Annotated in this window: 95 protein-coding genes, 1 tRNA gene and 1 pseudogene; 50 read left to right on the top strand and 47 right to left on the bottom strand. The window is 39.8% G+C overall.

Annotated elements, in window-relative coordinates; all coding sequences use genetic code 11:
* The first annotated feature begins 252 nt into the window (after positions 1-252).
* The 4 genes from VB733_RS11800 (at position 253) to VB733_RS11785 (ending at position 7,310) form a co-directional block, all read left to right on the top strand.
* The gene (locus tag VB733_RS11800) at positions 253-789 is read left to right on the top strand and encodes a Dps family protein (protein WP_323340276.1); all 537 of its coding nucleotides are present in this window, start codon (positions 253-255) and stop codon (positions 787-789) included.
* An 86-nt stretch (positions 790-875) separates the two neighbouring features.
* The gene (locus VB733_RS11795) at positions 876-1,640 is read left to right on the top strand and encodes a ChaB family protein (protein WP_323340275.1); all 765 of its coding nucleotides are present in this window, start codon (positions 876-878) and stop codon (positions 1,638-1,640) included.
* 313 nt (positions 1,641-1,953) lie between these two features.
* Entirely contained in the window at positions 1,954-3,033 is a 1,080-nt protein-coding gene (locus tag VB733_RS11790) for a glycosyltransferase family 4 protein (RefSeq protein ID WP_323340274.1), read from the top strand.
* 680 nt (positions 3,034-3,713) lie between these two features.
* Positions 3,714-7,310, top strand: coding sequence for a response regulator (locus tag VB733_RS11785; RefSeq protein ID WP_323340273.1), 3,597 nt, complete (start codon positions 3,714-3,716; stop codon positions 7,308-7,310).
* Between the two features lie 397 nt (positions 7,311-7,707).
* Here the strand turns inward: VB733_RS11785 and VB733_RS11780 are convergent, their stop codons facing one another.
* The 5 genes from VB733_RS11780 to VB733_RS11760 all read right to left on the bottom strand — a co-directional run bounded on the left by VB733_RS11780 (position 7,708) and on the right by VB733_RS11760 (position 16,763).
* Positions 7,708-10,866: an efflux RND transporter permease subunit gene (locus tag VB733_RS11780; protein ID WP_323340272.1), complete on the bottom strand. Its 3,159-nt coding sequence runs from the start codon at positions 10,864-10,866 to the stop codon at positions 7,708-7,710.
* Positions 10,867-10,924: 58 nt separating this feature from the next.
* On the bottom strand, positions 10,925-12,514 hold the full coding sequence (locus VB733_RS11775) for an efflux RND transporter periplasmic adaptor subunit (protein ID WP_323340271.1): 1,590 nt from the start codon (positions 12,512-12,514) through the stop codon (positions 10,925-10,927).
* 191 nt (positions 12,515-12,705) lie between these two features.
* Entirely contained in the window at positions 12,706-13,341 is a 636-nt protein-coding gene (locus tag VB733_RS11770; RefSeq protein WP_323340270.1) for a TetR/AcrR family transcriptional regulator, read from the bottom strand.
* Positions 13,342-13,479: 138 nt separating this feature from the next.
* On the bottom strand, positions 13,480-15,003 hold the full coding sequence (locus tag VB733_RS11765; RefSeq protein WP_323340269.1) for an AAA family ATPase: 1,524 nt from the start codon (positions 15,001-15,003) through the stop codon (positions 13,480-13,482).
* Positions 15,004-15,137: 134 nt separating this feature from the next.
* Positions 15,138-16,763 (bottom strand): cyclic peptide export ABC transporter, encoded by a 1,626-nt coding sequence (locus VB733_RS11760; RefSeq protein WP_323340268.1) that lies wholly within the window; start codon positions 16,761-16,763, stop codon positions 15,138-15,140.
* Positions 16,764-17,069: 306 nt separating this feature from the next.
* Here VB733_RS11760 and VB733_RS11755 point away from each other — a divergent pair, with 306 nt between their 5' ends.
* From VB733_RS11755 to aepX, 4 genes are all read left to right on the top strand, one after another.
* Complete coding sequence (locus tag VB733_RS11755; RefSeq protein WP_323340267.1) at positions 17,070-18,749, top strand: B12-binding domain-containing radical SAM protein; 1,680 nt, start codon at positions 17,070-17,072, stop codon at positions 18,747-18,749.
* 188 nt (positions 18,750-18,937) lie between these two features.
* Positions 18,938-19,540 carry a CDP-alcohol phosphatidyltransferase family protein gene (locus tag VB733_RS11750; RefSeq protein WP_323340266.1) on the top strand — a complete coding sequence of 201 codons (603 nt, stop codon included), beginning with the start codon at positions 18,938-18,940 and terminating at the stop codon, positions 19,538-19,540.
* 5 nt (positions 19,541-19,545) lie between these two features.
* Positions 19,546-19,692 (top strand): hypothetical protein, encoded by a 147-nt coding sequence (locus VB733_RS11745; RefSeq protein ID WP_323340265.1) that lies wholly within the window; start codon positions 19,546-19,548, stop codon positions 19,690-19,692.
* Between the two features lie 83 nt (positions 19,693-19,775).
* The gene (gene aepX / locus VB733_RS11740) at positions 19,776-21,452 is read left to right on the top strand and encodes a phosphoenolpyruvate mutase (protein ID WP_323340264.1); all 1,677 of its coding nucleotides are present in this window, start codon (positions 19,776-19,778) and stop codon (positions 21,450-21,452) included.
* Between the two features lie 245 nt (positions 21,453-21,697).
* Here aepX and VB733_RS11735 read toward each other — a convergent pair whose 3' ends face one another.
* A complete protein-coding gene (locus VB733_RS11735; protein WP_323340319.1) occupies positions 21,698-22,027 on the bottom strand; it encodes a hypothetical protein in 330 nt (109 codons plus the stop codon).
* A 167-nt stretch (positions 22,028-22,194) separates the two neighbouring features.
* On the opposite strand from VB733_RS11735, the gene VB733_RS11730 reads away from it, so the two are divergent.
* From VB733_RS11730 to VB733_RS11720, 3 genes are all read left to right on the top strand, one after another.
* Positions 22,195-23,403 (top strand): murein hydrolase activator EnvC family protein, encoded by a 1,209-nt coding sequence (locus VB733_RS11730; RefSeq protein ID WP_323340263.1) that lies wholly within the window; start codon positions 22,195-22,197, stop codon positions 23,401-23,403.
* Positions 23,404-23,715: 312 nt separating this feature from the next.
* Positions 23,716-23,788, top strand: a tRNA-Arg gene (locus VB733_RS11725).
* Positions 23,789-24,161: 373 nt separating this feature from the next.
* Positions 24,162-24,983 (top strand): SPOR domain-containing protein, encoded by an 822-nt coding sequence (locus tag VB733_RS11720; protein ID WP_323340262.1) that lies wholly within the window; start codon positions 24,162-24,164, stop codon positions 24,981-24,983.
* 156 nt (positions 24,984-25,139) lie between these two features.
* On the opposite strand, the gene VB733_RS11715 is transcribed toward VB733_RS11720, so the two are convergent.
* Complete coding sequence (locus VB733_RS11715) at positions 25,140-26,687, bottom strand: MFS transporter (protein WP_323340261.1); 1,548 nt, start codon at positions 26,685-26,687, stop codon at positions 25,140-25,142.
* A 465-nt stretch (positions 26,688-27,152) separates the two neighbouring features.
* Here VB733_RS11715 and VB733_RS11710 point away from each other — a divergent pair, with 465 nt between their 5' ends.
* Positions 27,153-28,427 carry an ABC transporter substrate-binding protein gene (locus VB733_RS11710; RefSeq protein WP_323340318.1) on the top strand — a complete coding sequence of 425 codons (1,275 nt, stop codon included), beginning with the start codon at positions 27,153-27,155 and terminating at the stop codon, positions 28,425-28,427.
* On the opposite strand, the gene glp is transcribed toward VB733_RS11710, so the two are convergent.
* Both glp and VB733_RS11700 read right to left on the bottom strand, forming a co-directional pair.
* The gene (gene glp, locus VB733_RS11705) at positions 28,428-29,666 is read right to left on the bottom strand and encodes a gephyrin-like molybdotransferase Glp (protein ID WP_323340260.1); all 1,239 of its coding nucleotides are present in this window, start codon (positions 29,664-29,666) and stop codon (positions 28,428-28,430) included.
* Between the two features lie 37 nt (positions 29,667-29,703).
* Complete coding sequence (locus VB733_RS11700; protein ID WP_096615301.1) at positions 29,704-30,063, bottom strand: ArsR/SmtB family transcription factor; 360 nt, start codon at positions 30,061-30,063, stop codon at positions 29,704-29,706.
* A gap of 88 nt (positions 30,064-30,151) precedes the next feature.
* Between VB733_RS11700 and VB733_RS11695 the strand changes: the two genes are divergently transcribed.
* The 5 genes from VB733_RS11695 to VB733_RS11675 all read left to right on the top strand — a co-directional run bounded on the left by VB733_RS11695 (position 30,152) and on the right by VB733_RS11675 (position 33,909).
* Entirely contained in the window at positions 30,152-30,577 is a 426-nt protein-coding gene (locus VB733_RS11695) for an ArsI/CadI family heavy metal resistance metalloenzyme (protein ID WP_323340259.1), read from the top strand.
* 86 nt (positions 30,578-30,663) lie between these two features.
* On the top strand, positions 30,664-31,224 hold the full coding sequence (locus VB733_RS11690) for an RDD family protein (RefSeq protein WP_323340258.1): 561 nt from the start codon (positions 30,664-30,666) through the stop codon (positions 31,222-31,224).
* A gap of 43 nt (positions 31,225-31,267) precedes the next feature.
* Complete coding sequence (rpmG, locus tag VB733_RS11685) at positions 31,268-31,462, top strand: 50S ribosomal protein L33 (protein ID WP_096615298.1); 195 nt, start codon at positions 31,268-31,270, stop codon at positions 31,460-31,462.
* A gap of 2 nt (positions 31,463-31,464) precedes the next feature.
* Positions 31,465-31,680 (top strand): 30S ribosomal protein S18, encoded by a 216-nt coding sequence (gene rpsR / locus VB733_RS11680; protein ID WP_096615297.1) that lies wholly within the window; start codon positions 31,465-31,467, stop codon positions 31,678-31,680.
* A 168-nt stretch (positions 31,681-31,848) separates the two neighbouring features.
* On the top strand, positions 31,849-33,909 hold the full coding sequence (locus VB733_RS11675) for a ribonuclease R family protein (RefSeq protein ID WP_323340257.1): 2,061 nt from the start codon (positions 31,849-31,851) through the stop codon (positions 33,907-33,909).
* A gap of 140 nt (positions 33,910-34,049) precedes the next feature.
* Here the strand turns inward: VB733_RS11675 and glgP are convergent, their stop codons facing one another.
* Entirely contained in the window at positions 34,050-36,608 is a 2,559-nt protein-coding gene (gene glgP, locus VB733_RS11670) for an alpha-glucan family phosphorylase (protein ID WP_323340256.1), read from the bottom strand.
* A 441-nt stretch (positions 36,609-37,049) separates the two neighbouring features.
* On the opposite strand from glgP, the gene VB733_RS11665 reads away from it, so the two are divergent.
* Together VB733_RS11665 and VB733_RS11660 are read left to right on the top strand one after the other, a co-directional pair.
* Positions 37,050-37,367: a multidrug efflux SMR transporter gene (locus VB733_RS11665; protein WP_323340255.1), complete on the top strand. Its 318-nt coding sequence runs from the start codon at positions 37,050-37,052 to the stop codon at positions 37,365-37,367.
* 40 nt (positions 37,368-37,407) lie between these two features.
* On the top strand, positions 37,408-38,250 hold the full coding sequence (locus VB733_RS11660) for a class I SAM-dependent methyltransferase (protein ID WP_323340254.1): 843 nt from the start codon (positions 37,408-37,410) through the stop codon (positions 38,248-38,250).
* A gap of 286 nt (positions 38,251-38,536) precedes the next feature.
* On the opposite strand, the gene VB733_RS11655 is transcribed toward VB733_RS11660, so the two are convergent.
* The 4 genes and pseudogenes from VB733_RS11655 to VB733_RS11640 all read right to left on the bottom strand — a co-directional run bounded on the left by VB733_RS11655 (position 38,537) and on the right by VB733_RS11640 (position 42,368).
* Positions 38,537-40,093 carry an HlyD family secretion protein gene (locus VB733_RS11655; protein WP_323340253.1) on the bottom strand — a complete coding sequence of 519 codons (1,557 nt, stop codon included), beginning with the start codon at positions 40,091-40,093 and terminating at the stop codon, positions 38,537-38,539.
* 241 nt (positions 40,094-40,334) lie between these two features.
* Entirely contained in the window at positions 40,335-41,063 is a 729-nt protein-coding gene (locus VB733_RS11650) for a hypothetical protein (RefSeq protein WP_323340252.1), read from the bottom strand.
* Positions 41,064-41,252: 189 nt separating this feature from the next.
* A pseudogene (locus tag VB733_RS11645) lies at positions 41,253-41,810 on the bottom strand (glutathione S-transferase family protein).
* A gap of 93 nt (positions 41,811-41,903) precedes the next feature.
* Positions 41,904-42,368 carry a hypothetical protein gene (locus tag VB733_RS11640; protein ID WP_323340251.1) on the bottom strand — a complete coding sequence of 155 codons (465 nt, stop codon included), beginning with the start codon at positions 42,366-42,368 and terminating at the stop codon, positions 41,904-41,906.
* Between the two features lie 458 nt (positions 42,369-42,826).
* On the opposite strand from VB733_RS11640, the gene VB733_RS11635 reads away from it, so the two are divergent.
* Positions 42,827-43,543, top strand: coding sequence for a tetratricopeptide repeat protein (locus VB733_RS11635; protein WP_323340250.1), 717 nt, complete (start codon positions 42,827-42,829; stop codon positions 43,541-43,543).
* A gap of 159 nt (positions 43,544-43,702) precedes the next feature.
* On the opposite strand, the gene VB733_RS11630 is transcribed toward VB733_RS11635, so the two are convergent.
* The gene (locus tag VB733_RS11630; RefSeq protein WP_323340249.1) at positions 43,703-44,509 is read right to left on the bottom strand and encodes a DUF2993 domain-containing protein; all 807 of its coding nucleotides are present in this window, start codon (positions 44,507-44,509) and stop codon (positions 43,703-43,705) included.
* A 489-nt stretch (positions 44,510-44,998) separates the two neighbouring features.
* Here VB733_RS11630 and VB733_RS11625 point away from each other — a divergent pair, with 489 nt between their 5' ends.
* Positions 44,999-45,253 (top strand): hypothetical protein, encoded by a 255-nt coding sequence (locus VB733_RS11625; protein WP_323340248.1) that lies wholly within the window; start codon positions 44,999-45,001, stop codon positions 45,251-45,253.
* 99 nt (positions 45,254-45,352) lie between these two features.
* On the opposite strand, the gene VB733_RS11620 is transcribed toward VB733_RS11625, so the two are convergent.
* Both VB733_RS11620 and purM read right to left on the bottom strand, forming a co-directional pair.
* Positions 45,353-46,039 (bottom strand): PHP domain-containing protein, encoded by a 687-nt coding sequence (locus VB733_RS11620; protein ID WP_323340247.1) that lies wholly within the window; start codon positions 46,037-46,039, stop codon positions 45,353-45,355.
* Positions 46,040-46,523: 484 nt separating this feature from the next.
* A complete protein-coding gene (gene purM, locus VB733_RS11615) occupies positions 46,524-47,552 on the bottom strand; it encodes a phosphoribosylformylglycinamidine cyclo-ligase (protein ID WP_323340246.1) in 1,029 nt (342 codons plus the stop codon).
* Between the two features lie 231 nt (positions 47,553-47,783).
* Between purM and VB733_RS11610 the strand changes: the two genes are divergently transcribed.
* From VB733_RS11610 to VB733_RS11595, 4 genes are all read left to right on the top strand, one after another.
* A complete protein-coding gene (locus VB733_RS11610; protein WP_323340245.1) occupies positions 47,784-48,107 on the top strand; it encodes a DUF6825 family protein in 324 nt (107 codons plus the stop codon).
* Between the two features lie 128 nt (positions 48,108-48,235).
* The gene (locus VB733_RS11605; protein ID WP_323340244.1) at positions 48,236-49,921 is read left to right on the top strand and encodes an AarF/ABC1/UbiB kinase family protein; all 1,686 of its coding nucleotides are present in this window, start codon (positions 48,236-48,238) and stop codon (positions 49,919-49,921) included.
* Between the two features lie 27 nt (positions 49,922-49,948).
* On the top strand, positions 49,949-50,674 hold the full coding sequence (locus VB733_RS11600; RefSeq protein ID WP_323340243.1) for a Stp1/IreP family PP2C-type Ser/Thr phosphatase: 726 nt from the start codon (positions 49,949-49,951) through the stop codon (positions 50,672-50,674).
* A gap of 584 nt (positions 50,675-51,258) precedes the next feature.
* A complete protein-coding gene (locus VB733_RS11595) occupies positions 51,259-51,456 on the top strand; it encodes an NblA/ycf18 family protein (RefSeq protein WP_096615283.1) in 198 nt (65 codons plus the stop codon).
* 390 nt (positions 51,457-51,846) lie between these two features.
* On the opposite strand, the gene VB733_RS11590 is transcribed toward VB733_RS11595, so the two are convergent.
* The 11 genes from VB733_RS11590 to ribBA all read right to left on the bottom strand — a co-directional run bounded on the left by VB733_RS11590 (position 51,847) and on the right by ribBA (position 64,329).
* Positions 51,847-53,409, bottom strand: coding sequence for a serine/threonine-protein kinase (locus VB733_RS11590; protein WP_323340242.1), 1,563 nt, complete (start codon positions 53,407-53,409; stop codon positions 51,847-51,849).
* 274 nt (positions 53,410-53,683) lie between these two features.
* On the bottom strand, positions 53,684-54,175 hold the full coding sequence (locus VB733_RS11585; RefSeq protein WP_323340241.1) for a hypothetical protein: 492 nt from the start codon (positions 54,173-54,175) through the stop codon (positions 53,684-53,686).
* Between the two features lie 165 nt (positions 54,176-54,340).
* Positions 54,341-55,537, bottom strand: coding sequence for an anhydro-N-acetylmuramic acid kinase (locus VB733_RS11580; protein ID WP_323340240.1), 1,197 nt, complete (start codon positions 55,535-55,537; stop codon positions 54,341-54,343).
* Between the two features lie 78 nt (positions 55,538-55,615).
* Positions 55,616-56,215, bottom strand: a complete 600-nt coding sequence (kdpC, locus tag VB733_RS11575) for a K(+)-transporting ATPase subunit C (protein ID WP_323340239.1) — start codon at positions 56,213-56,215, stop codon at positions 55,616-55,618.
* A 112-nt stretch (positions 56,216-56,327) separates the two neighbouring features.
* Complete coding sequence (locus VB733_RS11570; protein ID WP_323340238.1) at positions 56,328-56,579, bottom strand: potassium-transporting ATPase subunit F; 252 nt, start codon at positions 56,577-56,579, stop codon at positions 56,328-56,330.
* A 52-nt stretch (positions 56,580-56,631) separates the two neighbouring features.
* Positions 56,632-58,737 carry a potassium-transporting ATPase subunit KdpB gene (gene kdpB / locus VB733_RS11565; RefSeq protein ID WP_323340237.1) on the bottom strand — a complete coding sequence of 702 codons (2,106 nt, stop codon included), beginning with the start codon at positions 58,735-58,737 and terminating at the stop codon, positions 56,632-56,634.
* Positions 58,738-58,828: 91 nt separating this feature from the next.
* The gene (kdpA, locus tag VB733_RS11560) at positions 58,829-60,517 is read right to left on the bottom strand and encodes a potassium-transporting ATPase subunit KdpA (protein WP_323340236.1); all 1,689 of its coding nucleotides are present in this window, start codon (positions 60,515-60,517) and stop codon (positions 58,829-58,831) included.
* 165 nt (positions 60,518-60,682) lie between these two features.
* On the bottom strand, positions 60,683-61,282 hold the full coding sequence (ureG, locus tag VB733_RS11555; RefSeq protein ID WP_416336313.1) for an urease accessory protein UreG: 600 nt from the start codon (positions 61,280-61,282) through the stop codon (positions 60,683-60,685).
* 78 nt (positions 61,283-61,360) lie between these two features.
* Positions 61,361-62,053, bottom strand: a complete 693-nt coding sequence (locus VB733_RS11550) for an urease accessory protein UreF (RefSeq protein WP_323340235.1) — start codon at positions 62,051-62,053, stop codon at positions 61,361-61,363.
* Positions 62,025-62,474, bottom strand: coding sequence for an urease accessory protein UreE (gene ureE / locus VB733_RS11545; RefSeq protein WP_323340316.1), 450 nt, complete (start codon positions 62,472-62,474; stop codon positions 62,025-62,027). The genes VB733_RS11550 and ureE overlap by 29 nt, the downstream gene beginning before the upstream one ends.
* 127 nt (positions 62,475-62,601) lie before the next feature.
* Positions 62,602-64,329 carry a bifunctional 3,4-dihydroxy-2-butanone-4-phosphate synthase/GTP cyclohydrolase II gene (ribBA, locus tag VB733_RS11540; RefSeq protein WP_323340234.1) on the bottom strand — a complete coding sequence of 576 codons (1,728 nt, stop codon included), beginning with the start codon at positions 64,327-64,329 and terminating at the stop codon, positions 62,602-62,604.
* 395 nt (positions 64,330-64,724) lie between these two features.
* On the opposite strand from ribBA, the gene argC reads away from it, so the two are divergent.
* The 5 genes from argC to VB733_RS11515 all read left to right on the top strand — a co-directional run bounded on the left by argC (position 64,725) and on the right by VB733_RS11515 (position 70,474).
* Positions 64,725-65,783 (top strand): N-acetyl-gamma-glutamyl-phosphate reductase, encoded by a 1,059-nt coding sequence (gene argC, locus VB733_RS11535; RefSeq protein ID WP_323340233.1) that lies wholly within the window; start codon positions 64,725-64,727, stop codon positions 65,781-65,783.
* 384 nt (positions 65,784-66,167) lie between these two features.
* Complete coding sequence (locus VB733_RS11530) at positions 66,168-66,401, top strand: hypothetical protein (RefSeq protein WP_323340232.1); 234 nt, start codon at positions 66,168-66,170, stop codon at positions 66,399-66,401.
* 298 nt (positions 66,402-66,699) lie between these two features.
* Positions 66,700-67,584, top strand: coding sequence for a hypothetical protein (locus VB733_RS11525; protein ID WP_323340231.1), 885 nt, complete (start codon positions 66,700-66,702; stop codon positions 67,582-67,584).
* A gap of 167 nt (positions 67,585-67,751) precedes the next feature.
* Positions 67,752-68,798, top strand: coding sequence for an agmatinase family protein (locus VB733_RS11520; RefSeq protein WP_323340230.1), 1,047 nt, complete (start codon positions 67,752-67,754; stop codon positions 68,796-68,798).
* A 584-nt stretch (positions 68,799-69,382) separates the two neighbouring features.
* Entirely contained in the window at positions 69,383-70,474 is a 1,092-nt protein-coding gene (locus tag VB733_RS11515; RefSeq protein ID WP_096615268.1) for a glycosyltransferase family 4 protein, read from the top strand.
* A gap of 353 nt (positions 70,475-70,827) precedes the next feature.
* Here VB733_RS11515 and VB733_RS11510 read toward each other — a convergent pair whose 3' ends face one another.
* Complete coding sequence (locus VB733_RS11510) at positions 70,828-71,226, bottom strand: hypothetical protein (RefSeq protein ID WP_323340229.1); 399 nt, start codon at positions 71,224-71,226, stop codon at positions 70,828-70,830.
* Positions 71,227-71,491: 265 nt separating this feature from the next.
* Positions 71,492-72,232, bottom strand: coding sequence for a phosphocholine cytidylyltransferase family protein (locus VB733_RS11505; RefSeq protein WP_323340228.1), 741 nt, complete (start codon positions 72,230-72,232; stop codon positions 71,492-71,494).
* A 598-nt stretch (positions 72,233-72,830) separates the two neighbouring features.
* On the opposite strand from VB733_RS11505, the gene VB733_RS11500 reads away from it, so the two are divergent.
* From VB733_RS11500 to VB733_RS11490, 3 genes are all read left to right on the top strand, one after another.
* Entirely contained in the window at positions 72,831-74,141 is a 1,311-nt protein-coding gene (locus VB733_RS11500) for a S41 family peptidase (protein WP_323340227.1), read from the top strand.
* A 401-nt stretch (positions 74,142-74,542) separates the two neighbouring features.
* Positions 74,543-75,247: a hypothetical protein gene (locus VB733_RS11495; protein ID WP_323340226.1), complete on the top strand. Its 705-nt coding sequence runs from the start codon at positions 74,543-74,545 to the stop codon at positions 75,245-75,247.
* A gap of 409 nt (positions 75,248-75,656) precedes the next feature.
* Entirely contained in the window at positions 75,657-76,349 is a 693-nt protein-coding gene (locus VB733_RS11490; protein WP_323340225.1) for a hypothetical protein, read from the top strand.
* 322 nt (positions 76,350-76,671) lie between these two features.
* On the opposite strand, the gene VB733_RS11485 is transcribed toward VB733_RS11490, so the two are convergent.
* The gene (locus VB733_RS11485; protein WP_323340224.1) at positions 76,672-76,806 is read right to left on the bottom strand and encodes a hypothetical protein; all 135 of its coding nucleotides are present in this window, start codon (positions 76,804-76,806) and stop codon (positions 76,672-76,674) included.
* A gap of 20 nt (positions 76,807-76,826) precedes the next feature.
* Here VB733_RS11485 and VB733_RS11480 point away from each other — a divergent pair, with 20 nt between their 5' ends.
* A complete protein-coding gene (locus VB733_RS11480) occupies positions 76,827-77,471 on the top strand; it encodes an HAD family hydrolase (RefSeq protein ID WP_323340223.1) in 645 nt (214 codons plus the stop codon).
* 207 nt (positions 77,472-77,678) lie between these two features.
* Here VB733_RS11480 and VB733_RS11475 read toward each other — a convergent pair whose 3' ends face one another.
* Positions 77,679-78,053, bottom strand: a complete 375-nt coding sequence (locus tag VB733_RS11475) for a DUF4278 domain-containing protein (protein ID WP_323340222.1) — start codon at positions 78,051-78,053, stop codon at positions 77,679-77,681.
* 449 nt (positions 78,054-78,502) lie between these two features.
* On the opposite strand from VB733_RS11475, the gene VB733_RS11470 reads away from it, so the two are divergent.
* Together VB733_RS11470 and VB733_RS11465 are read left to right on the top strand one after the other, a co-directional pair.
* A complete protein-coding gene (locus VB733_RS11470; RefSeq protein WP_323340221.1) occupies positions 78,503-80,239 on the top strand; it encodes an ABC transporter ATP-binding protein in 1,737 nt (578 codons plus the stop codon).
* Between the two features lie 86 nt (positions 80,240-80,325).
* Positions 80,326-80,868, top strand: coding sequence for a hypothetical protein (locus tag VB733_RS11465; RefSeq protein WP_323340220.1), 543 nt, complete (start codon positions 80,326-80,328; stop codon positions 80,866-80,868).
* Between the two features lie 174 nt (positions 80,869-81,042).
* Here the strand turns inward: VB733_RS11465 and VB733_RS11460 are convergent, their stop codons facing one another.
* The gene (locus tag VB733_RS11460; protein WP_323340219.1) at positions 81,043-81,354 is read right to left on the bottom strand and encodes a TIGR03792 family protein; all 312 of its coding nucleotides are present in this window, start codon (positions 81,352-81,354) and stop codon (positions 81,043-81,045) included.
* A 196-nt stretch (positions 81,355-81,550) separates the two neighbouring features.
* Here VB733_RS11460 and VB733_RS11455 point away from each other — a divergent pair, with 196 nt between their 5' ends.
* Complete coding sequence (locus VB733_RS11455) at positions 81,551-81,874, top strand: phasin family protein (protein ID WP_323340218.1); 324 nt, start codon at positions 81,551-81,553, stop codon at positions 81,872-81,874.
* Positions 81,875-81,909: 35 nt separating this feature from the next.
* Positions 81,910-82,431, top strand: coding sequence for an FKBP-type peptidyl-prolyl cis-trans isomerase (locus tag VB733_RS11450; protein WP_323340217.1), 522 nt, complete (start codon positions 81,910-81,912; stop codon positions 82,429-82,431).
* A gap of 90 nt (positions 82,432-82,521) precedes the next feature.
* Here the strand turns inward: VB733_RS11450 and dnaB are convergent, their stop codons facing one another.
* The 3 genes from dnaB to gloB all read right to left on the bottom strand — a co-directional run bounded on the left by dnaB (position 82,522) and on the right by gloB (position 85,693).
* Positions 82,522-83,877 (bottom strand): replicative DNA helicase, encoded by a 1,356-nt coding sequence (gene dnaB, locus VB733_RS11445; protein ID WP_323340216.1) that lies wholly within the window; start codon positions 83,875-83,877, stop codon positions 82,522-82,524.
* Positions 83,878-84,221: 344 nt separating this feature from the next.
* The gene (gene rplI, locus VB733_RS11440) at positions 84,222-84,680 is read right to left on the bottom strand and encodes a 50S ribosomal protein L9 (RefSeq protein ID WP_323340215.1); all 459 of its coding nucleotides are present in this window, start codon (positions 84,678-84,680) and stop codon (positions 84,222-84,224) included.
* A gap of 239 nt (positions 84,681-84,919) precedes the next feature.
* Positions 84,920-85,693 carry a hydroxyacylglutathione hydrolase gene (gene gloB / locus VB733_RS11435; protein WP_323340214.1) on the bottom strand — a complete coding sequence of 258 codons (774 nt, stop codon included), beginning with the start codon at positions 85,691-85,693 and terminating at the stop codon, positions 84,920-84,922.
* A gap of 315 nt (positions 85,694-86,008) precedes the next feature.
* Here gloB and VB733_RS11430 point away from each other — a divergent pair, with 315 nt between their 5' ends.
* The 8 genes from VB733_RS11430 to VB733_RS11395 all read left to right on the top strand — a co-directional run bounded on the left by VB733_RS11430 (position 86,009) and on the right by VB733_RS11395 (position 95,210).
* Positions 86,009-86,236 (top strand): hypothetical protein, encoded by a 228-nt coding sequence (locus tag VB733_RS11430; RefSeq protein ID WP_096615253.1) that lies wholly within the window; start codon positions 86,009-86,011, stop codon positions 86,234-86,236.
* Between the two features lie 213 nt (positions 86,237-86,449).
* On the top strand, positions 86,450-87,292 hold the full coding sequence (locus VB733_RS11425) for a glycosyltransferase (RefSeq protein WP_323340213.1): 843 nt from the start codon (positions 86,450-86,452) through the stop codon (positions 87,290-87,292).
* A gap of 32 nt (positions 87,293-87,324) precedes the next feature.
* On the top strand, positions 87,325-88,491 hold the full coding sequence (locus VB733_RS11420; protein WP_323340212.1) for a glycosyltransferase family 4 protein: 1,167 nt from the start codon (positions 87,325-87,327) through the stop codon (positions 88,489-88,491).
* A 195-nt stretch (positions 88,492-88,686) separates the two neighbouring features.
* Complete coding sequence (locus VB733_RS11415) at positions 88,687-90,945, top strand: ATP-binding cassette domain-containing protein (protein WP_323340211.1); 2,259 nt, start codon at positions 88,687-88,689, stop codon at positions 90,943-90,945.
* A 155-nt stretch (positions 90,946-91,100) separates the two neighbouring features.
* Positions 91,101-92,165, top strand: coding sequence for a sugar transferase (locus VB733_RS11410; protein ID WP_323340210.1), 1,065 nt, complete (start codon positions 91,101-91,103; stop codon positions 92,163-92,165).
* A gap of 125 nt (positions 92,166-92,290) precedes the next feature.
* Positions 92,291-93,274 (top strand): glycosyltransferase family 10 domain-containing protein, encoded by a 984-nt coding sequence (locus VB733_RS11405; protein WP_323340209.1) that lies wholly within the window; start codon positions 92,291-92,293, stop codon positions 93,272-93,274.
* A gap of 4 nt (positions 93,275-93,278) precedes the next feature.
* Complete coding sequence (locus VB733_RS11400; RefSeq protein ID WP_323340208.1) at positions 93,279-94,289, top strand: Npun_R2821/Npun_R2822 family protein; 1,011 nt, start codon at positions 93,279-93,281, stop codon at positions 94,287-94,289.
* A gap of 3 nt (positions 94,290-94,292) precedes the next feature.
* Complete coding sequence (locus tag VB733_RS11395) at positions 94,293-95,210, top strand: Npun_R2821/Npun_R2822 family protein (RefSeq protein WP_323340207.1); 918 nt, start codon at positions 94,293-94,295, stop codon at positions 95,208-95,210.
* A gap of 143 nt (positions 95,211-95,353) precedes the next feature.
* Here VB733_RS11395 and VB733_RS11390 read toward each other — a convergent pair whose 3' ends face one another.
* The 3 genes from VB733_RS11390 to VB733_RS11380 form a co-directional block, all read right to left on the bottom strand.
* Positions 95,354-96,247, bottom strand: coding sequence for a hypothetical protein (locus VB733_RS11390; RefSeq protein ID WP_323340206.1), 894 nt, complete (start codon positions 96,245-96,247; stop codon positions 95,354-95,356).
* 317 nt (positions 96,248-96,564) lie between these two features.
* A complete protein-coding gene (locus VB733_RS11385) occupies positions 96,565-96,936 on the bottom strand; it encodes a hypothetical protein (RefSeq protein ID WP_323340205.1) in 372 nt (123 codons plus the stop codon).
* Positions 96,937-97,103: 167 nt separating this feature from the next.
* Positions 97,104-98,828, bottom strand: a complete 1,725-nt coding sequence (locus VB733_RS11380) for an AarF/ABC1/UbiB kinase family protein (protein ID WP_323340204.1) — start codon at positions 98,826-98,828, stop codon at positions 97,104-97,106.
* 763 nt (positions 98,829-99,591) lie between these two features.
* On the opposite strand from VB733_RS11380, the gene VB733_RS11375 reads away from it, so the two are divergent.
* Positions 99,592-99,954: a hypothetical protein gene (locus tag VB733_RS11375; RefSeq protein WP_323340203.1), complete on the top strand. Its 363-nt coding sequence runs from the start codon at positions 99,592-99,594 to the stop codon at positions 99,952-99,954.
* A gap of 380 nt (positions 99,955-100,334) precedes the next feature.
* On the opposite strand, the gene VB733_RS11370 is transcribed toward VB733_RS11375, so the two are convergent.
* Entirely contained in the window at positions 100,335-102,920 is a 2,586-nt protein-coding gene (locus tag VB733_RS11370; protein WP_323340202.1) for a M1 family metallopeptidase, read from the bottom strand.
* A 554-nt stretch (positions 102,921-103,474) separates the two neighbouring features.
* Between VB733_RS11370 and VB733_RS11365 the strand changes: the two genes are divergently transcribed.
* Positions 103,475-105,157: a DUF3352 domain-containing protein gene (locus tag VB733_RS11365; RefSeq protein WP_323340201.1), complete on the top strand. Its 1,683-nt coding sequence runs from the start codon at positions 103,475-103,477 to the stop codon at positions 105,155-105,157.
* Positions 105,158-105,267: 110 nt separating this feature from the next.
* Here the strand turns inward: VB733_RS11365 and mscL are convergent, their stop codons facing one another.
* Entirely contained in the window at positions 105,268-105,723 is a 456-nt protein-coding gene (gene mscL / locus VB733_RS11360) for a large conductance mechanosensitive channel protein MscL (protein WP_323340200.1), read from the bottom strand.
* A gap of 277 nt (positions 105,724-106,000) precedes the next feature.
* Between mscL and VB733_RS11355 the strand changes: the two genes are divergently transcribed.
* Both VB733_RS11355 and VB733_RS11350 read left to right on the top strand, forming a co-directional pair.
* Positions 106,001-106,948 (top strand): class I SAM-dependent methyltransferase, encoded by a 948-nt coding sequence (locus tag VB733_RS11355; RefSeq protein WP_323340199.1) that lies wholly within the window; start codon positions 106,001-106,003, stop codon positions 106,946-106,948.
* Complete coding sequence (locus tag VB733_RS11350) at positions 106,941-107,942, top strand: PrsW family glutamic-type intramembrane protease (RefSeq protein ID WP_323340198.1); 1,002 nt, start codon at positions 106,941-106,943, stop codon at positions 107,940-107,942. The genes VB733_RS11355 and VB733_RS11350 overlap by 8 nt, the downstream gene beginning before the upstream one ends.
* Before the next feature lie 38 nt (positions 107,943-107,980).
* On the opposite strand, the gene VB733_RS11345 is transcribed toward VB733_RS11350, so the two are convergent.
* The 6 genes from VB733_RS11345 to VB733_RS11320 form a co-directional block, all read right to left on the bottom strand.
* A complete protein-coding gene (locus VB733_RS11345; RefSeq protein ID WP_323340197.1) occupies positions 107,981-108,850 on the bottom strand; it encodes a 6-carboxytetrahydropterin synthase in 870 nt (289 codons plus the stop codon).
* Between the two features lie 397 nt (positions 108,851-109,247).
* Positions 109,248-109,943 (bottom strand): J domain-containing protein, encoded by a 696-nt coding sequence (locus VB733_RS11340; RefSeq protein WP_323340196.1) that lies wholly within the window; start codon positions 109,941-109,943, stop codon positions 109,248-109,250.
* Between the two features lie 195 nt (positions 109,944-110,138).
* The gene (gene cysK / locus VB733_RS11335) at positions 110,139-111,101 is read right to left on the bottom strand and encodes a cysteine synthase A (RefSeq protein ID WP_323340195.1); all 963 of its coding nucleotides are present in this window, start codon (positions 111,099-111,101) and stop codon (positions 110,139-110,141) included.
* A gap of 116 nt (positions 111,102-111,217) precedes the next feature.
* Positions 111,218-111,655 carry an Rrf2 family transcriptional regulator gene (locus tag VB733_RS11330; RefSeq protein ID WP_323340194.1) on the bottom strand — a complete coding sequence of 146 codons (438 nt, stop codon included), beginning with the start codon at positions 111,653-111,655 and terminating at the stop codon, positions 111,218-111,220.
* A gap of 300 nt (positions 111,656-111,955) precedes the next feature.
* Positions 111,956-113,785, bottom strand: coding sequence for an iron uptake porin (locus VB733_RS11325; protein ID WP_323340193.1), 1,830 nt, complete (start codon positions 113,783-113,785; stop codon positions 111,956-111,958).
* 613 nt (positions 113,786-114,398) lie between these two features.
* Positions 114,399-114,680 carry a 4a-hydroxytetrahydrobiopterin dehydratase gene (locus VB733_RS11320; RefSeq protein ID WP_323340192.1) on the bottom strand — a complete coding sequence of 94 codons (282 nt, stop codon included), beginning with the start codon at positions 114,678-114,680 and terminating at the stop codon, positions 114,399-114,401.
* Positions 114,681-115,343: the final 663 nt, after the last annotated feature.

Below are 115,343 nucleotides of genomic sequence, written 5' to 3'. Positions count from 1 at the left end.
AATAGATGCCATCCTCAATGTTCGGTGGACAGATTTTTTGAGAATTAAGTGAAAATTAAGCTTGAGAATGTAGCGATTTTAGTAACACTTACTGTATTAAGAACTACAAAATTGCGATCGCAATTATCTTTAGATAGTTTATTTTGGTTCTCGGAGGCAGATTTGATTCCATCTAAACTCCATCAGATGAGAGGTTACTGATTTAATAAAAATTGTTTAAATAAAAATGTAATGAGTTGAGATAAATCAGCAATGCGTAAAATTAACATTGGTTTAACAGAAGCTGAACGTCAAGGTGTAATTAATCTTTTGAATAGTGATTTGGCAGATTCCTATCTACTACTAGTAAAAACTAAAAAGTTTCATTGGGATGTTGTTGGTCCCCAGTTCCGTCAATTACACGAACTTTGGGGAGAACATTACGAAGCCTTAACTGAAAATATTGATTCTCTGGCTGAAAGAATTCGTCAATTGGGTGGTTATCCTGTGGGCACATTGGCAGGATTTCTGAAAATTACCTCTCTCAAAGAACATTCTGGTGATATCCCAAATGCAACCCAAATGGTAGAGCGTTTAGTAGATGATCATGAGCAAATCATTCGTAATCTTCGCAAACATATTGACCAATGTAGTGAAGAATTTCACGATGAAGGAACTACCGATTTCTTAACTGGTTTGATGGAAGGGCATGAAAAAATGGCTTGGATGTTACGGTCATTTGTGGAAGGAGAATCACTTCAAGCAGATGGTAAACAACCACAATTAAGCAAATCTACCGTTGGTGTCTAGTAATTAGCTTTTGTAATTCATAACTAAAAAAAACTAAATTCCATCTCATTATTCGCAAAATTGCCAAACTTTAAAGGGGAATCCAAATGTCTAGTAACACACCAGAACGCACAGTTTCCGCAGTTTTTAAACAAGAAAATCAAATTGATGCTGTTGTCAGACGTTTATTAGATAGAGGCGTATCTCGCGATCGCATTTCGGTAATGGGTAACAATTTCCAATCTCAAACTCGAATTGCTGGCTTTATTACTAAGAAGGATGTAATTCTGGGAGGCTTGAGAAGCGGGGCTATTTTTGGTTCCTTGTTTGGTTCATTCTTAGGTTTACTCACAGGTGTGGGTGTCTTGATGATTCCTTTCGTTGGTTCTGTAGTGTCAGCAGGTCCCATCGGTGCGGTACTTCTAGGGGCAGCAAGCGGGGCACTGGCTGGTAGTGCTGGTGCAGGTTTGGCATCCCTACTGATTACCTTGGGAATGGAGAAAGAAAAGGCTACCATTTATGAAACTCGCTTAAAAGCAGGGGAATTTATCCTCATGGCAGAAGTTCCTGCCGATAGGAGTGGGGAGTTTCAACTGTTGATTGAAAGTGCTGGTGGTGAAGAAGTTCATGTCAGCGAAATGACACTACCTCATCCTTGTAACGGGCGTTGTCAAGGTGTTGAAGATTTATCCCCGGAAGTGCGATCGCATTTGTCTGAAGAAGCTCAAAAAATATTCATAGAACGCTACAATGCCGTACTAGACGAAAATAATGATGGCATCAAAGCAGAACAAGCGGCTTGGGAAGCAATTCATCAGCAATTTGACGAAGATGAGAAGGGAATTTGGTCAAAAGCTAAGGTGAGTATCTAAAATGGAAATCAACAAAATTAGCTCATAATTGCCTAATTTCAAGAAAATTAGTTGTAATTAGCGAATAATAAGTAAAAAGATTGGAATTTCCAGTCTTTTTTTTTTAATTACTGTCTACCTGGAGATAAATATTTTTACTTCTATAGGTCAATTGCCTTCTTAATCTCAAAAAATGTATACATATAATTATAGCTACTACAAAATTATTCACTCTCAGAAAAAACCACAATAAAAGTCAATCAGAATGAAACCAAATAATTGCATCTAAAATACTCATTTTTCATTTTCATATTTTAAAAATCGAGGCATTATAATGAAAATTGCTCAAGTAGCCCCATTATGGGAAAGAGTTCCACCTCCCGGTTACGGTGGAATTGAGTTAGTAGTTGGATTATTAACTGATGAATTAGTAAGACGTGGGCACGAAGTCACACTATTTGCTTCTGGTGATTCCATTAGTCTTGCAAAGCTGGAATCAGTTCACCCGCATGCTTTACGACTCGATCCAGATATTAAAGAACCTGCTATATATGAGACTTTACAAATGAGTAGAGTCTATAACCAAGCAGATGATTTTGATATTATTCATTCCCATATGGGATATATTGCCCTCGCTTATGCTGAACTAGTAAAGACACCAACAGTTCATACTTTACATGGTACCTTTACTCGCGAAAATCAAAAGATTTTTACCTATGCCAAACGTCAGCGCTACGTGAGTATTTCTCATGCACAACGGGAACCTCAATTGGACTTGAATTATGTAGCCACTGTTTATAACGGGATTGATATTGATGCCCATAAATATCACCCTCAACCAGAAAATCCTCCTTATTTAGCCTTTTTAGGTCGGATATCACCAGAAAAAGGACCACATTTAGCAATTCAAATTGCCAAAAAATCTGGTTGGCATTTAAAAATGGCAGGAAAAGTTGATGTTGTTGACAAAGATTATTTTGAAAGAGAAATTAAACCACTAATTGATGGTAAGCAAATTGAATATTTAGGTGAAGCAAATCATTCTCAGAAAAATGAATTGATGGGTGGTGCAGCCGCAACACTTTTTCCGATTACTTGGCGAGAACCTTTTGGTTTAGTCATGGTTGAATCAATGGCTGCTGGTACGCCAGTTATTGCTTTGAACCTAGGCTCGACAGCAGAAGTAATTCAGCATGGGCTTAGTGGTTTTGTTTGCAATACTCTGGAAGAATGTATTCATGCTATCCCTAATGCTGTGGAACTAGATCGTAACGCCGTGAGAAAATATGTTGCTCATCGTTTTGGTGTTAAACAAATGGTAGATGGCTACGAGCAAATCTACCGCCAAATTATGGCAGATAAATTTGTTAAAAATGGTCATTCACTTAGCCCAGTGAGTCCAGTTACTATTTAGTATATTTTCAATTTTGTTCAGATAAATGCCAAGCGAAATTAAGCGTTTGTGACAATAAAAATGACAGATTAATCTTGGTAATTTTGCATAAGTAATTACTTAGATAATACTTGCTGAATTTCCCCGTCACCGGGGATTTTTTATTGTCTGATATCTTCTTTCTATGCACGTGATTTCGATGAACCTAACCCCAATTCTTTGCCTAAAACTTACCTTCTATATCAGGTTAATTATTATCGCACAAAGTTGTTAAACTTCAGGATAAATGTTAAATTATTAGGCATATAAGCAAGATTGAAATCAATATTAATTTCCGTGAGAGACCATTTATAAAGCAAATATTAAGAATAGTCGCGCAGGGAGAAACCCGGTGTCTCATCAAAAAGTCAGATGATGCTCGATACTTAAATCCAAGAAACGGAGTTTCTTTGGTCTTAAGGTTTACTTTATACATAACCTCTGAAGTGATGCAATTGTAGTAGTTTTCAATCAATAGTTATGTTTAAAAATGTGAACAACTATGTGCAACGTCCAAATTTAGTAGAATATCTAGTTACTGGAAAACTCGTTTGCGGGTGCTACGCAGAAAATGCCTAAGTATCACACACAATTTGCATGAAACCTAGGATTATGCAAAATTGAACTATTCGCAAGCTCATCATTAGTAAGTAAGAATCTCAATGATCAATCGTTTGAAAATCGGTACTAAAATTGGAGCAGGTTTTGCCTTGGGTTTAACAATACTGAGTACAATAGGTATTGTTTCTTACATATCTATCAACGAACTCATTACTAATTCCGGTAAGGAAAGACACACTAACCAGGTACTTAGTCAGCTTCAAGAATTGGTATTACACATAAGAAGTGCTGAAAAGGAAGCCCGTAGTTACATAATTACTGAACAAAATGATTATCTAACACTATACGAAACTGCTACACAAAATTCAGAGCAAAGTTTGCAGGAATTGCGAAGATTGACGGTTGATAACCCAACTCAACAACGTCAGATTGATGGTTTAGAGGTTGTGGTACGCCAAAGAATAAATAGACTTCAAAGTAGTATTAACTTAAGACAAAATCGAGGTTTTGAAGCCACCAAACAATTTGTTCTCACGAATAAAGGAGAACAACTGACGCAAGAGAGCAATAAAATAATTCGGCAAATCGAAGCTGAGGAAAATAAACTGTTGGTACAGCGTTCTAGTAAGGCGCGAAACGCAGCAGCGTTAACACTTGCTACGATTAGTTATGGGATTCCGCTCTCGTTCCTAATTTTAGCTGTAATTGGTATCACTCTTTCCCGTAATATTTCCCATCCCCTGAGTAGATTTTCTCGGATAGCGGAATCATTGGGAGAAGGAGACTTATCTGTTAGTTTACCAGCAAGCGATCGCACAGATGAAATTGGTTTATTGACACGCACAATGAATCGGATGATTACTAATTTGCGTGACACCAATTACCAAAACGAGCAGCAAGCTTGGTTACAGTCAAATCTAGCAGAATTTAGTCAAATTTTACAAGGGCGCAGGGATTTAGAAACTGTGACGCGCTTAATCATATCCTATTTAGCGCCTTTGATTGGGGCATCACAGGGTGTTTTTTATGTGATGGATTCTCAAGATGATGAGCCAATACTCAAATTATTTAGTTCTTATGCTTACCAAACGCGGAAAAATCTCGCTAATGAGTTTAAATTGGGTGAGGGTTTGGTAGGACAATGCGCTCTTGAAAAGCAACGGATTTTACTAACGCAAGTTCCCCATGATTATATTCGCATTAGTTCTGGTTTGGGAGATGCTACGCCATTAAATATAGTTGTTTTACCAGTAATATTTGAAAATCAGGTAATGGCTGTTTTAGAAATGGCTTCATTTCAAAATTTTAGTGAGTTACATTTAAACTTTTTAGAACAAATCAGTGAAATAATTGGTATTGCCTTAAATAATATTTTTTCCGATATCCGCACTCAAACATTACTAGAGGAATCTCAAAATTTAGCCAAGGAGTTACAACATCAGCAAAGTGAACTCCGACAGAGTAATCTAGTTTTGGCGGAGCAAACGCAAGCATTAAAAGAATCAGAATTGCTTTTAAAACATCAACAAGAAGAATTAAAGCAATCTAATGAAGAGTTGCAACAACTGAATGAAGAATTAGAAGAGAAAGCTGAATTGTTGGAGAAACAAAAGCATGAAGTGGAAGCTAAAAATCAGGAAATTGAGTTAGCAAGACAAGCTTTAGAAGAAAAAGCTGAACAATTAGCTGTATCGTCTAAATATAAGTCAGAATTCTTGGCAAATATGTCCCATGAATTGCGGACACCTCTGAATAGTTTATTAATTTTAGCGAAGTTACTGTCAGATAATCCTGAGGGTAATTTAACAGAAAAAGAAATAGAATATAGTCGTATTATACATTCTGCTGGTTCCGATTTATTAGAGTTAATCAATGATATTTTAGATTTAGCGAAGATTGAGTCAGGTAATTTATCTGTAGAAATTGAACAATTGCGTTTGCTGGACTTAAAACTGAATTTAGAGAGAAATTTTCAATATCTTGCGGAAACTAAGGGCTTGAATTTTGTCATTCAATTAGATGAAAATTTACCTGAGACAATTACTACTGATATCAAGCGTCTACAACAAATTATCAAAAACTTACTTTCCAATGCTTTTAAGTTTACCGAACAAGGAAGTGTAACTCTGGCAATTGGCATCGCTCCTGAAAATATGATCACCTTTGCTATTCGTGATACTGGCATTGGAATTCCATTTGATAAACAAAAAGTAATTTTTGAAGCATTTCAACAAGCAGATGGTTCCACTAGTCGTAAATATGGTGGAACAGGCTTAGGTTTGTCAATTAGTCGTGAATTAGCGCAATTACTAGGTGGCAGGATTGAGTTAACAAGTCAAACAGGAGAAGGGAGTGTCTTTACTTTATTTTTACCACAGTTTTTAACCTTCCCCAATAAACAAGAGATGGGTGAACAGGGAAATAGGAAGATACAAAATAATCACGAAGTTTCTCTAATTCAGTCATCTCCCATTATTCACCAAACTGAAATTCCTGACGATAGAAATGTAATTACACCAGACGAAGAGCGTATTTTATTAATCATTGAAGATGATACTAAATTCGCGCGAATTCTTTTGGATATGGCAAGGGAACAAGGCTTTAAAGTTCTGATTGCCTTACGAGGCAAACAAGGTTTAGCATTAGCAAAACAATTTAAGCCTCATGCCATTACCCTGGACATATATATGCCGGAAATGGATGGTTGGACAGTTTTAGATCAACTAAAACGTGATCCGGAAACTCGTCATATTCCAGTACATATTATGTCCGTTGATGATCGAGAACAGCGCGGTTTACAATTAGGCGCGATCGCATATTTACAAAAACCTGTTTCTAAAGAAGTTTTGACCCAAATATTAACTGAAATTAAGGATTTTGTTCAACGTAAGGTCAAAAATCTGTTAATAGTTGAAGATGACCAGGTACAAGCTAATAGTATCATTGCTTTAATTGGCAATAGCGATGTGAAAAGTACATCTGTTGGCACGGGCGCAGAAGCATTGTCATTTTTGCAAACAAATCGAGTCGATTGTATTGTCTTAGATTTAGGTTTACCCGATATGAGCGGGTTTGAATTAATTGAGCAAATCAAAGAACAACCAAGTCTAATTAAAATTCCCATTATTGTCTATACTGGCAAAGAAATATCCCAACAAGAAGAAACTAAACTGCGACGACTAACAGAAACAATTATTATTAAAAATGTGCGATCGCCTGAAAGATTACTGGAAGAAACTGCTTTATTTTTACATCGTGTCCAAGCCAATTTACCAAAAACTCAGCAGGAAATGTTGGAAAATTTGCGAACTTTTGACCCCATACTTGCACAGAAAAAAATCCTTATTGTTGACGATGATGTCCGTAATATTTTTGCTCTTACCAGTGTCTTAGAGGGCTATCAAATGCAGGTTTTATTTGCTGAAAATGGTCGTGATGGCATTGAAGTGTTACAAGCAAATCCTGATATTAATATTGTACTAATGGATGTGATGATGCCAGAAATGGATGGTTATGAAACTACTCGTAACCTTCGCCAACAACCACAATTTAAAAATCTACCGATTATTGCTTTAACAGCAAAAGCCATGCAAGGCGATCGCGAAAAATGTATTGATGCTGGTGCTTCCGATTACATTACAAAACCAATAGATACGGAACAATTACTTTCCCTATTACGAGTTTGGTTATACAAATAACGCCGAGCTAAACTTAATTTTCAGATAAGTATTCGTGTAAAAATAAATTAAACAAGTAGTGTGGAGAGGAGTTTCCGGGGAGATGTTCTTCACGGAAAACTCCGGGGCATCTTATACCAATTCACAATTCGCAATACTCGCTCCGCGAGAAGCAAGCTACGCAATTCGCAATACTCGCTTCGCGAGAAGCTAAAGCTACGCAATTAAAAAACTTAGATGCAGCAAAGCTTTCAGGATTTACATCTGTATCAGATTTTTCGTGAAATGGTATTACCTACCTTTGGGAAATTGTCAGCGAGATACTTGTACTACTTGTTTTTACCTTTACATGATTCCTAATCTTTGTTAGCTTTAATCCCTGATCTCATTTATTTTCGGTGACAAGTTTTTCGTCTTCTTAAGCTTCCTCGTCTGAAATAGTTACGGGCAATTGTTTCTGGTGATTTCTCTGACTAAAGCGCTCAGTAGCAGTTTTAATCACAATATACAAAATGGGAACTACAAACAAACTCAAAAAAGTCGCAATGAGCATCCCCCCAAATACAGTGGTTCCTAAAGATTGGCGGCTACCAGCCCCGGCTCCTGTGGCTGTAGCTAAGGGAAAAATTCCCAAAAGCGTAGAAAAAGCAGTCATCAAAATTGGTCTTAATCGCTGTTGTGCAGCCTCAATTACTGCTTTGTTAATTGGCAGCCCTTGTTCTCGTAATTGGTTAGCAAATTCCACAATCAAAATCGCATTTTTACTCGCTAAACCAATCAACATTACTAAACCAATTTGACAGTAAACGTCATTAGAGAAACCCCGCATTGATTGAGCTAAAAGCGCTCCAAAAATTGCTAAGGGAACTGAAAGTAGAATAATAATTGGGTCAATGTAATTTTCATACTGGGCAGCTAGTACCAAAAACACAAAGACCAAACCTAAGCCAAAAATTAGCGGTGCTAAACCACCAGATTCTATTTCTTCTAATGCTGTTCCCGACCATTCATAACCATAGCCAGGTGGTAAAACTGCTTGAGCAACTTGTTCCATGGCTTGGATTGCATCGCCGGAACTAAAGCCAGGGGCAGCAGCACCGTTAATTTCTATGGAACGGAACAAATTGTAATGATTAATTGTTTGTGCCCCTACCGTAGGTGTAATCTTCACTAAGTTACTCAAAGGAATCATTTGATTTGTTTGAGAACGTACAGATAATTGCCCAATATCTTTGGGGTTAGAGCGAAATTGTTGATCTGCCTGAACGTAAACACGATAATTACGCTGTTGCAGGTTGAAATCATTGACATATTGTGACCCTAAAGCTGTTTGTAGGGTATTGAAGACATCATCTATGGAAACTTGCAAGGCTTTGGCTTTGTTGCGGTCTACTTCTACCAAAACTTGGGGTGTGTCAGCCGCAAAGGTGCTAAATACAGCTTGCAATCCTGGGGTTTGATTGGCACGCCCAAGCAATTGACCCATCGACTGCACTAAATTTTCTAAACCACTACTACCTCTGCGGTCTTGGAGTTGAAAGACAAAGCCGCCAAAGTTGCCTAAACCTTGAATAGGTGGAGGATTCACGGGAAAAACTCTGGCTTCGGAAATTGTCATTAATTTTCCGCGCAAATTACCCAAAATCGCCTGGACTGACTGGTTTGGTTTTTGCCGTTCGTTCCAAGGTTTTAAAGTTGTAAAGATAATGCCACTATTGGCGGTGCTACCACTAAAACCAAAACCACCGACAGCAAAAGTTCCTAAGACTTCGGGAACTTGGAGAATTTCTTGTTCTACTTTTGCCATAACGTCGCTAGTATATTGCAGCGAAACACCTTGTGGTCCTTGAATGATTGTCAGAAAAAAGCCTTCGTCTTCGTCAGGGAGAAAAGCTGTGGGCACAGTCATGTACAACCAAGCTGTCATTCCTAAGGAGACAACGAATAAGCCAATAATAATACCTTTGATGCGGGTGAGAAAATTCAGCGATCGCCTATAACCCCTGGTCATCCAATCCAAAAATCGATTAATTTGCTCAAATATCCGACTCAACCATCTGGGGGGGTGTTGTCCTTGCCGCAGCAGTTGACCACACAGAGCAGGAGTTAAGGTGAGAGCTAAAAAAGTAGAAATAGCGATCGCAAAGGCGATCGTCAGGGCAAATTGCCGATACAGTGCGCCTGTGGTTCCCGGAAAAAATGCCACTGGTACAAACACTGCCATCAGCACTAGGGATGTAGCAATTACAGCCCCAAACAATTCCGCCATGGATTCACTCGCCGCCTGACGCGGACTCATCCCCTTTTCTTGAATAAAGCGGCTGATTTGTTCGACAACAACGATCGCATCGTCTACTACCATCCCTGAGGCTAAAGTCAAACCAAACAATGTCAAACTATTGATGGAAAAATCAAAGGCTTTGACAAAAACAAATGTCCCAATCAAAGATAGAGGAATCGTAATTGCTGGGATTAATGTCGTCCGCCAATCTTGCAAGAAGACAAAAATCACAATTACAACTAACACCACCGCCGCTATCAGAGTCTTGAATACTTCTGCTAAGGACTCTTCTACAAATAATGTTGTGTCAAATGCTACTTGATATTTTAAACCTGGGGGAAAACTAGGAGCTAATTCCACCATTGCCGCTTTCACACCCTTGGCTACATCCAAGGCATTGCTACCGGGAACTTGATAAATCCCCAACCCCACGGCATCTTTAGCCCGATATCGCAGAAATGTATTGTAATTTTCTGCACCTAATTCGGCTCTACCCACATCTTTGAGTTTAACTAAGGTGCCATTTTCCTCAGATTTGAGGACAATTTCGGCAAATTCGGCGGCATCTGTCAATCGACTAGAAGCACGAACATCAAGTTGATACTGTTGTCCTGGCGGCGCAGGTTCTTGCCCAATTCTCCCGGCACCCACTTGTAAGTTTTGTTCGGAAAGCGCCCTAGTCACATCATCGGTTGTCAATCCCCGACTGGCTAGGCGAGTGGGATTTAACCATAAACGCATGGCATAGCGACGTTCACCAAAAATTCGCACATCACTCACACCTTTGACTCTTTTTAAGGCATCTGCCAAGTAAAGGTCAGCATAATTACTTAAAAAGACTGTGTCATACTCTTTGTTGTCTGAGTACAAACCAATCCCTAAGAGAATGCTATTCGATTGCTTAGAAACCCTCACCCCGGTACGTTGGACAACATCGGGTAATTGGGCTTGAGCTACAGAAACCCGATTTTGGACATCAACGGCGGCAATATCTTTATTTCGTGAGGAATCAAAGGTAGCTGTAATATTAGTAGAACCATCATTACTGCTGCTGGAAGTAATATATCTGAGTCCCTCAACGCCGTTGATTTGCCTTTCTAGGATGTTAGTCACTCCACTCTCGACAACCTCAGCACTGGCTCCGCTATAGTTGGCAGTAACACTGATTTGCGTGGGGGTAATATCTGGGAATCGGGCAATTGGCAAAGTGGGAATGCTGATTGCTCCCACTATCAGGATAATCAAACCGCAGACCGTCGCAAAGATTGGTCGTTTAATAAAAAAATCAACAAACATATTTTTAGTAATCGGTAAGTGAAACTACGTAATTAGTGGTTATGTATTTGCACAAAACTTAGTTTTTCCGATTACTCCCTTCTTCCGACTCAGCAATAATCGGCACACCATTATTGAGGTTCAGAATCCCAGAAACGACGATTTTTTCCCCAGCCTTCAGTCCTTCGCTAACTTGATAATTATTGCCTTCAATAGCTCCTAACTTGACTGGTTTTTGCACAGCTACTAAAGCAGGCATTCCCGGTTTAGGTTGCTCTGGGGCTTGGGCGACAAACACAAAAGTCTCTCCACCTAAGCGAGATACGGCTGTGACGGGAATTAATATACCTGGGCGTTCATTCCAAATCACTCTAGCTGACACTAATTGGCGATTCAGCAATTGCCCGCCAGTATTGGCAAAGGTGGCTTTAGCTAAAATTGTCTGCGAGTTTACACTAGCATCAGGAGAAGTAAAAGTTACTTTACCTCTGGCTGTGGGTTGCCCTTGGGCATCCAATAATTGCACAGGTAATCCCACGCGCAACTTGTCACCTTGGCTGATGGGAATAGCTAGATTTAATTCTAAGGAATCATTTTTGGTGATGGTGGTGAGTTCGTCACCTTTATTAACAAACTCTCCCAATTTTACGGGGATATTACCGACAACACCAGTAAAGGGGGCGAGGATATTAGTATATTGCAGTTGCACTTGGGCAGTCCGGACTTGAGCTGCAGCCTCACTTACTTGCGATCGCGCTTGGGCAATTTCTTCTTGCCGAGGACCATTCTCTAATTGCCGTAAATTTTGTTTTTCTTGTTCCACCACAGCAGCTAACTCATTAATATCAGAGCGTCTGCTTTTACGAACTTCCTCTAATCGACGCTGGGCTTCTTGTAACCGGGCTTGAGCGCTACGCTCTTCTCTAAGATATCCTTCTAGTTGATCTTGGGAAACTGCACCTTCTTTTCTTAATTGTGCGTATCGTTTGGCTCTGGATTGAGCTAGTTCTAAATCGGATTTTGCCGCCTCAATTTGAGATTCCGCTTGGGCAATTTCTTCGGGACGCGCTCCCGCTTGGGCGTTACTCAGGCGAATTTGTGCTTGATTTAGTTTGGCTCTGGCTTGGGCAATTTCTTCTTTGCGAGTACCTGCTTTCAGTTCCGCCAGTCTTGTTTGGGTACGTTCTAGGGCGGCTTTTGCTTGTTGTACCTGAGCTTGAGCATCGTCACTTTGCAGGCGAATTATTACTTGTCCCCCTTGGACGCGATCGCCTTCTTTAACTACAACCTCGGTGACTCGTCCATCAATATCTGGCTTGAGTACCACTGAGCGTGGAGCCTCTAAGGAGCCAACAAACTGGGATGTTTCCTGTAAATTTCCCGTCTCGACAGTAGCTAGCTTGACAGGAACTCCCATTGGTTGATTTGCCGCAGCCCTAGAGCCTGCATTGTTAGCTGGGTTCATTTGCCGCCAGCGCCAACCACCACCAAGACCGACAATTAATAAGATACTGCCGATAATTAGAGACCAACGTTGTTTTTTAACAGCCATAGATATTCGCCCTGGCTTGATTTGGGGCTGTTCTGGTTCAGCCTGATGAGAATCATTAACAGCAGGCTTTTCTGCCTCACCAGGAAGAGAATAATCGGGGAACTCAGAGTCAGACATCTTCACTTTTTCACCTTGATATTTCAAATTTGGCGATTTGCTTTGGTATCATTTCCAACTCAAGACTTATCGGGCTGATGTTCTGACGTGCAGAGATTTTCATAATAAGTGATGACTCAGATATGATATTCGCGGAAAAGTTATTGTTGGTAGATTGCAGACATCGGCTGATACCAGACTCTATGTCCCGATCAATCTCTGGAAGAGGAACGATTGATATTGATTGGCAGAACACTAATAGCACCGACAAATAGATTGACACAAGTCTCTATGTAAGATTCGGTGCTATAGCCTAGTGTTGTCGGGGTAGCAGTACGACGTAGCATCCCGGAAAGCAACGTACCTATGAACATATCCACTGCTGGTTTTAAATCTATATCTAGACGCACAGTACCTTTCTCTTGTCCCTTTTGTAGGTATGCAACCAGTTTTTCGTTTAATGATTGACAAGCATCATGTAGTATCTGCCGAGCCGCATCAGGATGTCGCTTTGCTTCGCCAATAAATGTGCGAATTAAGGCTTCATGCTCCTCTAACATCTGATTGTAAAGGCATGCGTAATGGCTCAGGTCTGTATCTAAATCCTGCGTCCATTCGTCCTGATTGTCTAAAGCTTCTGCCTGCAAAGCGATCGCTTGCTGGATGACAGCAGCTAATAGTTGCTCTTTGTTCTGGAAATGGCGAAACAAAGTGACTTCGTTTACCCCAGCCACACGGGCAATTTCACGGGTTGTCGCCCCAGCTAACCCTGCATTGGCAAACACCTCGGTTGCTGCTGCCAATAGACGCGCACGAGTTTGCGCGGTTCTTGAAACTAAATTTTCCATGCAAGTGCTTGCTTACATTGTGAGGACTACAGCACATTATAGTGCATATGTAAGGAAAAAACTTTTATGTTTTTTTTATTTGTTGCCGTTATTACTTGGATATTTAATTAATTAAAAATTAACTAGAATTATGAGAATTTAGGCATCTTCTCCAATTAGAAAATATAAATCTTCTCCAGTAATTAAAGAAAGTTCAGAATCAGCTAATTTTTCGAGTTGATGAGTGACAATTCGATTTGCTTGTTGTTCAATACTGCGCTCAAATAATGTGCGGACATATCGACCATTGCCAAAACTTTTATTCCGTTTTTCGTAGGCTGAAGCAAAAACTTTTTGCAGGACTATATAAGCAGATAAATCAATTGAATATCCGTTGTCGATACAGAACTTTTTAAAAATAGCCAGCAATTCATCTGGCTGATAATGGTCAATATATAAAAAACGGTTGATGCGCGACTTCAAACCCGGATTAGATTCGACCAATTTCTCCATTTCATCAGCATAACCAGCGATAACTACAGCAATGCGATCGCGCTGGTCTTCCATGCGTTTTAATAATACTTGTAGAGCTTCTTTACCGAAGTCGTTGGGTGTATCATCGGGAACCAACATGTAAGCTTCGTCAATAAATAGTACACCACCTATTGCCTGCTGGACAGCATTTTCCACCCGTAATGCTGTTTGACCGATGTATCCACCAATAATCCCGGCTCGGTCTGTTTCCACAACATGCCCCCGTTCTAAAAATCCTAATTGTTTGTACAATCTACCTACCAATCGAGCGATTGTTGTTTTACCAGTTCCCGGTGGTCCATATAACATCAAATGTAGTGATGTTTGTATAGTTTTTAGTCCTCTTTGTTTCCTTTCAGTTTGAACTTTGAGAAAATTTGCTAGGCAAAAAAGTTGCTTTTTAGTACCTTCATGTCCAATTAATGCATTTAAATCGGCAATTATCTTCTCCAAAGTATCATCATTGGGTGGTTCATGTTCAACAAAATTAGCTTTTGTCTCTGGTTTTAAGTCTTTGGCATCTTTCGTTGATTCTTCATGTGTTTTGGTAATCTCAGGACTACTAATAATTAAGTTGTGAATCTTAATTTGCATTTTGTCATGAATTACAAAACCAAAGCTTTTACCCAAAACATCCATCACATTTACAGCTAAAATAGTCTCCACCAAGGTGCTATTAATATAAAAATCGACAAAATCCCCAACTTTACGGATTCCCAAAACATTGATACAATTGCCAATTTGAATGCGATCGCATTTTTTCCAATTCGCAAAATGCGTTAAGATACCGTCTTTGTAATGAGTAATTCGATACAAGCCATTGCCAGAAATAATAAACTCGAAAAAGTTATTGGTATCTAATACCCCCCAAACAAAGCCATAGCCATAACCATCTATACCACTTGACTTTTCCAATGTAATATGAATTTGAAACTCATGGCGATCGTAGAAAAAATCTGCTGAGTTCCAAGTTAACCAGTAAGTATCGCCAGAGCGTTTATGGTCAAATAAGTAACAATTATCCTTGAGGGTAAGGCTACAATCCAGATCATCCCGCGTTACCCATTTTCGGCTATTTTCCGGGGAATTTTGCTCAGAAAAATGTCTTCCCGGTAAGTTTTCCTGAAAGTGTTCCTCGAATATCAACATTGCGGTTCCCTTCTCAAGCCATGTGAAGATTCCATAGCATAGCGACTCTTGCTGAGTATCGCCTAGGGATAGCTACAAGAATACATAACTATTTTTCGGAAAATATTTTGATGTATCAGGTTTTCTAGAAAACTCTAATGCCCCTTTGTTTCCAACTCGATTTTACCGTAATCTAATTTGATAATTCTATCAGCAATGTGAAAATAGCGGTCATCATGAGTAATTACTAGCACAGTTTTACCTTTATCTCGTAATTGTGGTAATAATTCATTATAAAATATTTCTTTAAAATTTGGATCTTGATCGGCAGCCCATTCATCAAATAGGTAAATTGGTCTATCTTCTAAGTATGCTGTTAGTAAAGCTAACCGTTTACGTTGTCCTTGGGAAAGGGAAGTTGTCGAAAGTATACCATTTTTAATAATAACTTTATGTTGAAGTTGAAGTAATTTTAAATAATCCTGTACTTGTTGTTCAGAATTATTATTTTCTAATCCTAATAACTCATCAAATAAATAAAAATCTGCAAAAATTACCGAAAAGTGCTGCCGATACCATTCACGATTTTCATCATTAATTAATTCACCATGAAAATAAATATTGCCGCTTTCGGGAACATATAAACCAGTAATTAATTTTGCTAGAGAAGACTTGCCACTACCATTTCCACCGACAATAAATACTAATTCCTGCGGGTACAAATTTAAATCGATCGCACCTAATGTAAAACTACTATCTTCTTCACCTGTATGATAGGTATGGGTGACTCCTTTGAGTTCTAAACTTTGCCAATATGTTTCTATCTGAGGCGGAACTGTGGTAACTTCAGCACGACTTGCCAAGGACAAACCTAGGGATTCTATTTTTGCCAAAGCAATACCAGCTTGGCTCAGTTGAGGAATTTTGCTGATGATGTTATCCATCGGCATCATTAGGTATGTGAAAGTCAAAATGTAGCTGTAGAGTGTGAGTTGATTAATATTCATAAAATTTGGCAGTGCAAACAAGACAAAACCAATCGCAAAGAAGAATATAAATCTGCCCCAAGTATTTGTAGTTGCAAAAAATGTTAAACCACGAGTGTAATGATGTTTATATTTGTTGGCGGTTGTTTGTAATTGTTTAGTGAGGAAACTTTGCCGTCTTTGATAATGTAACTTGAGTTCTTTGACACCTTCTGTAATTGTGCGAAAATGTTTAAATAAGATATCTTCATCTTCCCGTGCCATTGCCAGATTTTTTCTGCCTTGGTTGGTAATCCATTCGCAACTACTAATAGCAACAATTGCAATCCCAATTACAATTAGAATTACTAACCATGAAAGCCAGGTAATATATATTAAACAACCCAAAACCATCGTCGCATCAATACATAAAAATGGGATTGCATAAACTGCAACTGCAATAGTTTTGACATCTTCCGTCAAATTTGCCAGCAAACGAGGATTTCCCATTGCTTCCAAATGGCTTAATTCGGAACTGAGAATTTGCTGACAGAGACGCATTCGCAGTTGCAAAACAGCTTCCTGTGCGAGGCGAATCAACACCACCTGGGAAATAATACTAGTCACCAGTGAAATGATTGCCAAACCGACAAAAAGCCAAGCCAGCAGCGTTATCGAGACACTTGAATTGCGAGTTGTGGCACTGCTAACTAAAGCAATGAGACTAGCACTACTTGCGCCGCTCAAAAATCCGGTAATAATAGCTATACTTACCATTTTCCATTGCGATCGCAGTAAAAATAAAATTAAATTCATGAAGTCGTTAAATTGATAATGAATCGGAATCAACCATCAACTATTTTAGATTTAGAAATCTATTTTCAAAAAATCTTACTTTTTGTATAGTTTTTTAGCAGAATATTGCTTACTTTTAACTATTAATCTTAAATTTCGGCAATGCTTGCGTTACAGAATGTAACTTTTTGATTTCAATTTAGTCTTCTCTAAAGATAAATATTCTAAACTGATACGCAATGTATACAAATTTATTTTCACAAGAACAACTCAAAATTTTGTCAAATCTATCTACCTAAATAATTAGTGTTGGGGGGAGAATTGGGAATGACTACAAATCTAACGCCTTTAGATAACCCAATTAGATTAGAGACAGACTTGAAAATTAACAACATTTCATCAACTCCAAAAGCTTTAGAACAACAGCAGACTCGTTACAAACCTGTAAATCATCGCCGGATTCTTTGCATTTTCCCCAAGTATAGCCGTTCTTTTGGTACATTTCACCATGCGTATCCCCTCACAGGAAGGGTAAAAGCCTTTATGCCACCACAAGGTATTTTAGTTGTGGCTGCTTACTTACCCAAAGAGTGGGAAATTAAATTTGTAGATGAAAATATTAAACCAGCAACATCAAAAGATTACCGTTGGGCGGATGCAGTAATTGTTAGCGGAATGCATATACAGCGCCCCCATATGCATAAAATTAATCAACTAGCACACAATGAAGGTAAAATTACAATTATTGGTGGACCTTCAGTATCCGGTTGTCCAGAATATTATCCAGACTTTGATATTTTGAGTATTGGAGAATTGGGAGATGCTACCGATAAAATAATTGAATATTTAGATAAAAATAATCAACGCCCATCTCAACAAATTCGCTTTGAAACAATAGAAAGACTACCCTTAACTGAGTTTCCCACACCAGCATATCATTTACTCAATCTTAACCAATATTTTCTTGCCAATATCCAATTTTCTAGTGGTTGTCCTTACCATTGTGAGTTCTGCGATATTCCCGAACTTTATGGCAACAATCCCCGGATGAAAACCCCGGAACAGGTTATCAATGAATTAGATACCATGCTGAAATATGGCAACATTGGGGCAGTCTATTTTGTTGATGATAATTTTGTTGGCAATCGTCGTGCCGCCATGGAATTGCTACCTCACCTAATTAACTGGCAAAAACGTCACGGTTATCCGGTACAGTTTGCTTGCGAAGCGACTTTAAATTTAGCGCAGAGTCCGAAATTATTGGCAATGATGCGCGAAGCTTATTTTTGTACGGTATTTTGTGGGATTGAAACTCCGGAAACTAATGCCCTCCAAGCTATTTCCAAAACTCATAATTTAAGTATGCCCATACTTGATGCCGTAAAAACCCTCAATAGTTACGGAATGGAAGTAGTTTCTGGCATAATTATGGGACTAGATACTGATGATAGCGCAACTTGCGATCGCATTCTCCAATTTATCCAATTATCCCAGATTCCTCTGTTAACAATTAATCTTCTTCACGCTTTACCAAGAACCCCTTTGTGGCGAAGATTGGAAAATGAAAAACGACTGGTGTTTGATGAAAATCGAGATTCTAATGTTGAATTTTTGATGCCCTATGAACAAGTTGTAGAGATGTGGCGGCGTTGTATTACGACTGCTTACCAACCGGAGTTTTTATATCAGAGGTTCGCCTATCAAATGGAAAATACCTATCCTAATCGCATCAAAGTACCTAATAGTCCAGCTAGATTTTCTAGAGCTAATATTATCAAAGGCTTGACATATTTGAGCAATATTTTGCTGAGGGTGGGAATTTTGAGTAATTACCGCCAGACATTTTGGAAAATGGCAAAGCCAGCTTTTCAAAAGGGTGATATCGAAGGCTTAATTCATGTGGGTTTAGTTGGACATCATCTAATTAAATTTGCGATGGAATGCAGCACAGGGAAAGAATCAGCCTCTTTTTACTCACAAAAGATTCGCCATGCTGTTCGTAGTTAATTTCCGATGTTCAAGAAATTAGTTATGACAGCAAAGTTAAAAATACGAGATGTATAATTTATCAGGTTTTATATTTATGTACTTTATTTACTTTTCCAGTCTTTAGATAAGCAGATAAGTTTAATTAAATACAAAACTTTGGTAATACTTTCCTTCTATTAGTTTTGATTGTAATCATGTAATTCACAATGGCAGTAAAAACTTGGGATGCAAAAATAGCTAACTGGCTAGTTCAACCTTTAAAAAATACTTGGGTAACACCAAACCATTTAACTACAGTTAGATTAATTACTGGACTAGCAGCAGCATTTATATTAGGAATTGAGCCAAAATTAGCTAATATTGGTGCTTTTGTTTTTGCACTATCTAATTTTTTAGATCACACCGATGGTGAATTAGCTCGAATAAGTGGAAAAAGTAGTAAATTAGGTCATGTATATGACTTAGCTAGTGACGCTATTATTCATATTTTAATATTCTTAGGGATTGGTATTGGCTTGAGGAATACCCAATTAGGTTATGGGGCAATATTAATGGGTTTGGTGTCGGGTATTGCAGTTGCTTTTATTTTTCATTGGCGAAATCAAATGGAAAAAAAGTTAGGAAAAGATTTAACTAGTCAACCAAATTTTTGCGGATTTGATATTGAAGATATTTTGTATTTATTGCCAATTGTAACAATATTGAATGGCTTGATACCTTTATTAATTGCAGCAACAATTGGTGCACCAGTTTTTGCTATTTGGGTATTTTGGGAATATCAAAAAGTCAAATATTTAGATATTAAATAATTCAAATGAAAGCAGATTTAAAAAACATCTTACCCTCATCTGTCACTAATACCAACATGGGTAATTTTCAACGCTTTATCTCCAACATGAAAGATGCGATCGCATATTTTGGATTTCGTCAAGTATTTCTCCAACCTCGTATTCATCGATAGTAATCAATTGTGATTATATCTATATCCCTGGGTAATTTCTCAACTAAATATTCACCTCCCTACTAATCACAAACACGCCAAGAATGCAAAAAATTTCCCCAACCCCAAATCAATCGGCAAAAACATTAAAGCCAAAGAAATCCACACAACTAAAAACACTACTCCAATCTCCAGAACTCCAATTTATTATGGAAGCACACAACGGAGTTAGCGCCCGTATCGTTGAAGAAGCCGGATTTAAAGGGATTTGGGCAAGTGGACTTGCGGTTTCTGCCCAATACGGTGTACGTGATAATAATGAAGCCAGTTGGACGCAAATTGTAGAGATGTTGGAATTTATGTCCGATGTGACTCAAATCCCCATTTTGCTGGATGGTGATACCGGATATGGAAACTTTAACAATATGCGCCGCTTAGTTAGAAAACTCGAACAGCGAGAAATTGCTGGCGTTTGTATCGAAGATAAATTATTCCCCAAAACCAACAGCTTTATTAATGGGGAAAAACAACCCCTTGCAGACATCGAAGAGTTTTGCGGCAAAATCAAAGCTGGCAAAGATAGTCAACTCGATGAAGATTTTTGTATTGTTGCTCGTATTGAGGCGTTGATTGCTGGGTGGGATTTATCAGAAGCACTGCGACGTGGGGAAGCATATCATGCTGCGGGAGCCGATGCGATTCTCATTCACAGTAAGTCTTCTCGCCCTGATGAAATCATCACTTTCGCCAAAGAATGGGCAAATCGCATTCCCTTGGTAATCGTTCCCACAAAATATTACAGCACGCGCACCGAAGTATTTCGTCAAGCCGGGATAAGTTTAATAATTTGGGCTAATCATATGATACGTGCAGCTGTTGCTAGTATGGAAGCGATAGCACGTGAAGTTCAAGTCAGCGAAACATTAGTTAATATCGAAGAAAAAATTGCTCCCATCAAAGAAATTTTTCGCCTCCAAGGTGCAGAGGAACTTCTCGAAGCGGAAAAGCGCTACTTTGGTGACAGCAAAAATCACAGTAATGCAATTATTTTGGCAGCCACGCGAGGGGAAGAATTACACGGGCTAACCCTAGATAAACCGAAAGTGATGTTACCCATTGCCGGGAAACCATTACTCAGACACGTAGTCGATAAATTCAAAAAATTGAATATAAGCGATATTTCCCTTGTCGCCGGGTACAAAGCGGAAACTATTGATGTTCCGGGGATTAAAATTATCCACAATCCCGAATACGCCACCACCGGAGAACTCGCTTCCCTCGTTGCTGCCAAAAATCAATTTAGTGATGACATGCTGGTGACATACGGCGACTTGCTATTTAGAAGTTACATATTAAGAGACTTGCTCGAATCCAGTGGAGAAATTATTACTGTCGTCGATTCCGCCATGAAAAATAAGTCTAATAGTGGCTCTCCCGACTATGCATACTGTTCCCAAGCCGACGAACTTTCTTTATTTGGACAGGATGTAAATCTCTTAAAAATCAGTAAAAACCAGCAAATGGAAAGTAATAAAAACTACAGCAAATCCCATGGGCGTTGGATTGGCATGTTACGTTGTCAAGGACAAGGTAAGCAATGGATAGAAGCTGCATTATGTCAACTACAAACCCAGCCAGAGTTTAACAAGATGAATTTAGCAGATTTATGCAATCATCTCATTAGCCAAGGTAAAACCATCAAAGTATTATATATTCGCGGTAACTGGCTAGATATTAACTCTTTGGACGATTTAGATTTAGCCTTCCAATTAAATGGATAGGGTTATTTTTAGGAGTATTTTAATAATTTGCCAGACTAACTCCACATTTCCCTCAAACATCATCACCTCATACTCGCTTCATCACTGACAATTAAAATTTCTCCGCGTCCCCGCGTCTCTAAGTCTCTGTGTCAGTCTTAATGATATAGGCAAAATTGATATGATTCTCCATCATTCCATAACACTAACGGAGTATATTGAAGCCTTGAGGACTAACTCCAAAATACTCCGTTGTTTGCATATACCTAATTACCACTTCTCTTTTTGTCTTGTTTAAAGGCAAAATCGTCTTCCTTCATTGTGACAATACCATGAATCCCAATCGCCGCGATCGTTGCACCAATAAATCCCCAAGTCCCATCAGTAAAGGCATTGACGCGATGTGCGAGACTGCGATGATAGGCTAAATCTAACTGCCGAGTGCTACCTTCTCCGTCACGTGACAACCGAGCAATGTAATCTTCGGTTCTTTCCAAAGCGTTATAATCGATATCGAAAGAATAAAGTGATGAACCCATGACAATTAAACCGGGTATCACTAATGCAATTAATAGTATTCCTCTACCGCCACTCATTTCGACCTCACAAGGGTAATATATGCAATCAATGCTGACATAGGCAGTTTTTGGCGTTAGTATCTGACAAACAATTACCAAAATTGTGAAGTGGTGTAATTGAACGGTTTTTTTTGGGAATAATACGCTTGTCGTTTGCATTTCCTAGCTGTGGTGAGTTTAACAGCATGAGAACCGTTTATTTAAAAAAGCAACAATTATTTTTAGGATTAGCTTTTACGATTAGCTGCATTGTCTGTATTTTCTGCACATTCCTACCAGCAAATTCACTCTCAGGACAAATCAAATCTGCACCCATCGAAACCCTCAAACAACAACAGCAGCAACTCAACCAACAGCATCAAGAAGTTGTCAAAGAACGCACGCGACTGACTAACCTGCAAAACGTTGCTCAAGACAGACTCAACAACCTCCAGCAAAACCTGCAAACCACAAATTCGCAAATCCAAGATAGTAGCAACCGTCTCCAACTTGCGAGCGAGCGTCTCCAGCAACTCCAAACCGAATTAGCCAATGCCGAAAAAATATTTTTAGATAGACAAAATGCCACAAATGCCAGGTTGCGATTTTTACAGCGATCGCCTAACCATCATGGATGGGCTGTATTGCTGCAAAGTCAAAGCATTAGCGACTTTTTGACGAGAAGACAACACTTACGCATGGTGTATCAAGCAGACCAGAAAATCCTCGCGAAACTTACAGAGGAAGCAAATAAAATTACCCAACAAAAAACCAATGTTGAACAGGTTAAAAATGAAATTAGCTTGATTCAGCAACAACTATTCGCCCAAAAAGCCGACTATCAAACCCAGTCAGCATCCCAGCAAGAATTAATTCAACGATTAAATAGCGATCGCAATGCCCTTACCGCCGCCGAAAATCAACTTCAGCAAGACTCAGAAGCCATCGACAACCTAATTCAACAAAAAATAGCTGAAGCTAATGCTAGAGAAAGCGCCGCAAAAGCGATCGGTAAACGCTTTTTGGAAGGTACTGGTATATTTGGATTTCCCAGCGACGCACCCATCAGCAGCCCCTTTGGTTGGCGAATGCATCCCGTTCTCGGTTATCGCCGCCTGCATACAGGGATAGATTTTGCTGGTGCTTATGGTAGCCCAATTCGAGCCGCCGACTCCGGTACAGTCATCTTTGCAGGCTGGTATGGTGGTTATGGGAACGCGGTAATTATTAGCCACGGGAAAAATATTACCACCCTCTATGGACATAGTAGTCGGTTATATGTATCCGAAGGGCAGTCTGTACAACGTGGACAACAAATCGCCGCAGTCGGTTCCACAGGCTTATCAACTGGACCTCACCTACATTTTGAAGTCCGTCGAGATGGTACGCCAATCGATCCATCTGGATTTTTGTAAGGGACTTTTATCACTCTGAGGAATTCGGATTAAATCAAAATGAGGGTGCTGTTATACCAATTCACAATTCGCAATTCGCAATTAAAAAACTTAGATGCAGCAAAGCTTTCAGGATTTACATCTGTATCAGATTTTTCGTGAAATGGTATTAGCGCTGCTTAACGCACCATTCCCAAGCAAATTGTCAATTCTCATTCCTCAAGACTAAATAAACCCGGATTTGTCCATCTTTTCTCTTCTCTTTGTTTATCCCCACATCCAGATTTCCCCTTTTTTGCCAAAAGCTGTTATAATCATTGGGTTGATAAATAAGGGCGTGTAGCTCAGTGGATAGAGCGTCAGGTTCCGGTCCTGTAGGTCGGGGGTTCGAGTCCCTCCACGCTCGTTAACCGAAAAAATTGCCTGTCTTAACTATCTGTTAAGTTAAATTATTTTCTGTTTTGATTGTGAATAATCTTCACAACTTCTAGAATTTGCTAAAAGTCTAAAATTGTGTATTCCTGTAAATCTTCTACCTGACTCACTTCAGAACCTAATCTAGGTAAGAGTTACATTTTCACATCACTTTATATCTATCTCTTTTCCATTATCTACACACTTTTTATACTTAAAAATTGCCGAAGTGAGGCAAAATAGCACTGGTCATTTTCGGATTTTACTAATAACATCTGTAGCTAGTCATAGACAGAAGACTGGTTATATCTATTCCAGTTGCGTAAGTCCTAACCAATACACAATCAGCAAATTTTTAATGACTTATGTTAAATACATTACCAAGTCAATTTCCTGCGAATATCTTACGTTGCTGTTGGCAAAGTCACTGCAAATTCTTATTGCTTACTTTAATTCCCGTAGTTTTGACAACTCCTGCACTTGCTCAAATGAATGGCGAAGCATTGCCACCAGCCCCATTTAACCAAGATACCTACTATAGTGTTCCTCGCGTGAATAATGGAGATGGTAGGACTTTTGATTATCAAGCACCCAATGTCAACCAATCTACGCAATACAATCAAACATCTATTTATCAATACAATCAATCAGCCGAACGTTTTTCGGTGTTCGTTGATAGTGGTGGTTACAACGTGCAACTATTACCCGTGGTGAAGCGAGTGGAACCATCAGCCTATATCCGCAGTTTTGGAGGACGTGCTGTCATCCAAGCAGGCATTTTTAGTCGTCAACAAAACGCCGTATTGAGAATCCAGCAGTTGTTAGCTACTGGAATTAATTTGAATAACCTGCGTTTGTTTAACCTCACTAGCGGACAAGAATTAGCCCTGACTCCTGCGAATGGGGGAGGTAATAATCCAGGGGGAAATCCGAACCAAAATCAACAACGTTCCAACTATTATTACGTAGCGATTCCTGCCCCGACTGCGGAATTCCCCGCAATTGAAACTAGAATTCAAAGTAGTTTGGGGCAATCTTTAAATAATGTTTCCTTGCTGCGGAGAAATAGCCCCCGTGGTACACATATTGCAGTTGGACCATTCGCAGAACGTTCTCAAGCTGAAAAATGGAATGCTGCGATTAAGGATGCTGGGCTGAGTAATGCCAGGGTGTATTACGGGAAATAGAAAAGAGACGCAAAGACGGGGAGATGGGGAAGACAGGGAGATTGGGAGACGGGGAGATGGGGAGATAATTTTGATCCAAGTCATCAAATCAAATCAAGTCCGGCTAATCAGTTTTTATTAATATTTCTGTGCGTCGTTTTTATCGCAATTATTTTCCTATATCTTCTCTTCTTCCCGTCTTCTACAATTCCCGATGTCCCATACCCCATCAAAAAATTCTCTAATTGACTGTAATAAGGGTTTTCGGCGCGGCTCTTGGATAAAAATAAGTGGAATCAGAGCGACGAATCGACACAAGCAGGAAATAGTGAAAATTCCCGGCAAACCACCAGAAATGGGATTTTCTGCTAAAAAACCGCCGATAGTTGTCCCCAAAGCACCACTCGCACCAGCAACCGCAGCTGCGATCGCAAAATAATTTACCTGGTTTCGCACTGGTGCAATTCCTAACTGTAAATTATTGTTACACAAGTCAATTGCTGCCCAAGTCCCTCCAGCCAAAATATGTAGAAGCGGCAACCACAACCAAATGTCTAAATTACTACCATTTACCCCTAGCCATAAAATCGGTGTAATTGCAACTAAAATTCCTACCCAAATTAGGATGGAACGATTGCCAATTCTGTCTGCTAAACGACCCCAAATTACCATTAATAACAGATTTGCTCCGGCTTGAATGCTGCCATAAAATGTCACCCAGCTAACATCAAGTGCCAGTGTATCCAACATATAAAAATTGAAAAACGGCGCACTCAAGTTAACGGCAAACATCCAGAAGCCAAAATAGCCAAGAAAAGTTAAAAAGTTTTTATTTTGCCAAATTGGGGCATTGGGGATTGAACATTGAGGATTAGAGGAGATGTGAAGTATATTTCCATCTTGATTTCTATCTTCCCCTGTCTCACCATCATCCTTTTGCCTATTCCCTATTCCCTTTAATCCACAGCGATTCTGTTCCTGGGGGTTGATATCAACTTTAAAATACTGACATCCAAGGCTAATAAATCCCGCCAGAATTCCTACGCCTAAGACAACACCATAACCTTGTAGAGTTCCACCGTACCAAGTGGAAACTGCAACTCCCGCCAAGGGTACGCAAATCAAGTTAGTTAAACTCGCGACACTACTACGAATCCCAAAATATCTTCCTCGCAAGCGTCGCGGCACAATCATCGCCAGCCAACTCAACCAGGATGCACCCCCTAATCCACCCAGTAAGTGCGTAGTTAGAACTATTACTAATGTGAAAATTATGAGTTGGTGTGAATCGACTACACCCCAGCCAGCTAGCCAGATACCCACAGCTAATAACAGCCAGAGAACACGGGATGTACCATATATCCACATTGAATAGCGAAAGCGACTGGTGGTTTTTTCGGAGAAGTATGCGCCTAAAGGTTGAATCAAGTTTACCAGCATCGGAATTGAGGAGAGCATCCCAAATACAACTGGACTTGCTCCCAACTCAACTAGAAAATTGCTCAGTAAAATTCCGCCAGTGGTAATTGAGAAAACTGCTGCAAAGACTGCATCTATTGTTGAAGCTTGCAGAGAAGTGCGAATTGCTGCTTTGGGAATTTTAAGTGGATTCAGTGGAGATTCAGATACCAGAATGGGTTGACTTTCCGGCTTTCCTGGGGAAAGAGGAATGTTTGTTATATCTGGTAGCAGATGAGCAGAGGTTTCAAGCCGAATAGAATCCATGAGCTATCTGTGAGTTGATTCGGTAAATTGGTTGATTAATTCGCTGAGAGGGAGTCAGGATTTGGGAATCAGAATCGGGGAATCTGGTATGTCCAAATAGTCAAAATTGGATTTTTGGATTTATATTTTGGATTCATATTTTGGATTTATATGCATATGCAGTTGTCCAGAATTAATCATGAGAAATTCTTACCCTACAAGAAATCGCTTGCGTGTCTACCCTGAGGGGTATTACAGAAAGTGAGTATTTTGTTTTTTGAATTTTAAATTCTGACTTTTGGCTCTTGACTTTTGAATTTTTTTTGTTATCGGGGGAAGCAAGAGTGGGTACTTGTTTCCGCAAAAATACTAAGTTTTCGTTATTTTACCTTGCATTTCGCAATAAAAATTCAAGCTTTGTGAATATTTATTCAGTTATAAAAGCGCTATAAGTTGACTTAAATAGTCTTTCATCCAAATTTTGTGATGAGAAAAACCGTGTTTAACTTTCTTGGCTTAGTAGTTGCGATCGCACTTAGTGTCGTTGGCTGCAATCACCTACCACTACCAACTACAACCCCAGTAGCCGATGTTACCACTATAAAACTCAGTGGTTGGGGTGCTTCTCCTTCGGAACAGAGGCTGCTCAAAAGCGTGCTGCAAGATTTTGAGGTGCAACACCCACATATTAAAGTCAAATATGAAGTTATTGCTGACCAATATATGGATGTGATGAAAACCCGGTTGGTTGGCGAAGCTGCTCCCGATGTCTTCTATTTGGACGCATTGGAGGCTCCTTTTTTAATGAGTCAAAACGTCTTAGAACCACTCGATGGCTATATCAAACCCGAATTTGATTTACCGGATTTTGAAGAAACATTACTTAATATTTTTAAACAAAATAATCGTATTTACGGTTTACCCAAAGACTATTCAACTTTGGCACTGTTTTATAACAAACAAGCCTTTGCCAATGCCGGTATCGAAAATCCGCCCACAACTTGGGAAGAATTGCGTAGTTATGCAAAATTGTTAACAAAAGATACAAATAAAGACGGGAGAATTGACCAGTATGGGTTTGGCGAGACACCCGAATTAGCGAGACAAGCGTATAAAATCAAAGCCTTTGGGGGTAAAGTTGTTGACCCCAATAGTCGTGCTACCTTTGCCAACCAATCCGCCCTCAAAGGACTGCAATTAGTTTTAGACCAGTATCAAAAAGAACGCTCATCCGCCCAAAAAACCGATGTGGGGACAAACTCAGGTAGTGAAATGTTTGGGCAAGGTAAAGCCGCCATGGTGATTGAGGGGAATTGGGCAATACCTTTTCTCAAAGAAACCTTTCCTAAGTTAGATTTTGCGATCGCAGAAATCCCCAAAGTCAATAATCAATCGGGGACAATGGTGTTTACAGTTGCCTATGTGATGAACAAGCAAAGCAAACATAAGCCTGAAGCCTGGGAATTAATTTCTTACTTGACAGGTAAGGAAGGAATGCAAAAATGGACGGGAACAGGTTTTGCTTTACCAACTCGTAAATCTGTAGCTGCCAACTTAGGTTACGATCAAGACCCTTTGAGGTCTTCCCTCGTGGCTGGTGTAAATTATGGCACACCTTGGCAAATGGGGAAATTCCCAGCCGCAATTGTAAATAGCTTTGATAACCAATTTATTAGTGCCATGTTGGGGGAACAAAGTCTCCTCCAAGCAATGCAAAGGGCACAAAATCAAGCGAATCAATTAATTAAGACACTTGATTAATCACACCTGTAAAACCATCACCTCTTCGCCAGCTAGCACCATTTTTTGTCCCACAGGTAAAACGGCGAAGGCATTGGTGTGTGCCAAATTAATCAAATTTCCTGAGACTTGATTCCCAGCAGCTAAGACAAATTCATAAACCCCATCAACCAGATTTAATTTTCCCCAAATATAACTTTCACGCCTACCGTCAGAACGCAATTCCTGAGGTACCTTCGCCCGAATCCAAACAGGCTGCCATCCATCCGTTAACCCAGATAATTTTCTGATGGTGGGCTGGACAAACCGCCAAAATGTCACCAATGCCGCCGCCGGATTACCAGGTAAACCGAAATATATGGGGTGTCGGTAATTGCTCAGGGAAAATCTTGCCACAGTTAGGGGTTTACCCGGTTTCATCGCGATCGCCCGAATGTGAATTTCTCCCCCCAAAGCTGCTAAAATCTCCTCAACATAGTCATAATCTCCCACGGAAACTCCCCCAGAGGAAAGGATAATATCGGCATTTTCAATCCCTGTGGCGATCGTTTTTCTCAAAGCTTCCGGTTGATCGGGTACAATACCCAACATTAGCACTTCAGCCCCCAATTGCTCCACCAAAGCTGCTAAAGCGTAATTGTTAGAATCGACTATTTGTCCTGGCTGCAATGGTTGATTTGGAGTCACCAACTCATCCCCTGTGGAAAAAATTGCTACTTTCAACTTGCGGAAAACACTAACTTGATTACATTGGGCAGCCGCTAAAATTGCCATTTCTGGAGCATTAATCATCATTCCATCTGGTAATAATTTATCCCCAGCTTGGTAATAAGAACCTCTTTTTCTGACAAATTCCTGAGCTTTAGGTGCAGCCTGAATCAAAACGCGATTTTCTTGGCGTTGTGTCACCTCCTGCATTATCACCGTATCCGCCCCCTCAGGCATCACCGCACCCGTAAAAATTCGCGCTGCTTGTCCGGGTTGTAAACTCAATTTTGGCTGATATCCGGCGGGAATTTCGCCAATGACTTCTAAAACTACCGGATTTTCTCTGCTGCTGTTTTTGACATCTTCGTAACGCACCGCATAACCATCCATCGCCGAATTATCCCAATGGGGGAAATCGAGTTTACTAGTAACTGGAGCCGCTAAAATTCTGCCCCTGGCTGAGAGTAAATCTACAATTTCCGTATTACTTGGGCTATCGAGAGGTGGCACCAAGTTAAAAATAATTGTTTCGGCTTCATTTACTGGCAGCATCAGACAAGACTCACAAAATTTATTCCTTACCTATTCCTTAATTTTTTACCGGAAAAATCAAAGCTTTTTGAATTGCTGCCAATTGTTCCGGGATGAGTTGATAGTAAATCCACGTACCCCGCCGTTCTTTTGCCAACAAACCAGATTCGTGCAAAACCTTCAAATGATGGCTGACTGTCGGTTGTGATAAACCCAAGGGTTCCACAAGTTCACAGGCACATACTTCCTGATTTGGTTGCATGGCAATAATACTTAACAGTCGCAACCGCGCTGGCTCTCCCAATACTCGAAACACCGCCGCCATTTGCGCCGCTTCATCTGGCTGAATTATGCCTGATAACAATGGCGAGCAACACTTAAAACCACTTTTGGCTGAAATCGCTTTAGATAAATTCATATTTATATATTGACAGTTATCAATATGTTCGGCAAGATATTGATATGAGCAAATATTGATTTGCATCTATATAAGGAGATTTAATTGTATGTCACGTATCCAACTCGCCTTGAACGTCAGCAATATTGATGAATCTGTAGAGTTTTACACTAAACTATTTGGAGTTGAACCTGCAAAGCGTCGTCCTGGTTATGCCAACTTTGCGATCGCTCAACCCCCACTCAAGTTAGTTTTGATTGAAAATGCGCCAGCCGCAGGTAGTTTAAATCATTTGGGGGTAGAAGTTGAAACCTCTGCGGAGGTGAGCATTGCTAGTGAAAGACTCGAACAATTGGATTTACAAATTAAGCCTGAGAATCAGGTTACTTGCTGCTACGCACTTCAAGATAAGGTGTGGGTAAACGACTCGGATGGTGTCCCTTGGGAAATATATACAGTGTTGGCAGATGCTCAAATTCGAGATAAAGCAGAGGTAAAAACATCAGATTGTGACTGTAAATCTATAGTGGGTTAAGTTGTGAAATCTGTTTCCACCTCCAGGCTGGGAACAGAACTAAAATGAGACTAAATCTTGTCCCCCTTCCCACCCCCGTAATCCCTATGACTATCATCAAAGTCCCCGAACAACACTTCCCCAAAGCCGAACTTGGACGACGGGCAATGGGATTAGGCATTGATTTTTTGGTGACGTGGTTGATAAGTTCTGTATTTGGCAGTGGCGAATATGGGGTACAATTTCTGCAAATATTTGTGTTTATTACAGTTTGGCTAATATTACGGGTGATTTTACCCTACAACAACAAAGGTCAAAGTTTGGGGCGCTGGGCAGTTGATTTAAAAGTATTAGATTTGCAAGACTTGGAATTTGGACGGGGCAGAATTCCCAGTTTACTATCTTTAGCAAAACGCGAAGCAATTATCGGTTTATGTTTACTGCTGGTATCAATCGCGATCGCTAACATTAGGCGTAACCCGACTGCTATACTACTAGTAATTCCTCTAGTCATAGACTGCGGTGCAGCCTTTTCCGACACTCAAGCAAGACTTGCCTTGCATGACCGCTTTGCTGGTACTATGATAGTTTCGTCGCGTCGAGGATATTCGCTCGATCTGAAGATCAAGCGATTAGTTGAAACTATGCGGCAAAATATGCGAAGATAGGGATTTGTGTTAATTCTCCTCAGGCTTTACTGTTGATACGATTATGGCAAAGAGTAAAGGTGTCCGTATTGTAGTGACACTCGAATGTACAGAATGTCGGTCGAATCCCGACAAACGTTCTCCTGGTGTATCGCGCTATACAACGACTAAGAATCGTCGCAATACTACCAACCGTCTAGAACTGAGTAAGTTCTGCACCCACTGTAACAAGCACACCGTTCACAAGGAAATCAAGTAAGAATGAGTTACTATCGTCGCCGTCTGTCGCCGATTAAGCCAGGAGACCCAATCGATTATAAAGATGTGGATTTGCTCCGTAAGTTTGTCACCGAGCGGGGTAAAATCTTACCACGTCGGATTACAGGCTTGACATCCCAGCAGCAACATGATTTGACCGTGTCAATCAAGCGCGCCCGGATTTTGGCTTTGTTACCGTTTATCAATGCGGAAGGCTAATCAATAGTTATGAGTTATGAGTGATGAGTGCTGGGTTAAGAGTTTAGATGAAGCTAACAACTATAATTCCTAACTCCTCACTTAAATTCCTAACTCTTAACTAAGTAAAACTGACTACATATTTTTATCTAACTGAATCTCACTATAAATAATTAAAGTGCAAGGCTTGTGGAGAAGGGGACGCTAGTTGAATTTCGGGTTGGAAGCGATCGCCGTTTGGGGGTAGTAGACCGTCCAGATGGGAAAACCCGTACATTTGTAATTGATGAACGAGGACAATCCCACAGTTTGGTGCCTCGACAAATCAGCTATATCGTTAGCGGAGAAACCTACCAATCGTCGCAAATACCAAGTTTTTTGAAAGAAGTTCAAACATACTTAGACCCGTCGAGTCTAGAAGTGGCTTGGGAATTGTTAGTGGAAGATGGGGAAACAGTTACGCCGAAAGAGATGGCGAATTTATTGTTTTCCGAAACCCTACCGACCCAGTGTTATGCGGCTCACTGCTTGCTCTCGGATGATAAAATGTACTTCAAGCAGAAGGGTGAAGCCTACGAACCGCGCACATCCACCCAGGTAGCCGATCGCAAACACCAATTAGAAGTAGAAGCCCTCAAAGCCAGAGGACAGCAAGAATTTTTAGAACGAGTTGAACAAGCACTTCAAGGTAATAATGTCGAGTGGCAACGTCACGATCGCCACCGGATTGAAGCGCTGGAAAAATATGCCGCTTTACTTGCCGACATTGGCAAACCAGGCGTAAATTATGACTCCCTGTCGCGAGCCTATCCACCTCCGGCAACCGTATTGGAAACGATGAACATGTTATCGCGTCCAGCTACTCCCCAAGGCGCGTTTCAACTTTTAGTAGATTTAGGAATATGGAGTGCTAATGAAAACCTATTTTTACGTCGTTCCTCAATTCCCGTGCAATTTCCTAGTAAGGTGGTAGAAGTGGCGCAGCAGCGTTTGGAGTCCAATCCTCCCGATTTAGATACAAATCGTCTCGACCTCATACACCTCAAGGTGTACACAATCGATGATGAAAGTACAACCGAAATTGACGACGGTTTGAGTTGGGAAAAATTACCTGACGGACGCGATCGCCTGTGGGTGCATATTGCTGACCCAACACGCTGGCTGATGCCAGAAGATGAGTTAGATTTAGATGCTAGAAAACGTGGCAGTACAGTATATTTACCGACGGGTATGATACCCATGTTCCCTGAAGTCCTCGCAACTGGACCAATGAGCCTAGTTCAGGGAAAAGTTTGTTATTCTTTAAGTTTTGGTATTATTTTAGACGGGAATGGAGCCGTTACCGATTACAGCATCCACGCCAGTTTGATTAAGCCAACATACCGTCTGACATACGAAGATGTGGATGAAATGTTGGAATTAGGGGTGGAAGCAGAACCGGAAATAGCTGCGATCGCCAATTGGGCAGAAAAACGCAAGTCTTGGCGCTACGCCCAAGGGGCAATTAGTATCAACATGCCGGAAGCGATGATTAAAGTCAAAGGCGATGAAATCAGTATTGACTTATTACAGGATTCGCGATCGCGCCAACTAGTTGCGGAAATGATGATTGTGGCTGGTGAAGTTGCCGCCCGTTATGGTAAAGAAAATAACATTCCCCTACCATTTCGCGGACAACCGCAGCCGGAATTACCTCCGGAAGAGGAGTTAATTTTGTTACCTGCGGGGTTTGTGCGTGCCTGTGCCATGCGTCGCTGTATGCCCAAGAGCGAAATGAGCATTACACCTGTTCGCCATGCTGGTTTGGGTTTGGATACCTATACACAAGCAACATCACCAATTCGTCGTTACAGCGATTTACTCACACATTTTCAGTTGAAAGCACATTTACGCGGTGAGGTTTTACCTTTCTCCGCCGAACAACTGAAAGAGGTAATGATGACTGTCACAAGTGTGACTCAAGAAGTGACAATGGTGGAACGGCAAACTAACCGTTATTGGGCACTGGAGTATTTACGTCGCCATAATGATGAAATTTGGGAAGCAACTGTATTGATGTGGTTACGGGAAGATAGCGGTTTAGCACTGATTTTAATTGAAGATTTGGGTTTGCAGTTACCAATGTTCTTCAAACGTGATGTGAATTTAGGTGATGAGATATTAATTAAAGTGAGTATTTCCGATCCGCAAAAAGATGTAATCCAGTTCCAAGAAATTATTTATCAAGAAGCGCAAAGTACGGCAAATTAAAATTGAGGTTGAACTCATAAATTGTCACAAGTAGGGCGAGCAAAATACTCACCCCGAAAGTGACTCGATATAGTTTGCCTCAGAGAAAGCTGAAGTCCTGAGTAATTAATACTCAGTACCTCCAACAATCAAAATGAAATTTACTCAGCCCAAACAATTAATCTCGGTTCATATGGACTCGATAAGTATGGGTGTTTTGGTAAAACCCGCAAAGATAATCCTTGCAAGCCAGAAGCATTGTATACAATTTCGGCAGTGTAGTTACTTAGTCCATGTTCACTACCTTGGCATTTCATCACCACGGGTGCGCCATTAACAATTTCACCATTAGCATCGATCGCACCTTGGTACAATTCAACTTGTACATCATTTTCACTCAAGTGGGCTAAATCAATTTTGGCGGAGACGGTGACATTCTGGTTGACTAAAATATCAGTGCCAGAGGAAATCTGAACATCTTTGATTTTGATGTTGTACCACTTATCGCAGAGTTGGGTTTTCCACTCTGCCAGTTCTTTGGCGGGGATATAGTTGTCAGCAGTCAGGGTATGGTATCTATCACTAGCGTGGAAATAAGCTCGTTGTGCATATTCTCCCACCATCCGCGCAGTATTGAAGAAAGGACAATTTAAACGAATGGCATCTTTCATTTTCGCCACCCAATGTCTTGGCAAACCATCGACATCGCGATCGTAAAATAATGGTACGACTTCCTTCTCCAGTAAATCGTACAATGCATTCGCCTCAATTTCGTCTTGATATGTGGGGTCATCATACATTTCCCCATGTCCAATCGCCCAACCTGTACGCACGTAGTCAGCTTCATCCCACCAACCATCAAGCACACTTAAATTAGGCAAGCCATTCATTGCTGCCTTCATGCCGCTAGTTCCCGATGCTTCGCGAGGACGACGGGGTGTATTTAACCAGATGTCGCACCCGGAAACCATTAACCGGGAAATATAAATATCGTAATTGGGGACAAAAACAATTTGTTTTTCTAAGCCTTCTTCACGAATAAAGTGGTTAATGTCGCGAATTAATTCTTTACCGGGAATATCTTTGGGATGTGCTTTCCCAGCAATCACAAATTGTACCTTACGGTCTTTGTTCGCCAATAAAATCTTTCTAATACGTTCAACATCGCGCATCCACAATGTCGCCCGCTTGTAGGTGGCAAAACGACGGGCAAAACCAATTGTAAATACATTGGGATCAAGAACTTCCCGTGCTTGAGCGATTTCTGAGGGTGAACCGCCTCTCTCACGCAAATGCTTCACCAGGCGATCGCGCACGTACAGTATCATATCTAACCGACAGCGTTCGTGATTCCGCCATAATTCTTCATCAGGGATTGCGTCCATCCGTTCCCATAAGGGGCTATCAGGTGCAGCCGATGACCAATTTGGACCGAGATAGCGATCGTATAATTCCTGTGTAGATTTAGCTACACAACTCCGAGCATGAACGCCGTTGGTAATTGCCCCAATTGGGACTTCGGTGACAGGGACATTTTGCCACAAGCCCTTGAACATTTGCCGCGACACAACCCCATGGAGTTGAGCCACACCATTGGAGAATGTCGCCATTTTCAAAGCTAGCACCGCCATACTAAAGGGTGCTGACAAATCCCCAGTATTTTCGCGACCTAATCCTAAAAATTCCTCCTTATTCATACCAAACACATCTGCGTAGTACCCCAGGTAATGCAGCATTTTGTCTGGCGAAAATAAGTCAATCCCGGCGGGTACGGGGGTATGAGTAGTAAAGATATTTGAGGAAAGCACAACTTGTTTGGCAGTGGCAAAACTCAAGCCCTGCTCTTGAATTAACATGCGGATGCGTTCTAAGGCTGAAAACGCTGCGTGACCTTCATTCATATGGTACGCCGTGACGTTGTAACCCAACGCTTTCAACATCCGTACACCACCAATACCCAACATGATTTCTTGGTGGATACGCATATCGATATCGCCGCCATACAGTTGGTCGGTAATATCATGGTCGTAGGGATTGTTGGGTTCAATGTTGGTATCAAGCATATACAATGGCACACAACCCACCTGGACGCGCCATACACGGGCGTATACCTTTCTTCCCGGATAATCTACCTCAATTCGCAATTCCGAACCATCTGGGTTACGTTCGAGGTGCAAGGGCATATTGTAAAAATCATTGATGGGGTAGCGTTCCTGTTGCCAACCATCGACGTTGAGATATTGTGCAAAATACCCTTGTTGATAAAGTAAACCCACACCAACTAACGGCAAACCTAAGTCACTGGCTGATTTGAGATGATCACCAGCAAGAACGCCTAAACCGCCAGAATATATGGGCAGACAGTCTGCCAACCCAAATTCAGCCGAAAAGTAAGCGTAACATTCCTTGGGCTTACCTGCACGCTGTTTTTTATGCCAGGTACGTTCTTTGAGGTAATCTTCTAACTGCTGTGCGACTCGATCCATTTGCGCTAAAAAGCCATCATCTTCGACAACTTCCGTCAAACGAGTTTGGCTAATAGTACCCAGCATCAGAACTGGGTTGTGGCGACTAGATTCCCACAAATCGGGGTCTAAACGGCGAAATAAATCTTTTGCCTCGACATTCCAATCCCATTGCAAATTATAGGCAATTTGGCGCAAGGGTTCTAGTCGAGGGGGAAGCGAGGGAGATACGTTAAAAGTGCGAATTGGCTGCATAAGATTGGAAGCTCCAATTAAGAGCGAAGGAAAGCCACAAAAAATAACTCTATGGGTATTGTTCCCTTTCTTTTACCAATGTTGCCAATTATTTATACTCTCTTTGTGAGTTTATCTTGACTTAATGAAGTTATGTAAACAAAAGGATATTGTAATGCTGGCGTAAGGGTTAAAAGAGGTTGCAATTTGTGATTTTGAGTATATTTCAGGTATTTTTATCGTAAAAATTAATGATTTAGTCGGAATTAATCGTCAAAATAGCTCAAAATTCACCAGCATTAAATTTTTGTTAATTTTTTTAAGGAATTGTAGTCTTTAAGATTTGTAATGTGATTAGATTTTAAGGTTTGAAGAGAATTGTCAGTATTGTTCTTGTTGGATGGATAGATAACAACTCAGTATTAATTGGGTTGAGTCAGAGCAGTTCATAGGGAGATATAAATGTCTTGGCTTTATTTGTTCATCGCAATTGCCTGTGAAATATTTGGGACAACTTGCTTAAAGTTAGCAAATGGTTTGACAGAGAAAGTTTATATAATTGGCGCAGCTATTGGTTATCCTCTAGCTTTTTTATTCTTTGGATTGTCCCTCAAAAATATTGAAGTCAGTCTTGGCTATGCGGTTTGGTCTGGGGTTGGAATCATTGGTACATCGATATTAGGAACTATCCTCTTTAGAGAAAGTATAAATCCCACCAAAGCATTTTTTATCGGCTTAATATTTGTGGGTGTAATCGGAATAAACTTAAATAAATACTAAATGAATAGTAATAAATAATCAAACATTAGGATAAATGTAAATGACTAATTCTACCGATATCGAAATCAAAATGTATGAAGCCTATGATGCTGGCTATCAAGTGTTCTTAGAAAAATGGCAGGTTAATCGTCAAGTGGGAATTGATTTGATGCAACAGAACCTCAAGCCACAAGGTACACAAGTAGCTGTGTTAAGTATAGGCTCTGGACCAGGTGATTTTGATATAGAGGTAATCAAATCTCTCAAGCAACATCTCGCAGACAAATTATCCCTCAAGTATGTTGCTGTGGAACCAAATCATATACATCGCCATCGCTATGAGCAAAGAATTAATAATCCAGAGTTTGCGGATGTTGAGAAGGAAATTCATGCCGACAAAATCGAAGATTTTCAAACAAATGACAAGTTCGATGTTATTCACTATACCCATTGTTTATATCACATGCCAGGTTCCGAGAAGTTAATTGTGCAACGTGGAATAGAAATGCTCAAAGATGATGGCTTTCTCATTATCACTCTTGATACTAATAAAGCGGTAATATTTGAAACGATGTTCAAATATGCTGCTCTGACGGGACAAGGATTCGCAGAAATGCTGCAAATGGAGGAGATGCAGGCAATAATTGACGAAATTAAGCTTCCGTATAAGGTGGTTCATTATCCAGAATACCTTGATGTTCAACTTTGTTTTGAGAAGGATTCTGTGAAGGGAAAAGCACTGATGGATTTCTTTTGTCAGGCTGATTCTAGTTTACTTTCCTATACACAAAGGGAAGAAATTTTAAATATATTGTCATCCAATATCAAGGAAAATAATGGATGCAAAATGGTTCCCTTACCGGCTGCGACAATGATAATTTATAAGAATAAAATCAACAATTAGTATAATATATAAATCATGTTTGATTGTTGTTGGCGTAGCCCGTGCTTTGCACTTACAAAATTTCGTATTGTAGGGTGTGTTAGAATGGAGTTTGTAACGCATACAATCCCCGCGAATGGTACGTTACGCTGTCGCTAACGTACCCTACGTATATTTTTAATAATCAAATCTGACTCCTATATATAGCATTTCCTAAACTACTGAGACGTACCTAAATCTTTTTCAATCGTTATCGAAACATTCACTAGGTGCTGAAAATCATATCGCGCTATAACCCTGTTTTATCTTAGTTTAATTTGACGCGCACTGTGACAGGAGTTCCTGAGTTAATCTGCGATTTATGATTTGTCCAAATGTTTGTTTCTAGTGAAATTTTTACAGATGGTTGAGACGGAGTTAATGCAGATGTCGATACTGGTGGATGAATACCTTGAACTTTGCCTGTAAATGTTTGATTTGAGAGTTGCGAAATTTTAATCTTTACTTTTTGTCCAGGTTTAATTTTTTGTAATTGTTCTCCTGCAAACGTTGCTGCAATCCAAGGTTTTTCAGGTATTACTGACATTAAAGTTTGCCCCGATTGAACTTTCTGCCCGGTTTGCACCCGCTTAATATTTACTTGTCCATTAGTGGGAGCAGTAATTTTGGTGTAATAGAGTTGATATTGTACGGTTTTGAGTTGCTGCTGAATCACAGAGATAGAATTTTGGATTAGGTTATAGCGCTGTTTACTGATGTCATATGCGTATCTATTATTTTCACCTTCAGCTAGTAAGAGAAGCAATTTTTTTTGTGAGTATAGCTGGGTGATGCGTTTTTCTTGCGATTCTTTTTGTGCTATTAATTTTTTTTGTTGGGCTAACTTAGCATTAAAGTCTGATAAATCAATTTTTTGGGGATTATTTGTGTTGACTGAATGAGAATCTTGAAAATTTGAATTTTGGAGATTTTTGTTCGCTTGTTGTTGATGATTCTGGATATTCTGTTTTGTCAACTTAATTTCTGTTTCTAAAGAATTTAGGCTGGTTTGAATTTTAGTGAGAATTCCCCGGGTAATCTTTTCCTGATTATCGAGAAAATTGAGTTGAGTTTGGATTAATTTTGTTTGCGATCGCTTGACTTTTGCATCAAGGTTATTTCGCTGTAATTTCAAAGTATTATACTTGACTGTAATATTTTCTAATTTTTTTGGTGAAAGAAATCCCTTGGCTTGGAGTTTCAGCAAGCGATCGCGCTCTAATTCTGCTTTAATTAATTTAGGTTCTAAATGCCGTAACTGAGTTCGAGTCACATTTAGATTATTTCGTGCTTGCACAACAGTGGTGTCTGTCGTTTTTAATGGCTGTAATGATTTTTTCTGAGTCGTAATCTTTGCTTTTGCCGAATTGAGATTTTTTGCCGCCGCCTTTGCCTGTTCTTGAACAACTCCTAAAGAAGCTTGTACATACTCAAGTTTTGCTTTATATTCTTTAGGGTTAAGCTTGACTAACACTGTTCCTTTTTTGACATTTTGATTTTCTTTCGCAGTCACGTTTGCGACTTGTCCAGGAACACGAGCATTAACAGGCAAAATATCACTAGTAATGTAAGCTTGATTCGTTTCCTCATATTCTTGCAGGTAAAGCCAGCGATTAACACCTGCGATAAGAACAGCTACAGTCCCGACAGTCAAGCATCCCCAAAGCCAAGGTTTATGGGTTTTCGGATATACCAAAGGTGTCAGTAATGGCGAAGGCTCTTTAGCCCTCACAAAAATATCGCCTCCTGTTTCCAGAACTATTTGAGAACTACTGTTATTGGCTTCTACTGGTTGAGGCTTGTCTGAAGAATCCGAGTATTTCATTTTCACACCTGGTATCAGAGGTTAAAACGCAATTTGACTTAACGGCAAGATGCAGAACACTGGCAAAATCAAAGAAAAATCACAAATTCAAGGATTTTAGTTCAGCAAATTTAGGTTTTTACCTGGGGTATTACTATTAATACCTCTACCAGAAAATGGGCATTAATCAACTTAAAATCAGGTGTAATTATTTTTTTACAGCCAATAAAAAATAAATAAATTTTTCCAGAATCAAATAAATCTAATTTTGATACATCGCTAGTCGCTTTTGTAAACTGTGAACTTGAGTATCGGTGTATTGAACTACGGGATTTTGCGGTGTGTATTGCTGGCTGAGGCGATTTTTGGCAACTTTAAGCTCTGCTATTTCTGTTTGTAGCGATCGCATGATAGCCTCATTTAATACTACTTGAGAATTACGCGGTTGTAGTTGGCTGTGACGCAATCGCAAACTTCGGATTTGTGCTTCTACTATTTGCACTTCTGGATATTCGGTGATGTACATTGCACTTAGCAAAGCAACATCAATTTCCAGCTTGACGACTTTTGCTTTGATTGCATCTGCTACCAAGCGGTTAACATGGGCATGATTTTCACGAGCTTTAGTAATTTTGTCCCGCAAGGAATGGATTTTGTTCTCAATCTTGTGAATAGCGCCTGCATCTGATGTCAATTTGGCATCGAGCATCCCTCGCGCAATTTCTAAGTCAGCAAGCTCTTCTGTTAGGGTATCCACTGAACTACTAGAAGTTTTAGCCGCATTTTTAATACTTCGCTGTATTGCCATAATTGACTCCCTGGCGTAAGTAGGTTGCACTAAAATGAAGGCTGGAAGGGTGACAGCCGTGAGAGTTGTAAATGCTAAAGCAATTATCGTAGTCTGAAGTTGGGTATAGGATTTACTGTGACGATAGCGTTGTATCGCCCCTGCTGGCGAACTTACTAGCGCCAAGGATTTATCATTTAGCATATTTACAGCTAGGAGTTTATCTAAAAATTCAATAACTACCCTAACAGCCTACAAAAGATTTTGGGGCGATTCAGGCTAAATCCAGATGACGGAGAGAATTAATGAGAATTAAATCAATTTTGCCTATAATGCTGACGAGGAGATAGGAATAGTCTGTAATTCTGAAGTGATTAACCGGACTTAACTTAATTACCTCTTGCCAATACTATTTTGAAAAGCAGAACGCTCTGTCATTCGTTTCATATAATTCAACACAGCAGGGTATGGGCTTAAATCCAGTTTTAGCATTAAGGGTATGTAACAGAGCAATGAACCAACAGCTACGTCAGCGACACTAAACTCATCAGCCACTAAATAAGATTGCTGTTCGAGAATACTATTTAATGCTGATAGTAAACGTGGCATTTCCCGTTCTCGATTTGCTTCTACAAAAATTCCTGGTCCCAGGGTAGCATTAGCAAATATAATCCATTGGTTGAGTTCGGCACGTTGGGCAAGTGAAAGTGGAGTTTTCGCATATTTTTCTGCCAGATACATTAAAATTGCGCCCGACTCCCACAAATGGAAGCCATCATCCTCAACAATTGCCGGGACTTTGGCAAACGGGTTTATTTGCAAAAATGCATCTTGACGATGTTATCCAGCTTGCATATCCAACATGATAAACTCATAGGCGATCGCAAGTTCTTCAAGATACCATTTCACAATCGCAGCCCGACTAAATGCACCACCATAAAGTTTGAGCATAGGGTTTAAAGGTAAGAGTAGGGGAATTCCCAAGACGCGGGGATATAAAGGCGAAGAAGAAAGAGATTTCTCCCATTCTCCTACTCAGCTATTTTAAAGAATTTTATGTGTATTTGGATGTTGCTTAATATTGTCGTCTTTGGTGACGACTCGTGCCGGATTCAGTATCCGCTTGCGTTCGGTAGAATATTTGAAATCGTTGTAGGTTGAACCTTGAGGAATTAACGATTTGGCAATATCCCGTCGTTTGTAGGTACGAGCGGCAGCGAAAATTCGTTGTTCAAATTCATCACTAAATTGGGCATTTTCGGGAAATCCAGCCGGGATTTGCCAGCTATCACCATGCAAAACACTACCTAAGGTGGTTCCTAATGCCAATTTATACGAAGTCGGTATCCCTTTCATCAACGCTTCTAACGCCGCCGAAGGGATGGGTTCGATAACTTCAACACTTGTCACTTCGCCATCTTCTTTGACAAAGCAGGTTGCTAAACCCAAGACAACATAATCTTCTGTCGTTAAATCGGGAGCATTATGGTAAGACGTTAAAACTGTCATAAGTAAACTTTATGAAAATTTTATAAACAATAAGAAACTATTTAGCCTGAAATAGGGACTAGAAACTCGGTAATGGGAACAATAACATCAACGGGCTGAAAACCTAATTTTTTAACCTTGATTAAGTTTTCGTCTCTTACCTCTGTGTACATCGGTATTTTTCAGTCTGGAATGCATTTTATCAGTTGTGAACCCTCACTACTGGATTAGTCAGACAAATTTACGTTCACTTTTCGGGAATAAGACTTGGGGATGAAGTATCTATTAATAGATTTGAGCATTAATTGATTAGGACAAAGAATTGTAAAGTTACTGTTCTCACAGTCCGAACTCATTGCCAAGCTTCCGCCCAAACTATCTAAAACAAGTTTTTGAGCTAACCAGGGGCAAAGTGAATCCCAACACTATCAACCAATAAATCTCACACAGCAACAATAACCAACCGCAGGCAGGAAGATATGAACAGTCACACATTTTTAGCATTTGGCGACGAGCAGCACTACTCGAAGAAGTTTTTAGCAAAATCGACTTCTACATTTAATGCTCAATATCAAGACGCTAACAATAGCGACAGTTGCGCTGCGGGAGATAGTTATTTGCGTAGTTGTGCATTAAAATTGGCTAGACAAGGTGATTATCATGAAGCGATCGCACTTTTGAGTCAGCTAATTGAGCGTCACCCTGGGAATGCAGCTAACTATAATAATCGCGGATTGATTTATTTTCAATATGGTGATTGGGAAAAGGCGTTGACTGATTATAATACAGCGATCGCACTCAATCCTAAGTTAGAAAGTGCCTACAATAACCGTGCCAATTACTATGCTGCCTGTGGTGAGTTAGAAGCAGCAGTAAACGATTACGATGAAGCCTTAGATTTAAATCCCACCTACACCAGAGCCTGGATTAATCGCGGCATTACATTGCGAGATTTGGGACAATATGAGGAAGCCCTAGATAATTTTGAGATTGCTCTCCTATTTGAGCAATATGAAGGACATATAATTGCCGAACGTGGTAGAACATATCATGTCTGGGGTGATTGGAATTGCGCTGTCGCCGACTATCGCCGTGCTTTAGCTTTGTTACCCATGTCAGCCAATAGTCATGATGGTACAGGTTTAAAATTGCGATCGCAAGTTGAAAACTGGCTGGGTGAGTTGCTTTGCTCCTAGTCTCTGATTGCCAGTTGTCGAATCAAGAAATACTCATTACCAAATCCATGAAGTTATGATTCCTGGACATTCTCTGGAATGAGAAAAAATCCTAATTTCTCTACAAACTCTTGCCTCATATAGTCTTAACTTGACTAGCAGTGCCGCATGACAATCTACTCAACCAGTGCTGGGAATCCTCTCAATTTCCGCATAACCACTAAAAACTAAGGTTTTACCTTCAGTCTCCAAGCGATTGAGTCGCATTTTGACTCCATCTAAGTCAAAACGGTCTAAATCTATCATATTGTCTAATATATCTACTAATGCCATGCTCAAAGTCCGCGACATATCCCTTTGAGACTCTGGCACCATTTCCAGTTCGACTTGTGGATTTTGAAACGAAACCCGTCGTCGCTTCTCAATCCCAATACTAACAGTCATATTCATCGGCACGGGTTCACCATCATTCAAATCAGCATTCGCCATTAACTTCAAGCGGTTTTCTGGCAACAACTCCACTTGAATATCGGTAAACGAAACAGGTTGTCCTCCTGATAATTCAGCTAATTGCGGCAACTCCAGATTCATCAACCGCTTTTGCACTAATTCTGCACCAAATGAGCGATTAATACCCTCTTCGGATAAAATAACTTTGGCGATCGCTTGTGTTGCTTGCTTAAGTTGCAATTTCCCACTCAACACCGAACTAAAATCGATCGAAACCGCATCGGTTTCAAAAGACATTTCCTCAATTGCAAAATCTTTGCGAATCAACAAACCGTTTCCGCTCATCTTGAAGCTGTCAATACTACCTTGTAAGAGCTTGCTTGAAGGAAAACAGCGTACAGCTACTTCGACTGACTCGCTTTTTGTGAACAAGTGACGAATCGTTTGGCTCGCCACTGTATTGAGCATCTGCTCTCCCCAGTCAGTGCCTTTTGCATCGCCTTTTGCTTGTGTGAAACCAGTAAGTCCGCCGAACATGTATGTTTGGTGTTTTATAGTTATATGTCTGTTTGTAACAAAATGTGACAAATACAGCAAGCAGTAATTTGACCTATTGCCTATTGCCTTTTAATAGGCTAACAGTTTCCAGCCTTGAATTACCGTTGTGACTGCTATGTGATATTGGCAAAACAAATCAGGCTCATCAGAAATTCTGTATGTAGAGGAATTCTCCTCCCAGGCACTATCAGATGGATTTGAGGAGAATTATAAAGAAATTATTAAATAATCAAGATTCCTTCTAGTTAGATGCGAGTCTAATATATAAGATTAACAAATCCGAATTCAAACGGGGTCAGCAAATATAAAGACCCTGAATACCTAGGTAAAGCGTCGCCCTCAGTTTATAAAGGGGGAAGGCGCTTTATTTTAGGATGAATCAAGAATGAACACCATCAAAAATCAAACTAGATTCCCATATCAGAAATCATAACCACTTGAAAATCGATTAAAAGGCTTTTTTTTCTAATGACTTGCTTGCAGTTACTCTCAGAATTCATTGCATTTAAATTTCCTTGGTGGGGAGTTTGCCATATAACTTTTAAGCATGAAATCAAGACTGTTTATATATATAATGAAAACCCAAATAAAAGGGCGATAATACTGCGAGATGCGCGAGAAATTGCTCGTTTAGATATAGGTGTTGATCAATTTGTAATTGTGCAGCCAGGTTACTCTGAAATTATGATTCCAATGATTGCAAATAAGGATTTCAAGAATTAGCAACAATCAGCCAAAATTCAGGAGTTAGAAGATAAAATTGCCAATCTCCTGGTAAGGAGAACCAGGAGCATTCAATAAAATTTTGATCAACATCAATGATTACAAACGCTGCAAGAGAGTTAATCCATGGGTATCAGTACCACAGGTAGCATACAAACCATATTCGTTAGCCAGGATTTGGACTTGCTCTGTTTCCCGAATGCTGGGTTTCCAAGGACTCGGATTATTGTAAGCATAAAAAGCTTCAGTTCCATCAATACCTAGCTCTGCTGCTGCTGGAATTAAATCAAAGTGGGATTTTCTATATCTAGCTGGGTGTGCCAGTACCGCAATTCCTCCGGCTGCATGGATTGCAGCTATTACATTCGCAGCTTCATAATCTGCTCCCGTCACAATTCGTCGTTGGATATAGGGTTTAATACTTGAGTGTTCGATATTGAAGGCATAAGCCAAAATGTGAACTTCAACATCCAACAAGCTCGCATTAATTTCCACTCCACTCCAGAGATGGGGTGTGCTGACACCTGGATTGCTCCAGCGAAAATTCTCCAGCCAAGCTTGTGCTGCTTGGAAACCACTGATACTGTGATGATCAGTGATTGCCAATCCTGTTAAACCAAATGTAATCGCTTGTTCCATTAATGTATGTGGCTGCAATCTCCCATCCGAGTGAACGGTATGCATGTGAAAGTTAAAATGCATGGGACAACTTTGGGCATTTATACCTAAAAATACTTCTTGTAAAAGTTCTTTAGTCGCAATAGTGTGAGCAAAATTTACAGTCATAGCCTCTTGTCTTTAGATTCAATTTTTAATAATTGATAGCCGTGTTATGTAACAGAGCTACTGACAGCACCGTCAATGAGTGTTGTCAGTTATTTTTTGGTCATCGTTAGCGAAAGTTTTCGATATGTTAAGACTACGTTAGCAAATTAAAAGCAAACCAGTCATGAGTATTTTCGATTGGAGATATCAAATAAAGTAGAAATTATAACTTCAGGTAATCCGTTAAAGCCGTAAGTCAAGCTTTGATAACTTATTGGCGAATTCGGCAATCTTCTACTTACGTTAAATCCACTCACCAAGGTAACGTAAACCTGATTCACCTTCGTGTATATACTGTATATTCAATCTTTTTTCGACTCACGAGCAAATATTTTCGTCTCTAATCTATTCTTGAACTCTAATAGTTCGTTAGGGCAGAAAAGAAAAAATAAAATTTCCGCAGGAAGGTATACTTCAACTGTTCTTGTATAAAATGTAGTAACTTTTAAGTCGGTAATCCAATTAATTCGCCAGAACCAGAAATGACTTCACCGATCGCAAATGCCATAATATTGTGGGATTCTAAAAAACTAATTGCTTGAGATACTTGTGTGGGTGGAACTAAAATAACAAATCCAATCCCCATATTAAAAGTATTGTACATAGCTGTGGGACTGACTCCTCCGGTTTCTGCTAACCATTGGAATAGGGGGGGAATTGACAAGTGTTGGGACTCAATTTGAATTGCTTGACCTTTGCCCAAACATCGCGGTAGGTTCTCAGGTAAACCCCCACCAGTAATATGTGCCATTCCGTGAATATCCAAGCCTGATTTTTGGGCGGCGAGTATGGGTTTGACGTAGATTTTTGTCGGGGTAAGGAAGGTTTCGGCGAGGGTTTTTCCATCAAGTAAATTGGGCGTATCTTCCCAATCCAAGCCATGATCGTCAATAATTTTGCGTACCAAACTGTAGCCATTACTATGAACGCCTGTACTAGGAAGTGCGATCGCAATATCTCCAATTTGTACCTGGGAAGTATCAAGCATCTGGCTTTTCTCAACAATCCCCACACAAAAACCCGCCAAGTCATATTCACCCATTTGGTAAAATCCTGGCATTTCCGCAGTTTCACCACCCAATAAAGCACAACCAGCCTGCTTACACCCAAGGGCAATACCCGCGACTACCTGGGTTAACTGTTCTCGTTCTAACTTCCCTGTCGCCACATAATCCAAAAAAAACAACGGTTCTGCACCAGATGTCAGGACATCATTAACGCACATTGCCACCAAATCAATGCCCACAGTATCGTGACGTTGGAGAGAATGGGCAATTTTTAGCTTTGTGCCGACACCATCAGTACCCGATACTAAAACAGGTTCTTTGTAACCAGTTGGTAATTGAAAACAACCACCAAAGCCACCTAAACCACCAAGAACCTCCGGTCGAAAGGTACTGTGAACTAAACTACGAATATCATTTACAAAAGCCCGACCAGCTTCGACATCAACCCCAGCCTCGCGATAATCCATTCGTCAAAACACCGCCAATCATTCCAGCATCATACTAGGCTACCATGAAAGAGAGACGAAGAAGGTCAGAAGAACTGGGATGTGAGGGTAAAGTGTATAACCGGCTATAAATTAAAATTCCTGAATGTGACTTTTTCTTAAATATTTTGGCAAAAGACAAATAGATTGATAGACTCACCAAAGTAGAAGGGCAAGTTATAATTTTCTAGCGGACAAGTATTGTAAATAATTATGACTAGCCCTTTTGTACAAGCATTTTTCGTTGGTAGAGCTGTTGCTGAAGTTTTGAGCGATCGTCTAGAACACGCTGTCACCGATGTATTGAGTGAACTCGGCAAATTTGATGCTGAGGCTCGCGAGCAGATGCGCCAGTTTACAGATGAAGTGATTGAACGTGCGAACCGAGCCTCTGAAGCAGCAGGTGCTGGTGTGGGCATGTCTGATGTGGGAACTGGTTCAGAATCGGTTGATACGCAAGCGACAATTGATGATTTGCGTGCGGAAATAGCCACATTACGGGCAGAAATGCAGCGTTATCGCACTAGTGCAAGTTAGTCATTGGGCATTGGTAATTTGCTAAAGTCCCATGACAGACAGCCATTAACCAATAACAAATAACAATTAATTTAAAGTGACTTTTTTTTCCGGTGACTCAATTAAAAAATCAACGGTACGCAAAACATATGGAAAAAGGTTATTCAGATAAGGCATACCGTTGGAACCGTGACAACTATTCTAGTAAGCGGCGTTTTATTGATATTTGGTCGTTTGTGTTGACGTTGATGTACCGGCTTTGGCTGTATAACAAATCCTGGAGTTATCCAGGAGGAATCACAGAGATAAAGCAAGCAGCACGTCGGAAAACCCTGGCTATCTGGATTCGCAACACGCTACTCGATTTAGGACCGACTTTTATTAAGGTTGGACAATTGTTTTCGACTCGTGCTGATATTTTCCCGATTGAGTATGTTGAGGAACTGTCAAAATTACAAGACAGAGTTCCTGCCTTTAGTTACCTACAAGTCGAGGCAACGGTTGAGAAGGAATTAGGTAAAAAAATTCCCGATTTATTTCACAGTTTTGAACCCGTACCCTTAGCTGCTGCTAGCCTAGGGCAAGTTCACAAAGCGGTGTTGCATTCTGGGGAAGCTGTTGTCATTAAAGTACAGCGTCCCGGCTTGAAAAAGTTATTTGAAATCGATTTACAAATTCTCAAAGGTATCGCTCATTACTTCCAGAGACACCCAAAATGGGGCAGAGGACGTGACTGGATTGGCATCTATGAAGAATGCTGTAAGATTCTCTGGGAAGAAATCGATTATTTGAGTGAAGGACGTAATGCTGACGCTTTCCGGCGTAATTTCCGTGGCTATGATTGGGTAAAAGTGCCTCGCGTGTACTGGCGTTACGCCTCTTCACGAGTATTGACTTTAGAATATCTTCCAGGTATTAAAATTAGCCAGTATGAAGCCTTGGAAGCGGCTGGCTTAGACCGGAAATTACTGGCACGTCAAGGTGCTCAAGCTTACCTACTTCAGCTTTTAGACAATGGTTTTTTTCATGCCGATCCTCACCCCGGTAATATTGCCGTGAGTCCCGACGGGGCATTAATTTTTTATGATTTTGGCATGATGGGGCGGATTAAGTCGAACGTCCGTGAAGGTTTAATGGAAACCCTGTTTGGGATTGCTTCTAAAGATGGCGATCGCGTAGTTGAGTCATTGATTAATTTAGGCGCAATATCTCCGACTGAGGATATGGGACCAGTACGTCGCTCCGTTCAGTACATGCTCGACAACTTCATGGATAAGCCATTTGAAAATCAGTCGGTTGCTGCCATTAGTGACGACTTGTACGAAATAGCTTATAATCAGCCATTTAGATTTCCCGCTACTTTCACCTTTGTCATGCGTGCTTTCTCAACGCTAGAGGGTGTCGGTAAAGGGTTAGACCCTGAATTTAACTTTATGGAAGTTGCCAAACCTTATGCAATGCAGCTTATGAGCAATATGAATGGTTCTGAGGGCAATAGCCTGCTAAACGAACTCAGTCGCCAAGCTGTTCAAGTTAGTTCTACCGCACTAGGACTACCCCGCCGGCTCGAAGATACCCTTGACAAGCTCGAACGTGGTGATGTGAGGATGCGTGTGCGTGCTATTGAAACCGAGCGTTTATTACGTAGGCAAAGTAATATTCAACTCACCACTACTTATGCGGTGATTATCGGTACTTTTACCCTTTCTGCCTCGATTTTATTGGTTAAAGATTATATATGGTTGGCTATACCTGTAGCTATAATTGCTGCATTTGTATCGTGGCTACTAATTAGAACACTTTTGCGTCTCGATCGTTATGACAGAATGTATTAAAAAATACTTGTAGAAAAATAGACATTTATGAAAATAAACTTTATCGGTGCTAGTGACCCCGGTTTAATTCGTTTTAGCAATCAGGATGCTTTTTATACCGACCCAGAGGGAAGATTTTTTATTGTTGCTGATGGTATGGGTGGTCATGCGGGAGGTGAAGAAGCTAGTCGTATTGCTACTCAAGAAATTCAATCTTACTTAGGGGCGAATTGGAATTCTACCATCCCTTCACAGAAGTTACTTGAGGAAGCGCTTTTGCAAGCGAATGAGGCAATTATTCGCGATCAGCAAAATCATCCCGAACGTTCGGATATGGGAACAACAGCTGTGGTAGTGCTTTTTCGCGAAAATTCTCCATTATGCGCTCATGTTGGGGATTCCCGGTTATACCGATGGCGCAACTCCCAACTCGATCAAATTACCGAAGACCATACTTGGGTAGCACGTGCCCTGAAAGTTGGCGATATTTCACCCGATGAGGCTCGAATTCATCCCTTCCGGCATGTGCTTTCGCGTTGTTTAGGACGTGAAGATTTACAGCATGTTGACATTCAACCCCTCGATATCCAACAGGGCGATCGCTTATTATTATGCAGCGATGGCTTGACGGAAGAGTTGGTAGACGAGAAAATCGCCGCCTATATGCAAGATACTTCGATGCTTGACAAAGCCTCGATTGCACTCATTGAAGCTGCCAAAGAACACGGCGGACATGATAATATTACCGTCGTATTAGTGGCGATCGACAATTAATTTTGGTTATTGATTATTGGTTATTGGCTATTACTTATTTACTGACAGTTAAAAATCCATTAACCTAGTTAATTTTGTTCATTCCGAGCATTTTTAATTAATACAAATTGATACAAATACATTAACCTCCAAATCAACATACTGTTTGGAGGTTAATTTGAAGCTTGAGTCAGGTTGACAAACTCTAATTCATGTGCTAGTACAAATAGAATAGGCAATTACGACATCAAGTAATGCACAATAATCTCTCACAACATATAGGAGGTAAAGTCGGTCTGCAAAGACTAAATTATTCTTAATAAATATTCCAACCAAAAAAGCCCCAATTGCCTGGAATTATCCTTAATGGACTTGAGGTCTATACCAAACGAGTCAAATCACAAAATTAAAGACGGCAAAGAACATGCCTAAAGAGGTGGTCATTTTGTCAAACTATTGTTATCTTTCTTAATAACAGAGGTATTATGTAGTTTTCGGGCATCGAGGTAATTCCCATAGGAATTTACAAATACCTCTGATACTTATCTAGCTTTTCTCGTTTAGGTTTCTATTTTCTCTTTTCTCTTTTTTTGGAGCTAAGTGCTATGAGTAACCCCATCGAATTGACATTAGAACAACAGTTCAGCATTCATTCTTTCGCTAGTCAAGTAGAAGGAATGAGTCACGACCAAGCCAAAGACTTTCTAGTCAAGCTTTACGAGCAAATGATTGTGAGAGAGGCGACTTACAAAGAACTCCTCAAGCATCAGTGGGGCTTGGACTCCGATACTACCTTGGCATAAGCCTGATATTTACATCCAGTGTCGCGCATGGTAGGCGACCTCCTTCTCTTGCTTAGTTCCGACAGGGAAACAAGCTGGGGATGCCGGGGCGTCAACTAAAATAGTTACACAAACCTCAAGGATTGTCTCGATTTAATTATGCGGTCAGCACGATTATCACAACTAACTCTGCGATTTTATCTGCATAGTTATTAATCAAGGCGATCGCAACACAATTAAATTCAATTTACTTAAGAGATTATCTTGAACTATAGGCTAGAAAAAACATTATTAATTCAACACCACTTATATATATATTTCTTATAGAGTTTTTTTACAACTGCATTGCTGACATTTTTAACATTACTTAATATTCAGAACCAAAAATTGCGCCAAAAAATGTGAGCATGTTTACGCAGACAGGTCAAAAGCAGAATCAGTATTAATTGCAGCCAGTTTTACGAGAATTTGGGGCTTAATTTTTTCGTACTCATTCTTGAGATAGTTTTTGCTGATTTGCGGTTGAGCAGAGGAAGGTAGGTTATGGCTCATCTCTACCCATTCCTGTAGGCGACGACATTGAGTAGAAGCGATCGTCGAAGAGAGAACATGACATGGATGACTTGGTTGCTCACGGGCAAAGAACAACAAGTGGTAGTAGCCAGTCTGTCCTAGTAATCGGGTTATTTCTTGACCAAAGCCGGTTTTGAGGTCGAGGTAGTAGGGCAACCACTTAGCGCCGAATCGACGATTATAAATTACAGTAATCCACATCAACATGGGATGAGGAGCAGTGATAAATAGAAATTGGTTGTAGCGGGTGCAAACCGAGCGTTTTTGAATTTCGAGTTGCGGCAGCATCGTCCACAAAGCTGGAGAAAATTCATCGCGAACGCGGATTGGTTGGGGAAAGACAATATCAGCGATTGGTTTACTCTTAGGCCATAAAGCTTGTTTAATAATATCTTCAGATGAAGTAATTGAGAGACTCGATGGCATTTTTTCTTCCTGCAATGCTAAAACTGTTGGTTTATCTGCGGATGAATTTTCCGCGATTGGTGTATTGGTAATTTTTTGGTAAGAATCGGTGCTAGACTCAACTAAAGCAATTGTCTGTAAAATTTCGCTGATACTTTGGGGACGATCACTAGCTTTTTTAGCTAGACAACCCATAATCAAATCTTCAACGATTTGGGGAATCTTCATATCCGCCTCGATGTCAGCCAGCGATCGCGGTTCTTGAAAATAGTGTACTTTGTACCAAGCACCAAATGAATGGTTCGGAGCAACCAAAGGTAACTTCCCTGTGAGCATTTCAAACATCATCACACCCAAACTATAGATATCCGAACGATTATCGAGTTCTTTACCTTCCATCTGTTCGGGTGAAGAATAGGCTAAAGTGCCCAAATAGTAGTTGGTTTGATGTGTGTTTGACTGGAGTAATTTGGCAATCCCAAAATCGAGAATCTTGACTAACTCACCAAAAGTTGGATCAATAATCACCAACATATTACTGGGTTTAATATCGCGGTGAATAATAGGATAAATTGTTCCATCAACAGGAATACCATCATGAGCGCACTGTAATCCCAAACAAATTTGCCGAGCCATGCTTAAAAATCTTGGTAAGGACATACTTTGTTTGCGAATTACATGGCTTAAGCTTTTGCCAGCCAAATATTCCATGACATAGTAGGGAATATTATGCTCATCTACGCCATAGTCCATAACTCGGACAATTTGAATACTTTTTTGTCCCAATAGGGCACAGGTTTTAGCTTCACGTTCAAAGCGCTCCTGCAAGCGCATCTTTTGGTTTTGGATGGACATTGAGAGAAACTTTACCGCAACGGGTACGCCTCCCAACAAGATGTCCTTTGCACGATAAACTCGTCCCATTGCTCCAGTACCAATCAATTCCTGAAGCTGGTAGCGTTTGCCGAGTAAGCGACCAATGTTGGGGTCCGACATAAAAACTTTGACTCCAATCTTTTCGAGATTTTAAATTTAAATTTTAGGTTTTGGATTAACTTGTGGATGGCAATAGCCACTTCTGCGAAGCTATCCGCAAATGTAATATATGGAGAAACATGACTTCTAAACTTATTATTCCCAGATTAAATAGCAGAAGCAGCATCGCTCGATAAAGAGATGAAACACCGTAATATTACGGATTTAATCACAAAAAAATACCCGTGCGGTAATATCACATCCAAAAATCTCAAACTATTTGATTGAGTATGAATTACATCCCTTGACGTTCCAATTTTGCCTCCATAGTGCTGGAGAGAAAATGACCTGAAAGAATGCCACTAGTCAAAAGATAAGTATCACTATCAAGACGTTGTAGAGTTTCAAAGCCACTACGACGCTGACGATTTTCGGCTTGAGAGGTATCCTTTGTGCCAATTACCCAATAACGTTGGACAATGGTTTCCGGTCCAATCCAGCCTTCACCTTCGATTTGTCCTAACTGATTGTGCTGGAGCAAAAATGAGTAATGGCGTTCCCCATCATCAAGCCGACCTTTGTACTGTAAAGCAATTTCTGGGCGATCGCGCGTACCTGAAGACATCTCGCTTCCTGGAAATATGAGTTTAGTAGCCATCGTAAACCAATTGTCACGGTGCCAAGCAACCAATGTCATACCTTTGACATTAATTGGCATGGCATTACGTTCCAACCAGCTACCCTGTAAAGTCCAACGTCCAGGTTCGAGTAAAAAAGAGTGTCCCACCTGCCCACCTTCTAAGTTTTTACCTGACTCACAAACCGCCTAGACCAAAGAGAAATGTGAGAGATAAATTTGAAACATGTCTGGCGGTGAATATGTCCAGTATAGCCACAGCTATTTAGATTTGGTTGATGGTTAGTGGTTAATATTTAATCATTATTCATTTGCTTACATAGCCCTAAATTGATGAATGTCACCCAACAACACTTCCTGATTTGCACCTGTTGCCGAGGGCAAATTCCCAGGATTTTCCATCTGTCGCCAATATGCTAAAACTGCAAAAGCGATCGCTTCTTTAAAATCGGCATTTAAACCAAATTCATCGGTGGTTGTTACTGGGACTTCACCTAATCGCGATCGCAATCTATTTTGTAAATAGAGGTTGCGACTACCACCACCACATAAAAGAACTCTTTGGGGTAGTTGAGGTAGAAACAAACGATAATTTTCAACAATTGATGCTGCTGTTAATTCCGTAAGTGTTGCTAAAAAGTCAGCTGGACTAAGCTGGTATTTTGCTGCATCTGCAAAGCATTGTTTTAGGTAATCAACTCCGAATAATTCCCTTCCTGTTGATTTTGGCGGTGGTGTGTGGAAATATTCGTGTTGCAACCATTCTTCTACTAAAGTTTGACAAATATTACCACTGGCAGCCCAGTCACCATTTTCGTCGTATGTTTTGGCTCCATTACTTAATTGATATACTGCTAAATCGAGTAAACTGTTACCTGGTCCAGTATCCCAACCACGTATTTTTTCCAACCAGTCGCCTTGTCGGGCTGGTAGATACGCAACATTACTAATGCCGCCTATATTTTGGACACATCGGTTTTCTTGAGGATGACTCAACAATGCAGCATCTATTCGTGGTACTAGTGGCGCTCCTTGACCGCCTGTGGCAATATCGGCACTACGGAAATTACTGATGGTTGTGGTGTTGGTGAGATGGGCGATTAATTCTCCACGACCCAGTTGGAGGCTGTAGCCAAGACTTGAAGAGGGAGAAGTAGAACTTTTGATGTCCCTATACTTCAGGGGTACAGGTGGTCGGTGATACACAGTTTGACCGTGGGAACCAATGAGGATAGCTTTTTCATGACTTGCTGCTTTGTTATTTTGGATACATTGAGCAGCATCAGCAAAAGAACAGGCGATCGCATCATCTAATTCTGCAAATTCCTGCATCGATATTGCTTCACCTGCACATACCCATAAAATTTTTTCCCGCAATTTGGGTGGATATGGATAGGTTTGAGCAGCAATTAATTCGATTTGAATATCTAAATCTTTGCCGGAAATTTCTACTAATGCGGCATCAATACCATCGACGGATGTACCGCTCATTAAACCAATTACACGTACCATAATTAAGATTTTGGATTAGTTAAAATGATAATTTTATAGATTTATAGTTATTCAGAAAAGATAGTTTATTTTCTGAAATTACTGATTTTGCTTGCGATTAAATTCATTCAAATCTAAGGTATAATTTAATCTCAAGACATTGACACCTGGTTCGCCAAAAATACCTAAAAATCTACTGTCTGTAAATCGATTGATGAGTGGAATTATTTCTTCTTGTTTGATGTTACGGGCACGAGCGACTCTTTCCAGTTGAATTCTAGCTGATTTGATCGAAATATGGGGGTCTAAGCCGGAAGCAGATGTGTAAATTAAATCTGCTGTGGGTTGTAAATTTTCATCGCGCAATTCATTGGCAGTTTCAATGACGCGATTGATTAATTTTGGGTTCGTAGGAGCCAGATTACTCGCCCCTGATACTCCTGTTGGTTTACCTTGTTTCCCTTGACTGTAACGTACCATACTGGGACGAGGATGAAAGTATTTATCTGATGTGAATACTTGACCAATTAGTGTTGAACCATATGCTTGATTTTTTAAGTTGTAAACAATACTTCCGTTGGCTTTGTCTTTGAGGAATGGTAATTGTCCAACACCAAATATAAGTAGTGGGTATATGATAGCTGTGAGCAACCACAATACTATGCTGATGCGGATAGCTTTCAGAATATTTCGTAACATGGGATTAAATATAATCAGAATGGTAAAAATTAATTTTCAAAATAAGGATTGAAAACAACATGTTTCTGAAGTTAAATTTGAGAATGTTACTCAATTAACTAACTAAACAATACTAATATCTTTCTGGTCTAAATATGACATCAAATAAATAAATTATAATTCCAAATGCGATGATACTTAAACCTGCGATCGCATAGGTATGGCGAGGTTCAATTTTATCTGTTGCCGCATAAACAATAGGTAAAAAAATAATATTTAGGCTCACTCCCAAAAAGATGATTAATGGTAATTTTGTCCTACGGAAGCTTCGCCAAATATTGAAGATAAATTCCCTACTTTGATAATTTTTCAACTTATTCAGCATCAGTTACATTCCCCAATTAATCAACACAATAAATCTAGAATCAAAAAAACAATTAAACCCAACCGATCGCAGTTATCATTAAGTCAATAAATTTAATGGCGATAAATGGGGCAATTACACCTCCCAAACCATAAATTAAAATATTACTTTGTAATAATTGATTTGCTGTCAGAGGTCTAAATCGTACTCCTTTTAAAGCTAAGGGAATTAATAAGGGAATAATCAAAGCGTTGTAAATTAATGCCGACAATACTGCCGAATTTGTATTTGTCAACCGCATAATATTTAACCCTTGTAAATTCGCAGATGTAAATAATACGGGAATAATGGCAAAGTATTTGGCAATATCGTTAGCAATGGAAAAAGTTGTTAATGCACCACGAGTAATCAATAATTGTTTGCCGATACCAACAATATCAATTAGTTTAGTGGGATCGGAATCCAAATCCACCATATTCGCTGCTTCTTTTGCTGCTTGCGTCCCCGTATTCATTGCCACGCCAACATTAGCTTGGGCAAGTGCGGGTGCGTCGTTAGTACCGTCGCCTGTCATTGCTACCAGTTTACCTTGCGCTTGTTCCTGCTGAATCACATCAATTTTGTCTTCGGGTGTGGCTTCAGCAATAAAGTCATCGACTCCAGCCTCACGAGCAATAACTGAAGCAGTAATACTGTTATCTCCCGTCAGCATCACAGTCTTTACACCCATCCATCGTAGTTGCTCAAAACGGTCTCTTATCCCTGGTTTAACGATATCTTTGAGGTAAATTACGCCGTAAATTTCCCCATCCAAGGCAACAGCCAGTGGTGTTCCTCCCTGTTCGGACACCCTTTGATATGCGGCATCGAGTTCGGGAGAGTTGTGTCCACTTCGAGAACGGACAAATCCTTTGATTGCTTCCACAGAACCTTTACGCACTTGTCTACCATCGGGTAAGTTAGTGCCACTCATCCGCGTTCTGGCAGAAAATTCGATACCTTCGGCGTAGTTGGTGTCAAAATCTACAAATGCTCCCAAACGTTCGGCAAGACGAACTATTGATTTTCCTTCTGGGGTATCATCGAAGACACTTGCCCAGATGGATACTTGCGCTATTTCCTGGATATCATGACCATTGATGGGTAAAAATTCCTCCGCCAGTCGGTTGCCAAGAGTGATTGTTCCGGTTTTATCTAAAACTAGGGTATTCACATCCCCACAAACTTCTACGGCACGTCCAGAGGTGGCAATCACGTTAAATTGGGCAACTCTATCCATCCCCGCAATCCCGATCGCACTTAGCAAACCGCCAATAGTTGTGGGTATTAATGCTACCAGTAAGGCAATTAATACAGGCACACTCACTGGGCTATTAACATAGTTAGCAAATGCAGGCAACGTCACAATCACAAACATAAATACTAGTGAGAGAACCGCCAGCAACACTGTCAAGGCAATTTCATTGGGGGTTTTGCTGCGTTCTGCCCCTTCGACTAAGGCAATCATTCTGTCAATAAAGCCTTTGCCAGGATCGACTGTAACGCGAATAATCAATTCATCGGAGATAATTCTTGTTCCCCCAGTGACGGAACTTGATACATCGGAACCGGATTCCTTTAACACTGGGGCTGATTCACCAGTAATTGCGGATTCGTCAACGCTAGCAACTCCCATTGTCACTTCCCCATCGGCGGGAATAATATCGCCAGCGCTGACATAGATGATGTCGCCTTGGTGAAGGGTGGTAGAAGGAACTTCACTAATAGAACCATCGGGAGCAAGTTTTTTGGCGATTGTCTCTGATTTTGTTAACCTGAGAGCATCTGCTTGGGCTTTACCGCGTCCTTCGGCGATCGCTTCGGCAAAGTTGGCGAATAACACCGTCAAAAATAGGATAGCAGTAATCGAGCCGTTGAAAAGTTGCAGATTGTAGCCAGATACGGGACCAAATAAATAGGGGTTAATGGTGACAATCAAGGCAATGATTGTGCCTATCCAAACTAAAAACATGACAGGATTACGGATGGCTGATTTGGGGTTGAGCTTGACAAATGCATCCCCAATTGCGCGTCTGTAAAGACCTTTATAATTAACTTTGGCTTGTTTACGGGAGGGACGGCGATCGCTGGAACGAGGACGCGGACGGCGAGATGGTGGTGTGTTATTTGAGTCAATCATAAAGTATGGGGAATTGGGTGATATGGGGAATTGGCGATTGGGTTAAGGGGACATGTTTTCCCATCTCCACGTCTTGGGGTTCCCCACTCCCTTATTTAATTCCCCCGGCAAGTTGAAAGCCTTCCGCAATTGGTCCGAGTGCTAAAACTGGGAAGAACGTTAAAACTCCGAGTATGAGAATAACACCTGCGGTTACGGTAATAAATAGGGATGAATCGGTTCTTAGTGTACCAGGGGTTTCGGGAACTGGTTGTTTTTTTGCCATGCTGTCGGCAAGCAAGAGGATGGCAATAATTGGTACATAACGTCCGATCAAAATACTACAAGCGGTGCTGAGGTTCCACCAAAGGGTATTATCGTTTAAGCCCTCGAAGCCCGAACCATTATTGGCGCTGGCTGAGGCATATTCATATACTACTTGAGTGAGACCGTGGAATCCTGGGTTACTAATGCCAGCAAGTGTTTTTGGGAAGGTAAGTGTAATAGCACTGGGTAATAATACGGTGATTGGGTGAATTAATAAGACAATGCTCGCGAGGACAATTTGAGGTTTTTCGATTTTGCGTCCCAAAAATTCCGGTGTGCGTCCTACCATTAACCCCGTCAGGAACACCGTTAAAATCAAGAAAATAAATAAATATGCTGTTCCCGTTCCCTGTCCTCCCCAAATAATTTGCAAGAACATATTTAACAATGTCGCAAATCCACCAGGAGGCATTAATGAGTCCTGCATTCCATTCACTGCACCGCACATAGTTGCAGTTGTCATAACCGCCCATAGGGCTGTTTCTGCCCAACCGAAACGAACCTCTTTCCCTTCCAGATTGGCAATTTCCTGGGCAACAATATTATTCACAAGGGGATTGCCTTGATATTCACCAATGGCAACGAAGATAACTAACACTACAAAAATGGTAAATACCATCCAAAATAACAGCCAAGCTTGTTTGATATTCCCGGCAAATATCCCATAGGTATAAATTAATGCCGATGGAATGGCAACCATGGCGATAATTTCTAGCAAATTTGAGAAAGCATTGGGATTTTCAAAGGGATGGGCGGAGTTAACGCCAAAAAAACCACCACCATTTTCCCCTAATAGTTTAATCATCTCAAAGGATGCGACTGGTCCCCTGGCGATATATTGTGTTGCCCCTTCCAGGGTTCTGACTTCCAGAGTTGGCGCAAATGTCTGGGGCACACCCAAAAAAACAAGGGCGATCGCACCGACAATGGAAATTGGTAGTAATATTCTTGTGATGGCACGAGTCAAGTCAATATAAAAATTTCCCAAGGGTTTACCTGTCAAGCCGCGAATAAAGGCAATCCCCACTGCCAAACCAGTAGCCGCAGAAATAAACATCAAAAATGTTAATGCCGCAGTTTGGCTAAAATAACTTAATGCTGTTTCTCCAGAATAATGCTGTTGGTCGGTGTTAGTGAGAAACGAAATAGTTGTATGTAGTGCTGTATCCCAGCGTAAAGCGGCAAATTTATTCGGATTTAAAGGTAGAAAAGACTGACTAATTAAGATGAAATAAACAAAACCACCGATAATTAGGTTACTGAAGAACACTGAGGATAGGTACTGCGCCACCGTCATATTTTCACGGCGGGCAACACCAGCCAAAATGTAGATAATCCGCTCGCAGGGGTTGAGAATGGGGTCGAGAATTGTTTTGTGCCCCATAAATACCCGCGCCATATATTTACCCAAAATTGGGGTAATAGCGGCGATAATCAAGAGGGTTAGCCCAATTTGCAAAAATCCTTGTAGCATTTATTTTAGTTAAAATGATTAAAATTATATAGATTGAGTATAGATATAATTCTGATCCATGCAGCAAAGAATTATAGCGGGTACATTACCAACTATTTTTAGTTATGCCGAAAAAACTAATACTTCTGATTACTGAATTCTGAATTTTGCTATACGCATGTCTAATTAAGAATTATCCAAGTGCATGGAGACAAATTGAATTACATCAGTTAGTCCATGACGAGTTTTCAAATTAGTAAAAATAAAAGGTTTCTCATGACGCATTTTTTTGGTATCGCATTCCATAATCCCTAAGTCAGCGCCGACATAGGGAGCTAAATCAATTTTATTGATGACTAATAAATCTGATTTTGTAATCCCAGGACCTCCCTTGCGGGGAATTTTATCACCTGCGGCAACATCTATAACATAAATAGTTAAATCGACTAACTCCGGACTAAAGGTAGCAGCTAAATTATCGCCGCCACTTTCTAAAAAAACCAAATCTAAATTGGAAAAACTTGCTTCCAATTGTTCAATTGCCGCCAAATTCATGGAAGCATCTTCGCGAATCGCAGTATGGGGGCATCCGCCTGTCTCGACACCAAGAATACGCTCTTTTGCCAAAGCTTGCGATCGCACTAAATATTCAGCATCTTCTTGAGTATAAATATCATTTGTTACCACTGCCAAATTATACTGATTTCGCATTGCCTTACATAAGGCATCAACTAAGGCAGTTTTCCCGGAACCCACAGGTCCGGCAACCCCAACTCTAAATGTCATAATTTGTAATTTTTAAGAATAAATCTAAATTGGTTTTGAATAATTCTGAATTTGTCAGTGATACCTCAACACTTGTTCCTAACTCCGAAACAACCTCGTATACAATACCTCATGTTGCATACTCGCCAGAGATAATCCCCAACTACAACAACTCAAATCATCGTCTTCTAAATGCATAATTTCTGCAACCGCACTAGTGAATAATGGTTGTAGTGCCAATATTAGTTGCTGTCCTGCGGTTTGTCCTAGGGGAATTAGTTTCACCCCAGCAGTGATTAAATTACTAGCCCAACTCTGTAAATACCCCAACAGTGCAGCTTCCAGGTGAATATCTGTAACAGCAACAGCGATCGCCACCGCTACAGAATAATTACAATTATTATCGACGCGATCGCTAATCAACTGAATTTCTGGTTTTAATTTACTCAGCAATTGCATGAGCGAACGCCCCATTTGCCAACTAGAATGGCGTAATTCTTCTGTTTCTCGCAATGCTGTTAACCACAAATTCCAGGAGGATAAAGCCTGAAAATCTCGGTTTTGCACTGCTGCGTATGCCCTCACGATGATCGCCATTTCCAGACGAATTGCCCCATAACGTAATTCGGCAACAAGCCAGTTTTGGAGGGAATCGGCAGATGAAATTACGCCTTTTTCCACCAGCGTTTCTAAGCCCTCCGAATAACTGTATGCCCCCACAGGTAAGGCAGGGCTGACTAACTGTAACAGCCATAAAAGCTGACTAGGAGTTAGGGTGATGTTGGTGTCCATAAGCACCGGCTTCTGGGTAAAAGGGAGAAACTTCTGTTGCCACTTGCAGATGTAATTGTTCTAGCATTCTCTGCAAAACTTTATCTGGAGAGATTCTTAGATAATGGGGAGTAATTTCTACAGGTACATGACGATTCCCCAAATGATATGCAGCACGTAATAAATCTAACTCATTACTGGCGATCGCCGTCAAAACAGGTTCCGGTTTTGCCACAATCCGAATCAGATGAGCGCCTGTTTCATCTTGCAAAATATCACCATCTTGTAAAAGCGTACCTCGTGGCAAACGTAAAAAGACCACCTTTCCATCTTCTGATTGAAAACGATGGCGACTACGAGTTCTTTCCTCTGCTGTCAATCCTAAAGTCAAAGTCACAGATATATCTGGATTTGGAGATTGGCGTTGAGTAACCGTTAACATGAAAAATTCCAGCTTGTTATCTTCTAACTTAAAAGAGTCATTAGTCATTTATTATTCCCCGCGTCTCCGCGTCCCCGTCTCTCCGTGTCCGCCTTTCATGCTTGGCGATGAAAGTTTTTCATTGGGACTACCTAGTAAAACTATAAATTTTCTGTGTTGCCAAATGATCACAAATCGATGAAGGCTGTTGCTGATTTAAATCAAAACTCAACCGATCTAATTGCACTTGTAAATTACTTAAAGGGTCACTTCCTGGAGAAACTAAAAATTCCAGCCTCTCAATATAAGGTAAATTCGCCAGTTGATCGAGAATCTGACTCACAACTTGTCTGTAGGGATGACCATTTTGCTCATACCAATCTTCATCTGCCATCCCAGCTTGGTCAAAACCGAGATGCACTGTTAATGAGGGCTTATCGAATAGTGCGATCGCCACTGGGCGCGCTTCTTCTTGCAATAGTAAATGTTGATTTTTCGCTAAAAATCTTAATTTTTCTAAGCGATCATATCTATCGGTGACAGATTGGGGATCGTCTTGCCAATGTATGGCGACGGTGAGCAAATAAGTTTGTAGTAGCATATGACCTAACTTTTTCGCTTTTGTCGTCAAATAGTAGGAATTGTAGTCATTGGCTTCAATCAACAACGGTACGCGATCGACAATCTCTAAATCGTATCCCTTTAACCCGGCAATTTTACGCGGATTATTCGTAATTAAACGTATCTGATGTACTCCTAAATCCGTCAGTATTTGTGCCCCCATCCCATAATCCCGCAGGTCGGCAGGAAAACCCAAGCGTTCGTTTGCCTCAACCGTATCCAAACCCATATCCTGCAACGAATAAGCTTTGAGTTTATTAATTAAACCAATACCACGACCTTCTTGTCTTAGGTATACAACAATACCTTTACCTGCGGCTTCAATCATTTTTAGTGCCGCTTGGAGTTGCATTCGACAGTCACACCGCAATGAACCCAAGGCATCACCCGTCAAACACTCGGAATGTACTCGCACCATTACAGGTTCGTCCTTAAACGTGCTAGGGTCGCCTTTAACGATCGCCACGTGTTCAGTATTGTTGAGGATGTAACGATAGCCGTAGATGTCAAATTGACCGAAGCTAGAGGGTAATTTGGTGACGGTTTCCCGGACAACTAAACGGTCAAATTTCAACCGATAGCTAATCAAATCGGCAATGCTAATAATTTTCAGGTTGTGGCGCTTGGCATATTCCACCAATTCCGGTAGCCTCGCCATCGAACCATTTGGATTTTGAATTTCGCAAATCACCCCCGCCGGATATAACCCAGCCAAACGTGATAAATCTACGGCTGCTTCTGTATGTCCCGCACGTTTGAGGACACCCCCATCTTTGGCACGAAGTGGGAAAATATGACCAGGACGACGTAAATCTTCTGGTTTGGTGTGGGGATTGAGGGCTACTTGGATAGTTCGGGCACGGTCTTCTGCTGATATTCCCGTACTTACACCTAAATTTGGTCCTGCATCAATACTTACTGTGAAGGCAGTTTGATTAGGGTCAGTAATATTTCGTACCATTAAAGGTAAATCGAGTTCGTCTAAACGTTCTCCAGTCATCGCCAAACAGATTAAACCCCGTGCTTCTACTGCCATGAAATTAATCATGTCTGGGGTAGCGAACTGGGCTGCACAAATCAAATCGCCCTCATTTTCGCGATTTTCGTCATCCACTACCACGATAACTCGACCAGCTTTCAAATCTGCCAAAGCGGCTTCAATGGAGTCAAATTTAAATTCTGAGGTTGAAAAGGCAGTGTTGTGGGTGGGTTCCCCGACATGAGACGACTGCTGTGAGGTGTGAGGCTGCGACACAAATTTTCTCAACGAGCGAAGGTAATTTTTGCTGACAAATAATTGTCCTCAAATTGTAGCTCTTTTGATTGCCTGCGCGGTATGAAATTCGGGCACAGGGGAAAAGGACACACCGAGATTATTTACATTAGACATCTCATCCCCCCATCTCCCCCTCTCCCCATCCCCCCATCTCCCTATCTCCCCCTCTCCCCCTCTCCCCATCTCCCCATCCCCCCATCTCCCCCTCTCCCCATCTCCATCTCCCAATTAATCATGCCCAATTACCCAATTTGCGTTTTAATACAAGAAGTGAAATTACAGTTAAATAACCAAAAACTGTTTGATATTAGCTAGTAGATTGATAGTTGATAGCTAACAGTTGATTCCAAGAGAATGCATAAGGATTTGAAAACATGGGTAATTTTAGGCGCGTACCCGTTGGGATAGTTGGCGCGTCAGGTTATGGCGGAGTTCAGCTAGTTCGATTGTTAATGGATCACCCGGACGTTGAGGTGGTTTATGTGGGAGGTGATAGCACTGCTGGTAAAACCTTTGCTGATATTTACCCACATATGGCACATGCTGTGAACTTGAGGGTAGAAACAGTAGATGTTTCGGAGATTGCCAATCGTTGCCAGGTAGTTTTTCTTTCGGTTCCAAATGGTTTAGCTTGTCAACTTGCGCCTAAATTACTGGAAAAGGGCTGTAAGGTACTGGATTTGAGTGCTGATTATCGGTTTAGTAATTTGGCGACTTATACCAGTTGGTACGGGAAGGAGCGTGATGATGGTGATACGGCTGCTACCTCTGTTTACGGTTTACCAGAATTGTATCGCGATCGCATTAGCGAGTCGCAGCTAATTGGTTGTCCTGGCTGCTACCCTACTGCTAGTTTACTTGCCCTTTCTCCTCTCCTCAAACAAGGTTTAATATCGCCGCAGACTGCAATTATTGATGCTAAATCTGGGACTTCTGGTGGCGGACGTGATGCCAAAATTAATATGCTCCTGGCAGAGGCTGATAATTCTCTGGGGGCATATAATGTTTCTAGACATCGCCATACTCCCGAAATTGAGCAAATCTGTAGTGAACTGGCTGGACATGAAGTGACAGTCCAATTTACTCCCCACTTGATTCCGATGGTACGGGGTATTCTTGCCACTGTTTACGCAGACCTCCGTGACCCTGGCTTGGTTAGAGACGATTTAATCACTATCTATCGCGCTTTTTACCGTAATTCCCCTTGGGTAAAAATATGCGAACCTGGCATTTGTCCACAAACAAAATGGGCATGTGGCAGCAATCTCTGCTACATTGGTATTGAAGTTGACCCACGCACGGGACGAGTTATTGTAATGTCTGCCATCGATAACTTGATTAAAGGTCAGGCAGGGCAAGCAATTCAGTGTATGAATATTATGATGGGTTGGGATGAAACACTCGGATTGCCCAAACTAGGTTTTTATCCTTAGTGCATGTCCCCGCAAAAAAGGGTCGGAAACAAAAATTGTGAGCAGCCAAAGGCTTAAGGGCAGTATTTGTATTTATCGTTATAGACACTGCTAGTTCCCAAAGTAAATTTTCCATATCCTTGATGCTCCACTGTACTTAGTTAGGTTTAGTTTTTGAAAACTGAAATTTGAGCAGATTTACTCAAGTTTCAGTCAAGTATTTGTAGTTTTAGACACAGTTGTACAAGCATTTTCAAGAAATTTGGTGTAATAGTTTTCTCGAAACATTGACGTTCAAATTTTGGTGTGCTATCCAAGTGTCATCTACGTAAAAAAACGTCAGTAAATTTCTCCTCAGAGACTTACTAACGCCATTGACCAAAATATTATGTGTGTAACACCATCATGGCACAAGAAATAAATAACAGCTATTTAGAGCCACAGTCCGAAAAAACCTACAAAAAAAGACTCAATTCCTGGGCGATCGCGCGTTTACTTCCGGATATGAAACGCGAGATAGTTGCTAGATTCCGCAGTCGTTCTGATGCTGATGGACATTTGCAATTATTACTACGGGTAACGCCAGAAGCAAAATTGATGCTGGTTTTTGATTGCCAGCAAGATGAAGTAGTTGCTTAATACTTTGAGGGTTCAGAATCCAGAAGTCGGAATTAAAAATTAGTCATGGTTACGTACTTTCAATAGTACGTTTTACCAATACTCTGGCTTCTGAATACTGAATACTTAGAACATAAATTTTGCTGAGAGAATGTATACTACTAATGTAGTTTTTGTGGGATACTTAGTGGGATTCACTAGATTGAGAAATTATCAGTTGGTCAAATGAAGTTGAATTTTTTAGTTTGAGCGATCGCACCTGGAATGTATAAAAGTTATTGGGTCATTTTTTGCTATTGTTAAGCTTGTTATCATTGCGATGAAGATATCAATTATCAGGGCTGTAATATTAACTACATTTTTTGTTATTCAGGGTTGTTCTTCCAAAATCAAAACAATTCCAGGTTCGCAACAAACAACAGCCACAAATTCACAAGAACATGATTTAGCTAGTAACTCAAATAATTCTTCCCATCATCAACAGCATCAACAACAAGCACCCGCATCATCAACCCAGGCGAAATTAATTGTTCCTCAAAAAATCAAATCAACTCAAGCTGTTCCTCTAGCTATTAATATTCAAGACAAAAGTGGGAAGACTGTCAGCAATTTTGACACTTTCCAAGAAAAGCAAATGCATCTCATTGTCGTCAGCGACGACTTACGGTTTTTCCAACACGTTCATCCCAGCCACAAAGGAAATGGACGTTTTGAGGTTAGTCCAGATTTTCCCGCCCCAGGTAGCTACACCTTATTTAGTGATTACAAACCAACAGGGCAACAAGAACAAGTCTCGGTACAAAAAATCACAATACCAGGTGAAGTTCCTTTCCCAACAACATTAGAAAAATTCAGCCATATCAAAGTTCTCGCAGACACAAAAGTTAATCTCACCCTACCTACAAAAAAATTAATAGCTGGAAAAGAAGTAAAACTCAGCTTTAATGTACAAGAAAGAAAACAAAATCAACCAGTTAAAGATTTGCAACCATATTTAGGAGAAAAAGGACATTTAGTCATTCTCAAAAGCTCATCTCCTTTAACCACCTCAGATTATATTCATGCACATCCACTCAAAGATTCCAGAGACGGGCAAATAAATTTTACATCTAGTTTCCCCAGCCCAGGAACATACAAAGTGTGGCTACAATTTAATCGTAATGGCAAGGTTAAGACAGCCGACTTTTGGCTGAATGCGATATGATTTTTGAAGAATTACTTAGTTTTCAGAATAGCCTGCACTAACATGCCATATATAGAAAACAGCTATCAATAAATAATTATAGAATAGTAAAAATACTCTTTGGTAAATTTACACTCTAAACTACTGTTCCCTAAGTATTTTTTCGGTACATAGAACTAATAATCCTCATGCATCAACCAATTCAAGACTATAACCCTAGTGGTGTCGGACAAATCAATGGTAACATTTTTGGTTTACCATGCGATCGCGAGTCGGCGAACTTAATTATTATCCCCGTACCTTGGGAGGTTACTGTTTCCTATGGTGCGGGAACTGCGAATGCTCCACAGCAAATTTTAGATGCTTCTCCACAACTAGATTTATTTGATTTTGATCATCCTGATGGATGGAAACAAGGAATTTTCATGGAGGAAATTCCTCCAGAAATATTAGCAAAAAATAAACATTATCGTGCCTGTGCAGCAAAAGTGATTGAGCGTTTAGAACAGGGAAAATCACTTAATCAGGCTCCAGATTTAACACCGACATTAAACGACATTAATCAAGCTTGTGCCAGCGTCAATAATTGGTTATTTCAACAATGTCAACAAGCACTTAATCGCGGTAAACAAGTTGCAGTCATTGGAGGTGATCATAGTTCACCTTTAGGTTATTTCCAAGCCCAAGCTGAGAAATATGCTAATTTGGGTTCAAGTTTTGGCATTTTACATATTGATGCTCATGCTGATTTGCGTGATGCCTATGAAGGGTTTGAATTTTCCCATGCTTCAATTATGTTTAATGCAATGAAGATTCCACAAGTTAGTAAATTAGTGCAGGTGGGTTTACGTGATATTTGTCAAGAAGAAGTTGATATAATTAACAACTCTGAGAATCGAATTATCGCTTATTACGATACAAAAATTAAACAAGAAATGTATGCAGGGAAAACTTGGCTAGATTTATGTCGGGAAATTATTAGTCATTTGCCTGAATATGTGCATATTAGTTTTGATGTTGATGGGTTAGATCCAAAACTCTGTCCCCATACAGGTACACCTGTTCCTGGAGGCTTAGAATTAGAGCAAAGTTTTTGTTTATTTAGAGAATTGGTAAATAGCGATCGCAAAATAATTGGCTTTGATTTATGTGAAGTGGGAAATGCCGAATGGGATGGCAATGTTGGTGCCAGAATTGTTTTAAAATTAGCAAATTTTATGAATTTATCACAATAGAATTACAAATTCAGTAGCACGGAATCATACATTTGCAAGGGAGACAAGGAAAAATATTTACATCAAGTTTTTTTTTGTGAAATGTTATCACTCTCAAGTTTTATTTCTTTCATTTATTGAACTGTGTATTGTTTTTTAGCTATATCAAAGTAATATTACGGTTGTGAATTTAATAGTTATATTTTATGTAGAATCACTTGAGAGAAGTTTAATTTTGCGAAATTCAAAAACTTACAAAATATACCAACCAAAATACAATAAACCCTCGCCCCAAGTAGATTTTTACTATTTCTCATGGCAACAAAAAGCATCATAAAATCTACAAAATAAATCAAAATCAATAAAACTTATTCACGATAATCTATCCTTAGATAGATGCAAGTTTATTGTTTGTCCCATTAACGTCAAAGGTAGTAAATGTCTCGACACTCATTGGAGATGAGTTTTCGGTTCAGTCTGCCGAAGTTGCGCGAATAGCGGCGGCGGAGGTAATTGTCAATCGCAGATTCAAGAAGATTTTTCGACTTTAATCTGGTTGTCAGTGACAGTGACAGGGGCTAAATGACGGCTGAATCGTACACATTATGAAAATCGCACAAATCGCCCCCCTGTGGGAACAAGTTCCACCTACTACCTACGGTGGTACAGAGTTAGTTGTGAGTCGTTTGACCGAAGAATTAGTTCGCAGAGGTCACGAAGTCACACTATTTGCTTCCGGTGATTCCCAAACATTAGCTCACCTAGAAGCTGGTAGTCCTTGTGCTTTGCGTCTAGACCCAAACATCAAGGAACACGCTGTTTACGAACTTCAACATCCTACTCAGGTTTTCCAACGTGCTGCGGAATTTGATATTATTCACTCCCACGTAGGAATATGGTCGCTGCCATTGGCAAGCATGGTTTCAACTCCAACAGTGCATACATTGCATGGAACTTTTACACGCGATAATAGCAAGATTTACAGACAACATCATTCGCAAGCATACGTCAGCATCAGCGATGCTCAACGCTTGTTGAATATTAATTATGTTGCGACTGTATATAACGGTATTAGTGTTGAACTCTTTCCGTTCTATGAGAAACCGCAACAACCTCCTTACCTAGCATTTTTGGGACGTTTTTCTCCAGAGAAAGGACCCCAACATGCCATTCAGATTGCCAAGAAAACAGGCTGGCGATTGAAAATGGCTGGTAAGGTGGACGTGGTCGATAAGGAATTCTTTGAGCGCGAAGTTGCTCCCCATATCGACGGGGAACAAATCGAGTTCTTGGGAGAACTAAACCACGGGCAAAAAGCCGAGCTTTTGGGTAATGCATCAGCAACTCTCTTCCCCATTACCTGGTGTGAACCATTTGGTTTGGTGATGGCTGAGTCGATGGCAACTGGTACACCCGTCATTGCCAGAGCAATGGGTTCTGTACCCGAAGTTATTGCTAATGGCAAGACAGGCTATGTCTGCAATAGTTACGAAGAAATGGCAGATATGGTATCCAAAGCCGTGCAATTAGACCGTCGAAAATGTCGAGAACATGTGGAGTCTAACTTTAGTGTTGCTCACATGGTAGATGGTTACGAAGCGGTGTATGAACAATTAGTAGGCGATCGCAACTTCAGGAATTGGTTCAATTCCGCGCTGCGAAACTCATTGGAATCAATTACTGCTTTCAAACGTTAAAAGTAGTTAATTTACTTTTTTGTTTTTCTGACTCACCCCCTTGTACCAATTCACAATTCGCAATTCGCAATTCGCAATTAAGAAATCCTGATTTTACAAGGGTTTCAGAATTTGGATATGTTTCACGATTTTAGTGAAATGGTATTGGCGATCGCCATGTTTTCATGGGATTGCCCTACGATACTGATAAATTGAACTCCCATTGATTGGGAGTTTTTAATTGAGTTTTGTTTATTTGTATCATGTCTGTGTGACATGTCTGTCTAATCACTTACGATTAAGATTTCTCCGTGTTCCCGCGTCTCTAAGTCTCCGTGTCAGCCTTAATGATCAGTATCTAACCGGACATGAAATTATTTGGGACTGCTGTAAGCAATTTGACCATTCTCTTGAATAGTCAAATGATGCTCTTTATTATTTGGACTTGCCAGGCTTCCTAAAGAGGAGGCATGAATGGGAATCCCGGCGGCAAGTTTGCCATTGACTGCGAATAAATTTGTATTAGTCGGCTTAAATTTCCACATTTGCTCTTGACCAGGAAGTATATTAGACATCTCAAATGTCTTATCATTGACTTTAACTTGCATAAAATTAACTGTACTTTCCGATTGATTTCGCAGAACTAACCTTGCTTGTGATTCATCAACCGAATTGCAAGCTTTAAAGCCTATTAATGATAAAGTTGTCACAATAAATACCGCTCTGACGCGCTTGAAAATTACTCGTGTAGATACTATCTTTCTTACAGGCATACAAAAACATCTCCGTACTGAATAAATACTGAGAATACGTAAGTAATACGTAGATAAAACATATAAGTTGCTATGTTTAAATAATTCCCAAAAACTCCGCACAAATAACAGTTAGCTATATAAATTCTTGATGAATAGGGTAATCAGGGCAACCTTCAATACTGAAATGCTGAAATACTCATCAGATCAGAACTGTCATGAAGATAACCAATATTGACTTTAGCAGATCGGGAAAATATTGATAACACCTTGTAATCCCTCAATTTCATCTATCTTGGCGTAAAATTGCTGGATAAATTTGATTTTTCGCTCTGGAAAGATGATACTCATCATCAATTTCTGTCCAAAGTAAATTGCTGGCAACTGTATAATACACAGGGTAGATTTGAGCCACACGAACTAGAGCATCTGTTTCATAATCTATTTTTAGGGTGCTATGAAAGCTATTTTTGGCATATTGCAGCATTTGCTGGAATAAAGCTTGAGAAATCAGCGAAATACCTACTAATTCGCCACTAGGAGCCTGAGATAATTGAGATAGGTTTTTTGACATGGCAACTATGGTTGTACCATTGGTTTCCACATAAACTTCATCACCAGCATTCGTGGGTTCAGATAATAAAATGACATTATCTTTGGGAAAATTCAATACTATTTCTAAGGCACGTTTTTCATAGATTAAGTCGGATTCTAACAGAAGAAAATCATCATCAAGCCAATGATGGGCACAGTGAAGGGAATACATACTACCTGATTGGGCATATTCAGGGTTGTGAACGGTGAAAATCTTCTGGGGATAGCGTTTTTGTAACTGTTGGTAAAACTCAGACAAATGACCAGTAATAATAATGATGCGTTGAATATTACAAGCTAGCAGTTTGATAATTGACTCCTCGACAATAGGAATATTGCCCAATTGTAAAAAACCCTTGGGAGCCAATTTTCCAAATTCTTTGAGACGAGTTCCCATCCCCGCCGCCAGAATTACTGCTGTCGTCACTGCCATATCTAAAATTTACCTAGCCTAGATTTGCAACATATGCTCAAAGCAATGGAGAAGGTTATTTTCTCTCGCTTTCAGAATAACATTGGTTAATCGTCATTCTCTAAATTCAAGCAACATATTATTTTCAAGAGCGAATCTGTTAGGAATCTCACTCAAGATGTTCTGACTAATTAGCTAGCACTGAAATAGGAAAAAAGTCATGCTTGCCTAATTACTTTTTTACTAGTCAGATTAGGAACTTTACTTCATGCAAAAACCTGATCCAAGCTTCTAGAATTAGCTGGTGTGAGTCAGTGCAATTTTTCCAACATTCTCTGAATAGTGAATTTTTGTAGAAATTATTCATGCATCGACTCCTTTTAATTATCTGAGGATACAGAGCAGCACATGTTAAAGAAACAGATAATTTCATCGATTCTTCTACTTGTCAGTATCGTCATTAGTGGGAGTAATGTATCCGGTTTCTTGGATTTAAGCATTTAGCGTCATTCTACCTATTTGCTGAGAAACTAGCTTTCTCCCTACAGGATTATACTGAATCCTCACTTTATAAATGGTCTCTTATCTTCCTCACCACATTTTGAAATTTATCTAACCTATGTTGAAGCGCAAATTACTGATTACCCTAGAACTTACCATTACTGCCTTTATATTGACAGGAACTAGTTTTTATGCATCAAAAAGTTTTGGTCAACTTCAAAACAGCCCCAAACAACTGGTAGACGAGGCGTGGCAAATCCTCGATCGCAATTATGTTGATGGTAGCTTTAACAATCAGAACTGGAAAGCAGTGCGCCAGGAATATCTCAGTCGTTCCTACAGTTCCCAGCAACAAGCTTATACAGCAATTCAAGAAATGGTCAGGAAATTGGGCGATCGCTACACAGAATTTTTCGATCCCCAGAAATTTACAGCCCTCAGGAATAATATTTCTGGTACCCTCAGTGGTGTTGGCTTGCAATTAGGACAGAATGAACAAACTAAAGCCTTAAAGGTTATTGCCCCGATTGCCGGTACACCTGCTTTTAAAGCGGGTATCTTACCAGAAGATGTGATCATCAAAATCGATGGTCAATCAACCCAAGGAATGAATATTAATGACGCGGTGAAGCGGATTCAGGGTTCACCCGGAACAAAGGTGGTACTAACGATACAACGGGGCGAGCGATCGCAAACTTTTCAACTCATCCGCTCCAATATTGCTTTGAAGCCTGTAACTTACAAAACGCAAACAACCCCAACAGGTAAAATTGGCTATATTCGTTTACCAGAGTTTACACAAACCGCTCCCGCAGAGATGCGTCGAGCCATTCAAGCTTTAGAAAAACAACAAGTACAAGGTTATGTATTGGATTTGCGATCTGATCCTGGTGGGTTACTGGATGCAAGTTTGCAAATTGCGAGTATGTGGTTGAAACAAGGGACAATTGTTTCTTTGGTGAATCGAGGGCAGGTAAAAGAAAGTTATCAGGCTACAGGTTCTCCATTGACTGATAAACCTTTAGTAGTGTTACAGGATAATGGTTCTGCAAGTGCTAGCGAAATATTAGCGGGAGCGCTGCAAGATAACAAAAGAGCAACGTTAGTAGGAACTCGCAGTTTTGGCAAAGGTTTAGTTCAATCCGTACAGCCTTTAGAGGATGGTTCGGCTCTGAAATTAACGATCGCCAAATATTATACTCCCAGTGGTCGAGATATTAATGATGTGGGAATTGCACCTGATATTACAGTGGAGTTAACCCCAGCACAACAGAAATCTCTAGCACAAAACAATGCTATTGCCACTTTAGCTGATCCTCAATACGCCACTGCTGTGACGAAGCTCAACCAATTAATTCGGACAGGTGCAAATCCCAGTTTACAGAGTAGGAAAGCAAGTATACCAGTGATATTGGGTTCACCTCAATAATTGCGTTCAAACCAACACGGAGCAAGATTCTAGTGCCAGTAAGTCCACCAAAGCTATTTGCCAGGAATAAAAATCTCTGCGTCCCCAGATAGCACAATTAGCTATACAAGTTTCTAACCCCTTCGCGACAAGAGTAAGAGTTGGGGTTATTTTTCATCAAACTCACATTAATAGGACTTACGCAAAAAAACCGGGTTTCTGGCTTCACGTGCATAAGTCCTGATTAATTAAAACATTATCTAGAAAATTCTTTTTTTAAAGTAAATATGAAATTTTGCGGATACTAGTTGTTTCCCACGGTTTTCCGTACCATACTGAATCTATTATTTTCTCCGTTCAAACACTTAATTATTAAATTGCTTTCTGAAAGACAAGCTGTAATATTACTTAAATAAATCAAAATGAATTTTTCACAAATAAAATTCAGCTGCCAACCAGCAGTTAGATTGGTATGGGCGGGTATTTTCGCATGGCAACTTTTCACCCCCATAACTAAAGCTGTAGCAACTACATCAGCAGTAGGAATTTGTCCAAGTCAAAGCTCCTTACCCAAACGTAGTTTTGAGACAGAAAAGTATAAAGCTTATATTTGTTTGGGAGATAATCAGAATAGATTAGGATATTTTGTGCGCGTGACCAAAGGTGACAACAGTAAAATTACTGTACCACTGACAAGGCGAAGCGGTGAAACTTATATAGCTCAAAATGGTGAAATTACTTACGTAGTTTCACTACATGAGATGTTAATACAGAAACGTGGAAAAACTGTATTGAGAGCAAGAATTGATCGAGCGATCGCAGCTGATGGCACATCTCTAACAAGTCGTTGTCCACAAGGGCAAAATATCTTCCAAGAGGCTGTCACTAAAAGCTTTATTGTCTACATATGTGGTCAGGAAAAACCCGGGAGCTACGTTGTAATTACCAGAATTGGCAATGGGAAAACAACTCTTCCTTTATCAATCTCTTCAGACAATAGTATTTCCCAAAACAAGAATTATATGGCAGTTGAAGGTAATACTCGCTACACACTCAATCGCGATGTGTTAAAAATATCCCAAGGTAATCGAGTTATCTTTAAAGAAAAAGTATTACGTTGGCAATAATATCAGCTTCGCCTAAATAATGAGGATAAAACCGACGCGGTGATTGGAAGAGAGAAACATGCGGAGAAAAATAAAGAATAACTGATGAGTTGGATTGGATATAAAAACAGTAATCCCATATTTCCTGACTCTTAAAGGTGACATTCTCAACGGAATGTCGCCTTTGATTTTTAGCAATCAACAAGAATCGAAACATCAAACCAAACACAGCCTTGTATCCAACTGTAGAGAGAGAAACAGAGTGACAAATCTAAACTTCAGATGGAATTCAAGGTACTAAGGATAAACATATACTCATAACAGATAACAAAGGGTAGTAAATAAGACTTTAATTTCAGGGTTTTTAAGCATCTATACTGCTTTACAAATCAATTCATCCAGATATTTGAGAGGAAATTAATCAACACTCATGGCAAACTTAAACGAAGGCGATCGCCACAATAAACAAGTGCGTCAAGAATCCTATACTGATGCGAATGGAAATACGCACACCACATTAAGCCAAACTTCACAAACCAACAGTAGTTCGTCTTATAGCCAAGGTTACGCAAATGGACGTGCAATGGAGCGCGATCGCGAAGAAAATTTAGCCGCTAGGGATAATGAAAACGTTGCGGGTGGATTTCTGTTCGGCTTACTATTAACGACTGCGGTAGTCCTAATTGGCGGTGGTTTGTTCTGGTATCTGAATCAGGACAATAATAATGTCAATACTACTACCCCAACGGTAGCGCCTAATAGCCAAAATTCTAATGTATCTCCTCAACCCACATCCGTTCCTACAAACAAAACCACAATCATTGAAAGAATTCAGCAAGTTCCTGTTCCTGTAGAAAGAACAAAAGAGGTTCCTGTGGTTGTTCCTGTTCCTGTTCCTCAACAAAAAGCTCCTCAGTCTCAACCAACGACTGCACCGACAACTGCACCTAATCCTAGTGCTTCCTCTCAACCTGCGACAACACAAACAAATCCTGTAAAAACTAATACAGAAGAAAATGATAATTCTGCGGAGTCTTCAAGTAATTCTAGTCAAGATGCACTCACTTCTGACACGAATGATTCTAGTGTTAATTCAGGTGGTGAGAGCAAAAATCCTCAGTAACAGCAACATAGCTTCCTAGTGGTTCGCCAACCCAGAATTGACGGGTTAAGATTGACTCGGAGATTTTCGTCCCTGCAAGGTTACTTTGGTGAACTACTAGTCTAGAACAAAGTCTTGCAGCATACATTAGTTATTTAAATAAAAGATTCTGCTAAATTTGGCATCGCGATTTTATTGAGAATAAAAACCCCTTATTCGCAAGATTATTGATATTATTGTCAATAATTCAACCGAAATAAAGCATTACAGCACTTGGAAAAGAGTGCTTTTTATTTTTTGCAAAAAAGCTTTATAATCTACTTGGGTGTTCTATAATTATTTTTTAAAAATCAAGATTAATATTAATCATTAAAACTTTGGCTTCCTTTTCGGATAGTATCAACGGTATTGCCACTTTGAGAATTTTTTGGAGTCGCAAGTCAGGAAAGCGATTAATTAGATTGTTGAGACTCAGCATTTTTAAACGTGAAAAGTCAAATGGAACGACCGAAAGTTATTTTTTTAGATGCGGTGGGGACGCTATTTGGAGTCAAAGGTAGCGTCGGCGAAATCTACAGCCAAGTAGCGAGAGAATTTGGCGTACATGCTAACCCAGAAATTTTAAATCAAGCTTTTTCGAGTCAGTTGAAGGTTGCACCACCAGCAACATTCCCCGATGTCGAAGACATGCAAGATATTCCTCAACATGAATTTGAATGGTGGTATGCGATCGCTCATAAAACTTTTGAGCAAGCGGGTGTTATCCAGCAATTTGCTGACTTTGACACATTTTTTAGCGAGTTATATATTCACTTCGGAACCGGAGAGCCTTGGTTTGTCTATGCCGATGTGATTCCCGCTTTAACTAATTGGCGCAAAAAAGGTATTCAACTGGGGATAGTATCTAACTTTGATTCGCGACTATTTTCGGTACTACAAGCTTTAGAATTACGGGATTATTTTGACTCGATCACAATTTCCACTCAAGTTGGTGCAGCAAAACCCGACCCCAAAATTTTTGGAATTGCATTAGCCAAACATAATTGTCCCGCAGAGTCTGCTTGGCACGTTGGTGATAGCAAAAATGAAGATTACCACGGTGCGAAAGCTGTAGGTATGCGCGGGGTTTGGTTGCATCGATAATAGATTAAGATAATGGTGAATTAGAAACTCACAGACTTCTTATCCCTTATCCCTAACTCAGAGACCATTTATAAAGTAAATATTCAGGATAGTCGCCCAGGGAGAAACCCGGTTTCTCATCAAAAAGTCAGATGATACTCGATACTTAAATCCAAGAAACCCGGTTTCTTTGGTCTTAAGGTTTACTTGATACATAACCTGTGAGATTCACATCACTAACTGATTTGCTTCTTCCTGTAATAAACTTACCAAACTTTCATCACCATTCGCTTTTGCGATCGCTAATCGATGTTCTAAATTCCGACGCATATTGGTTAAATGAATTCTATGCAATCGAATGGCAGTGTCTGGAGTAGTTTGAGTTGATGCAACTTCAACTGCTTTGTCTGTCTGCAATGTCTCGCCAACGTGATAACCAACACCGCGATATTTCAAATCGGCTGCAAACTGGGGTACGTTTTCATGTTTGACGTAATGAAATCTCCAAATTGCACCTCGATATTTTCCGCCATCTTGACCAAGAACTGTATCACCATCAAGGGGATTGTACTCGTAGTCTGTGCCTCTATATGTGAGTTTCATAATGCTTGCCTCTGTTTTGCTATTTTTTAGTTGAGCCGTGTCAGTTCCGAATTTCTCCATGAGCAAATCTATGTCTCCAGCTAATAAAAGCTTTTTACCCTTACTTAATATGGATTTACAGATTTAGAGATTTCCCGACTTTATTAACGTCCTATTGTCTGTATCTTAAAATACTTTTTTGCTCAAATCAGTCAAATAATCACAAAAAGTAATATTGGCAGAATGCGATCGCAATTAAATACGCATGGTGCGAGCGATTAGCTACAAGACCTAATAAATAAACGCTAATAGCATTTTGAGAAGTTTATTTTCTAACCGCTCTTAGTATAGTTACAATCAAAACCAATAAAGTAGGACTCATGCCTTGCCGCCACATCGGGTTTTATCTTCAGAAACCATGCAAAACCTGGTAGCGTCTAACTAGGAAATCTATCGTGTGGTGTGACAGCTTGAAAGACTCAAACAAACAAAGCTCAAATTACTGGCAACTTCTCCCCCATATCAAACCCCAATGGCAGCACATCACCAAAGGTTTTATTGGCATTATTGGTTACGTACTGGCAACCCTAACGCTAATGGATTTGGTGAAAAAGCTATCGGCTCCCTTTGGTAATGGTAATGTAATTGCGATCGCTCAACTGGCAGCATTTCTCGCTGGGGTGTTTCTGGTGCGGGGTTTCTTCCAGTCAGTGCAAGATATCTACATGGCAAAAGCAGCACTCCGAGTCGCTTTGCATCTCCGCAAGCAAGTTTACGGGCACTTACAAAAACTTAATCTTAGCTATTTTGAGACAGCAAAAGCTGGTGATTTATCTTACCGTGTAACGGAGGATGTGGATCGAATTGGCGAGGTTGTCCACAAGTTTCTTCACGATTTTATTCCCTGTGCCTTACAATTAATTGCCATCCCCATTTACATGGTATATCTGAGTTGGCAATTGACGATTGCCGCTTTGGTGGTGATACCTGTGATGTTGGTATTAATTAGCTGGTTTGGGGAAAGGTTGCAAAAGTATTCCCGACGCAGCCAAAATCAGGTATCGGATTTATCAGCTATTTTGACGGAGATTTTTGCCGGGATTCGCATTGTGCAGGCTTTTGCCGCAGAAGCTTACGAAATCGCTCGATTTGGCAAGGAAGCAGAAATTGCCATGAAGGCGAAGTATTCGACGGAGCGATTGAAGGCAATTCAAATCCCGATTATTGGATTTTTGCAGGCTTTGAGCTTCCTATTTTTACTCTTCTTTGCCGCTTGGCAGATTTCTACAGGTAATTTAACCACAGGTAAGTTTTTCAGCTTTCTTTCCGGCGCGGCTTTATTAATTGACCCAGTCGGACACATCACCAACAACTATAATTTATTCAAGGAAGCTGAAGCATCAGTTGATCGAGTTTTTGAATTACTCGCCATTCAACCCGCAGTATTAGAGAAACCAGACGCGAAAATCTTGCCGACAGTGAGTGGGAAGGTGGAATACCGTGGTGTTTCCTTCGCCTACAAATCGGGAGAAACTGTCATCAATAATATTAGTTTAGTCACATTTCCAGGAGAAGCGATCGCTCTTGTGGGTGCTTCCGGTGCTGGAAAAACTACTTTTGTTAACCTGTTACCCCGTTTCTACGACACCGTCGCTGGAGAAATCTGCATTGATGGGGTGAATATTCGCGATGTGACATTAAATAGTTTGCGGCGGCAAATTGGGATAGTACCCCAGGAAACCACAATGTTCTCTGGTACCATTGCCCAAAATATCGCCTTTGGACAATCAGAATTTGATTTGTTGGCGGTGGAAGCTGCTGCAAAAGTAGCCAATGCCCACCAATTTATTAGTCACTTACCCGATGGTTATTACACCGTAGTTGGCGAAAGAGGTGTCAACTTGTCGGGAGGACAAAGACAAAGAATCGCGATTGCCCGTGCAGTGCTATTGAACCCGCGTATTTTGATACTAGATGAGGCGACTTCGGCACTAGATACGGAGTCAGAAGCACTAGTTCAGGAAGCATTAGAGCGAGTCATGGCAGGAAGAACAGTGTTTGTTATTGCACACAGGTTAAGTACAGTAAGAAAATGCGATCGCATTCTGGTTTTTGAGAAGGGAGAAATTGTCGAATCGGGAACCCATGAAGAATTATTAGCATTACAGCATCGGTATGCAGATTTTTACACAAAGCAATTTAGTTAAAACTTTAAACAGTCTTTAACCAACGGATATCGACCAGCAATTATACGATGTAGAATGAGTGATTAAAACAACAACAAGCAACAATTATGTCTAGTCTGTGGAAAAGCATCAAGAATGTAACGCTACCAGCATTACTATTGGGAACAGGTATTCAAATTGCTGTACCTACCCTTGTCGTCTCGCCAGTTAACGCACAGACACCAGGAGAATCATCAATTAAACAAGTCGATCGCAGATACAATATTAGCTTCGATTACCGTGGCTGCCAGCGTACCCAAAGAAATGCAAGAGTCACTTGTGAAGTTATCGCCACAAATTTTAACAATAACCACATCAGGGTTAGCTTTGGCGCTCGCAACGTCCAATATCAAACCCGTCTGGTGGATAATTCCGGCAACGTATATACATCGGGAAGCTTGCAGTTAAACCAATATGACTCCCAAGACAAAATCTTAACAGACCTTGCTCCCGGTATTCCCACAAAATTAGTCTTCAATTTTAGAGTTCCCGAACAAGTGACACAACTATCAGCCCTAGACCTAGGTTACTTAACAGTTGGTCGTGTTGACACCATCAATCGAATTACTTTATCAAATTTAGGTGCGATCGCAAGTACCGCAAAAAAATAATCAAAATCAGATTTCTTGCCCACCGAAAACACTATTTTAACTTTGCCACTCGCATAGACGGTTATCCCTACTTGTGCGAAGTGGCATTTTATAGTTAACTTATCTCCCCATCTCCCCCTCTCCCCATCTCCCCATCCCCCCCATCTCCCCATCTCCCCATCAGTTTCATCCTCATTATTTAGCCAAATCTGACATCAGAACTTGATACTCAGAAGACTCAATCATCTCGCAAGTAAAACCCAGTGAAGCATCAAACCTTTGGGAAATTGCATGTAAATCTTGCTCAGGAATCGCTTTCCAATCATCTCGCGTAGCCCAATGGATGACAAAAGTCACTTCCTCCGGTAAATTTGGGTCAATCCACACTTCCTTACCTAAAAAACCTGGATATCTCGCCAGTGAACTAGTCCAAATTTGAGCATCCTTTTGCAGGTACTCTGCTTGTTGTTCCAAAGGAACCTTAAATTTAAGTAACTCAACCACCATGCGATCGCCTTCCTGTGTTAACTTTCCAGAATAGATTAATTATTTTCTCAAAAACCGTCCCCACTTGTGTCAGCAGACTTCGCAGATGCGTACATTAACTGTACAGTTATCAACACATCTGGTTTAAAAAATGTGAATTACAATCGCCTTAGCTATAGTTAAAGATTTGAATAAAAATAATCATCAGGAAGCGATTATGGATAATAACAATTGGATGCAACAGTTGCTCATGCTCGGTATTGGAACAACCTCGATGATGGCAGAGAAAATCAAGGAAGCCAGCGACAAATTAGTCAAAGATGGCAAATTAGACCCCGAACAAGCCAAAATTGTTATGGATGACATGATGCAGCAAATGAAATCCGAACAGGGGACTTGGGAAGCCAACATGCAACGGCAAATGCGGAATATGATGCAAGATTTAGGCGTAGCCAGACAATCGGAAGTAGACGAATTACGTGGTAGAATCGACCGATTAGAACGTCAAGTGCGCGATTTAGAGAATAAATTGTGGAAATAAAATTACTGCTAAATCATGATTAGGGAGGATTTATTTTGAAAGCAATTTTAGTCAGTGTGAGTGTAATGCTCGTTTGCGTGGTAGTTTTAATACTGGCGCAAATTGGCGGCGATAAAAATAATAATGCGATCGCAACTCCAATTAGCCAAACAGCACAAACAGCAGCTGTCATCACTGAAAACAGCACTTTAATAGCGAGCAAAGAAATGTCTGATAATGCTATCACTACTCCCTCTGGATTAAAATACATTGATATTGAAGAAGGAACTGGTGACAGTCCTACAACTGGACAAAAAGTTACCGTTCATTACATCGGCACATTAGAAGATGGAACTGAGTTTGATAGTTCAGTTGGTCGCAATCGTCCCTTTGATTTTAAAATAGGTGTAGGACAAGTTATTAAAGGTTGGGATGAAGGTGTCGGCACTATGAAAGTTGGTGGAAAACGCCGCTTAATTATCCCAGCAGAACTAGGCTACGGTTCTCGTGGTGCAGGTGGTGTCATTCCCCCAAATGCTACCTTAATTTTTGACGTGGAATTGTTGAAAATTAGTTAGGAATTTGTGTTAATGGGTATTAGTTAATTGTGGATATTTAATACTCACAAATCTCCAACTACTACCTATTAACATTAACTCAGAACCAATTTAATAATTACCGCGAGCCAAGTTTTTAAACTGTGTAAATTGTGGATCAAATAAAAGTTTAATAGTGCCAGTGGGACCATGACGATGTTTTGCAACAATAGCTTCAGCAATACCTCGTTCAGGAGTATCTGGAGAATAATATTCATCCCGATACAACATCATCACTAAATCCGCGTCCTGTTCAATCGAACCTGATTCCCTTAAATCCGATAACATCGGTCTTTTATTAGTTCTTGCTTCCACACCTCGACTCAACTGTGACAGGGCAATTACAGGTACATGTAATTCTCTCGCTAAACTCTTAATACTACGAGTAATTTTTGATAACTCTTGGACGCGATTATCACTATTTCCTTCCATTAATTGCAAATAATCTATTAAAATTAGCCCTAAATCCATCCCTGTTTCGGCTTGCAAACGTCGTGCCTGACTCCGCATTTCTGTAACAGTAATATTCGGAGTATCATCAATATAAATAGGCATCTCTTGCAAGGAACTAATCGCCCGGGTTAAGTCTTCCCATTGATTCTGACTAATTCGTCCACTTTTGAGGTACGTACTTTCAATTCTTGCCTCACTTGATAGCATCCGTAATGCTAATTGTTCCTTGGACATTTCTAAGCTAAAAATAGCTACTGGCATTCGCATCGAGCCAGCAATATAATGAGCAATATTAATCGAAAAACTTGTTTTCCCCATTGCTGGTCTTCCCGCAACTATAATTAAATCAGAGCGCTGAAAACCGCCATTTATGATTGCATCCAAATCATAAAAACCAGAAGAAATACCCGGTAAGGCAATACCTTGATTACGTTCTTCTATATCTTGAAAATTATTAATTAAAGAGTCCCCAATATGCACCAATCCCGTAGTATTTCTTTCCTGAGCAATATTAAAAACCTTTTGCTCTGCTTGATCTAAAATCTGCGGCAATTCTGTCTCAGTTTCAAACCCCAATTGCACAATTTCATTCCCAGCTTTAATCAATTTCCGTCGTTGATATTTATCCATTACCAACTGTGCTAAAGCATCAATATTGACAGCAGACACAGTACGTTCAACCAGTGATACTAACTTGTTTCTACCACCAATACGATTGAGTAAATCATGGTCATTTAACCAACTAGTCACACTCAGTATATCTGTGGGTTTTCCTTGTCCATGTAGGCGTAGTGCTGCTTGATAAATATCTTTATGGGCACTAATATAAAATGCATCTGCTACTAGTTTGTCACTGATACGACTAATCGCTTCCGGATCGAGTAATATCCCACCTAAAATTGCTTCTTCTGCTTCAATATTTTGTGGTGGTAAACGGTCTGAACTTGAGCCTTGAAAGTTTAACTGTTCTGACATATATAGTGATTAATTATACGTAAAAAATAAGAGTGAGAATGCAGAATTTATAATCTATGAAATGTAGTATTCAATATCATATGTGCCATTCTTTCTTGAGAAATATTGCTAGCTTTAGAAAATAGCAAGCGAGACGCTTGCACTACTTATTTTTACATGATTCCTAAGTGCAGAAAATTAGCTCAATAATCATATAATAGAATATATGTACCAAAATCTTTGAACACCAACCTCATTATTGATTAACATCAACAAAAATTATTCCCCTTTCCTACAAGAAGAAAGGGGAACATCAGCATATTTTCCAATTCTGTCAGAATTAAGAAACAGTCAGCATTTGCATTTTACTTAGCAACAACTTGGACGTTGATTTTAGCAGTTACTTCTGAATGCAGCTTAATTTCTGCTTCATAAGTACCCAATCTGCTGATATCAGCAATAGTGATGGTGCGCTTATCAACATCAATGCTGGCATTTTGCTTGATGACATCCGCAACATCTTGAGTTGTAACAGTACCGAAAATTGCTTCATTTTCACCCACTTGCACGGAAATATTGTAGCCAGTGACTTTTTCCAATGCAGCTTTTTGTTCTGTCGCTTGTTGCTTGAGTTCAGCTTGACGCTGACGTTCGAGTTCTCGACGACGTTCTACTTGCTTGAGGATACCAGGAGTTGCCGGAGATGCAATTTTCTTAGGAACTAGATAGTTACGTGCATAACCTGGTGCAACTTCGACTAAATCGCCTAGTTTACCCAGCTTGCTAACATCCTGGTTTAATACTAACTGTACGCGCTTTGCCATTTTTTCTTCGTTGTTCTTTCTTGTAAATCTTAGCCGCTTGGGTTTGACACGAGTCGCAGTCTTTGATAACCGTATTATTCACAGGCTATACACGCAGCCCAAAGCCTAAAGATTCTAGCTAAATGCGGGGTGCGATCGCAACCCAATGCTGTGGAGTTTGAGGGGAAAGAAGTAAGAGAAAGGGTGAAAAGACTTATAAAACAAGGATTTTACTTTTTTAATTTTAATTTAAACAGCCACTAAAATTGGTCTTTCATGCCCCTGAGTCTGGCAAATGTTTGCACATTATCGCTGCTTTTGGCGGCTTTTTGTAAGGCAACGACATCCCAGCGCAAAAATGGATTTGTCGTTTTTTCAATTCCCAATAATGAAGGAACTGTGGCTTCTCCTAAATTTCGAGAACTACGTACCTGCGTATATCGGTCTTTGAGAAATTCATTGTGACTATCGACACTCAGGGCAAATTGTAAATTTTTTAGGGTGTATTCGTGGGCACACCAAATGCGGGTATTATCGGGTAGCGCCCTGATTTTGCTGAGGGAATCTAGCATCTGTGCTGGTGTACCTTCAAATAATCGCCCACAACCGCCAGCAAAAAGTGTATCGCCACAAAATAATTCGCCTGTTTCCTCTGGAATTACAGGGGGAAAATAATAGGCAATGTGGGCGCGAGTATGTCCAGGAATAAATAGAACTTCGGCGGTTCTAGAGCCAAATATAACGCGATCGCGTTCATGTAAAAATACCTTTTGTCCGGGGATTCTCCCTTTATCTTCGGCACCAGCATAAACTGTGAGCTTGGGAAACTTTTGGATTAACTCGTGATTGCCCCCTACATGGTCGCTGTGGTGGTGGGTATTAAATATGGCTACCAATTCAGCATTGAGTTCGTAGAGCTTGTTCAGAACGGGTTTAGCGATGGCTGGATCGACGACTGCGGCAATATTATCTGTATTGTCCCACAGCAAAAAAATGTAGTTATCGGCAAGTGCTGGCAGACGAATTATTTGCATTTTTTAGCTCCATATTTAATATCTTAACGAGAGAATTTTGTCAGTGATTGGTAAAGCAACCGTACTTACACATATATTTACGAAATCAGGCAGTAAAAAATATTTCATATCTCCGTAAAAATCCTCTGGGTGAAGCTGGAATATAAAGTTAAATTTATTTTGTTGGTTTATGTTGTAAAGATGCCGCAAAGCAAAGGTATCACAACAGAGTGATATTTGTCCGCCATATTTCAGTTTAATAAATGTTATTTTTATGCTCTCTCTTTAGAATTAGGTGGGCAAATATTACTATTTTTTAGCTTAATCAGGAGAAATATGCTTCGTAAACTTTCGACAATCAAAAGGTCAAATAGTGAACCGGAAATTGCTGTTAAAGCATTAGTTGATAAGATTATATTTTCTGGTAAAATGAGTCGTCGAGACCATAAGTTACTGACAATTATTGTTTCCGATGATGATGATGTTACTGAAGGCGATCGCCGCCAAATTAATCGTTTATTTGACTGTCTGCAAACTGGTGAATTAAAGTTACTTGATTGGTAGATTATATCTCAAAAATTATATATTTTTTGATGATATAAATATCATCTCAAGATGATTAAAATATTGACCAGAGGTGAAAAGTTAAATAATAATCTTCAATCATTACTATGTTTAACACAAGTATTCCTCTGGTTTTTTAATAAGATACATAGATTTTAGTCGAGATTAAAACTATCAAATAAAGTTAGAAGTATTCACATAATGAAGAAAATTATGAAATCTGGAACCAGAGGATTTGTTACAATATTAACAGGACTGTACTCATTTCAGGACTGTGTCCATTTTTTAGCAGCTATTAGAAAGTTTCATCAAGAACCTATAATTATTTTAATTGACCGTGTTCCCAAAATTCTTTATCCATTACTTACAGTTTTTAAAAATGTAATTATCAAGCCTGCACCTGCTGATGAAAATCCAGTTTTAGCTTCAAGACATGCCAAAGTAGCTTTATATGCAGCTTCTGAATTTGAAAAAACTATTTATTTAGATTCAGATATTTGCTTGTTGTCAAATATAAATGATGTCTTTGAATGTTTAGACGAATATGATTTTTTGCTTACCGAAGATGTGCAACCTCAGATTATCAAAGCCACAAACTTATTAAGAGGTAAACAAGAAGATAATATCAATAATGTTTTGCCTATTTTGCAATCTATAGGCTTACCTTTGAATAAAGATAGCATTCAGTATAATTCTGGTTTTATAGCTTTTCGTAAAACAGAAACTACGGAAATATTATTTGATAAATTTAAATATTATTTTGAGGTCGTCAAGCAAAATCAAGATAAATTATTATTAAGAGACCAAGGTGCTTTTGCTAGTGCAATCGCATCTGTTCCACTCAAAATGAAAATATTGCCACCAACATATAATTACCTAAGTAAGTGGAAAAATAGCTATCAAGTAGACGGAGAAATTAAAGTTCTTCACTGTACTTATCCTTACAGACCTCAAGATGCAAAAAATATTACACGTTCTTTATATACGCGAATATTTGATCGATTTGCCAAAATATTTTTACCAAATCAAGTCAAAAATCCCTGGCGTGTAAAATGAAGTGAAATTTATAGAGAATGTTAGACATAACTATGAAAGAGAAATTGAAAGTATCGTTACTAGTATGGAATTTATCTACTAATGATGGTTTTATTCGCGCATCCTTATTGAAAAAAGCTTTGCATCAATTAGGACATGAGGCAGAAATTCTGGGTTTTTTATTTGGTAAGGAATTATATGGAGCAATTTCGGCTGAGAACCAAGTCCAAGTTGTAGAAGGTCAAAATTATCCCACATTTTTTAAATCTGCTAGCCAACTTATTAAGCAAATTGATGGTGATATTATTTATGCAATTAAACCTCAACCAGCAAGTTTTGGTGTAGCTCTCTTCAAGAAAATTTTTACCAGAAAACCAGTCATTTTAGATATTGATGATTGGGAAATGAGTTGGCATGGTGGTGACTCTTGGCGCTATCATCCTAATCCGAAAAAATTAGCAAGAGACTTATTCAAAAGTAATGGAGAATTAAGAATTCCCAATCATCCTTTATATTTAAAATTGATGGAATATCTAGTGAACCAAGCGAATGTAGTTACCGTACATACTAAATTTTTACAACAGCGCTTTGGAGGAATATCCGTTCCCAATGGGAAAGATACTTCATTATTTGACCCAGCAAAATATGACTCTGAAGCTAGTAGAAAACGCTATGGTTTATCGGGATATAGGATATTAATGTTTCCTGGTGCCCCCAGACCTTATAAAGGTATTGAAGATATTTTAGTAGCGCTCGATAAAATTAATCAGCCGGATTTAAAACTAGTAATTGTTGGTGGTAGTCCCTATGATGACTACGATCGCCAATTACTAGAAAAATGGGGACACCGAATGATTAAATTGCCGAAATATCCTGCTGATATCATGCCTGATGTTGTTGCATCTGCTCATATTGTTGTTGTTCCCCAACGAGATACCCTAGAAACGCGCGCTCAATTTCCCCTAAAATTAACTGATGGAATGGCAATGGCTAAACCTATTCTCTCAACTAGAGTTGGCGATATTCCGGAAATTTTAGGTGATACTGGATATTTAGTTGAACCAGCAGCACCAGAACAATTAGCTGAAAAAATTCAATTTATTTTTGATAATTTCGATACTGCTAATGAACTGGCAAAAAAAGCCAGAGAACGATGCATTGAAAAATATAGTATCGAAGCAATGGCATCTATATTAAATTCGGTAATTGCTCGGTTGTAAGTTTAATTAGTATCTAACTTAGAATCTGGAATTAGTTTGTAAAATACTTAGTAGGTTTAGAGGAAGTTAATCTTATACGTATTTATATTGAGATTAAAACCTAATTATTTGTATTTAATTTATCTATGAATTGACTGATTTATAAATAAATTGATGAATAACGTTAATGATAAGTAAATTCTTATAGAATCTCCAATGTCTACCAGACAAACGCTAATAAAATTTGCAAAACCCTATCCAGGCTTGATTATCCTCACAATCATGTTGGGATTTTCTGGAGCATTATTTAATGGTGTTAGCACCGCTCTCATTGTTCCTGTGATTTTAAGAATTGTCGGTCAGGAGGTGGATTTTAAATCCTCCCCTGGCATTATGAAAGTGTTGATGAATCCTTTTGAAGATGCCCCAGAAGATTACCGACTTTTAATCATGGGTGGGGCGATTATTTTCACAATTGTTCTCAAAAACGTAGCCACTTATTTCAGTTCTCTGACATCAAGTTTTCTCTCTCGTCGCTTAACTTCCGATATGCGCCAAGAAGGTGTGTGGCTTTTACTAGAAGTTGACATGGATTATTACGCCAAGATGAAAGTTGGCGATTTAATTAATCGCCTGGGAGGAGAAATTGCCCGTGCTTCTAATACTATAGTTAACACTGTAAAATCGATTATTCTGATTATTACGATTTTGGTGTTTGTAGCTTTCCTACTATCTATTTCTTGGCAACTGACAATTGCGGCGACATTTTTATTATCATTAGTGACATTAGTGAATCAATATTCCATTGCCCGCTCGAAAACCTTTGGCAAAATGCTCAGTGAAATGTCTAAATTTTACTCGATCGCTTTGTTAGAAATTTTGAATGGAATGAGGTTAGTCAAGGCAACTGGGAATGAGGAAAGAGAATATAAGCGGATTGTGAAACTAATTCGCGATCGCGAAACAGCAGACTTTCATTCACAGGCAAATTCGGAATTGATTGCACCAGTTAGTGAAGTCATGGGGATGACGGCTTTACTGCTAATTGTCTTTTTGAGTAGAACTTTATTCAAAGACCAAATCGCTTCTCTTTCGGCGGTAATGTTGACATATTTATTAACCTTAATGCGAGTTTTACCTCTCATTTCGCAGTTAAATACTTTACGCAGCACTTTCGCTAATAATGCTGGTAGTGTCGATGTCGTCGCTGATTTTTTGAGGCGAGATAATAAACCGTTGATGGGTAATGGAAATCTTACCTATCAAACATTAACCAAGGGAGTACATTTTAATCACATATCTTTTGGCTATCCTGGTCATGAAAAATTAGTCTTAAAAGATGTTGATTTATTTTTGCCACGGGGAACAACTTTAGCTTTAGTTGGCGGTTCTGGTGCCGGAAAATCAACCCTCGCAGATTTATTACCCAGATTTTATGACCCAATTTCCGGCAGTATTGATATTGATGGTGTCGATTTACGCCAGTTTAATCTGACATCATTACGGAAAGCTATGGGTATTGTTAGTCAAGATACTTTTCTCTTCAATGATTCGGTACGAAATAACATCGCCTATGGCAAACCTGAAGCCACTGAAGCGGAGATTATTACAGCCATAAAACAGGCAAATGCCTACGAATTTATTCAGAAATTACCCCAAGGATTAGATACCACAATCGGCGATCGCGGCGTAATGTTATCTGGGGGACAAAGGCAAAGATTAGCAATTGCTCGTGCTTTGTTGCAAGACCCAGAGATTTTAATTCTTGATGAAGCTACCAGTGCCTTAGATACAGTTTCCGAACGTCTTGTACAAGAAGCAATTGACGATTTAAGTTGCGATCGCACGACAGTAGTAATTGCCCATCGTTTATCTACAGTCCAAAAAGCTGACCAAATAGCTGTGATGGAACAAGGACGGGTAGTTGAGGTTGGTACCCATGAAGAATTAATGCAAAAGGGAGGTTATTACACAAGATTGTACGCCATGCAATTTGGCGATCATCCTCAAGCTCTTGGGAAACAAAATCAAAGTAGAAGCTTAACTAATATTTCTCATGAAATTCGGACGCGACTTAACTCTATGATTGGACTCCTCAGCTTATTAGCTGATGATCTGGCTGATAATGTTCAAGAGCGCCAGGAATTAGTTGAAGAATCATATAAAGCCGCTTTGAGAATTATGAATACTATTGATACATTTGATGATGTTATTAATCTGACCATTAAAAACCAATTAATATCCGTTTTTGGACAAAATAAGGGTGCAAGCGACTTGATTAATCAACATCAAAAAATAACTCAATTTATCGAACTTTTTCGTAGGAATCTTAGTCCTATTTTTTATTCACTACGGTCACTTGTCGATAATTATTATACATCGGAAGAACAAAAACAATTGATTAAACAAGCTTATCAAGATACAGTAACACTTTTGGATAAGCTAAAAAATATTGAATACAACATCGATAGTTAAATATATGCAAACTACCTCAAATATAAATTTGATATTGACAAAAATGATAAATGATATCTGAAACTAAAAAATTAACACACTCTTTTCAGATGCTGAATTCATTGTATTAAGTTTTTGTATAAACTCTAAGCATATAATGAGGAGTCGTGACAATCATGAATACAAATTTACCTCTTTCTCTGGATAATGTCGCGTTGCCGGAAAAATTACCACCACTAGTGATAATTGCTTTTACTCGTCCAGAGCTAATTAAGGAAGTTCTCACTGGGGTTAGTCAACAATTGTTGTTACCACAACAGATTATTGCATTTGTTGATGGTGCAAGAAAAGCTAGCGATGAGCCTTTAATTTCTCAATGCATTAACTTATTGGAAGAATTTTCCAGTCAAATTCCAGTTAAAATTATTGCGCGATCGCAAAATTTGGGCTGCGATAAAAATATCATTTTAGCCTTTACAGAAGTTCTATCGGAATACGATTCTCTAATCCATTTGAATGATGATATAGTCCCCAATCGCTTTTTTTATGACCGGATGTGCCGACTTTTAGAAGCTTATCGTCACCATCAAGAAGTGTTCTCAATTAGTTCTTATGCCAGCCTACCAGAAGAGTTGGATAAGTCGATCAATAGCGATTTCATCCTATCTAAACGTGTCTTTGACTGGGGATTTGGTATATGGGCAGATCGCTGGCATGATATTGATTTAGTAAATCGCCCTGCACAGTATAATCCCTTTGGAGGCTTTTACAATATTCCTGCAACGATTCAAACCAAATTAACGTTAGTAAATCAATTTTGGCTAGAACATAATAATCAAACAGACTGGGTAATTACCATTACCATAGCTGCCCTATATAAAAATAAAATACACATTATACCAACAACTTCTTTCATCCGTAATATTGGATTTGAGCACCCTGATTCTAAAACTTACAAAGGTAAAGAGCCGCAGTGGGCAAACGCAAGATATGATGAATTTGCACGTCCAGATAGCTTACCATCAAGCCTTGAGTTAGTTGATATACTCAAAAAGAGTTTGAATGAAGTTGAATTTGTACGGTATCTATCAGCACAGAATGGCTTGTGGTTAAGCCCCTCAGCCGTATGGTCTTTACTATGGAGAACTCGTGGACTTTATCACAAATTCCTATTTCTCAAGCTTTTTATTACTCGAATACCAGTTATGCTAAGACGCTTGCGTAACGGTTTACCCGTATAAAGGTAATTGTGATTTTACAGTAGTTCTGCTGCCGATAAATGATTACCACCTGGTAGCTTTTTACAACTGATTATTTCAACAAATATCTCATTATTTTGGAACTTGAAACAATATTCAATAGACTTATGGCAAAAACTATTATTGGCAGCATTAGTAGCTATAAAGAAATAACTCAAAGTGATTGGATGTGGCATCAAACCCCTGATGCTTTTGGTGAGTGGAAAAATATTCAAATTATGGCACAAGCTGCAAAACCGGATTTTTTGCTCTTGTACAATTTCTGTGATTTTGTCAAACCAAAACCTCAAAAAACAAATATATTGGCTAAATTGCAAAAGTTTTGCCCAAAACAACAAATCAAACAGAAAGAACAAGAAGAATATATCCAAACTTTATTGCGGGGAGTACCAAAAGAAAGAATTATTTCCCTAGTGAGAGAACCTCCATTCCCTGAGTTAGAAAAAAAGCGAGTTGCCGAGTACGAACAAGCTAGAAAATACTGTGCTTATGTATCGGGTCCAGATGATTTTGCACCAATACCTGGATACATGCCAGCAATTTGGTATCATGCCAATTCTTTCCGCGAATTAAATGAAATGCCACCACCAAAAAAGGTTCGTCCTTGTAGTTGGATTACATCAGGTATTGACAGAACTGCTAACCATAAACACCGTCTTGCTTTTTTAAAGATGCTGAGGGAAAGAAATTTCATTTTCGATGTATACGGACGTAACCTACCAGATTGGGCAAACTCTGGTGGACAAGTGAATAATAAATGGCATTGTATGGCACCTTATTATTACAACTTGGCGATCGAGAATTATGCTGATAATAATTGGTATGTAAGTGAAAAACTTTGGGATGCCATTTTAGCTTGGAATTTACCCATTTATTATGGCGGTTCTGCAGCTGATGAATTATTGCCACCAGGTAGCTTTTTAAGATTGCCAAGTATGGATGAAAAGGGTTTAGCATATATCAAAGAAGTGACCGCAACACCTGATGCTTGGTATGAAGCCAAAGATGCGATCGCAGAAGCCCGTCAAATCATTTTGCATGAATTAAACCTGCTGAATTGGATATCAAACTTCGTGAAAAAACAAGGATAAAAAAATGAAAAATGGAATTTATACATTAGCGAATGATGTTGTTTACGATCAATTAGTGGCTTTACTAAATAGCATAGAAGTTAATGCTGGTAAAGATATACCCGTATGTGTAATTGCTTACAATGATCAAGTAGATAAAGTCAAAGAAGAAGTTGCATCACGCAAAAATGTAACTCTGCTAGAAAATCCTGAAATTTTTGCTCGCTGGGAAGAGTTTTCTTTGCAAGTATGGCAATCTCATCCAACTGCTATTAAGCTTTGGCAGGAGCAAGGTATTAAAAAGTTCTATAGAGTTGGAGAAAATCGTCGTTACTGTGCATTCGATTCAGATAGCTTATTTGAGAAGTTTATTTATTTAGATGCTGATACATTAGTTATGCAGCCTCTCGATTTTATTTTTGAGCAGTTGGAAAATCAAGATTTTGTTGTCTATGATTTTCAGTATAAAGACCCCACTCATATCTTCAATTTAAAGTCTTCTAAGCTTTTAGAGATATTTACTCAACAGCAGATAGACTCGGAAATTTTTTGTTCTGGCTTTTATGCATCTAAACGAGGTATGTTTCTAGCAGAGCAAAGAGATTGGTTGTTGAGCAGATTAAATGAAGGAGAATCAGATGTTTTATATATGTCTGCCCCCAATCAATCTGTTCTCAACTATATGCGGATGAGGACAAATACATCTTTTTATAATTTTGCCCTAAATCTACCTCCACAAGAAGCAACAGGTAATTCAGTGACTTCCGAACATTTTGAAGTTAAAGATGGCATTGTATACGACAAAGGCAATCGCTTAACTTACATACATTACATTGGTTTGTCCTCAAAACTATTTAATCGCGTTTGTGAAGGTGAAAACATTATCTTTCCCTATCGAGATATATTCTTACACTACCGCTATTTGCACGAACCAGAAAAGCATCCTCAATTTAACAGCAAACCAAAAGCTTACGATGCACCACCAAGTTTTACCACCAGAGTTTTAAGAAAATTAGGAATACCAACCGGAGTATAATTTATGAAGCGCGGAATTTATATCATTGCTAATGATAAAGTCACAGACCATGCGATCGCACTTTTAAATAGTATCCGATTACATGATAAAGAAACACCTGTTGTGATGATTCCTTACGATGACAATTATCACAATATTGCCGATACTCTTAATCGCTATTATGGTGTCAAAGTCTATGAAGATTTAGATTTTATCGAACGTTTATCAAATCGCTTACACGAAACTTTCGGAGGGAAGTTTTTTGCTCGCCCCAATCAATTCCGCAAACAAGCTTGTTGGTTTGGTGAATTTGATGAGTTTTTGTATATAGATACCGATATTGTTGTCTTTGAAAAAATTGCTGACAATCTTAATTATTTAGCTAACACTGATTTTATCAATTGCGACTACCAACATTTAGGGGGAATTAAAAACGTATTTAGTTCCCAAGTATTAGAGCAGAAGGTATTTACAGAAAGTGAAGTCAAAGATATTTTTAATGGAGGATTTTGGGGTTCTAAGAAAAATTTGATTTCAGAACAGGATTTATACGAAGTATTCACAGAATGTGCTACCCATCCTGAATATTTCGATTTCTCCGAAAAAACCTCCGATCAACCCATTATTAACTATATGCTATTAAAGCGGATTTCTCGCCGTTTTAATATCGTCAAACGCTTAGAAAAAGCACCCGGAAATTGGGCTGGTACACCACATTTTCAAACTCAAGGTTACAATTTAATTGACCCAACTGTAAACCAGCAATTACAGTATTTACATTGGGCAGGCATTCGCATTGAGCCGGGTTGTCCCTATTGGGAAATTTGGGAATATTACCGTAATCTTAATTCTGATATTACTCCTGTATATTTTCCCACACCGATTGAGAAAAACCAGTGGCAAAAAACAGTAGATAAATTTAAAAGTCTGTTGAGGAATTAAAGTCATAGGTTTAGCTTCATCCGGGCTGCGAACAGTTTGCCTGACACTCTTCCCTTATAAGCAAAAAACATACCAAAATGGAATTCATTACTTATACTTAAAACATTATTGGAACTATCCTTCTCTTGAGGTAGATCCATTTTTTATTGATAGTAAAATTTGTAATCATCTGAAAAAGCATAAACTTTTAGACGTACTGCATAATATAAATACTCAGCATTTTTGCATATTTTACTCCAAACTTTTTGCAAAATAGAACGCTGAGGTTGTTCTATTTGGTTTTGGAATTCAAAATAAAAATTTTTTACATTTGGATCTGATTCTTCTTTAGAAATCCTAACTTTCTCTATCCGATCATCAAAAAAATCAACTCCTTCCATGACATCATGTCTAATTGGAAAAGAAGCTTTTGTAGCAGCTATTCCTATTGCATATGCTGGATGCTTATGGTGACCATTTAATTCTGCATAAACAGCTAGTTTTTCCCATAGTTTCAGAAATTCTACTTCTCTACCAGAATCTCGTGTAACGACAAATAAAAACTCATTTATCCATGTTAAGTCTTGAGTTTCTATATCGATACCTAACTTTTTCCCCATTGTTTTGTAAAATTCAACTTGTTTTGCCATTTTTCCTGAAGCTGAATTCCGAACAGACATAAGTTCTTGAATATGTTTCATCATGGAAGTGCAACTTCTGGCTGTGATTCCTGGTAACCATAGCTTATTTTCAGGAAATGGAGCGCATATCCTGACATCAGCATCAAGATACATACAAGAATTAAACATTGATAATGCTTTGGCAATAGCAAATCTGCGCTCGTGATAATGTAAAACCCCTCGTCTTTGATGTGGAAATACTAAAACATTGCTATTGCTGTGATTACTGAATTTATTTGGTTTATCTGTAAAAATTATGAGAGGAGTTTCTGGTGCATACTTTTCGATATCACTCACTAGATTAGCTGCTAATGAACTATAAATTTCACCACCAGCATATGTGCAAAAACAAAATTTTTTCTCGTCTAAATTAATCATGAATCTCTTCTGAAGGATAATAATTACAAATTGATGAATAAATTTTATTCTGGTATTTATACTAGCAGCTTCAGTTGAACTACCTAATTCACTCCTAAATTAGACGGATATTCCTGATTACAAATATTAATTAGAGGAAAAAGTGAAGCAATTATTTTAAGCCTGATTTTAAAGTCAGGTATTGATGATTTAAATTTATGGTTATTCTTTACTGCTTATATTCATTAAACTATAAATATATAAAAATACAGGGTATGAGTTATTGAACCCATATTTTGTGAGATTGCAACTCAAGTATAGTTGAGTTGCATTTCAAATTACATCGAATCCAAATCCAAAGAACTCATTCCTCGACTTTCCACAAAAGTCATCATACTACCAAGTTGGAACCACATTAATAAGCAAGTCAGTAGAGAAATTGGTAAACCGATCGCAAATGCTAATAATGGAGGAAAACCAAAAATTTCTAAACCGGAAACTAGAAATGAAACTAAACCAATAGTTACTCCTAAAAAAGGAAACAACAAAGGTTTTTTAGTTAAACTTTTACCAGATTTTTCTGCTCCTTCAAGCTGCCATTTATAAACTACAGTTTGCAGAGTTCCAAACATTGCTGCACCTGATGTCACCGCCACAAATAAACCAAATGCAAGTACGAAATAAGGTGGTTGAAGAGGGAAATAATACACGCGAAACTCCTGCTTGTTTAATTAAAAATGAAAATCTGAAGCATCAATATTCAATGAACTTCTTAATCTTACTTAATCTTGCTTAACATATATCTTCGCATGTATCAGTACAGAAACGCAAAAAACGGACAAGATGCCCGTTCGCAATACACTGAATTCAATTAGTGCTAATTTTTATTATTGTCTTCACTATTTACAAACATTGAGAAAAAGGACGTTTTCGGTAAAATTGCGGCAACACTCTCACGCGACATCTCCGTTAATAAGCCAATTGCCTCACCAAATAAGCGGTTGGGTTGTAAGTCTTCTTTGACCAAATTCCATAAACTATGCACTTCTTCAGTATGTAAGTGGTCATCTTCTGTCAGTGCTAATACTAACTGCTGCCGTAAAAATTTACCCTCGTCAGATAGCAAATATTGGAATCCTAATCTTGCTGTTGGTAAAACATCGAAACTCTTGTCAGTACGGGCTATGGTAATTAAATTCTCCAATCGCTCCCATTGGAATTTATCATTTTTGAATAAAATATTCAGCAAGCGTCGCCGTAGTTGCGGAGATTCGCCATTCAGTAAGCGCCGAGCAATGTAGGGATAACCAACCTCAAGAATTCTAAAATTCCTATTGAGGCTCAAAGCAATACCTTCTTGAGTAATCAACGAACGGATTATCAGGGCAAATTTGGCAGGAACTCGGAAAGGATAATCGTACATAAGTTCCGAAAACTCGTCGGTGATGGTTTTAAAGTTGAAATCACCAACGTTTTTACCAATAGCATCCCCCAAAACTTTTTCCAGTGCGGGAATAATGGGGCGAATATCGATATTAGGTGTGAGGAAACCCAACTTGACGAAATCTTCCGCCAGGTCAAAATATTCTTTATTGGTCAGATGTACAATCGAGTCTACCAGTGTTTCCTTGGTATGTTCGTCAAGTTGATCCATCATGCCAAAATCGATGTAAGCCATTCTCCCATCTGGCATGGCAAACAAATTACCGGGGTGAGGGTCGGCGTGGAAAAAGCCATGTTCGAGTAGCTGTTGTAACCCCGATGTTACGCCAATTTGGATGATTTCCTCTGGGTCTAAACCGGCTTCGCGGATTCTCTTGGTGTCGGTGAGTTTAAAACCATTTATCCACTCTAAGGTGAGAACGCGGTTAGTTGTGTAGCGCCAGTAAATAGCTGGAACTTTGACTTTCAAGTCATTGCGGAAATTATTGGCGAATTTTTCGGCATTCCGAGCTTCGTTGAGGTAATCGATTTCCTCAAACAGTTTAGTGCCAAACTCATCAACAATTAAAGTCAGGTCATGCCCCAGATTTAAAGGTAGCCAAGGCGATAACCAATGTGCAGCCCATCGCATTAAGTAGAGGTCGAGGGTAAGGGTGGGGCGTAGATTCGGGCGTTGCACCTTAACTGCGACTTCTTCCCCTGTAGTTAGACGACCGCGATAAACTTGACCTAAACTGGCTGCGGCGACAGGTGTCGGTGAAAGTTCACTAAATACTTCCGCGATCGCACATTCGAGTTGAGTTTCGATTAGGTGATAGGCGATCGCACTATCGAAAGCTGGTAATTGGTCTTGCAGCTTGATTAGTTCTTCGAGAAAGTCTTTACGGATTAAGTCGGGACGTGTTGAAAGTGCTTGACCGACTTTAATATAGGTTGGTCCCAAGTTGGTTAACATTTGCCGCAGTTGCGTTGCCCGCTTGTGCCTGTTTTCTTCAACTCGGTTAAACCACTCGTCCAATTTTAGACCCAAGATAAATCCAGCAAAAAACCAAATAATCTTTATCAGTCGTCCCCACACGAGCCAGGGACGAAACCGATAATAACGCGCGATCGCGTCTGGACTATAACGATTTAGCTGAGTAGGTTGATACTGACCCACGCCGACACTGACCTCTGAACCCGATATGTTTACTTTTGTTTTTATCTGTATTCTGAAACTACAATTACGCTTGCAAAAACAGAATACTGATAACCTTTATCTAAAAACAATTCCAATATATGTATTTCCGGGAGTAGTCGGACTTATTCTTGTCGTTTTTACTCGCTGGAGTTTATATATCTTTTTCTTAATTATAGTTTATATAAGTACAACTTTTGCAGGATTGACAAAGGTTTTGATCCAATCTTGAAAATCTGGAAAGCTAATAGGTAATGTCAGTTCTCAAAGCCCAAGGATAAAGGCTTGTAGATATTCTCAATGCTGACTAAGGTTGATGGTGAACCTTGTGGAAAGTGAAAATGTTTCTATTCAACATAAAAGATTTAAAAATCCTAAAATAGCAATATTTCTTAATGTTTTCCCGTAAATTGGTAGTTAAGCCAGTTAATGATCAGTAATCAGCTTTAGTATCTGAATATTTCCGTTTGTTCTCATGCCCTGGTGACTGCGATCGCATTGAGAATACTGATGATTATGGTAAGCAAAAGCCAATGTGAATCTTGGGGTATGATATTGGCATCTGGGCATTCTTCGTGCGACCAAGTAGCAAATAATTTTTGTCATCGCATCACCCGATTGGGTGAGCCATCAGGAGGAAGCACATTTACTGCTCAAGTTATATATTTGCCATGTAATGTTTGCAAAATTTAGCAAAAGTTATTAGTCAGCAGGCAGTGTGTACCTTGACTCTGAGGATGAAAATATGGCTTCAATCCGTCAAATTGTCCGAAGTGCGATCGCAGTTGGTTACATTAGTAATGCAGGGATTCAGCAATTACATAATTTGCTGAAATTGGATTATGAGCCAGAAGATATTGAAGCGTTGATGAGTCTTCACCAAGCTGTAGTCACAGGAAGAGTTCGCCAACTTGCCAATCAATCAAGTCAACCCAGTTTTAAGCCAACTCGTCGTGGCATAGTCAAAATGAAGCTGATTTGTCAAACAACATTTGCGGCTGTCATCGTCGGGACTGTAGTGTTTGCCATGCCCAAGAATTCGCAGCCACCAATGTTTATGGGCGAATTGAGTAATGACATGCAAACTATGGATATTTGGCAGCAGTAGGGAAAGGAGATAGGTAATACCAATTTGAAAAAAGAATGCGACAGATAAATTTTGTCGAGAAGCGTCAGCGTGTCGCTTTGCGAATCAGCTCCTCTGTTCGCTCTTAGAGCGTTCCCGAAGGGTAAGAGGCTATATCGCGTCTCAGATTCTGGATGTGTTGCAAACATTTTTTGAATCGGTATAAGACGCGAAAATTAGAGATAAATCAATACGGTTCGGTTAAGTAAAAATAGCTGTTAGCGGTTAGCTATTAACTTTGAGAATCAATAGCGTCTAGATGCTTCCAGTCTTATTCTTATTCTTGCCCTTTTCCTCCCTAACCCAACCGTATTGAGAGATAAATAGAAATAGGGGGTTTTCTCCGCGTCTCCCCAGTAATCCTAGCCTTGAGTCCCCGACTTCGCCTCCAAATTTTCCAAACGACTGCGTAATTCTTTATTTTGCTGTTTGAGTTGTTCTAATTCGTCGCGCATTTGCCGTAGGGCACTATCTGAACCAATATGCTTTTGGACGTTAGCGATTTCTTCGTCTGCAAATCGCCGCACCCTGCCATCGGGGGTTTGATTCGCCAGATTTTGTAAAATTGCGATCGCTTTTGGAGTTTCCATTTGTCCTAAAGCAACTACCACAGCCACTTGTGTGAGGAAAAATTCTTCTTTGGCAAGTTCCGTCAATCTCTCCAAGATTCCTTCTAAGTTGGTATTATTTTGACCTGTGGAAATTTTCCCTAATGCCCGTATTGCAGTTAAACGCAGGGGTTGGGGAATCCCAAATTTAGTATATTCCAGCACTAAGTCTAATGCGGCTGCGGAGGTTTTCATCGCCGCTAATCCTGAGACTGCGCCGCTCCGAATAACTTCATTCCAACCAGCTTTTTCTTCCAAAACTGATTTTAATAACTTAATTGCTTTATCTTCTTTGGGTTTTTCGTCAACTGTTCCGCTTGTGACTGCACCCAGACTACGACAAGCAGCTGCCTCTACATAGTAACTGCGATCGCCTTTTTGAATGACTTCTTTTAGAGCTTTATAGCTTTCCTGGGTTTTGATTTTTGCTAAGGCTTCCACAACCCCCCGACGCACAAAAGCACTGTCATCTTGCAAACCGGGAATCAAAACTGCAAAGCTCTGTTCTAAGTTAATCTCGGCTATTTGCTTGGCAACTTCTACCCGCACACCCCAAAACTTATCTCGTTTCAAAGCTTCTGCCAGTGCTTTCAGTGCCTCTAATCCTCCTTTTTTCGCCAAGGCAGTGGCAGCATAAATACGGGAAGTTGGATGCGGATCAAATTCTAATTGTGCCTTTAATTCTGGTACTGGGTACTCCAGGGTGACGGTTTTCAGGTAGTGATTGCCAACGTCAAAGCTAATGAATGTCGGCTTTTCTTCCAGGGGAAAATAAAAGCTTTGTTCGGCTTCATGGATACGAACGGTATATGTCGAGATGTTACATGTACTCTCGGAATCTCCCGTATTTTTATACCCAAAACCAATGGGAATACGCAAATCAAATAAATCCGACTGAGTCTGTTTCACAGTCAGCTTTGCCAGCTTCGATTCGCCATCCCAAACATAAGTAACTTGATAATCTGGATGTCCACCGCGATACACATACTGGTCAAACAAAGACATCAAATTGCGTCCAGTGGCTTTTTCGATCGCCCTTAATAAATCTACAGTTTCCACAGTTTTATGGGCATTATCCTGGACAAATGTCTGGATGGCTTTCCAGAATAAATCTTCCCCTAATTCCGCCCGAATCATGTGATAGACACAGGCACCTTTTTCGTAAATGTGGCGATCGTATAATTCAATGGCTTCGCGGTAAACATGTGTCACCATCGGGCGACGGTAGCGTTCGGCATCTTCGGCAAAATAGCTGCGTGCGTCTTGTAATCTGTAGTAAGCAGCTTCATCTACACCATACTCATGTTCCGTCCACATGGTTTCTGAGTATGTTGCCATACCTTCTTTTACCCAAGCATGGGACCAATGTTTAATGACAACTAAATCACCAAACCACTGGTGTGCAAGTTCGTGAACAACTAAACTTTCAGTATTGCGGTTATCGAGTGCAGCCCTTTCATCAAGCAAACATCTATCTGTTAACACCGTTGTCGAGGTGTTTTCCATCCCCCCAAAGATAAAATCATCAACACAAACCTGCGCGTATTTGGGGAAGGGATAAATATAGCCGTATTTTTCGCTCAAAAACTCCATCATCCGGGGAGTTTTCCCCATACTGCGCTGGGCTTCCTCCTCCCGTCCTTTTTCCACGTAGTAAGTAACGGCTTTATCGTTCCATTCATCGCGAAGTTCGGCAAAATTCCCCACAGCCAGCGTCATTAAATAAGTGGGATGGATTTCTTTTTGTAACCAATGATAGATTTGCGTATCACCATCGCTGTGGGTAGCGATTAATTCGCCATTAGAAATAGCAACGTATGGTTTGGGAACACGAACCTTGATTTCGCTAGTTGATAATTGTCCGGGGTAATCAAAACAGGGAAACCAAAACCGGGAATCCTCATCTTCACCTTGTGTCCAAACCTGCGTTGGTTTATCGGGATAATGCTTATCTGGTTGAATAAAGTAGATACCGCGCTGGGGATTTTCCCTAGCATAGGCGATCGCAATTTCTAGGGAACGATCAACTTGTGTCGGCGAGTCAAGTTTGATTTGGAGTTGTTCGCCATCATAATCAAATTCCTGGGGGATGGTATCAACTGCTACGCTTTGAATATTGAGATTAATTGCATCTAGAGTTAAGCGATCGATTCCATTCCGAATCGGCTTAAGTGTAATTGTACAAGTACCTTGATAACTTTGCTGGGCTATATCAAGACTAATATCGAGAAATATATGCTCAACCTGCCCGGGGCGATCGGGATTGTAATGTGGTTTTGCACCTGGTAACTCGAAGGATTTATGACGATGATTGTCCGTATCCAAATAAAACTGCGACATCGACGTTAACTGACCTTATAATCCTGAAAAATTTAACTAAATATAGTCAAGAGAAACAGCAACAACTGTTACGGAACTTATCGGTTGTTAGTTAATTGGCACGGGAAGATTACCAATGAGAACCAAAAGTATCTCACCCCTAAACACCCTGATACAGTGAACAAAAATACTCCCAAGTCTTTGTATAACTTAGGATATCTTGTTTGTGTAGATTTAACAGTTATCAATCAGCAGTAATTCAGTAAACAGTGAATATTATGACTTGGGTATGAGTCTCCGCTCAATTGGAAAAAGAACGCCATTAAGCGATCGCAACTGATAACTGGTGACTGAATTAACCTGATTACCAAAAAACAACGACATTACATTTACGGATTCGCTCTCGGTATTGTTGAAGTAATACTTTGGAGCTATTTTGAGTATGTTTGCTTGTAAGAATAATAATTTTATCAGTAATTCCCGTTAATTTCTGGGTTTGGTCGATAAATCCGAAAACTCTCTAATGACGCTTTCCTTCTTACAGACGACAATTTGACAAAACGAGGATAGATAAAATGCCTGAGAATATACCTGGAAACAAGTCAAAATTTTTAATCCCGGCTGTCGGTGCCGCAGTGGTGTTAATAGGTGGTGTTGCAGCCTACATGTACTTCCTCAAAGGACCTTCAGGCGATAGTTCTGGTGCCTTGGCTAGTGCTAAAGTTGTCCCAGATGATGCAATCATGGCAACATATATTACCACCGACCCCCAAGCATGGGCAAAGCTGGAACAGTTTGGGACTCCTGAAGCTCAACAACTTGTATCCAAAGGGTTAGCAGATTTTAATAAAGATGCATTGGCGAATGGTGGAATCACTTACGATCAAGATTTGAAGCCCTGGCTTGGTGGTGTTATGGTGGCACTTTTACCTCCAAACCCCGTCAAACCTGCCCAAGCAACCCCTCAAAAGACCCCAGAACCGAATGTTTTAATGGTAGTTGGGATTAAAGATAAAGTCGCAGCCCTGAATTTTGCAACTAAAGTCAAATCTAGTAAAGAACTTCAAAATAAAGAAATTGATTACAAAGGTGAAAAAATTACCGAAACCAAAGGTAAGGGCGCACCTACTTACAGTGCTGTTTTAAATAATAATAACTATTTGGTATTCTCTCCTAACAAAGCCACGGTGGAACAGGCGATCGACACCCTCAAAGGCGAACCTTCATTTGCGAATAAGAAAGGTGCTAGTGAAATTTTAGGCAAGGGGATTGATTTAAAGAATACCGTCGCTCAAGTTTACGTGCCCGATTATGCTGGTATGGTCGAGCAGTTACTCAAATCCAACCCCCAAGCAACACAACTACCACCGCCAACATTAGCCCAGATAAAGCAAGTAAAATCAATGGTTGCAGGTGTTGGTATTGATGACGCGGGTGTACGCATGAAGGCAGTGCTGGGTTTAGACTCACAGATGGTTAAGTATCAATACGAACCTAGTGATTCTCAAGTAGTGAATCAATTTCCCGCCGATACAATTGCCCTGATTAGCGGCAAAGGCATCAGTCGTTGGTGGACTGCGATGAACGAACAATCAAAAGATTATCCAGAATTTAATCAAGCAGTACAACAAGCCCGCACCCAGTTAAAAACCATCAATCTAGACTTAGATAAAGAAGTTCTCGGTTGGATGGATGGGGAATTTGGCTTTGCCGCAATCCCCGCGAACCAAGGTTTAACAGCCAGCGTTGGGTTTGGAGGTGCCTTTGTATTTGACACAAGCGATCGCAAAACAGCTGAAGCAACTCTTGGTAAACTGGATGAATTAGTCAAAAAGCAAAACGTGAATATTGCCAAGCGTAAAGCTGGAGATAAAGATATTACTGAATGGCAAGTACCCCAACAAGGGGCATTAATATCACATGGTTGGTTAGATCAGAATACATTATTTTTGGCGATCGGTGGACCAGTAGCCGATGCTATAGCTGCAAATAAGTCCCAGACTTTAGATAGTAGCAATTCTTTTAAGGCGATCGCGGGTTCGTTACAAAAACCCAATGGTGGCTATTTCTATCTAGACATGGACAAAACCATGACTATAGTCAACAAATTTGCGACTCAAGCACAACCAATCCCCGCAGAAGCGTCAGCAATTCTCAATTCCATTCGTGGTTTGGGTGTAACTGCCAGCAGTCCCGATAAATCAACAACTCAAATGGAAATGCTCTTAGCACTGAAACCGAAAGGAGACAAAAAATAGTATAAATATAGATAATTGAGAACTGGATATTTAGAGAAAACACAGAGATGGGGAGGCAGGGAAAATAATCAGATGCAATCAATATCTCCCCATATCTTCCTGTTACTTTTTTACTGACGAGCTTCTATTGTCTGCGTCAAACGCTCGATCGCGCCAGTCAAACGTTCCTGTGATAAAAGATTTGCATCAGGAGTTACTGCTGCTTCTTCTGCGGCTTCAACTTCTTCTTGACGCTTAAACTTTTGAATTGCTTGAATCGCTAAAAATAGCACCAAAGCAATAATCGCAAAGTCAACAATAGAGCCTAAAAATAGTCCCAATCTAATTCCGTCTTCAGGAACTCCATCCTTAAATTTTGTAGCTCCAATCGCTAAATTCCGCCAGTCATTACCAAAAAGCTTCAGTAGGGGATCAACCAAAGGCATAATTACATTGTCCACTAGAGAAGTAATGATTTTGCCAAATGCTGTACCAATAATTACCGCAATCGCCAAATCCACAACATTACCCTTCAGCGCAAACTCCTGAAAATCCCTTAAAAATCCATTTCTTCTTACTCTTGCCATATTCTTACTAAGTGTTTTATTTTTTTGGTGATTTTTTCAAAATTTGATCTCGTTGCAGTTTCACTAAGTAGCAAAGCAACTTGCTCTCTTTTTATCTTTAATAATGGACATATTATCAGTCTTTTGCTAGCAGAGATACAAAGCTATGGGTAATTGCAACAGATACAGGAACAGATATTGCCGAGAGTATGTTTTCTCCTTTCCCAATCATCCTCCTAGACTCAACCCAAGTAAATATGTCATAAGTTAAGAAAGCCCGTCGATCGCAAATTAGTTTATGACTGCTGCTGCAAACAATGTCCCCAAAAAACCCTTGAATTTTGCTTCTCGCATGGTAAATGGTGTACTTGCTATCAAACCTCTAGCTAAATTCGCCAAACACCAAGCCAGACAAATGATGATTAAACGTGCTGAGAAACTTGGTGTACCTTGGACTCAGGAAGTTGAAAAGCTCAAAGGAAGAGATTGGCAAGAGGATTTAGCAAAAATTAAAAATCCCCAACTTACCTACCCAGACTATTACCTCACCTCTTTTCATGCTTACGACAGTGGGAATATGAGTTGGCTGGCTGCATTTGAACTGGAATCTGCTGCCCATGCGGTTCACGCTCGTCTCTGGGAAGATGGAGGTAGGCAAGGAGATGCGAAACTACGCCGAAGCTATCACGATATCCTCAAAGCCCAAATTCCTACGACTCCTCAAACAATCCTGGATATGGGATGCGGTGTTGGCATGAGTACCTTTGCATTACAAGAACTTTACCCAGAAGCAGAAATTACAGGTTTGGATTTATCACCTTATTTTCTCGCAGTTGCTCAATACCGATCGCAACAACGTCAGATAAATAATCTCCAACCCAAAATTAACTGGGTTCACGAGAAGGCAGAATCTACCAACTTACCTGATGCATCGTTTGATTTGGTATCAATTTTTCTCGTATGTCACGAACTTCCCCAATCTCCCACTCGACAAATTTTCGCTGAAGCTAAAAGATTATTGCGTCCTGGTGGTCATTTAGCGATTATGGATATGAATCCTAATTCGGAAGCCTTTAAAAAAATGCCTCCCTATGTCCTGACGCTACTTAAGAGTACGGAACCTTATTTAGATGCATATTTTGATTTGGATATCGAGCAAGCTTTGATCAATGAAGGTTTTCAGACACCTATAGTAGCTCGTAATAGTCCTCGGCATCGTACCATAATTGCCAAAGTGAGTGACTGATTTTATCCTTGATTTGCCAATATTAGTAGCAGCAGTAATACCAGCATTGCTGCTACTGGGATTTTACTACTGGCGGTTGCATCGTCACGCATCGTTTTTGAAGATACTATCTTTTTGGGTAATATCTTTTTTTATCTTCGGGATAATATCAGGTTTACTTGCCCTGGGTTTGCAATGGGGATTTGACAATTTTGCATTACAAATACCAGGCTGGCGACGTTTGATGAGAAATCTGGTTGCAGCTAGCTGGCGACAAGCATTTATAACTATTCCCATAGAGGAAGGGTGTAAATTAATCGCGTTTTTTATACCTATTTGCTATTTTCAAAGGCGATATTATTTTCCTTCCCGGACAATTTTTCTACTAGGAATTTCAGTGTGTCTGGGGTTTAGTGCCCAAGAAAATGTCGTTTACGTTTTTTATGATACTGAATCACTTTTGGACAGAATAATTGGTACGCCATTTCATATCTTCTTTTCCGCACCTTGGATATACATTTTATCTAAAAATATACTCGTAAATTTAAACTTTACAGGTTCGAGAAAGCACTTTTTATTTGCTTGGCTAAATTCAATAATTTGTCATCTTGTAGTCAATATTTTGGCAACTGCTGGAGAGTATGACAGAAATTTGCAGTTCTTCAGCTACGGTTTATTTCCATTTTTATTATGGATGTTTTGGCGCTTTGAGCAATTTTTATGCTTAGTGCAAGATAAACCGATAACACCTTTGATATCTGGCGTAACTCCACAACATCGTTACTGGCAAAAAGGTTTGATATTTTTTGCTCTCATGCTAGGAGGAAATGCAATTTTGGGGATGTTTGTGTTAATTAAAATTGTCATACCTCTAATTTCGAGACAGATTTTTGATTCACAAATACTTTGGTTAATTTTCAGTCGTGCTGCTGTAAATTTTATTTTTGGGATAATTGCAATAGGAATTTATATTTATTTACGAAATGTTGCCAAAAAACATCCCCAAAAACATTAGAGAGACGTTCCAGTGGAACATCTCTTCCTCTGTTAATTTTAGACACTTGCAAACACAACTTGTGTGGCTACATTTGTCGTATTTGTATCGGAGTCACTGCATATAATTTCGCAGGAATTATTGGGACTCTCAATTAATTTAACTTTATGCAGAATGCCACCAATATTTTTAATAGGCGATCGCAATACATTGCTAATATATAAAGCGATATTTTCTGCTGTCGGTACAACTTCAGCAAAAAAGGGCACATCTTTATTTAAAAACATGTGATCAAATGGTTCCACCACATAATCTTCAATAATTTGATGCAACGCACCCAAATCCACTAACATCCCTGTACGCGAATCAATTTCCCCTTTCACAGTCACTTCTAAATGATAGTTGTGCCCATGTCCGTGAGTTCTTGCACATTTTCCGTAAATCTTGGCATTTTCCTCATCGCTCAATTGTGGATGCGCCAAACGGTGAGCAGCACTAAAATGAGTGCTAACTGATAAATAAGCTTCCATACCATTCCCCATATATTCTGCCCAAAGTTCTGGATGTTCAAATAGTTGCACTTTCACTAAGGGTAAATGCGGTGCTAGCTTGTGCCAAATTACCCGCGCAATATTCTCTGTAGTTGGTAGTGTTTCTTGAAATTCTGACCAGGCATCATTGAGAAATGAATAGTCTAAATGACTAGTCACTTGCCCTTTAATTACATGCTTGACATCAGATAAATTTAATACCATGCCATATTCATCTAGTTCTCCAATCATGGAAACGAATAAGACATAGTTGTGTCCGTGACCAGGAAATTTGGCACATGCACCAAATTTCTCAAGATTCTCTGCCTCACTTAATTCTGGTAGCCAATAACGATGACTAGCCGAAAACTGAGCGCGGCGGTTAATAATGCATTGCATGAGTACCTTGGGAGCAAACTGTAAAATTTCTTAATGCTTCACTATTACCAGCATAGACTACTTTTGTAACCGATTGTGAATAAATAAGTTTCTATCAGAATCGCTATTGCCTTTTTTAGTATTTCATGTTCTTCGCCTAGCGTCATAAACTCAATACACCCATCCAAATAAGTAATTCGCAGACTCCGAGAGTCACCAATAGCAGCCTCTATTGTCTCAAATTCCGACCATGAATAATAACCAGGTAGCAAAAGCGTTGTTCTGGAAATGCGATCGCTTCTTCTAAAGTTGGATAAATCATACTATTTAATAGTTTTTATAAGTGTTTATAACTGCTATAATTATGCCTCAATTGAAACAATGCGATATTCCAGACATCACAGTTGCAACTTTTTACCTATTTATAGATTTCCACAGAATCCTGGGCTTCATATAATAATTGTTCGGCAATCCGAAACATCTCCTGCCCTGTGTGTAAATAACCTTCATCATAATTAAGCGGAAAATATTTAAACTCATCTAAACCATCGCTAATTCTGTCAAGACAATAGTAAATATGTGCCGCAGTTCTTGCTAGACTAGGCGGATTTGGTCGAGAACGAAAACTTATTTGTGCTTGTTTAAGTTTTTCCCGACAAGTATCTAAATATTCTTGAAATACGTCTAATAATTCATCATCAAAAGGGTCTGCGGACAAATCATCAATTTGCTCCTCTAGCGAATTAATGATTTCATTGATTAACCCATTGACGGGATTGTAAATAAAATTCAGCCATTCTTCAACCTGTTCATCAATATCTCGTCCAGTTTGGCGCTTGACTTGATATTGCTGTGCAGTTGCTGTGCGCTGTTGACGACTATTAGCAAAATTTTGGGAATAGCGATTGAGCCTTCTATCGTAACTTTGACGGCTTTTTTCGTCACCTAAAACCTCATAAGCCGCATTAATAAGAATAATTTTGTCCGGGTTTGTCCCTTCTCGATTACTATCGGGATGAAATAACTTTACCAAACGACGGTAAGCTTGCTTTATCTCTGTTTGACTTGCATTCTGATGAATTTGTAATGTCTCGTAGTGATTAGTGTCTGTCATTGGTTGTAAAGGAAGAGTCGGGGTTCAGAATACAGGAGGGATTTTTACAACTGCTGGATATCGTTTACTATCCAGAAAATATACTACCCAAAAAATACAAATGAGGCGATCGCTTGCACAATCACCCATTCATAAAATTTTGTATTCTAATAGCTTACTTCTTCACAAAGCTATTCAGTATTTAGTATTTTCCCATTAATCCACCCCAGTATTTGCTCGCGCTTCTAAGTCTTGAAACAAAGGTGTACTTAAATACCTTTCGCCAAAACTGGGTTGAATCATCACAATTAATTTTCCGGCATTTTCAGGACGCTGGGCAACTATGATTGCAGCACGTAAAGCTGCGCCGCTAGATATACCTGATAACAATCCTTCTTCACGTGCCAAGCGCCGACTGTATGCAATGGCTTCTTCATCGCTAACTGCAATGACTTCATCGATTAATTTTACCTTGAGAACCTGAGGAATAAAACCTGCGCCAATACCTTGTATTTTATGTGGTCCTGGTCTACCTCCAGACAATACTGGACTATTGGTAGGCTCAACTGCGATCGCTTTAAAGGTAGGTTTGCGAGCCTTAATTACCTCTGCCACCCCTGTAATCGTACCACCTGTACCGACACCTGCGACAAGAAAATCAACCTTTCCGTCAGTATCCTCCCAAATTTCCTCAGCAGTAGTTTCCCGGTGTATCTTCGCGTTCGCTGGATTGCGAAACTGCTGTAGCATATACGCATGAGGGGTTGTATCAACTATTTCTTGCGCCCGTTGAATCGCACCACTCATTCCCTCAATCCCTGGTGTTAATTTCAGTTCTGCACCATATGCCCGTAACATTGCCCGCCGCTCGGCACTCATTGTCTCTGGCATTGTCAGTATTAATCGATACCCTTTAGCTGCGGCTGCCATTGCTAAAGCAATACCAGTATTCCCCGAAGTTGGTTCGACTAATACGGTTTTACCTGGAACAATTAAGCCCTCAGCTTCCGCAGCATTAATCATACTTAAACCTATCCGGTCTTTTACGGATGCGGAAGGGTTCATACTCTCCATTTTGACTACAATTGTTGCAACACATCCTTCAGATTGAGGTATTCGATTTAACTGTACTAAAGGTGTATGACCAATAATTTCCGTAATGTTACGAGCAATTTGCATAATAGTTAATTGTTAATTTGTAATTGCTACCGGTTATTGGCTTTAGTTATCGCTTATGTTTGGCAGTTCAATAACTACTCATCACAATCGAATAACTACTAACCTTTAACCAATAACTAAATGTAATACATAATATCCAACTGCTTGCGGGCATCTCGCTGTTCACAGACATCAGCAAGAGTATACTTCTGCAAAATTGAATTGGCAGCCTGACGAACTTCTTGCCAAATTTCTTCCACAATTGCACTATCTACTGTTGTGGGTTGGGGTTCCTCTTCACAAGTCCGAGCGTCTAAACCTTCTACACAAGCTAAAATCTCAAAAATTGTTATTTTCCAAGGTTCTCGCGCCAGCAAATAGCCACCCTTAGAACCTCGTTGGCTTTTGACTAAACCTCCACGTCTCATGGTTGCTAGCAATTGTTCCAAATAGCGATCGGGAATATTTTGCTGCGCCGCAATTTGCCGAATTTGTAGCGGCTCTCCATTTTGGTAATGGGTAGCCAGTTCCAATAATGCCAAGATTGCGTATTCTGATTTGCACGATAGTTCCACAGGCAGCAAATAACTTAATGGGCAATGAGGGAATGGGTACAGTTGGAGCCGGAATAAAAGAAGGTATGTCAAAAATAAATCTTGAAACTGTACCTAAATTTGTTATTCCCAATTCATTACTCCGTAATCCTTAATTCCCTTCTTACAGTATACTCCGGTTCTCCACTGGGGTTTGTTACTTTCTGTCGCTAAAAATAAAAATCCCCACTTTTTAGTGAGGATTTCAGTTTGAGATTGTTACTTGTATCTAGCAAAGACTAAAAAACAAATAACTAATAAATTAAATCAATCTGAGAAATCTTAGAAAGTGAAGGTTGTTCTGAGAGTACCGATGAAAGCATCGTTGTTGTTGCTGCTTTGACCGGGTGCTGTCAACCAGATTACACCAGGAGTAATCGAGATGTTGTCGCTAACGCGGTACTTGTAGAATCCTTCAATGTGGTAAGGAACATCGCGATTACCTCTACCAGCATTAGCTAAAGAGTAAGGTTCAGCGCCCGCAAAGATACCAAGTACGTTACCTTTCTTACCAAAGTCAGGCAGTGCTACACCTAAACCGTAGCTCCATGCTTCCTTATCATCATTAGAACCGTAACCAGTTATATCGTGGTACGAGACAAAACCACTGATGGAGAGCTTGTCGCTAGGTCTGAATGCTAAGGAAGCTCCATAGGAGTTACTCGAAGAAGCACTTTGAGTACCAGTAACTCGGTTCACACCAAGCACGTTTGCTTGGCTAGTACCAACAACACCAAGATTTCTGCCGTTTACATCAGTACCAGCTATTCCACCACCATCAAACAGGGTGCTACCTGCACCGTGATAAGCGTGAACGTAGGTTGCAGCTAAAGCAATACGTTCACCCAAGTTGAAGTTAACTTGTCCAAGGGCTGCATAGTTACCTTCAAACAGACCTGTACCTTGGCTGATCTCGCCTGCTGCTGCACTGGGTCTATTAGCTTCCGATGCCAAGTAACCAACAGTAACAGAGCTAGGCTTGAGGATACCGCCACCTTTACCAAAGGGGATACTCAATGCTGCACCAGCACCACCTCCGATACGGTAGATGGGACTTTCTGACGCGAATGTGGACAACGCGCCATTACCACCGTCGTAGTCTTCAAAGTAGGGGTTGTTAGTTGCTGCGTAGTCGCTGTGGATACCACCTGTTGCAGCTACATACAAATTAGCTGGACCAACGGGAACGTAGTAAGCCAACCAATCAAGAACAACATTATTATTGTTGTTGCCAATGTTAAAGGTTTGGGTTCCTTCAAAAGTGCCGTTGGGTCCTGCAAAGTTTCCAGCAGCATCGCGGGTTCCTAAGTCTAAGCGGTTAGCATTACCTGCTGATAAACGGGTATGCAATACATCCTTACCAGTGAAGCTGGTTTGTAAGTCTAGACGAACACGATTTTGGAAAACAGTGTTGTTTCTGTCACCAGCATCATCACCAAATGCATCAGTAACAGCAAAAATTGCTTCACCAACGAGTTTGGTTGTGGTGGAGAATTGGTTTGCTTCCAATTCAGCTGTACGTGCTTCTAAAGCATCAACACGACCGCGAAGGGTTGCGAGTTCAGCGCTAAACTCTTCTTGTAAGCGCTGTAAGGTTGCTAAATCTTCTTTAGTCACCAAGTCAGCAGTTGCGGTTGCGATTAATTCGTTAACACGATCCAAACAAGCATTTAAACCTGCGGCAAATTCGTAACGAGTTAAGGCACGGTTACCACGATAGGTTCCGTTAGGATAACCAGCGATACAACCGTAGCGTTCTACGAGTGATTGCAATGCTTGGAATGCCCAATCGGTTGGTTGAACATCAGAAAACTGAGAAACCGATGTTACTTGAGCTTGGGTATTGCCTTTCCCTTCGTTGCTGTACTTATTGATTTGATCCAAAGTGTTGACTTCAGTCTGCTGAGGCTGTGCTTGAGCCAACAAATCGGGTGTTTGAACTGCTTCGATAGGGGTAGCGGCTGAAAATTCTGTTGTTGTGGATGTTTCTGCCTTAGCTACTTCTGTTGTGGTTGTGCTGGGAGCCGCATAAGCCGACGACGATACCAAAAGCGCCGCGCCTAATACTGCTGGGCTAATTACCAATGATTTCCACAAAATATTTTTTGACATCTTTTCTGTTCTCCTCACACCTTCTGTAGACATCTTGTTTGCTGCAACTAAATGTTTAGTTAATGCTACTTGATTGCTTAGACCTGATTGGCGGGCAAAAAGTGCCCGCTATAGTTATTAGTTTTAGCAAAGCTAAATACAATTTTATAGTCAGGTTAAGAATTTATGCGATTAACTTATGAGAATAAAATTGCTTTATAACTTGACATTATAAACCACTGTTTTCGTCCCATGACAAGATAATAGCGTTCACCAGGCTAACTGTCACATGTTGGGAGAATATATTTTCGTGTGGGTTTTGTACTGTCAGTAGATTTATCTACGACTTCTGAAGAGTACATAACTCTACCCAAGTATCAAGGAAAATACCTTCAGTGATATGTAGGACGCTTGATATAAGCTTTATATACCCACACTATATATTATATGTCTGCGAGTTCGATTTTGGATCAGGTTCACCTCAAAAGACTGAAGTGGAAAATTGAAGCAATTATGTGGTAGACACCGATCGCAAAAATCAATTTGTTGATTTTTGTATTTTTTATGTCTATTTTTATATCTAAATAAGCATATATATAAATATCTATAAATAAATTTATCTATAAAATATAAATTAATCAATATGAGATATCACGAGGGCTAAGTTAAAGTCGTTCTGTGTCAAGCCTCCGGCATCATGGGTAGTCAGGGTAATATTCACTTGATTATAAGAAATTTCGATATCGGGATGATGTCCTGCTGATTCTGCTGGCTCTACAAGTTTATTTACAAATGCGATCGCCTCAATAAAGTTTTTGAATTGGCGCTGACACAGGAGTTTTTTTCCTACCACCGTCCAACCAGTGAGATTTTTCGCTTTTTCTTGAATTTCTAACTCACTCAGCAGTTGTGCCATGTCAACACCTCAAAATATTTTGCCGATTTTATTGGCAGTATATAGCAGTATATAAAATCCTCAGAATCAAACTTTGTAGCGTTACAGTTTTCTGTGGAGCAGTTTCGATACAGCAATAAATTGGAAATAGAAATTAAAAGACTTATAAATATAACTATCCGCTCTTATTTAAATCGGATGACTTAAATAAAAGCGGTCTAGCGGGTCTTCAGATTGCAACCAGACTGCCGGAAGGAACTCCAAGCTATCTAGCCACTTAAGCTAACTTAGTCAGTTAAGTTGACTAAGAGTAACTCCTAGAGAACAGCCCCGGCACACAGCCGGCTAACTGCAACCTGATGACCCATGCGTATACTACTTTCTATCATGGGCATCACCTCCTTGTTGCCTAAACGGTCTTTATCTCAAGGACAGAAACTAATGTTTCTGCATGTTTTTCACTGAAAACAAATATAGCACATACTTCCAGGAGCATGTCTAGTGGTGTATGAAAAAAAAATCGAGCGATCGCAATTGGCGTTAGATTGCGTAGAACCAAGTCAATGATATTGAGGATATTGAGCAAATATCCTCAATAAAAACCCCACCGTAAGGCAGGGTAAAGAAAACAGAATCATGCGAGAAAGCTAATCAACCTTAGAGAGCGTTACCGCGTGGTAGAAC

It is taken from the genome of Calothrix sp. UHCC 0171, from assembly GCF_034931845.1.
Taxonomy (GTDB): domain Bacteria; phylum Cyanobacteriota; class Cyanobacteriia; order Cyanobacteriales; family Nostocaceae; genus Brunnivagina.
This window is presented reverse-complemented; position numbering and strand designations above follow the sequence as displayed.

Excerpts from the sequence above, each read along its gene's own strand:
- VB733_RS11800 (WP_323340276.1), top strand. The coding sequence starts at position 253 with ATGCGTAAAATTAACATTGGTTTAACAGAAGCTGAACGTCAAGGTGTA.
- VB733_RS11795 (WP_323340275.1), top strand. The coding sequence starts at position 876 with ATGTCTAGTAACACACCAGAACGCACAGTTTCCGCAGTTTTTAAACAA.
- VB733_RS11790 (WP_323340274.1), top strand. The coding sequence starts at position 1,954 with ATGAAAATTGCTCAAGTAGCCCCATTATGGGAAAGAGTTCCACCTCCC.
- VB733_RS11785 (WP_323340273.1), top strand. The coding sequence starts at position 3,714 with ATGATCAATCGTTTGAAAATCGGTACTAAAATTGGAGCAGGTTTTGCC.
- VB733_RS11780 (WP_323340272.1), bottom strand. The coding sequence starts at position 10,866 with ATGTTTGTTGATTTTTTTATTAAACGACCAATCTTTGCGACGGTCTGC.
- VB733_RS11775 (WP_323340271.1), bottom strand. The coding sequence starts at position 12,514 with ATGTCTGACTCTGAGTTCCCCGATTATTCTCTTCCTGGTGAGGCAGAA.
- VB733_RS11770 (WP_323340270.1), bottom strand. The coding sequence starts at position 13,341 with ATGGAAAATTTAGTTTCAAGAACCGCGCAAACTCGTGCGCGTCTATTG.
- VB733_RS11765 (WP_323340269.1), bottom strand. The coding sequence starts at position 15,003 with ATGTTGATATTCGAGGAACACTTTCAGGAAAACTTACCGGGAAGACAT.
- VB733_RS11760 (WP_323340268.1), bottom strand. The coding sequence starts at position 16,763 with ATGAATTTAATTTTATTTTTACTGCGATCGCAATGGAAAATGGTAAGT.
- VB733_RS11755 (WP_323340267.1), top strand. The coding sequence starts at position 17,070 with ATGACTACAAATCTAACGCCTTTAGATAACCCAATTAGATTAGAGACA.
- VB733_RS11750 (WP_323340266.1), top strand. The coding sequence starts at position 18,938 with ATGGCAGTAAAAACTTGGGATGCAAAAATAGCTAACTGGCTAGTTCAA.
- VB733_RS11745 (WP_323340265.1), top strand. The coding sequence starts at position 19,546 with ATGAAAGCAGATTTAAAAAACATCTTACCCTCATCTGTCACTAATACC.
- aepX (WP_323340264.1), top strand. The coding sequence starts at position 19,776 with ATGCAAAAAATTTCCCCAACCCCAAATCAATCGGCAAAAACATTAAAG.
- VB733_RS11735 (WP_323340319.1), bottom strand. The coding sequence starts at position 22,027 with ATGAGTGGCGGTAGAGGAATACTATTAATTGCATTAGTGATACCCGGT.
- VB733_RS11730 (WP_323340263.1), top strand. The coding sequence starts at position 22,195 with ATGAGAACCGTTTATTTAAAAAAGCAACAATTATTTTTAGGATTAGCT.
- VB733_RS11720 (WP_323340262.1), top strand. The coding sequence starts at position 24,162 with ATGTTAAATACATTACCAAGTCAATTTCCTGCGAATATCTTACGTTGC.
- VB733_RS11715 (WP_323340261.1), bottom strand. The coding sequence starts at position 26,687 with ATGGATTCTATTCGGCTTGAAACCTCTGCTCATCTGCTACCAGATATA.
- VB733_RS11710 (WP_323340318.1), top strand. The coding sequence starts at position 27,153 with ATGAGAAAAACCGTGTTTAACTTTCTTGGCTTAGTAGTTGCGATCGCA.
- glp (WP_323340260.1), bottom strand. The coding sequence starts at position 29,666 with ATGCTGCCAGTAAATGAAGCCGAAACAATTATTTTTAACTTGGTGCCA.
- VB733_RS11700 (WP_096615301.1), bottom strand. The coding sequence starts at position 30,063 with ATGAATTTATCTAAAGCGATTTCAGCCAAAAGTGGTTTTAAGTGTTGC.
- VB733_RS11695 (WP_323340259.1), top strand. The coding sequence starts at position 30,152 with ATGTCACGTATCCAACTCGCCTTGAACGTCAGCAATATTGATGAATCT.
- VB733_RS11690 (WP_323340258.1), top strand. The coding sequence starts at position 30,664 with ATGACTATCATCAAAGTCCCCGAACAACACTTCCCCAAAGCCGAACTT.
- rpmG (WP_096615298.1), top strand. The coding sequence starts at position 31,268 with ATGGCAAAGAGTAAAGGTGTCCGTATTGTAGTGACACTCGAATGTACA.
- rpsR (WP_096615297.1), top strand. The coding sequence starts at position 31,465 with ATGAGTTACTATCGTCGCCGTCTGTCGCCGATTAAGCCAGGAGACCCA.
- glgP (WP_323340256.1), bottom strand. The coding sequence starts at position 36,608 with ATGCAGCCAATTCGCACTTTTAACGTATCTCCCTCGCTTCCCCCTCGA.
- VB733_RS11665 (WP_323340255.1), top strand. The coding sequence starts at position 37,050 with ATGTCTTGGCTTTATTTGTTCATCGCAATTGCCTGTGAAATATTTGGG.
- VB733_RS11660 (WP_323340254.1), top strand. The coding sequence starts at position 37,408 with ATGACTAATTCTACCGATATCGAAATCAAAATGTATGAAGCCTATGAT.
- VB733_RS11655 (WP_323340253.1), bottom strand. The coding sequence starts at position 40,093 with ATGAAATACTCGGATTCTTCAGACAAGCCTCAACCAGTAGAAGCCAAT.
- VB733_RS11650 (WP_323340252.1), bottom strand. The coding sequence starts at position 41,063 with ATGCTAAATGATAAATCCTTGGCGCTAGTAAGTTCGCCAGCAGGGGCG.
- VB733_RS11640 (WP_323340251.1), bottom strand. The coding sequence starts at position 42,368 with ATGACAGTTTTAACGTCTTACCATAATGCTCCCGATTTAACGACAGAA.
- VB733_RS11635 (WP_323340250.1), top strand. The coding sequence starts at position 42,827 with ATGAACAGTCACACATTTTTAGCATTTGGCGACGAGCAGCACTACTCG.
- VB733_RS11630 (WP_323340249.1), bottom strand. The coding sequence starts at position 44,509 with ATGTTCGGCGGACTTACTGGTTTCACACAAGCAAAAGGCGATGCAAAA.
- VB733_RS11625 (WP_323340248.1), top strand. The coding sequence starts at position 44,999 with ATGACTTGCTTGCAGTTACTCTCAGAATTCATTGCATTTAAATTTCCT.
- VB733_RS11620 (WP_323340247.1), bottom strand. The coding sequence starts at position 46,039 with ATGACTGTAAATTTTGCTCACACTATTGCGACTAAAGAACTTTTACAA.
- purM (WP_323340246.1), bottom strand. The coding sequence starts at position 47,552 with ATGGATTATCGCGAGGCTGGGGTTGATGTCGAAGCTGGTCGGGCTTTT.
- VB733_RS11610 (WP_323340245.1), top strand. The coding sequence starts at position 47,784 with ATGACTAGCCCTTTTGTACAAGCATTTTTCGTTGGTAGAGCTGTTGCT.
- VB733_RS11605 (WP_323340244.1), top strand. The coding sequence starts at position 48,236 with ATGGAAAAAGGTTATTCAGATAAGGCATACCGTTGGAACCGTGACAAC.
- VB733_RS11600 (WP_323340243.1), top strand. The coding sequence starts at position 49,949 with ATGAAAATAAACTTTATCGGTGCTAGTGACCCCGGTTTAATTCGTTTT.
- VB733_RS11595 (WP_096615283.1), top strand. The coding sequence starts at position 51,259 with ATGAGTAACCCCATCGAATTGACATTAGAACAACAGTTCAGCATTCAT.
- VB733_RS11590 (WP_323340242.1), bottom strand. The coding sequence starts at position 53,409 with ATGTCGGACCCCAACATTGGTCGCTTACTCGGCAAACGCTACCAGCTT.
- VB733_RS11580 (WP_323340240.1), bottom strand. The coding sequence starts at position 55,537 with ATGGTACGTGTAATTGGTTTAATGAGCGGTACATCCGTCGATGGTATT.
- kdpC (WP_323340239.1), bottom strand. The coding sequence starts at position 56,215 with ATGTTACGAAATATTCTGAAAGCTATCCGCATCAGCATAGTATTGTGG.
- VB733_RS11570 (WP_323340238.1), bottom strand. The coding sequence starts at position 56,579 with ATGCTGAATAAGTTGAAAAATTATCAAAGTAGGGAATTTATCTTCAAT.
- kdpB (WP_323340237.1), bottom strand. The coding sequence starts at position 58,737 with ATGATTGACTCAAATAACACACCACCATCTCGCCGTCCGCGTCCTCGT.
- kdpA (WP_323340236.1), bottom strand. The coding sequence starts at position 60,517 with ATGCTACAAGGATTTTTGCAAATTGGGCTAACCCTCTTGATTATCGCC.
- ureG (WP_416336313.1), bottom strand. The coding sequence starts at position 61,282 with ATGACATTTAGAGTTGGGGTTGCCGGACCTGTGGGTTCCGGGAAAACT.
- VB733_RS11550 (WP_323340235.1), bottom strand. The coding sequence starts at position 62,053 with ATGGACACCAACATCACCCTAACTCCTAGTCAGCTTTTATGGCTGTTA.
- ureE (WP_323340316.1), bottom strand. The coding sequence starts at position 62,474 with ATGTTAACGGTTACTCAACGCCAATCTCCAAATCCAGATATATCTGTG.
- argC (WP_323340233.1), top strand. The coding sequence starts at position 64,725 with ATGGGTAATTTTAGGCGCGTACCCGTTGGGATAGTTGGCGCGTCAGGT.
- VB733_RS11530 (WP_323340232.1), top strand. The coding sequence starts at position 66,168 with ATGGCACAAGAAATAAATAACAGCTATTTAGAGCCACAGTCCGAAAAA.
- VB733_RS11525 (WP_323340231.1), top strand. The coding sequence starts at position 66,700 with ATGAAGATATCAATTATCAGGGCTGTAATATTAACTACATTTTTTGTT.
- VB733_RS11520 (WP_323340230.1), top strand. The coding sequence starts at position 67,752 with ATGCATCAACCAATTCAAGACTATAACCCTAGTGGTGTCGGACAAATC.
- VB733_RS11515 (WP_096615268.1), top strand. The coding sequence starts at position 69,383 with ATGAAAATCGCACAAATCGCCCCCCTGTGGGAACAAGTTCCACCTACT.
- VB733_RS11510 (WP_323340229.1), bottom strand. The coding sequence starts at position 71,226 with ATGCCTGTAAGAAAGATAGTATCTACACGAGTAATTTTCAAGCGCGTC.
- VB733_RS11505 (WP_323340228.1), bottom strand. The coding sequence starts at position 72,232 with ATGGCAGTGACGACAGCAGTAATTCTGGCGGCGGGGATGGGAACTCGT.
- VB733_RS11500 (WP_323340227.1), top strand. The coding sequence starts at position 72,831 with ATGTTGAAGCGCAAATTACTGATTACCCTAGAACTTACCATTACTGCC.
- VB733_RS11495 (WP_323340226.1), top strand. The coding sequence starts at position 74,543 with ATGAATTTTTCACAAATAAAATTCAGCTGCCAACCAGCAGTTAGATTG.
- VB733_RS11490 (WP_323340225.1), top strand. The coding sequence starts at position 75,657 with ATGGCAAACTTAAACGAAGGCGATCGCCACAATAAACAAGTGCGTCAA.
- VB733_RS11485 (WP_323340224.1), bottom strand. The coding sequence starts at position 76,806 with ATGCTGAGTCTCAACAATCTAATTAATCGCTTTCCTGACTTGCGACTC.
- VB733_RS11480 (WP_323340223.1), top strand. The coding sequence starts at position 76,827 with ATGGAACGACCGAAAGTTATTTTTTTAGATGCGGTGGGGACGCTATTT.
- VB733_RS11475 (WP_323340222.1), bottom strand. The coding sequence starts at position 78,053 with ATGAAACTCACATATAGAGGCACAGACTACGAGTACAATCCCCTTGAT.
- VB733_RS11465 (WP_323340220.1), top strand. The coding sequence starts at position 80,326 with ATGTCTAGTCTGTGGAAAAGCATCAAGAATGTAACGCTACCAGCATTA.
- VB733_RS11460 (WP_323340219.1), bottom strand. The coding sequence starts at position 81,354 with ATGGTGGTTGAGTTACTTAAATTTAAGGTTCCTTTGGAACAACAAGCA.
- VB733_RS11455 (WP_323340218.1), top strand. The coding sequence starts at position 81,551 with ATGGATAATAACAATTGGATGCAACAGTTGCTCATGCTCGGTATTGGA.
- dnaB (WP_323340216.1), bottom strand. The coding sequence starts at position 83,877 with ATGTCAGAACAGTTAAACTTTCAAGGCTCAAGTTCAGACCGTTTACCA.
- rplI (WP_323340215.1), bottom strand. The coding sequence starts at position 84,680 with ATGGCAAAGCGCGTACAGTTAGTATTAAACCAGGATGTTAGCAAGCTG.
- gloB (WP_323340214.1), bottom strand. The coding sequence starts at position 85,693 with ATGCAAATAATTCGTCTGCCAGCACTTGCCGATAACTACATTTTTTTG.
- VB733_RS11430 (WP_096615253.1), top strand. The coding sequence starts at position 86,009 with ATGCTTCGTAAACTTTCGACAATCAAAAGGTCAAATAGTGAACCGGAA.
- VB733_RS11425 (WP_323340213.1), top strand. The coding sequence starts at position 86,450 with ATGAAATCTGGAACCAGAGGATTTGTTACAATATTAACAGGACTGTAC.
- VB733_RS11420 (WP_323340212.1), top strand. The coding sequence starts at position 87,325 with ATGAAAGAGAAATTGAAAGTATCGTTACTAGTATGGAATTTATCTACT.
- VB733_RS11415 (WP_323340211.1), top strand. The coding sequence starts at position 88,687 with ATGTCTACCAGACAAACGCTAATAAAATTTGCAAAACCCTATCCAGGC.
- VB733_RS11410 (WP_323340210.1), top strand. The coding sequence starts at position 91,101 with ATGAATACAAATTTACCTCTTTCTCTGGATAATGTCGCGTTGCCGGAA.
- VB733_RS11405 (WP_323340209.1), top strand. The coding sequence starts at position 92,291 with ATGGCAAAAACTATTATTGGCAGCATTAGTAGCTATAAAGAAATAACT.
- VB733_RS11400 (WP_323340208.1), top strand. The coding sequence starts at position 93,279 with ATGAAAAATGGAATTTATACATTAGCGAATGATGTTGTTTACGATCAA.
- VB733_RS11395 (WP_323340207.1), top strand. The coding sequence starts at position 94,293 with ATGAAGCGCGGAATTTATATCATTGCTAATGATAAAGTCACAGACCAT.
- VB733_RS11390 (WP_323340206.1), bottom strand. The coding sequence starts at position 96,247 with ATGATTAATTTAGACGAGAAAAAATTTTGTTTTTGCACATATGCTGGT.
- VB733_RS11375 (WP_323340203.1), top strand. The coding sequence starts at position 99,592 with ATGGCTTCAATCCGTCAAATTGTCCGAAGTGCGATCGCAGTTGGTTAC.
- VB733_RS11370 (WP_323340202.1), bottom strand. The coding sequence starts at position 102,920 with ATGTCGCAGTTTTATTTGGATACGGACAATCATCGTCATAAATCCTTC.
- VB733_RS11365 (WP_323340201.1), top strand. The coding sequence starts at position 103,475 with ATGCCTGAGAATATACCTGGAAACAAGTCAAAATTTTTAATCCCGGCT.
- mscL (WP_323340200.1), bottom strand. The coding sequence starts at position 105,723 with ATGGCAAGAGTAAGAAGAAATGGATTTTTAAGGGATTTTCAGGAGTTT.
- VB733_RS11355 (WP_323340199.1), top strand. The coding sequence starts at position 106,001 with ATGACTGCTGCTGCAAACAATGTCCCCAAAAAACCCTTGAATTTTGCT.
- VB733_RS11345 (WP_323340197.1), bottom strand. The coding sequence starts at position 108,850 with ATGCAATGCATTATTAACCGCCGCGCTCAGTTTTCGGCTAGTCATCGT.
- VB733_RS11340 (WP_323340196.1), bottom strand. The coding sequence starts at position 109,943 with ATGACAGACACTAATCACTACGAGACATTACAAATTCATCAGAATGCA.
- cysK (WP_323340195.1), bottom strand. The coding sequence starts at position 111,101 with ATGCAAATTGCTCGTAACATTACGGAAATTATTGGTCATACACCTTTA.
- VB733_RS11325 (WP_323340193.1), bottom strand. The coding sequence starts at position 113,785 with ATGTCAAAAAATATTTTGTGGAAATCATTGGTAATTAGCCCAGCAGTA.
- VB733_RS11320 (WP_323340192.1), bottom strand. The coding sequence starts at position 114,680 with ATGGCACAACTGCTGAGTGAGTTAGAAATTCAAGAAAAAGCGAAAAAT.